The sequence below is a fragment of the Candidatus Blochmanniella vafra str. BVAF genome, from assembly GCF_000185985.2.
GTDB classification, from domain to species: domain Bacteria; phylum Pseudomonadota; class Gammaproteobacteria; order Enterobacterales; family Enterobacteriaceae; genus Blochmanniella; species Blochmanniella vafra.
On sequence record NC_014909.2, the window covers coordinates 1 to 115,343 of the forward strand.

A 115,343-nucleotide genomic window follows, 5' to 3' on the forward strand; every position below is an offset into this window, starting at 1 on the left:
ATGTCTTATTTAACTAATTTTGATGTTATTGTTGTAGGAGGTGGTCATGCTGGTACGGAAGCAGCATTAGCGGCATCTCAGTTAAAGTGTCATACTTTATTGATTACACATAATATTGATACTCTAGGACAGATGTCGTGTAATCCATCAATCGGTGGAATTGGTAAGGGTCATTTAGTAAAAGAAATAGATGCAATGGGTGGAATAATGGCTAATGCTATTGATCGATCTGGAATTCAATTTAGAATATTAAACAGTAGTAAAGGCGCTGCAGTTAAATCGACAAGAGCACAAGCAGATAAGATTTTATATAAACAAATTATACGGCAATCTTTAGAAGATCAAAGTTATTTATATATTTTACAGGCGTCTGTAGAGGATGTAATTATTAGACACAATAAAGTTATGGGGGTGATTATTCCAAATATAGAAATGAAGATTTTTGCAAGATCTGTGATCTTAACAACAGGTACTTTTCTTAATGGCAAAATTTATATTGGAATGAATAATTTTGAAGGAGGAAGAGCAGGGGATTTAGAATCATCATCGTTATTGTCACGAAGATTACAAGAATTATCTTTAAAAGTGAATAGACTGAAAACTGGAACTTCTCCTAGGATATATGCTAAGGGAGTTAATTTTGAGTGTATGGTCGAGCAGCATAGTGATTGTCCTATTCCTGTTTTTTCTTTTATAGGATCGTCAAAACAACATCCTAAACAAATTCCGTGTTATATTACACATACAAATAGTAAAACACATGATATAATTAGATCTAATTTACATCATAGTCCTGTGTATGCAGGATTGATAAATGGGATTCCACCTCGTTATTGTCCATCTATTGAAGATAAGGTAATACGTTTTCCAGATAAAGATACACATCAAATTTTTTTAGAACCTGAGGGGTTGACTACATCAGAAATATACTTAAATGGTGTTGCTACTAGTTTACCATTCAACGTTCAAATACAAATCATTCAATCTATTAAAGGGTTAGAAAATGCTCGTATATTAAGACCTGGATATGCGATTGAATATGATTTTTTTAATCCTATAGATTTAAAGTTAACATTAGAAAGTAAATTTATTTCAGGTTTATTTTTATCTGGTCAAATTAATGGCACTACTGGTTATGAAGAAGCAGCAGCACAAGGATTATTGTCTGGTATTAATGCGGCTAGGTATGCGCAAAATAAAACAGAATGGTATCCGAAACGAGATCAGTCGTATTTGGGAGTATTAGTAGATGATTTATGTACCCATGGTACTACAGAACCGTATCGTATGTTTACATCTAGAGCAGAATATCGTTTATCTTTAAGAGAAGATAATGCTGATTTAAGATTAACTGATATTGCCCGACAGCTTGGATTAATTACTGATAATAGATGGAGAATTTTTTGTGTGAAACAAGAAAATATTGAAAGGGAATTTCAAAGATTTCGCAATACTTATATTTTTCCAAATACTACAGATATTATTAAATTAAATAGCATTTTAAAGGTTCCTTTAATGAATAAGGTGAATGGAGAAGATTTATTAAAAAGACCGGAAATAAATTACGCTACTTTGTCCCAATTGAGTACTTTTAAACCAGTTATATCAGATAATCAAGTATATGAACAAATTGAGATTCAGATTAAGTATGCAGGCTATTTGAATCGTCAAAAAGAGGAAATTGATAGAAATTTGCGTAATGAAGATACTTTATTACCTTTTGATATCAATTATAATAATATTGTTGGATTATCTACAGAGGTGGTAGAGAAGCTAAATTATTGTAGACCTTACTCTGTAGGACAAGCTTCTAGAATTTCAGGAATTACCCCTGTGGCTATTTCTATTTTATTAGTGTGGTTAAAAAAGAAAGGTTTACTTAAAAAAAAGAATAATATTAATAGCGTATAATATATTATGTATGTGTTATTATATAATTTTATTTGAGCCTTTGTGTAGATAATGAAGAATGGTTTTTTTGGGTTTATATTGAAATAATTTATAATATCAGATATTTATTATTTTCTTAGTGTAGTAAGAGTTTTAATAATGTTTGAATTATATTGATTAAAATTATTATAAAATGAGGGTAGTATATTACTAACACAGTCCTATTTTATTATTTAATGTAATTTTTATTTTTAAACATCAGAATTATGTATTAATTGTTAAATAATTAGTTGATTTGTTAAATAAGATTTTCAAATTTAGGTAAGATTTGTATTGCTTTAAATATTTAAAGTAATGTAATGTTTTTATAAATTCAGAGAGAAAGATATATAAGTATTTTATATATCTATATATTTAAATATGAATGTGTTTGTAATAAAGATTATATAAAAGATAAATATATTAGTTTTTTAAATTATATTTAATGCAATTTAGTAGGAGTTTAGAGAATAGATTATGTTAGAAATTAAAAATTCTACACAACAATATATTACACATCATCTTCATCATTTACAATTTGATTTGAGATATTGGCATTGGGTAGGATCAGAAGTAAATGCATCATCGTTTTGGATATTAAATGTGGATTCTTTGTTTTTTTCAATATTATTATGTACATCATTTTTAATGATTTGCAGTTATATAGTGCAATTCGCTACTTATGGTACTCCAGGAAAAATGCAAACATTTATAGAATTAATAATCTTATTTATTGATCAGCATGTTAAAGATATGTTCCATGGTTCAAAAAACAAACTAATTTCTCCTTTATCGATGACAATTTTTATTTGGATTGTTTTAATGAATTCTATGGATTTAATTCCTATAGATTTTTTTCCATATATAGCTGATCGTGTTTTTGGATTTTCTTCATTGAGAATAGTGCCGTCCGCTGATATCAATATCACTTGTTCAATGGCTTTAAATATATTTGTTTTAATGTTATTTTATAATATCAAAACTAGTGGTATTACTGGGTTGTGCGCAGAACTAATGTATCATCCTTTCAATAGTGTTTTATGTATACCGATAAATTTTGTTCTGGAAGTCATTAGTTTATTATCTAAACCAATATCGTTAAGTTTGAGATTATTTGGAAATATGTATTCTGGTGAATTGATTTTTGTATTAATAACTGCTTTATTGCCTTGGTGGTGTCAATGGGTGTTAAGTGTTCCATGGGCTATTTTTCATATTTTAATTATTTTTTTGCAAGCTTTTATTTTTATGGTATTGACAATTATTTATTTGTCGATAACACAGATACATTTTAAATCGTAATTTTTTGAAAGTGTAGTTTTAAAATAAAAAAATAGTACAGACTTTATTGATAAAATATAAGATAATAAGAAGAGGTAATCATTATTGTATGGAAAATTTAAATTTTGATATGTTGTATATCGCTGCGGCGATAATGATGGGATTGGCGGCTATTGGAGCTGCTGTCGGAATTGGTATTTTAGGAAGTAAATTTTTAGAAGGGGCTGCTCGACAACCTGATTTAATTCCTATACTTCGTACTCAGTTTTTTATTGTGATGGGATTAGTTGATGCAATTCCTATGATTACTGTAGGACTGGGTTTATATGTTATGTTTGCAGTGGTTTGATTTTAATGTATTATATTTTATATTATTGTGTATATAATTTTTTATATATATAAGTTTTTGTTTTTTTATTTTAAATTAGGTTTGATGCTGTGAATTTGAACGCAACAATATTAGGTCAGTCAGTTTCGTTTATTTTTTTTGTATGGTTTTGTATGAGATATGTATGGTCTCCGTTAATGTTGATTATTGAAAAACGTCGGAGAAAAATTTCTGATAGTTTAGAAAACATTAAACAATCAGAAATAAAATGCAAGCTTATGCATAATGAGGCGGAGATTTGTTTAAGGAAAGCTCGAATAAAATCTGAAGAAATTATTAAACATGCATATAAATGTAAATCTCAAATATTACATGATGCTCAACAAGAAGCTCATCAAGAATTTAGTAAGATTGTATGTAAAGCAAAAGCTCAAATCGATCAAGAAAGAAAACGTGTTGCTGATGAATTAAGAAAAAAAATTGGGCAATTTATCATGGAAGGTGTAGAAAAGATTGTTGACAATAGATCAATTAGTAATATTATCTCTGATGATTATATTCATGCTGTAGTGCAAACGTTATTGAATGAGGATTGAATGTTTTTTGAAAAGACTATAGCGTATGTTTATGCTAAAGCTGTATTCAGTTTAGCTACAGAGCAAAATAATATAATTTATTGGAAAACATTGCTTGAATTGTTCTCAAAGGTTAGTCAAAATTTTGTCATTAAATCTTTATGTTATAGATTGTTGTCTTCTCAACAAATATTTGAAATTTTTATTAATATTTGTGAATGTTATGAAAAATTAGATTTTTTTAGTAAGAATTTTGTACGTATTGTTTCAGAAAATAATAGAGTATTATTGTTTCCAGTTATTCTTGAACAATTTAATAGTTTAAATGATATATATATGAATGTTATAGCAGTAAAAGTAATTTCAGCTACAAAATTACATATTGCTCAAATTCAAAAAATTTCTACATGCATGACAAATTATTTATCTAAAATGGTAAAAATAGAATGTTCTATATGCCCAAATATTATTGGGGGTATAATAATTCGTATAGAAGATGTTGTAATTGATGGGAGTGTGAAAGGCCGAATATTGCGTTTACGGGATGTATTGCAATTTTGATTATTTCATATTTTAATATATATTTTTTATGGTATAAAAATTTATGCAATTAAATTCGAATGAGATTAGTGAATTAATAAAACGTCGTATCAAACAATATAATATTGAAGTTGAGATACGAAATGAAGGTACTATTACTACTGTAAGGGATGGAGTCATTCATATATATGGATTGTCTAATGTGATGCAAGGTGAAATGATTGCTTTGCCAGAACATAAATTTGCTGTTGCATTAAATTTAGAACGAAATTCTGTAGGAGCTGTAGTATTGGGGTCTTATGAGAATATCTCTGAAGGAATGTTAACTAAATGTACGGGGGATATTTTAAAAGTTCCAGTAGGTAAGGAATTATTGGGAAGAGTAGTAAATGCCTTGGGTATTCCTATAGATAATAAGGGTGCAGTAAATTGTTCTTGTTATTATCCTATAGAATCTAAAGCGCCAGGAGTTATTGATAGGCAATCAATTAGTGAACCTATTCAAACTGGTTATAAAGCTATTGATTCTATGATACCTATAGGTAAGGGTCAGCGTGAATTGATTATAGGAGATAGACAAACAGGGAAATCTGCATTAGCGATAGATACTATTATTAATCAACGTTTTAGTGGAGTAAAATGTATTTATGTTGCTATTGGCCAAAAAGCAACAACTGTTGCTAATGTAGTAAAAAAATTGGAAGAACATAATGCATTAGGTAATACTATTGTGATTTTAGCTTCAGCATCTGAATCTGCTGTGTTGCAATATTTGGCTCCATATGCTGGATGCGCAATGGGTGAATATTTCAGAAATCACGGGGAGGATGCGTTGATTGTATATGATGATTTATCTAAGCAAGCTATAGCGTATCGTCAGATTTCTTTACTTTTAAAAAGACCACCAGGTAGAGAAGCGTATCCAGGAGATATATTTTATTTACATTCCCGTTTGTTAGAAAGATCAGCTAAAGTTAATGTGAATTATATTGAACATAATACTGAGGGCAGAGTTATGGGTAAAACAGGATCTTTAACTGCTTTGCCTATCATTGAGACTCAAGCTGGTGACGTATCTGCATTTATCCCAACTAATGTTATTTCTATAACTGATGGTCAAATCTTCTTAGAGTCTTATTTGTTTAATGCTGGTATTCGTCCTGCGGTTAATCCAGGAATTTCTGTATCAAGAGTTGGGGGTGCTGCTCAAACTAATATTATGAAAACTTTATCGGGAGGCATTAGAACTGCTTTAGCTCAATATAGAGAATTAGCTGCTTTTTCACAATTTTCTTCCGAATTAGATAGTTCAACTAGAAAACAATTACATCATGGACAAAAAGTAACTGAATTATTAAAACAAAAGCAATATCACCCTATATCTATCGCATGTCAATCTTTAGTTTTATTTGCAGTAATTTTTGGTTATTTAGATGATATTGAGTTATCTAAAATTGGTAGATTTGAATTTGAATTAGTATCGTACTTTATGCGAACTGAATCGGAATTAATTAAACATATTAATATAAATGGGTTATATGATAGTACTATTGAGAGTAATTTTAAAAGAATTTTACAAGATTTTAAATTAAATCAATTTAATTAATTACAATAAAATGTCTAGTCTTCAAGAAGTACGATTAAAAATAAAAAGTATTAGGAATATACAAAAACTTGCTAAAGCGATGGAAATGATTTCTGCATCAAAAATGTACAAAGCTCAAAAGCTTATATTGATTAGTCAGCCGTATTTAGAAAATATTCAAAGAGTAATTAATCATATTGTATTAGGAAAATTAGAATATAAACATATGTATTTGATAGAAAGAAAAATAAAGTCTGTTGGATATTGGGTTGTATCTAGTGATCGAGGATTAGCTGGTGGATTAAATATTAATTTGTTTAGAATGTTGTTAAATGATATAAAAAAATGGAATGAATTAAATATAACAATTAAGCTTGCTGTTATTGGAACAAAGGCTGCTTCTTTTTTCAATAGTATTAATTCTAATATGATAGTTAGTTATGTTTCTGGAATAGGAGACGTTCCTAAAATTTCTGATTTAATTGGATCAGTTAGAATAATGTTAAAATTATATTGTAATAATCAAATAGATTTGTTATATGTAATTTACAATAAGTTTGTTAATACGTTAACTTATACTCCTCAAATGTGTCAAATTTTACCGATTCTTCCTCTGCCTGATTCAAATAAAACTGAAGTAGTTAATCGATATTGGGATTATTTATACGAACCTGATCCAAAAACATTATTGGATATTTTATTAAATAGGTATATTGAATCAAAAATATATCAAGGGGTGGTTGAAAATTTAGCTAGTGAACAGTCTGCTCGTATGATGGCAATGAAAGTTGCTTCGGATAATGGAGAAACTCTTATTCAAGATTTAAAATTATTTTATAATAAGATTAGACAATCAAAAATTACTCAAGAACTTACTGAAATTATTTCAGGAGCTTCTGTAGTATAAACATAACATTATTAAGGTATAGCTGTATGAGTGTGAGTGTTGGGAAAATAATTCAAATTATTGGAGCAGTGGTTGATGTAGAGTTCAATCAAAATGAAGTTCCTAATTTGTATCATGCATTAGAAGTATGTGTTAATAATAATTTAAAAAATGAAAAAAAAATAATTTTAGAAGTAGAGCAGCAGTTAGGAGGAGGGGTGGTTCGTTGTATTGCTATGGGAAGTACAGATGGATTGTGTAGGGGTTTAATAGTAGGTAATTTAAAGCGTTGTATTGAAGTACCAGTAGGGAAAGAAACATTAGGAAGAATTATGAATGTGCTAGGGGAGCCGATAGATAAAAAAGGTTCTATCAAAACAATTGAAAGAAGATCTATTCATCAATTTTCTCCATTGTATCATGAATTATCAACAAACCAGGAATTGTTGGTTACTGGAATTAAGGTTATAGATTTAATGTGTCCTTTTATTAAAGGGGGCAAGATAGGATTGTTTGGTGGTGCAGGCGTTGGTAAAACTGTTAATATTATGGAATTAATTCGAAATATAGCTGTAGAGCATTCTGGTTATTCAGTATTTGTTGGGGTAGGAGAACGTACTCGTGAAGGTAATGATTTTTATCATGAAATGATACATTCTGATATTATTAATAAAGTTGCTTTAGTATATGGGCAAATGAATGAACCTCCTGGAAATAGGTTTCGTGTAGCTTTAACGGGTCTTACTATAGCTGAAAAGTTTAGAGATGATGGGTATAATGTATTGTTATTTATAGATAATATATATCGATATACTTTAGCAGGTACTGAAGTATCTGCTTTGTTGGGAAGAGTGCCATCTGCAGTAGGATATCAATCTACGTTATCTGAAGAGATGGGTATGCTGCAAGAGCGTATTGCTTCTACTAAATCTGGTGCTATTACTTCTGTTCAGGCGATATATGTGCCTGCAGATGATTTAACTGATCCATCTCCTACTACTACTTTTGCACATTTAGATGCTACTATAGTGCTTAGCCGTCAAATCGCTGCTCTTGGCATATATCCTGCAGTTGACCCCTTGGATTCTCATAGTCAACAATTAGATCCATTTATTGTAGGTCAAGAGCATTATGATGTTGCTAATGCTGTGAGATCTATTTTACAGCGTTATCAAGAGTTAAAGGATATTATTGCAATTTTAGGAATGGATGAATTATCTGAATCAGATAAATTAATAGTATTAAGATCTAGAAAAATTCAGAGATTTTTATCGCAGCCATTTTTTGTAGCTGAAGTGTTTACCGGATTTTCTGGATCTTATGTTTCTTTACAGGATACTATTTTAGGATTTAAAGGAATTATAGATGGGAAGTATGATGATTTGCCAGAACAGTCATTTTACATGGTTGGATCTATTAATGAAGCTATAGAAAAGAGTAAAAAACTTTAGTTTTAAATTTTTTATTTTTATAATATTATTTATCATGTATATGGTACCGTAGGTATTATAAGAAATGATTACTTATAATTTTCAATTACATGTTGTTTCTGTTGAAAAAAAATTGTTTGATGGAATCATTAATAAGATTCAAGTTATGGGGGTAGAAGGGGAAATGGGGATTTACCCTGGTCATTCTCCGTTTATTACTTTCATTAAACCTGGGATTTTAAAAATTTCTAAATTATGTAATTCCGAAGAGTATATGTATTTATCAGGAGGAATACTTGAAGTGCAACCTAATATAGTGATTATATTAGCAGATATGGCAATTAGAGCAGAAGATTTAGATGAAAAGAAAGCCCAGGAATCTAAGCGTTTAGCAGAAGAAAAAATTAAAAATATGACTAGTAGAGGCGTGGATTATATTAAAATTTCTACAGAAATATCTAAAGCTATTGCTCAACTGAGATTGATTGAGTTATTAAAAAAATAGTGTAATTATTTATATACAATATTGGTAATTAAAAAGTTAAAATTTGTAAAGTGTGTTTTTAGTTTTTTAGTATAAAGTGATTTATTTGTTTGTAATGCTACTGATCATAATGGTAGCAATGAATTATAATTTGGTTTTTAACTGTGTGTTATGTATATATATTATATATGAAATTATATTGTAAATTTAAGTATGTGTACTGTGTGGAATAAAAATTTTAATGTTATTATTCTTGCTGCTGGGTATGGAGAAAGAATGCTATCGGATATTCCAAAGGTTATGCATAAAATAGCCGGCAAATCTATGTTACAGCATTTAATTGATTCTGTGTGTGAATTGGATATCCAACTGTCTATATATGTAGTATATAGTTGTAAGAAAGATATGTTTGTTAATTCAATTTGTATAAATGATAAAAATATATCTATTTCTTGGGTATTTCAAGGCATTCCTAAAGGAACAGGACATGCAGTACAGAAAGTTCTTCCCATGTTGTATGAAGATTCTGAAATTTTAGTTTTATATGGTGACGTGCCTTTGATATCTAGTAGGACTTTAAAAAAATTATTGAGCGTTAAATTGGAAAGTGATATTGCGCTATTGACAGCTAATGTTAATGATCCCACAGGGTATGGAAGGATAATACGTAATGAATTTGGACAGGTAATTGATATTAAAGAAGATTCTGATATTGTTAATGATAATCATAGAAAAATTACAGAAATTAATTCTGGAATTTTTATTTCTGTTTCAAAATATATAAAAAATTGGGTGGGAATAGTACAAAATAATAATGTAAAAAATGAATTGTATTTGACTGATATTTTTAAGATTGCTTATCAAAATAAATATAGAATTAATACTATTAATCCAATTGATGAGTTTGAAATTATTGGAATAAATAGTAAACTGGATTTAATTAAGGTAGAACGAATATATCAGAAAAATCAGGCATATAATTTTGTAAAATCAGGAGTAGTTATATTAGATCCGTATAGATTTGATTTAAGAGGAACTTTAGTGTGTGGAAAGGATGTGTATATTGATGTTAATGTGATTATTGAAGGATGCGTGTCTTTAGGAAATCGAGTTAAAATTGGAGCAGGTTGTATATTAAAAAATGTAGAAATTGGAGATGATGTTATTATTTGTCCATTTTCTTTTATAGAGAATTCTAAAATAAGTTTTGCAAGTAAAATTGGTCCGTTTTCTCGATTAAGACCAAATACACAATTAGGAGAAAAAACATATATAGGAAATTTTGTTGAATTAAAAAATGTGCAATTAGGTAAAAAATCAAAAGTTGGCCATCTTAGTTATTTAGGTGATGCTCAAATAGGAAATCAAGTTAATATAGGAGCGGGAACTATTATTTGCAATTATGATGGTATAAAAAAACATCAAACTTATATTGAAGATGATGTTTTTATTGGATCTGATAGTCAGTTAATTGCTCCTATTAGAATTGGAAAGAGTGCGATTATTGGAGCTGGTACTACGGTAACTAAAAATGTAGAAGAAGGAAAGACAGTTATTAGCAGAATACAGCAATTTTCTATTTCAAATAAAAAATATACTGATAAAAAATAAAGTCATAATTAAATGATGTGCTATATACCATTGTGGTAAATGACGAATACAATTAATTTTATTTAAAAATTATTTTCCAATGCAAAATGAACTAAAAATTTTTTTTAATAAATTATCAGGAGTAGATTTTCCAAATATTTTATTCAGTTCATCGTGGGCGTATCTTAAATCTTCAGCAAAACGATCATTAATGATGGTTACTCCACAGTAGTAGTGGTTTAGTTGTTTTTGAGCAGATAATAGATATTGATAAGCGTTTTTAATTATGTTCAAATGTCTTTGTCGAGCAATAAAATTGTTTTGATTTTCTTCAATAGAATGGGGTAGTGTATAATGTTGTATTTTATGTTTGGTATTGTTATAAAGATATTTTTTTAGTAAGTCTATTCCAGAGTTTAATAATGCAGATAAAGTTATGCATGTATATCCATTTATTATATAGATCCCGTTTTTTTCTAAACTTAAATCAGATTTGTTTCGTATAATTGTAATAGTCGTTTTTTTATTTATATTTGGAAGAGTTTTTTGTAAAGGAAGTAACATATCATCATATTTATTGGAGCAAGAACTAGAATCTACAACCCATAAAATGTGATCAGCTAATTTTAATTCATTTTTTGCGCGTTTTATTCCAATAAGTTCAATTTCATTAGTACTATGTTCTTGTAATCCTGCAGTATCCGTAATATGAAATGTTATCCCGTTTAATTGAATAGTTTCATATAAAGTATCCCGTGTAGTTCCAGGTATTGAACTAATAATAGCACGGTCAAGGTTTATGAGTGCATTAAATAAACTAGATTTTCCAGCATTAGGTTTTCCTGCGATTATTATTTTTATTCCATCTCGTAATAAAGAGCCAGAATATGCTGATTTATATATTTTGTCTGTTTCTGTGATTATATTTTTCAGAATTTTTTTTATTTTGTTGTATGAGATAGTGTCAATGTCTTGATCTGAAAAATCAATAGTTGATTCAACATGCATACGACAATATATGATTTTATCTAAAATATTGTGAATTTGATTAGAGAAGAACCCTTGTAAAGAATTGTATGCTGCCTTAGCGGCTTGATAGGAAGTAGCGTCAATAATATCAGCTATTGATTCAGCTTGAATAAGATCTATTTTGTTATTTAAAAATGCTCTTTCGGTGAATTCTCCAGGATTAGCTAGTCGTATTTTAGAAGATATTTCTAAAATACGACTTAATAATATATTTAATATTATATATCCTCCGTGCCCGTGTATTTCTAATATATTTTCTCCTGTAAAGGAATGGGGTTTTGGGAAAAACAATGTAATTACTTTTTCTATTGTAGATCCTTGTTTATCTCGAAATGGTAAGTATTCTGCTGTTCTAGGTTTAGGTACTTTTCCTAATAATTCTAAAGCAATTTCCGGTATTAATTCGCCGGATATACGTATAATTCCAATACCACCTCTTCCTATTGGAGTAGAAATAGCAGCAATTGTATCAGAATAATATTTCATAATAATGTTTTATATATGGGTATAATAATTATGGTATAATCGATTATTTTTTAGTATTTAAAAGTTTAATATTTTGATTCAGTATACATATAATTATTATTACTTTATGATCTATGTATGTTCATATTATTTTTTTTTGATAATCCATGGTAAATAATGTGTTGTTGAATAATAGTAATAACGTTACTAATGATATAATATAACACCAATCCTGATGGAAACCATAGAAAAAATACAGTAAAAGCTGTTAACATAATTGTCATGATTTTTTTTTGTGTTGGGTCAGTGATAGTGGTTGGGGCTAATTTTTGTATTAAAAGCATAGTTATGCCCATAATAATTGGTAAAATATAATAAGGATCTTGTGTAGATAAATCGTTAATCCATAGCATAAATTTGGCGTGTCTTAATTCAACTGAATTTGATAGCATATAATATAACGCTAAAAAAATTGGCATTTGTATTAATAAAGGCAAACATCCTCCTAGTGGGTTAACTTTTTCTTTTTTGTATAGTTCTATAGTTTTTTGATGACATTGATATTTATTATGTTTATATTTTTCTTGTATTAAAACAAGTTTTGGTTGTAACATACGCATTTTTGCCATAGAGGTATATTGCGCTTTTGTGAGGGGATACATAATAATTCGGATTATTATTGTGATTAATATGATTGATACTCCCCAATTATTTATATAGTTGTGAATTAATTGTAATAATTTAAATAATGGTTGGGAAATAAACCAGAACCAGCCATAATCAATAACTAAATTTAAATTTGGAGCTATTGTTGATTTAATATGGTCTTGAATTTTAGGTCCAATCCATAAAATTGTTTGAAATTCCTTTTTTTGTCCAGGTGGAATCTGTATCAAATCAGATTGAAATCCTATAGACATATAATGATCATCAATGTAAGTAGTGTGAAAAACGTTATTAACGGGGGTGATAGGTAACCATGCTACTACGAAATATTTTTGTAATAATGCAACCCATCCTCCTATACTGTGAATATTTAAATTATTGTGCTTCATATCATTAAAGCTATATTTTTGATATTTTTCTTTATTGGTAGAGTATGCAGATCCTTCGTATTCGGAAGATAAGTATATTTTATTTTTATTATTTTTTAATGGAATCGGTAAGTAATATTGTGATTGTACTAAATTGCCAAGTATTCTAGTATATATGGAATGAATACTAGTATTATCTATAGTATGATTTATGGTGATAAAGTAATTGTTTCTATGAAATAGGTATTGTTTAGTGTAAATAATACCGTTGGGGTCGTAATGCATTAAAGTAAATTGGAGTGTATTTTTGTTATTTTTAAGAATATATTTGTTTTGATTATTTATATCAGTATATAAAAATTTTTTACATTGATTTTCTTCATTTGAAAGATTTGTGTTTGTTGTTAATTCGCTGTAAGTTTGGTATTGATATTTTTTTGATGAATTTAATAATCGCAATGGTTGTTGAGAATTTAAATTGTCTAAATATTTTAGAAGATAAGCGTCTTCAATATTTCCTCCATATTTATTGATTTTTAATAAAAAAACATCGGTTTGCACTGTGATTATATCTTTATTTTCTGAATGAACAATATTTTTTTGTATGTTGTTTGGTGGTGTAGAAGATGATATTTTAGAATTTAGGTATGAATTTGTATAGTTATCTTTTAAATTATTTAAATGAGTTTTTTGATAGTAATGCTCAATTTCCCATGTTTGCCATAATATAAATGAAATGATTAAAAAAATTCCAATAAAAAAATTGCGTTGTGAATCCATATTCACTATATCCTTAGTTTTTTCATGTTGAAAGGAGTGGTAATTTTTATTTTTTTTAAAATTTAAAGGGTGGCATTGTAAAATACGAATACATATTTTCCAAATACCTTTTAATATTCCAAATTGAAGTATGGAATTAATTCCGTATTGTGAACATGTTATGGAGAAACGGCAATGATGCCCTAATATAGGGCTAATTGTTATTTGGTATGCGCGTATTAACCATATTATTAATTTTGTTATTAGTATTCGTGTTGCTTCCATAGTTTTTTAAATTCTTCATTTAAATTGTTATGTTTTAAATAAAGAATTTTTTTTGAATAAATAGTTAATACAAAATCTAAATTTAATAAGTTATGTTGAAGTATTCGAAAGGTTTCTCGTGCGTGTCGTTTAATTGTATTTCGGTCATGCGCTCGGTTGATATATTTTTTTGAAATAGCTAATCCTATTCTAGGAAATCCTAATTGATTAGGTCGACTAAATAAAAGTATACCATTTGATTTAATAATTTTTTTTGCTTTAAAAACAGAGAAGAATTCTTTAGAATTTAATAATTTTGTTTGTTTTGATAAACGGATTCTATTCATTTTGAATTTTATTCATTTCTGATAGAAATATGTTTGAGATTCTTAAAATTTTTAAGAAGATGTCGATAATCTAATCCGACCCTTGGATCTTCGTCTTGATATTATATGTCTTCCATTTTTAGTAGACATTCTAATTCTAAATCCATGAGTTCGGTTTCGTTTTAATATAGAAGGTTGAAAGGTACGTTTCATACATGTCACTATATCTTTAGTTGATATATACCTATATTTTTTAACTAAAACTTAATTATATAAAATAAAATTAAGAAAGTCAATCATATTTCAATGAAAACCCTACTTCAAAAATAAATATTATTATATCATATTTATGATATGATAGTGTTTGTTATGTATGCGATCAAATAAATAACGGGCGTATATTAAGTTAAAAAACGATACTAATCAATCATAATTATGACTTTTTGTGTTGAAAGGCAATCTTTATATCCAATTTTGCAGAAAATTATTTCTGTTGTTAGTAATAGACCAAGATTACCTATTTTAAAACATATATTGTTAGAAATTAATAATAATTGTTTGATTTTAATTGTTACGAATTTAGAGGTAGAAATTATAGCTCATGTTTTTTTAGAGAAAAGATATGTTTTTAGGTCGGTTACTGTATCGGGTATTAAATTGTATGAGATTTTTCGTAATTTATCGGCATGTGCTAAAATTTTTATAAAATTAGAAAATAACAAACTGCTTGTAAATTCTGGGTGTAGTAGCTTTGTTTTATCTACTTTACCTGCTTCAGATTTTCCTAATGTAGAAACATTGAAAGTTGATTGTGAATTTAATGTAATTATATCACAATTGATGTTTAAAAAAATAATTGAATTAACTCAATTTGCTATGGGATATCGTGATGCTCGTCATTACTTAAATGGTATTTTTTTTGAAATTGAAGATAAGGTTGTTCGTGTTGTAGCAACTGACGGGCACCGGTTAGCAATGTGTGAAATAACTGCGGATACGTTATCATCATCGCATTCCATAATTATACCACGACAAGGAATAGTGGAAATTTTACGTTTGTTAAATTATACAAAGAATTTGGTTAAAATAAAAATTTATGATAATCGAATTTGTGTGAAAATTGATAATTATATTGTTCATTCTAAATTAATTGATTCTGTATTTCCAAATTATAAAAGAGTTTTGACGAATAATCTAAAATTATTTTTTGAGGTTGATCGTATTATATTAAAGCAGGCATTAAAACGAGTTTCTATTTTATCTAATGAAAAACTTAGAGTCGTTCATTTTAATTTAATGCATGACCAGTTGAAAATAACGGCAAATAATTTTAAACAAGAAACTTCAGAAGAGATTTTAGAGATATTGTACGATAATGAAAATATTGGGATATCTTTTAACGTAGATTATATATTAGATATAATTAATGTAATAGATTCTAAAACTTTAAAATTTTTTTTGACGGATCCAGTATCCAGTGTGAAAATTGAAGGAATTCCTAAATTTTATGAAGCAACTTATGTTGTAATGCCTGTTAGAGCATGAGATGTGTGTTAATACGTATCAGGGTATAGGGGTATATGATTAATTTATTTTTTGATATTTTTATTGTTGGATCTATGTATTATAGATATATATAGAAGGTATATATGCAAATTATTATTATATAATGTCAATATATTAATTATACTAATATTAGTAGAATATAGATGTCAATTGTGATGTATAAATTTGAGTATTTAAGCGTACGAATATAGAAATGTAATAATATTTATATAGATTGTATATTTTAATAAAAAGGACGGTGTTTTTGTATTTAGATATTATTATAAATAATAGTGCGTGTATATCAAATTATGATATCTGTTCATATAAGTTTTTATATGTTTATGAATAAAGTAACAAGGAAAAAATATGTTAAGTTCTTATGATTCTTCTAGTATTAAAATTTTAAAAGGTTTAGATGCAGTTAGAAAGCGACCTGGTATGTATATTGGAGATACTGATGATGGAACTGGGTTACATCATATGGTATTTGAAGTTGTGGATAATTCTATTGATGAAGCTATTGCAGGGTATTGTCAAAAAATAGTAGTAATTATTCATCAGGATAATTCAGTTTCTATTCAAGATGATGGTCGGGGGATTCCTACTGGCTTACATGAGGAAGAGGGCATATCTGCAGCAGAAGTTATTATGACCGTATTACATGCTGGAGGTAAATTTGATAATAATAGTTATAAAGTATCAGGAGGTTTGCATGGAGTAGGAGTTTCAGTGGTAAATGCATTATCTGAAAAATTAGAATTGATTATTGAAAGAGATTTGAAAATTTATAAACAGATTTATTTTTTTGGTAAGCCGAAGTCGCCTTTGTCTATAGTAGGAGATAGTAATAAAAGTGGCACCACTATACGTTTTTGGCCAAATTTTCAAATATTTACAAATAAGATTGAATTTCAGTATGCTGTTTTAGCTCGACGTTTTCAAGAATTATCATTTTTAAATGCTGGAGTATCAATTGTTTTATGTGACGAGCGTAATGGTAAAGAGGAAGTTTTTTGTTGTAATGGAGGAATTAAAGAATTTATAAAATATTTAAATATTAATAAATCACCAATTCATTCTAATATATTTTATTGTATGGGAAATAAAGGGGAAGTTAATGTGGAAGTTGCTTTACAATGGAATGATTCTTTTCAAGAAAGAATTTATTCTTTTACTAATAATATTCCACAAAGGGATGGTGGCACCCATTTATCAGGGTTAAAGTCTGCAATTACACGTACCATGCATTTTTATATAGATAAGGAAGGATATAATAATAAAAAAACTAAAATTATTACTCTTGGAGAGGATGCCAGAGAGGGGCTTGTTGCTGTTTTATCTGTTAAAATACAAAATCCTAAGTTTTCTTCTCAAACTAAAGAGAAGTTGGTTTCATCAGAGGTAAAGCCTGCTGTTGAATCCTTGATTTATGAAAAATTAATGGAATTTTTTCTTGAGAATCCAATTGATTCTAAAAATATTATAGGAAAGGTAATTAGTGCGGCCCGTGCTCGAGAATCGGCAAGAAAAGTTAGAGATTTGAGCAGAAGGAAAGGATTATCGGATTTTTCTATCTTACCTGGAAAATTATCTGATTGTCAAGAAAAGAACCCAAGGTATTCTGAATTGTATTTAGTAGAAGGAGATTCTGCTGGAGGATCAGCAAAACAAGGTAGAAATCGTAAAAATCAGGCAATATTGCCATTAAAAGGAAAAATATTAAATGTAGAAAAAGCTAGATTTGATAAAATGTTGTCTTCTCAAGAAGTAATGACTTTAATTACCGCATTGGGTTGTGGCATAGGTCAAAACGAGTATAATTTAAATAAATTGCGTTATCATAGTATTATTTTAATGACCGATGCAGATGTAGACGGAGCACATATCCGTACTTTATTATTAACTTTTTTTTATCGACATATGCCTGAAATTATTGAAAGAGGACATATATTTATAGCACAACCTCCTTTGTATAAAGTTCAAAAGGGTATTCAATCAAAATATTTAAAAGATGAAGAAGAAATGTATCAATATCAAATATCTATTGCCGCTCGTCATGCTCGGCTGTATTTAGATGTCAATGATACTTTTCCGTTATCTGAAAAAATGTTAAAAAAGTTAATTTTAGAGTATTTTGTCATACAAAAGATTATTGTAAGAATGGAACGTCAATTTCCAAAAGTTTTATTAAATAGATTAATTTATCATCCTGTTTTATCTACAGAACAATGTTTAGTTTATTCAGATGTAGAAATATGGATTCAATCGCTAGTTGAATCATTAAGCCGATTTCAAGAATATGGAGATGGTAATGATTATAGTTTTGTTATACAAAAAAATATTAAGGAGAAGTATTTTGTGCCTATTTTACGGATAAGGACTTATGGTGTAGATAGAGATTATTTGTTAGGGTTAGATTTAATTCAAAGTTATGAATATGGAAAGTTAGTATCTTTTGGAAAAAAGATGAATGAGTTGCTATTGTCTAATGGATATATTGAGTATGAAGATTGTCATAAAAATATAAATTCTTTTAATCAAGCAATTGAATGGCTTATGCAACAATCGAGAAAAGGGTTGATTATTCAGCGTTATAAAGGGTTAGGAGAAATGAATCCAGATCAATTGTGGGAGACTACTATGAATCCTCAAAATAGATGTATGTTGCGTGTGACGGTAAAGGATGCAATAGAAGCGGATAATTTATTTTCTACTTTGATGGGAGATTTAGTAGAGCCTAGACGTGCGTTTATAGAAGCTAATGCATTAAAGGCTACGAATGTAGATTATTAATACATTATTGAAAGAGAGTTTTTCTATATTAAAACAAAAATTCACCACAAAGTGTGAATGTTATCTTTGTATATTATGAGTCTTTATAATAGAGTACAGAGGAGGAATATCATAGTTACATAATAGTATAAATAAAAATTGTTAAACATATAGGTATATGTTAAAATGGGCTTTAGTAGTGTAAAGGTGGGGAGTGGTGTGTTTGATTTAAAATATATTTAGAAGAGAGGTTTTTATGCATAATTTTGATTTTTCACCATTATATGGATCTGTTATAGGATTTGATAGATTAGTAAATTTTTTAGAGGTAGGGCAAAGTAATGGTAATTATCCTGCTTATAATGTTGAATTAGTTAGTGAACATAAATATTGCATTTCTATTGTAGTGGCTGGATTTTCAAGTGATGAATTAGATATTACTACTCATGATAATATGTTAATTGTAAAAGGTATTCACACTAGAAATGATAGTAATTCTAATTCAGATTCTAAGAATTATTTATATCAAGGAATTACTGATCATGATTTTGAAAGAAAATTCCAATTAGCTGAACATATTCAAATTACTGGAGCTAAATTAGATCGAGGTATTTTGTATATACATTTAACTAGAGTATTACCAGATATTCTTAAACCAAAGCATATAGAAATTAAGTAAAAATATACTAATTTGCACTTTTTTAGCAGACTCAGCTATTGTATACTTCAGATTTTTCTGAAGTATACAATAGCTGAGTCTGCTAAAAAAGTGCAAATTAGTATATTTTTACTTAATTTGTAATGTTATAACTAACAAATTTAGAAATTAATTTTAAAATTTATAAGTAATCGTTAAATTAAGATGTTTATAGATGTAGAAAAGTATGTTAAAGTATTAAATTATATTTTTTAGTTGTAATTCTATTTTTAAATAAGCATAAAAAATGGGGGCCGCTATTAGTCCTTCTAGTCCAAAAATTGATTCTAAAAAAATCATAGCCAGAACTAATTCCCAGGTATGAGAATTTATTTTATTCCCAATGATTTCGGCATTTAAAAAGTATTCTAATTTATGAATTAAAATTAGATATATTAACATTGTTATTCCAATACTTAATGAAATGGATAAAGCTGAAATAGTTATCATAATATTAGAAATTAAATTTCCAACGATTGGTAATAATCCTAGAACAAAAGTAATAATAATTAAGGTTTTTCCTAATGGTAATGTTTCTCCAAATACTGGAATCAATATAAAAATCATGATAGATGTTAACAGGGTATTAATTGAAGATATTTTTAATTGAGCAAATACTATATTATGAAATGCGTGAGATAAATTATATATTCGTTCTAATAATTGATTAGTAAAATATGTATTGCTTTCTATATATTTTTTTTTATATTGAGGATAAGCAATCATTGCTCCAATTATTAATCCGATTAATAAAGTGATACATCCGTGTAAAATAACATGTCCCATATTTCGAATTAGGATGATGTTTAATTCAATCCACGAAAATATTCGTTCTTTTAGTTCTGATGTTGTATTTGGAAAAAATTTTGGTAAAAAATTAGGGAGTTTTTTTTTAAAGTCAGAAAAAATATGATTAATTTCATTCAACATATTAATTTTATTTGTATTTTCTGAAAAAAAATTAGTACAATTTGAGATACTTATTGCAATAGTAGAAATAAGAATAATAATTATTATTAAAATAGAAAGTTGACGTGCTCGATAGGTTCCTATAAATCGTTCAAAATATGTTGATAAAGATACGATAATTTCATAAGTTAAAAATCCTGAAAAAAAACAAGGAAATAACCCTAATGGAATAATCATAAGAATAGATGCAAACATTATTATATAAGAAATTGCTGTAATCCAAGTTTTTATAGAAAACATTATAATTTTCCTAATATATAAATTATTTGTAATAATAAAGTATTTTAAGATAATTTTTATTATTAGTATTTGGTATTTATAATTTATATAAATGTTTATATGGATAAAAAAGTATCTTTTTATATAAAAAAAAGAGTATAGTATATATTATACTAATAATTCAGTAGTAAATTATGTATAATATATACTATAAGATATATCAGTATTGTAGTATATGAAAATTTTACAATATAAACAATGTATTAATAGTAAGTGTTTTATTAATTTGATTTTTTAAAAATTTATCAAAATAATGAGTAAGAATTTTTATATGATAATAGGGGTATAACAATAGTTGGAATTAATATAAACAAAAAGTTTGTATTGAGATACATAATATCATTGTATTTCATAATTTTCAGCGTATGTTCAATATGTATAAATATATTAATACATTATTAGTGATTTGGTTAATATGCAACAACAGTATTATGATGTTAATGTCAAAACTATACAAGATTTAATAATGGATTTAGAAAAGTTTTGGATACATAATGGATGTATTATAGTGCCATCGCTAGATATGGAAATTGGTGCAGCAACGTCTCATCCTATTACTTTTTTTAAAGCTATTGGTCCAGAACCAGTAGCTGCGGCTTATGTACAAGCATCTCGTCGTCCTGCTGATAGCAGATATGCAAAAAATCCAAGTAGGTTACAGAAATATTATCAATTTCAAGTGATTATAAAACCATCTCCTGAAAATATGTCACAATTATATTTAAATTCTTTAAAAGCAATTGGAATAAGTGAATCAGAAAATGATATCAGATTTATTGAAGATAATTGGGAAAATCCTACGTTGGGAGCATATGGGTTAGGATGGGAAGTGTGGTTAAATGGAATGGAAATAACTCAACTTACTTATTTTCAAAGAATGGGGGGATTAGAATGTTTTCCGATTACTGGAGAAATAACTTATGGATTAGAAAGATTAGCGTTATTTCTTCAAGATATGGATAATATATACGATTTAATTTGGGGCAATACTATAACTGGTGATATTACGTATAAAGACTTATATTATCAAAATGAATTAGAACAATCTAGTTATAATTTTAAATATGTTAATGTTAGTTATTTATTTCAGAATTTTAATGAATATGAAAATGAGATAAACTATTTACTTTCTTTAGATGAACCGTTAATAGTTCCATCTTATGAGTTAATTTTAAAATTAATACATATTTTTAATTTATTAGATGCAAGAAAAGTTATTTCTGTTACAGAGCGTAAAAATTATATTTTACGCATTCAAAGGTTATCACATATGGTAGCAGAAATGTATTATTTTTTTCGTAAAAAAATAGGATTCCCTTTATGTGCGAACAAAACGAATAATATAATCGAATAATAATTATGAAACAATATACTTTGTTAGTAGAAATAGGTACTGATGAGTTACCTGCTAAGTTTTTAAAAAATATAGGAAAAGATTTTTATTCACATATTAAAAATGAATTTAAAAAAAATAATATTCTTTATAATGAAATTTATTGGTTTGCTTCTCCTAGGCATTTAGCAGTTAAATCTCGTATTTCAATCGGTAAAAATCAAAGTTTATTTAAGTCTGACGTATATAATCGTAGTGATATTGATAATTGTATTGTTGATAAAAATTTATTTTTAAAGAAAAAAAATAATAAATTTTCTCAAAATATTTCAAGTCATGTTAATATTTTAGAATTTAATAGATTTGAAACGGAAGGTATTCGTCAAGATAAGTTTATAAATGTTAGGCAATTTAAGCTTTTATTGGTTCAAATTATTAAAAATGCTTTAGGAAATTTGATTAATTATGAAACGATGCGATGGGGGGATGTACTAATCCCATTTATTCGACCTGTTAATACTGTTACAATTTTATTGGATACTAATATAGTTTCTGGTCGTATTTTTAATAAAAATATAAATAGAATTGTATATGGTAATAGGTATATAAAAAATAATAAAATTATTTTGAATAATGCAAATGATTATCCTAATGTGTTGTTTGAACAAGGTTATGTGATTGTAGATTATAATATACGTAAACAGAAGATACGTATGGATGTTGAGCATAAAGCTTTAAAACTTGGAGGCGTAGTTGATATAAAAAATGATGATTTTTTAGAAAAAATCACTTCTTCGATAGAATGGCCTATTATTTTATTTGGTAAATTTAATAAAAGATTTTTAAAATTACCAAAAGAATTAATAATTCATATCATGCAAGATAAACAACAATATTTTCCTGTATATGGGAAAAATCAGGATATACTTTTACCGTATTTTATTTTTGTGATTAATATAATTATTGATAATTATAACAAAATAATTAATGATCATGAAAATATTATTAATATGCGTTTTTTAGATGCAGAATTTTTTTTAAAAAATGATAATAAAAATCGTTTAGAGGATTATTTTCCTAAATTAAGTGAAATAGTATTTCATAGTCAACTTGGAAGTTTAAAAGATAAAGTGCATCGAATAACAGAATTATCTGGATGGATAGCTAATCAAGTTAATGAAAATGAATTTAAAGCTAGAAGAGCGGGATATTTATGTAAATGTGATTTAGTTACTGATGTGGTGTTAGAATTTCCTGAGGTTCAGGGTATTATGGGTATGTATTATGCTCAGAGAGATGGAGAAGAAAAAGAAGTAGCATTAGCTCAAAAAGAGCATTATCAACCTAGATATTATACAGATAAATTACCTACAGAACGAATTTCTTGTATTGTGTCTATTGCTGATAAGATGGATACAATATCTGGTATTTTTAGTGTTAAGGAATTTCCTACAGGAAGTAGAGATCCGTTTGGATTAAAAAGGGCAGCTAAAGGTATATTAAATATTGTTCTTGAAAAGAACATGCCTATAAATTTATTAGATTTGATAAGTAAGTCAATTATGTTATATAAATTGCAATTAGTTGACGATGATTTAATAAATATTAAAAATGATGTTTATACTTTTATGTGTCAACGTCTTTGTTTGTATTATCGAGCATTAGGTTATAAAGAAAATATAGTTCGATCTGTTTTAAATATTAGGTTTGGGAATATAATTAATTTAGGGAAACATATTGACTCGGTTCATAATTTCTATACCATTCAGAAAGAAAAAGGGGCTATGTTCAATTTAGTTTATAAACGTATATCAAATCTTATTAGAAATCAAAATGTCTTTTGTAATATAACAGAAGAAATTAATAAAACTTTACTTAAAAGTTTAGAAGAAATTAAATTATTTGAGCAGATAACTTATACTAAGATGAATTTAAATTCTGTATTGCAAGAGAGTCGTTATAGTGATGCATTAAACATTGTAGAAAATCTATTCCATAGAACTAATTTTTTCTTAGATAATGTTTTTATAATGAGCAAAAATCAAAATATAAAAGAAAACCGGCTATCTTTAATTAAGACGGTGAAAGATTTAGTTTCAAGAGTAATAGATATATCTGTTTTACTTAAATAAGTCATTTTAATGCTTAAAACTTAAGCAATGGGCAAATTATTTAAGAAACTTTTTTAATTCAAATAAAAAGATTCATCAAACCTTCTAGAAGCCTCATCCCAATTTATGATATTCCAAAAAGCTTTCACATAATCTAAACGTCTATTTTGGTATTTTAAATAATAAGAGTGTTCCCATAGATCCAGTCCAAATATTGGGAATCCGTATGTATGAGATAATTTGTTTTCCATAAGAGGATTATCTTGATTTGGGGTAGAAACGATTTTTAAATTATTATTGTGTATTATTAACCAAGTCCAACCTGATCCAAAACGACTCATAGAAACTTGTTCAAATTCTTTTTTGAAGTTATTATAATCTATAAAGGTGTTTTCTATTGCTTTTTTTAGTGATCCTTTTAATTCTGTACCTAGTTTAAGAGATTTCCAGAAAAGGCTATGATTAAAATGACCACCTCCATTATTACGTAATATATCTTTTTTTTCTTGGGGCAAGAAATCTAGTTGTTTAATTAGATTTTCTATTGTTAAATTTGAAAATTTGGGTAAATTTTTTAAAGCGGAATTGGCATTATTGATATACGCTTGATGATGTTTAGAATAATGAATTTCCATAGTTTTTGCATCGAAAAAAGGTTCCAAAGAGTCATATGAATATGATAAATCAGGTAGTTTAAAAACCATTTTAAAATCTCTCTTAATTGAATAATGCTAGTATCTAATGATTTAATTATATTGAATAATAATGAATAAGTAAAGCATAATTTAAAAATTAGAAGAAGGTAGTGGGAATATATAACTTGGGTAGTATTTTAATTGTTATATATTTTTAATTGTGTAAAAATATGTATTTTAAATATAAAATTCATATTTTTCAAGAAATTAAGATATAAATATAGGTGTCATGAGTGAATAAGAAATTTTGTAATTTTGATTTACCTTTGTTTTCTATGATAAAGTTAAATAGTATTAATGATCTGATAAAGAAGAGAATAGATAACTGTTATACTGAAGTAGATCGAATTGTATCATTAAATAAATCAATAACTTATTGGAAGGATGTATATGAACCATTAAGAATATCGGAAAATAAATTAAAAAAGGTTTGGTCTATAATAACTCATTTAAATTCAGTAAAACATGATTTAAAGTTACGTGTTATTTATCAAAACAATTTAATGTCTATTTTGGAATATAGAAACTGGGTAAATCATCACCTTGGTTTATATCGGTTATATAAATCTTTACAAAATAATAGTTCTTATCAATTATTAAGTACTATACAGCAAGTAGCATTAAGAAAAATTTTATCTCGTTATGAGATATCGGGAATTCATTTATGTGGTGATAAGAGAAAATGTTATTGTAGAATGATGTGTATGTTATCTCAACTTAATACAATTTTTGATAATAATGTTCTAGATTCTATACGAGGATGGAAAAAAATAATTACAGATCAAAGTTTATTATCAGGTATTCCAGATGATCAATTACATATAGCTCGTTTGGAGGCTCAACGTAATCAACGACTAGGATGGTTATTTACATTACAATATCCTGTATATTTATCAGTGTTATCTTATTGTGACAATGAAGATTTTAGAAAGGAATTATATTGGGCTTTTAATACTCGAGCATCTGATCAAGGTCCTAATGCTGGAAAATGGGATAATACTTTAGTTATAGATGAAATTTTATCTTTACGCTATGGAATAGCTAAAATTTTAGGATTTAATAGTTATTTCGAAAAATCTTTACAGACAAAAATGATTCAAAATCCTACAAGTATACTTAATTTTCTTAAGAATTTACTTAATCATGTTCATCCTAATGCAAAGAAAGATTTTTTAAAAATACAAAGTTTTGCTAAAAAATATTACTCTCATAAATGTGTAAATCCATGGGATGTAAAGTATTTTCAAGAAAAACAGAAATCGCATCTTTTTCAGATTTCAGAAAAAGAATTGCGCTTTTACTTTTCGGAAGAAAAAGTTTTATCTGAGATGTTTTCGATAGCTAATCGTATGTATGGTATTGTGATAAGAGAACGAAAGGATGTAGATGTATGGGATTCAAATGTACGATTTTTTGATATATTTAATCATAAAAATGAGTGGCAAGGAGGATTTTATTTGGATCTTTATATGCGAAGAAATAAATGTGAAGGAGCATGGATGGATATATATTCGGATACGAAGAATGAAGATGATATGGAATATCAAATGCCTATTGCATATCTTATTTGCAATTTTAATGCTTCTGAAGATTCAGGTAGACCATCTTTATTAACTCATGGGAATATAGTGACATTATTTCATGAGTTTGGTCATGTTTTGCATCATATTTTAACATCTATAAGTATTTCTGAAATATCTGGGGTTAATGGAGTGGAATTAGATGTTGCAGAAATTCCAAGTGTGTTTATGGAGAAATTTTGCTGGGATCCAACTGTATTGAAATCTATTTCTCAACATTATCAAACAAAAAATTCTTTATCAAATAACATGATTAATGATTTATTAAGATTAAAAACTGAACAAGCTACACATGATTTGTTAAAGCAAATTATGTGTAGCTTGTTTGATTTTAAGATTCATCATGAGTATAGCCCAAAAGAGAAAAACCCGGTATTAAACATTTTTAATGAAATCAAACAAAATACAATAGTGTATCCACCGTTTGGTGACGATAGGTTTCCTCATTCTTTTGCTCATATTTTTTCTGCTGATGATTATGCGGCAGGATATTATAGTTATTTATGGTCAGATATGTTAGCGTCAAGTATTTGGTTACATTGTAAAGATTTACGGTTAACCGATTCTCAAATGGGAAATTTGTTTCTTGATCATATGGTGTGTATGGGACAATCTATTGATTTCAAACAGTGTTTTACTTGTATTAAAAATAAGGTAGTTACAACTCAAGCTATTTTAAAATATTATAATATTCCTATACAAAATAATCTATTTTTTAAGTTATGTTAGTGTAAATATATTGATTTGTTAATAGCGGTATTATCATATTTTAATTCATAATATAATTTATATACATAGAGAATAAATAAAGATTAATAAGAGGAGAATATATATTTTTATATTGTGATTAGTATCATGATAATATGATACTATATTAATTGATGAGGTTTTATTTTGTTAATTTTAAAAAAATAATTCAAATAATGAATATATGTATTATATTTAAATGTTTTGGTAAAATAATTTAAAAATTAATAAATAGAACCCCCCACTTAATATAATAGATATAGGTATAGTTAAAGACCAAGTCATTAGGATATTTTTTATTATTTTCCATTGTACTCCTTCCCATCTATGGGTTAACATACTTCCAGTAATAGATGAGGATAATATATGCGTAGTAGAAACAGGCATACCAATATAACTGGCTGTACCTATAGATATAGCAGTAGTTAATTGAGCAGATAAACCTTGTGCGTAGGTCATTTTTTGTGTACCTATTTTTTCTCCTATAGTAATAGCAACGCGTTTCCATCCTATTGTTGTTCCCAAGGATAAAGATAAAGCTACTGCTACAATAATCCAGGTTGGAGCGTATTCAATGGTGTTTAGTAGGTTAATTTTTAAGTGTTTTAAGAATTTTTTGTTTTTGTTTGATATGTCTGGATGTTTGATGATTTGATCTAAGATATCGGTTATATACATTAGTAATTGTCTAATTTGTAAGCGTTGGTTCAAATTTAGTTGTTCATAATTTTCTAAGTTTTCAAGTAAGCATAAAGAATTTTGCATAATAGTTAAAGTTAATGAAAAATCGTAAAAGATTTTTTTTATTTGAGCTGTAGTCAGTACTGTGGATATTCGACAATTGCAATTAGATTGATGATTATGTTCATGTATTAAGTGTGTTGTAATTTTTTGAATGGATGGGTCAATAATTACCAATTGGTTTAAAGCGACAGATATAGGCATAGACATAATTTCTGAAGGAATAATATTTTTGAAGTGATCATGGTGTTGTATATAATATCGTTGAAAATTGTTTATTGCATTTCGAGTATTAGTAATATCATTATTATTAGCATGCATATTTAAAACAAAGCTAGCAGGAGCTACTCCTACTAAAAGCAACATAATAAATCCAATTCCTTTTTGTCCATCATTTGCACCGTGTGAAAAACTAACCCCAGCAGCAGATATAATGAGTATTATACGGATCCATAATGATGGGTGTTGTTTGCCATATAACTGTGCGTGTTTAGATGGAGTCATATGTATTTCTTGATATTTACCGAAATTACTCCGATAGCGTAATAATAAAGACATTATTATTTTAGATAAGATTAAACCTATAATTGGAGATATTATCAAAGATAAGAAAATATGAATTAATTGAGAAATATTTAATTCTTGATTTACTGAACAATGTGTAATAAATGCATTGGCAAATCCTATGCCAATTAATGCCCCAATTAAAGTATGAGAACTAGATGTAGGTAATCCAAAATACCATGTGCCAAGATTCCATAATATTGCTGCGAATAGCATAGAAAAAATCATGATAAAAATATGATTAGCGTTAGTATTCATAAAAAAATAAGTAGGAAGTAAATGCACAATCGTATATGAAACACTAACTCCTCCTAACATTACTCCCAGAAAATTAAATATTCCTGACATTATAACTGCGTTACTAGAACGTAAAGCACAAGTATAAATTACAGGAACTACAGAATTAGCAGTATCATGAAATCCATTAATAGCTTCGTAGACGAAAACGAAGCATAATGCAAGTATTAATAGAACCCTGATATGTATGTCTAAATCGTAAAATAGATATGACATAAGGAATATGCTGTATATAAAATAATCAATTTTAAAATATTAGTATAATTAACATAAAATAAATATTTTTTCTCTAATATATTCTAGGCATATATACACATATAGTATGATATACTAGTACGTTTTCTCGTGCATAAAAATATTATGTCTAAATTATGATTCTTTATAAAGAAATAATCTTGCATAGTAAATGCATATTTTTATGCATACATTTTTTCAAGTACAATTGTTGTAACGATAAAAATAAATGTTGTTATAATTAAATATAAATTAGTAGAAATAAAAAAAATTATATAACATCAATATAATTAGTTTTGATTAAATGTTTAATCTCTTTAATATATATAATAAAAATTATACTTTAGTTAAGTTGATGCGCATTAATCAACCTATCGGGTTTTTTTTGTTGATTTGGCCAACTTTATGGGGATTATGGATGTCAAATCGGGGTATACCTGATTTTTTTACTTTAATAATATTTATCATAGGGGCTATAATCATGCGGTCTGCTGGTTGTGTAATTAATGATTATATTGATTGTGATATTGATATATATGTGCAACGAACTAAACATCGCCCCCTTTCTAGTAGAATAATTACAAAAAAAAAAGCATTATTAACTTTTATATATTTAATTATTTTTGCAGCAGGATTAATTTGTGTATTTGATACTTCAACTATATTATTAGCATTGTTAGCTTTGGGATTATTAATAATATATCCTTTTTTAAAAAGATATGTATATTTGCCTCAATTAATATTAGGAATTTTATTTAGTTGGCCTATTTTAATGGCGTATACTGCTACTTGTCATGTGATTGATAGTACTGCTTGGTTATTATTTTTGGTTAATACTGTTTGGACTATAATATATGATACGGAGTATTCTATGGTAGATCGAGATGATGATAAAAAAATTGGGATAAAATCTTCTGCTCTTTTATTTGGAAATATGGATAAATTAATAATAGGCATATTGCAAATAATTACTATATTTATGTTTATCTTTATTGGCTATAAAGAAAAATTACCTATTGTGTTTTATTGTTTTTCTGTATGTGGGGGGGGGTTATTATTTGTATGGCAACAAATATTAATACATCATAGAATTAAAAAAAGATATTTTAAGGCTTTTTTGAATAATAATTATGTAGGTTTATTAGTTTTTATTGGAATAGCATTAAGTTTTATTTAAACATATATTAGATAATAAAATGCATTTTACATGAATTAAAAAATATTTTGTATTTTATTATAATTGTTAAAACAAATACGGTGAAAATTGTTTTTATTTACGTTGTGATAAAAAGGATGAGTTAGTAATAGAAACATGTGTTGAATTAGTACAATTGAAGCATAGTCCGTGCGATTCAATTATGTTGTTAGATATGACAAATCCTCTAAGTTTTGCTGTATGGTGTAATATTTCTTCAACACCCTTGATTGTTTGTTCTGTTACCTGTTTACAATGATTGCAAATAAAAAAAACAAAGTTATGAGATAATTCTAAAAAATATTTACATAACATAAATTTATTAGTAGATTCAATACGGTGAATAAATCTTTGTGCTAATAAGAAATGTAAAGCTCGATAAATAGTAGAAGGTTTTGCGTGAGGCAATGAAGATGTACGTAATAAATTTAACAAATCGTATGCGCTAATAGATTGATGATATTGTTGAGAAATTAATCGTAATACTTCTAATCGTTGTGCAGTGAGTTTTACATGTCTGTGTTCACATATTTTTTTTATTTGTATTAAAAGCGTTTGAATATTAATGTGCATACTATTATTCCTTATATGTTAATGGAAAGTACTAAATTTATTTAATAAAATTTTATTTATTATTATACCTAAAAAAATAAAAAATATAGATTTATATTAAATAAAGAGATTAAAGCTAGAATATTATTTTAGTATATATTGTATATAATTGATGTTTTACATTTAGTAATAAATTATTGATTATTTTGAAAAAATATTATTTGTAATATGAAAACATGATTTTTTATTAATAATTTTGATGTAATAGACTGAAGAAAAATATCGAAAAAGTTCGTGTGTCATCAATTTTATATATTGAACTTCAATTTATATTGAAATTAGGATATATTTAAGATATGTGTATGTCTAATCGAAATAAGCATGTTAGTGATGTTAAAATTTTGCCATATTCATTAGAAGCTGAGCAATCAGTTTTAGGTAGTTTGATGTTAGATAATGAACAATGGGAGTATATATCAACACAAATCACTTCTAATGATTTTTATAATCCAGCCCATCGAATAATTTTTTCTGAAATTCAACGTTTGTTAGAAATCAATAAACCTATTGATTTAATAACATTATCTGAATCTTTAGAAATACGAGGAAAATTAGAATTAGTAGGAGGATTTGGATATTTAGCTGAATTGTCGAAAAATGTACCTAGTGTATCTAATATACATGAGTATGCGCATATAATTAAAGAACGTTCAATAACTCGATCAGTTATCACTACTGCTCATAGAATAGCTGATGCTGGATATAATACTAAAGGTAGAAATAGTGACGAATTATTAGATTTTGTTGAGTCTCTTGTTTTTGAAATTGCACATCATAAACATCATGATAATAAACATTTGAAAAGTATAGATTATATTTTATCAGATGCTGTTTCTTATATTGAAAAATCATGTAGAAATGCTAGGTTTGGTATTACTGGTATTTCTAGTGGATATAGAGATTTAGATAAAAAAACTGATGGATTACATCAGTCTGATTTAATTGTTATTGCAGCTCGTCCTTCTATGGGAAAAACTGCGTTTGCTATGAATTTGTGTGAGCATGTAGCAATGAATGAGATAAAACCAGTGTTAATATTTAGTTTAGAAATGCCTGGAGATCAAATAGTAATGAGAATGTTATCTTCTTTATCTAGAGTAGATTATATGAATATAAGAACGGGGAAGTTAAATCATGAAGATCGGATAAGGATTGTTAGTACAATAGAATTATTATTAGAAAAACGCAATATATATATTGATGATTCTTCATATTTAACTCCTTCTGATGTGAGAAGTCGATCTCGAAGATTATTTAAAGAGCATGATGGGTTAAGTCTGATTATGATTGATTATTTACAATTAATGAGAGTGCCATCTTTATCTAATAATCGTACATTGGAGATTTCTGAGGTTTCTCGATCATTAAAATCTTTAGCTAAAGAATTAAAAGTACCGGTTATTGCTATTTCTCAATTAAATAGAAGTTTAGAACAGCGAGTAGATAAACATCCTATTAATTCGGATTTAAGAGAATCTGGAGCTATTGAGCAAGATGCAGATCTTATTTTATTTATTTATAGAGATGAATTGTATCATGAGAATAGTGACATGAAAGGTATTGCGGAGATTATTCTTGGTAAACAAAGAAATGGGCCGGTAGGTACAATAAGATTGATTTTTAATGGACAATGGGCTCGATTTGATAATTATATTGATAATAATCAGTATTGAGTATTATTATTTAAGGTATATTAGATTTAATGAGAATTAGATATTGTTTTTTTTTGAAAAAATAGTTAAATTATGATAAAATTTAGGTTTAATGTTGATTGAGGTTAATGAAGTAAATTTTTAAACAATATATAAGTAGTGGAATTTATTTAAGTTGTATTAAAAGATCTTAAGGGTTAGGTAAAATCATATGAGTGATATGATCTACAGGTGTAGAGAAAGTTTTAATAATAGTTGGTTTAGTTTATATAAATGAGATGTAATAGAGATAAAAATATAGTTATTAATTTGGATTATAAATCAACGAGTTTTAATATTTTATGTAAAGAAAATTAGATTTATTACAATAAGGAATAAGTGTGGTTGCTAGAGGAATTAATAAGGTTATTTTAATTGGATGTTTAGGGAAAGATCCAGAAATTCGATATATGGCTAATGGTACTGCAGTAGTGAATATATCTATGGCTACTACTGAATCGTGGAAGGATAAACAAACTAGTGAACTTAAGGAAAGAACAGAATGGCATCGTATAGTTTTATTTGGAAAATTAGCAGAAATTGCATCATCCTATTTGAATAAAGGATCTCAGGTATATATTGAAGGGGCTTTAAGAACTAGAAAGTGGCAAGGTCAGGATGGAAATGATAGATATACCACTGAAGTAGTTGTAGGTACTCGAGGAGTTATGCAAATGTTAAATAATCGTTATATAAAGGAGGATCATGTTTCTTCTGATAATGAAACTCAAAAATTAATAGACGATGATATCAACATAGATATGTCACATAATGAAAAATTAGCAGATGAATCAGCAGAAAATTTTAATGATGATGATATTCCGTTTTGATAATAAAATTTTGAACTTTTTATATGTTTATTATGGGTATTTCTTTCGTTATTATGCAGTATTTAAATACATTGTCTATTCTAGGAATAGTAGTAGATTATTTTTTTTGAAAGACAAAAATGGTATTTGTTATATTCAATGGAATAAAATTTGTTACAAATTTAAATTGAGTACCATATAATTTTTGGAATTACTTGTGTGTATTGTATTATACATGAATTAGGTAATATTTAGTTGTTATTCAAATTTAATGTAATAATAACAAAATTATGAAGTAAATTATCAAGCATTAAGCCACCTTATAGGTAAGGTTACTATATTATAAGGGCAAGGTGTTTTTATCTATATTAATTCATACTAATGAAAGATCCAACATAGGTATATATTATATACATAATATATATCGTGTTTTATGATGAGATTGCAATTATGGAGATTTTTTTTACAATTCTTATCCTTATTTTGGCTGTCTCTGTTTCAGGAATAATAAAACAAATTTTACCATTTCAAATTCCTTTACCTTTAATGCAAATTTTATTAGGAGCATCATTGGCTTGGCCAAAGTTTGGATTACATATCGATTTTAATCCTGAATTATTTTTATTGCTTTTTATTCCTCCATTGTTATTTTCAGATGGATGGAAAACTCCTATGCGTGAATTTTTACGTCATGGAGGAGAAATTATAATATTAGCATTAGTATTAGTTATTATTACTGTGGTAGGAATCGGTTATTTAATTTATTGGATGATACCTGAGATACCTTTAGTTGCATCATTAGCATTAGCGGCAGTTTTATCTCCAACTGATGCGGTAGCTCTTTCTGGGATTGTAGGTGAAGGTCGAATGCCAAAAAAAATTATGGATATTGTGCAAGGAGAAGCTTTAATGAATGATGCATCTGGATTGGTATCTTTAAAATTTGCTATTGCAGTAGCTATGGGTACAATGATATTTAGTATTAGTGGGGTATCGATAGAATTTATTAAAGTAGCTTTAGGAGGATTATTAGCAGGGATATCTGTTACTTGGAGTTATAGTAAATCATTAAGATTAATTAGTCGTTTGAGCGGAGAAGATCCGGCTACTCAAACAATGCTGTTGTTGTTATTACCTTTTGCTGTATATTTGATTGCTGAGCATATTGGAGTATCTGGAATTTTGTCAGCAGTTGCTTCAGGAATGACTATAGGTCAATCTGGCATTATTCGAAATGCTCCATTAACTATGCGTTTAAGAGGTAATAGTGTTTGGACGATGTTAGAGTTTATTTTTAATGGCATGGTTTTTATTATTCTTGGGTTACAATTGCCGGATATTTTATTAACTTCTATTTCTCAAGCAGAATTAGATCCAACTGTAAAAACGTGGATGTTATTTGTTTATGTAATCGTAATTTATATTGCGTTAATTACCTTAAGATTTGTGTGGTTATGGTTGATGAAATATATTAGTTTATATTATATGTGTAGTAGGCCTATGATATTTAGTGAATATAGTACACATGAAATTTTAATTGCTTCTTTTGCAGGAGTTCGGGGAGCGATTACATTAGCAGGTGTATTATCAATTCCACTTTTTTTAAAAGATGGAACAGTATTTCCGTGTCGTTATCAGCTTGTTTTTATTGCTACTGGTGTTATCCTTCTTTCTTTGCTTTGCAGTGTAGTTGTTTTACCTTGGTTATTGCAGGGAGTAAAGGTATCGGATAAATTATTACAACGCTCAGAAGAGCGTATGGCTCGTTCTATAGCGGCAGAAGTTGCTATAGATAGTTTGTATAAACTTGAAGAAAGATTAATACATAATCCAGAAGAAAATATCGATAGTCAATTAATTAATGAAGTAAGTGCTCGAATTATTGGTAATTTAAGAAAGAGAATTGATGAAAATAATGATTTACGTTCTATGTTAGTGGAAGATTTAGAAAGGCGTATGAGATTGAATGCGTTAAGGGCTGAACGAAGTGAATACTATCATTTACGTGCACAACAAAAAATTAGTAACGAGACATTAATGAAATTATTACGTGATTTAGATTTTTTAGAAGCTTTATTGATTGATCATGAATAATAGTATTGAGTGTTATTAATGTGAATAGTATTATGAGTAGTGTTAATATAGATATTATAAATTTGCAATGAGATATTGATATATCTACTCTGTTGACTATTTAAATTGATAATTTTATTATGCGAGTAGTGATGTTTAAATTATTTTTATGATTTTTACGTTAATGCATGTTGTCTAGAATAATAGAAAATTATGATAAAATAATATTGTATGTGTTTTTCATTATAAAATTGGAATTTTAAAATTGGTTGAAGGTTTTTAATCTCATAAAAAAGTAGATAGTTTTATTTCTAATTTATTTTGTGTAGGGATGGTATTTGAATTATATTACAAAAGTTAATATATGTTTTTATCATGATTGTTGAGTTACTTATAATGGAGAATGTATAGTTTTTTTTAAATGGATCGTATAAGTTAAGATATTAATTTTATTAAGGGGTAACTATGATGATTAAAAATTTTAAAATTACCCTTGCTTGGAAGATTTTTTTTGCTTTGAACTTGGGTATTATCGTGGGAATTTCATTACACGATCAAGCAGAATTGAAAGATTGGATTGTAAATACATTTCTTTTCCCGTTTGGTGAGATATTTATTCGTTTAATTAAAATGATTGTTGTGCCTATTGTTATGGCTACATTAGTTGTAGGAATTGCTGGAATAGGAGATGTAAGAAAGCTAGGAAGTATTGGATTAAAGACTATAATTTATTTTGAAATTATTACAACCCTTGCTATAGTATTTGGAGTAGCTCTTGCTAATGTATTTCATCCAGGATATGGAATTGATATGTCTATTTTATCTAAAACAGATATATCAATATATGAACAAACGACATCGGAAATTCAATCGAATTTAATCAATACTATGCTATCTTTGATTCCTTCGAATATTATATCTTCAATGGCTAAGGGAGATATGTTACCAATTATTTTTTTCTCAGTAATTTTTGGGCTTGGTTTAGCTGCATTACCAGAGAAAACTAAATTACCGTTATTGGGTGTATTTAATTCTATAGCGGATACTATGTTTGAAGTAACTAACATGGTAATGCGTTATGCTCCTATTGGTGTGTTTGCTTTAATTGCAGTAACAGTTGCAACTTTTGGATTTAGTTCTTTATTTCCTCTTACTAAACTTGTTGTATTGGTTTACGGAGCTATAGTTTTTTTTGCTTTAGTAGTATTAGGAATAGTTGCTCGAATATGTAATTTAAAAATTTGGAATTTAATTTGTATTTTAAAAGAAGAATTAATATTATCTTTTTCTACTGCAAGTTCGGAGACTGTTTTGCCTCGTATTATAAAAAAAATGGAAGCATATGGAGCTCCATCTACTATTACTGGGTTTGTAGTGCCAACGGGGTATTCTTTTAATTTAGATGGATCTACTTTGTATCAAAGTATTGCTGCTATTTTTATTGCGCAATTGTATAAAATTGAATTATCTTTAAGTCAAGAAATAATTTTGGTACTGACTTTAATGATTACTTCTAAAGGAATAGCTGGAGTTCCTGGAGTATCTTTTGTTGTATTATTAGCTACTTTAGGTAGTGTAGGAATTCCATTAGAAGGGTTAGCGTTTATTGCGGGAGTGGATCGAATATTAGATATGGCGCGTACTGCTTTAAATGTAGTAGGAAATGCATTAGCAGTATTAGTAATTTCTAAATGGGAAAATCAATTTGATACAAAGCGAGCTTTGGCATATGAATTAAAAATGCTTAACGGAGACAAATAAATTCATGAATTTATATTATTTGATTAACATCAAATACATTAATTTAAAATAGAAAGGTACTGGGTGGCATTGCAACTAAGTTGCAATGCCACACCTCTAAATATATTTCTTTATATAAAAAGAAAGTTAATAACTTCTGTATCTATAGAAGTTTTATATATTATATATCATAGAAATTATTGCATAGAGTAAATAGCAATTGCTTCTATTTCTATTTTTGCATTATTAGGTAATTTAGACACTTCTACACAAGATCGTGCTGGTAAATTTAAGTTAGGTTGATTTTGTGTAGTTTTTTTAAGAGAGTGTATATAAAAAAAGTTGTTATAACTTTTATTTATTTTTGGCAAATCTTGAATATTTGTGATAAAAACAGTAGTTTTAACAATATTGTGCATTGTTAGGTTTTTTGATTCTACAATGTATTGTATATTTTTTAATGTTTGGTATGTTTGCTCATAAACATCATCAGGTATTTTTTTTGTTTCTTGAGTAATAGGAAGTTGTCCGGATATATATATGATACTTCCAGTGTCTACAGCTTGAGAGTATGGACCAGAAGGTTTAGGGGCGTTGTTTGTGTAGATAGATTGAAATATATTTTTATATTTTGTCATGTTAAGTATCCAATGATATTACTTTTAAAATAGTTTGATTAAAAATTATTTTTTATAGTAACAAAAAAGTTTAATATAACTAATTCAATACGGAATATATGATTAATACGTGTTTGTAGAATAAAATAATAAGTTAAATACATAAATCAGAAAGCAATGTAACAAGCATTAAAGATTTGATTGTATGTAGTCTATTTTCAGCTTGTTCAAAAACAACACTATATTGTTTTGATTCAAATATTTCATTTGTTACCTCTAATCCATTAGGATAATTGTATCTTTGTGCAATTTTTTTGCTAATGACAGTATCAGTATCATGTAATGCTGGTAAGCAGTGCAAAAATTTTATATTTGGATTTTCAGTTTGAGAAATCATAGCTTGATTCACTTGGTACGGAGATAATAAAGAAATTCGATGAGCCCAGACTTTTTCATTTTCTCCCATGGACACCCATACATCAGTATATAGAAAGTCTACATTTTTTACTCCTTGGGCAATGTTTTCAGTAAGTAAGATGTTTTTATAGTTAAATTGCTGATCAGCTAATTTTTGGCATTCTAAGAGTAATTCTTTTTTTGGCCAGAATTCTTTAGGAGAGATTAATCGTAAATCAAAACCCATTATCGCGGCTGCTTCTAGCAAAGAATTTCCTATATTGTTTCTTGTGTCTCCAACATAAGCTAATTTCATTTGATGGAAAGGTTTATTTGGGATTTGTTCTTTCATAGTCATTAGATCAGCAAGTAATTGTGTTGGGTGAAACTGTTTGGTAAGTCCATTCCATACTGGAACATTAGAATATTGGGCAAATGTTTTGACAGTGTCTTGATGATATCCACGATATTGAATACCATGATACATTCGTCCTAAAATTTTCGCAGTATCTTTAATAGATTCTTTATGTCCTATTTGACTAATATTAGGAGTTAAGCAGGTTACTCGAGCGCCTTGATCGAATGCAGCGACTTCAAATGCACATCTTGTACGAGTTGAGTTGTTTTCAAAAATAAGCACAATATTTTTGCCAAATAATTGTTGAATTTCTTTTTTATTATATTTTTGGTATTTTAAAGTATTTGAGACGTGTAAAATATATTTAATTTCTTCTACACTGAAATCTATTAATCGTAAAAAAGATCGATTATATAATTTATTCATAGAATGCCCTGTACAAATAACATTAGTATTGAATATTATTTATAGTGTACTACATTGCTAGTATTGTAAAAGATAATTATTCTAAAATTTGTATTAAATTATAATTACTATGATAATTATTGTTATTTTAATGCTGTTGTATATTATAAATTAGTTTAAATGTGTATTGATTATTAAAGATAAAATATTGTTATATTTAATTAGAGAACAAATTGGTATATTTTTAAAGTTTGTACTTAGTGTGAAATATGATTTTTTTATAATGAAATTATGATAGAAAGGTGATTATGTAATTTATTTTTAGTTTTTGTATAAAAAATTAATTTTTCTTGTTCTTTAATGCAATTAACTTTTAAATATTCATTTTGATGATCTATTTTTTTTTGTATATAGTTAATTTTTTGAGTTATTAATTTTATTTCTTTATGAAGCTTATCAATTGCGATTTGTTTGTTAAAAACATCTGGAATAAAGACTATTAATTCTGATTCGTGTAGTGGAATATTAAAAGATTTTTGAGAAAAAGTGTCATTGTCTTTTAAAAAATCAATTTTTTTTAGTTGTGCTACTTGAAGAAGAGTACGATTATTTTCTAGTATATATTTTTTTATTCTACTAGAAATATGTTGCAATGCTATATGTAGGGGGGTTTTATATAAAATACCAGTTTGAGTACGGAATGTTCTTATTTCAGAAATAAGATCTTTTATCCATTCAAATTCAATAATAACGTTTAAATTAATATCAGAGATGTTATATTTAGGAAATGATTGTAACATAATAGTTTTTTCTTTAATTTTGATTATTAATTTAATTTTTTGCCAAATTTTTTCTGTAATAAAAGGAATAATAGGATGAGATAAACGTAATAAAGTCTCGAAAGATGTAATTAAAGTATAACGTGTTCCTATTAATTTTTGAGTATTTGTGCTACAATACAACGTAGGTTTTATAAATTCTATATACCAATCACAAAATTGATGCCAGATAAATTCATACAATAAATTTATAATTTTATCAAATCTATACTTGTGTAATTCTTGGTAGAAAATTTGAATAGTTTGGTGTAGTTTAGATGTAATCCAACGATCTGGTAGGGAAAATAGTAATTTGTCTTGTTGATAATTTATTCCGCAATCTTGATTAGTAGTATGTAGTAAAATAAATTTACTAACATTCCACAATTTATTGCAAAAATTATGATATCCTATTAATCTATTTATATCCCAATGTATATCGCGTCCATAGGACGAGAGTGCTGCTAAGGTCATTCTTAAAGAATCAGCGCCATATGTTATTATTTCATTTACACAATTTTTTTTTGGGGTGTTTTTGTTATAGGGGGGTTTTTTTATTGTTTGTGATGAATCATAATTGTTATTGATATGATTTTTTGATAGAGTATGAATAGAAATTCTATCTATGATATCAATAGGATTGATTACATTGTTTTTAGATTTGGACATTTTTTGCCCAAATTTATCTCGTACAAGTCCGGTGATATAAATTTTTTTAAAAGGAATTTGACAATTTTTTTTATCATCCTTAATAAAATACATAGTCATCATAATCATTCGAGAAATCCAAAAAAATATTATGTCAAATCCACTGACTATAATATCGGTAGGATGATAAAATTTCAATAAATTATTATTTTTAGGCCACCCTAAATTGGAAAATGTCCATAGACTTGAAGAAAACCATGTATCTAATACATCATGATCTTGTCGTAGTTTAGTATCATGATGTAATTTATAATTTTTTCTAATATCTTTTTCACAATGCCCTACATATATTTTGTTTGTATTATCATACCACGCAGGAATTTGATGTCCCCACCATATTTGCCTAGAGATACACCAATCTTGAATATTATCCATCCATTTAAAATATATATTTTTATATTGCTCAGGAATAAACTCTATTGATCCTTTTTCAACAATATTTTTTGCTTGTTTTGCTAAATATGTAGTTTTTAAGTACCATTGATTAGTTAGCATAGGTTCAACTATTGTTCCAGTTCGATTATTGTACGCAATCGTGACATCATAGTGTTGTATTTGTTCTATAAGATTGAGTTGATTACATGTTGAAGTGATCATCGTTCGCGCTTGATCACAATTTAGATTTCGAAATATTGTTGGAATATAGCAATTTTTTTTATCATAAAATTGGCTTTGACTACAAAAAATTTCAGGTTTTTCAAGAATTTTTCTGTAAGTTGAAAAAATGTTAATCATACATAATTTGTGTTTTTTCCCTATCATGTAATCATTAAAATCATGAGCAGGAGTAATTTTAACACAACCTGTTCCTTTATTAGGATTGATATGTTCATCAGAAATTATTGGAATTTTTCTATTTATTAAAGGTATAAGTACATATTTTCCAATTAATTTTTTATAACGAGAATCTTCTGGATTTACTGCAATGGCAACATCTCCAAACATAGTTTCTGGTTTTGTTGTAGCCACAGTTATATATATATTTTTATTAGTAGAAATAGTGTGGTTATTAGACTTACTATATTCTTCTAATTTATACCGTATGTACCACATTAAACCTTTTACTTGTTTATATGATACTTCTAAATCAGAAATAGCAGTTTGTATTTTATAATCCCAATTTACTAGTCTTTTCCCTTTGTAGATTAAATTATCTTGATATAAACGAATAAATGCTTCTTTAACTGCAAAAGACATTTGAGGATCCATAGTAAATCGAGTATTTGTCCAAGATACTGAATTCCCTAGTCGTTTTATTTGATAATTGATTAATTTTTCGGTTTGTTCTTTCCATGACCAAATTTCTTTCAATAAGGAGTTTTTTAAATCGTTGTTTTTAGGTGTTTTTGTTTGATTGAAAATTTTATTTTCTATTAGAATTTGGGCAGCAATTCCAGCATGATCTAATCCAATTCTCCATAATACGTTTTTTCCGTTCATTCGATTATAACGGGCCAAAATATCCATTATAGTTTGTTGGAATGCATGTCCTAAATGTAACGCTCCAGTAATATTAGGAGGAGGCATCATAATACAATATCTAGGTTTTTCAAAATCAGTTATATCAGGTTCAAAATAACCTGATTCTTCCCAAAATTTATAAATTGATTCTTCTATTTGTTTAGGGTTATATATTTTTTCTATCATTTATTAATATTATTTATTTTAAAATTAGATGTATTTGATACTTTTAAATCAAATCCAATGTTTTGTAATGTTTTATATCGTATTCTAGCAAGTTTCTTTAAAATATTTGTTGAAGGAACAAAATCAATAATTTCATTAAAATTGAAAAAAAAGTCTTTATTTATTTTCATAAGATTAATTAATGTATCTTTCAGTAGATTATTATGGTAACAGCACTGTTCCCAATATATAGTAATAGGGGTGTAATGCGTATTTTTTCTTAATAAATCATTAGGTAAAAAAGAATTGTTGTCAACATTCCATAAAGAATTATTTATTTTTAAAGCTTGGTTTTTATTTTCACAAGCTATTAAAATACTCTTTCCTGATCTCCACATGATTTTTGACAAATGACATGCAAAATTTTCTTTGAAACTTAATTCTGCGTTGGAGTTAATCGATGGTAGTATGTAAAAGATTCCTTTTTTTATATTTGACATTCTTATGAATTGTTTTTACCTTTTTCTTGGAATATTCAATCAAAGTATTTAATTTTGTTTTAAAAATGAAGACATAATTAGTTACATGTTAAATATATTAATTTATTTAGTCTTGTTTTATGCTATTAATTAAAAATTGAGTTAAGAGTTCTACAGGTCTTCCTGTAGAACTCTTAACTTTTTCGTTAGAAATCCAAGCAGTTCCTGCTATATCTAAATGAGCCCAATTATATTTTTGAGTAAATTTTTTAAGAAAACATGCTGCTGTAATAGCTCCTCCTCCAGATTTATCACCAATATTAGTCATATCTGCTATAGTAGATTGTAATTGTTTGTCAAATGATTCATGCAAAGGCAATCTCCAAATATAATCCCGAGTTTGTTCTGAAGCATATATTAAATCTTTAGCTAAATCGTGATTATCAGTCATTAGTCCGCTGAAGTGTTTCCCTAAAGCAACAACACATGCTCCTGTTAATGTTGCGATATCAATTACTATTGAGGGATGGTATCTTTCTGCGAAAGTTAAAACATCGCATAATACTAATCGACCTTCAGCATCAGTATTTAGTACTTCTATTGTTTTTCCAGATAAAGTAGAGATAACATCTCCGGGTTTTAAAGATTTATTGCTAATCATATTTTCAGAGATAGCAAGTATCCCGATAATATTTATCGGGAGTTTTAATTTAGATACTATACACATGATTGCGTATACTACAGCAGCTCCACACATATCATATTTCATTTCATCCATATTATTGGAAGGTTTTATGGATATACCCCCTGAATCAAAAGTTACCCCTTTCCCTATTAAAATTATAGGATCATGATTTATTATAGGATTATTTTTATATTTAATAATAGGCATGACAGAAGAATATTTAGATCCTTTCCCAACAGCTAGATAGGAATTCATTCCTATTTTTGTGAGGTGTGATTCGTCGAGTATATTAATGTTTAAATCGGTATAGTAATTAGGTAGTTCTAAAACTTTATGAGATAAATAATTTGGGGTGCAGTAATTTGGAGGCATATTACTTAAGTTTTTTGCGATGTTTATTCCATAGGCAATTGCAGACCCATCTTTTATAGCTTTTTTACAAATGTGTAATTCATTAGGATTGTTGATGTACAGAATTACTTCTAGTGATAAATCTTGTTTTGGTGAATGTTTATGGCTTTTAAATTTATTAAAAGTATAAAATATATCATTAATTATAGATATGCTATGTCTTATTTTCCAATAAGATTCATATCCAGAAATATTTAATTCACTTAGTAAGAGAAGAATTTTATTAAAGTGAGAACTTTTGCAAAATTTAATAGAATTACATAATATTTTTATGTAAGTATCAGAGTTAAATTTATGTGATTTTCCGCAACCAACTAATAAAATATGTCTATTTAAAAAATAAGGGATATCGTATAGTAATAGGTGTTGGTTTAAAGATCCATTAAATTTGCTACGTTGTAACAAAGAATAAATATATTCTTGACTGATATTATTTATATGCTCCGTGGCAGGAAATAAATTATATTCTTCAAATACACCGGTGAGAATACATGCATCCTCATCGGCTTTTAAATAATCATCAGTAATTTTAAAACTTACAGTGTTGTCTATAGTTAACATAATAATAATAAAAATTGATTTTTTTAAGATTTAATGAGTAATTTTTAAAATTTTGAAGAACTTCAAATTAAAATACATTTGTTTTAATCTTATTTGTTTATGAGTATATTATATACTAAAAATTATAGCAATAACATTATTTTTTATGTAAAAGGTTTTTAAGTAACGAATGATTTTAATTAGATATATTATTAAAGAAGTATTTAGAAATCAATTAATTATTTTAATATTATTATTTTTAGTATGTATATGTCAAAAATTAATTAAAATAGTAGGAGTAGATAATCCTATACCAGTGTATTTGATTTTTTTGCATCTTACTTTAAATATTCCAGAATTAGGTAAATTAGTTATACCATTTAGTTTGTTTCTTAGTGTATTTATTACTTGTTATCGATTTCATTTGCATAATGAAATTTTAGCAATGTATTCTTGTGCTATAAATAGGTTTTTTTTTGTGAAAAGTATATTTTTATATAGCATTATTGTTTTTATTATATCATTAATAAATGTGATGTGGTTGTCTCCATATTGTGAGCAATTACGATATGTGACGTTGTCTAGTATTAACAAGAATATTTATTCTATTAAATTAGTAGAAAAAAAGTTTTTGTTGATGTTGAGTAAACATACAGTTTTCTTTATTAAGAAGATTAAGAATAAAAATTTACAATACATCTTTATAGTAAAAAAAAATCATCATATTAATGGTAGTAATGTTTGTGTAATTATTACAGCGAATAACGGTGATGTATATAATTATTCTAATAATTTAAAAGCAATTACTTTAAAATCAGGGACGTATTATGAAATACATTATGATCAATTAATTTTTACAAATATATATATAAGTGATTTTTCTCGATATCATACATTGATTGATTATAATATGAAATCTCCTCAGAAAGGTTTTAAAATAGTTGAACATATGACTATTAGTCAACTTATATGTCATGATTCGTTACCTGAGAAATATATTGAATTAAATTGGCGTTTTACTTTATTAGTTTCTATTATTATTATGCCGATAATAGCTTTATTATTGGTAATAAATATTTCAAATGGTTATTTTCTGAATTTCGTGTTAGCAATATCATTATACATATTATTTTTTATGTTACATATTTTGTTACGTTTTTCTATTACTTTAGATTATAGAGATTCCATGTTATATATGGGGGGGGTTAATGTAATTTATTTTATTATAGCATTATTAATGAATCTAGGTAAATATCAGTATTTACGATGGTTTGAATTAGCTTGTGTTTATTTTGTGAAAAGATGATACGTATGCATAAGATATTAGATATGTATATAAAAAAATCTATATTATCAAGCATATCAATAGTATTTTTAATATTGATATCGTTGTCGAGTATTATTAGATTGATTGATGGATTACGTAATTTTGAAAAAAAAACCTATTCTATTATCGAAATTTTTTTTTGTACTTTTTTAAGTTTACCAAAAGATTTTGAATTATTTTTGCCAATATCTATTTTATTAGGCGGATTGTTAGGATTAGGCGTGCTTGAAATTCGTAATGAGTTGGTAATTATGAAGGTTTTTGGATTGAGTTATTTTCAAATTACTTTCTCCGTAGTTAAAGTTTCTGTTTTTATTTTAATATTACATATAATGCTGAATGAATGGTTGTTACCAGGTAGTCAATACATGTTATATATATATCAAGGTCATAAGGAATATAATTCTTATTTTTTTCCTGAAAAAAATAAGAATTTGTGGATAATAGATAATAATGGCTTTGTTTGTATTGAATATATGCCAACCACTAATAATGTATTTGGAGTCAATTTGTATTATTTGACTAAAGATAAAAAAATAGAAAAAATAATATATTTCAAAGATGCTACATATATTAATAAAAGTTGGTTTGTGTCTAGTGCTATTGAATTGAATTTCTCTGATAAGACACATATTGTGAATAGAACGGTTTTTCATTATAAATGGAATACAATATTAACTCCTGATTTATTATCAATAATTACTACTAATCCTCGAGTATTATCTGTTTCTAAATTGTTTTCGTGTATAAAGTATTTCAATGGAATCAATCAAAATTCCCAGTATTATGAGTTAATATTTTGGAATAAGATCTTATCTCCTTTAACAGGAATGATTATGCTAATAATATCTTTGTTATATAGTTTTGGGCCATTTTCTAAAAAAAAAATAGGTTTTAGATTGTTTTTTGGAAGTATAATTGGTTTTTTATTTTATGTTTTACATCAATTTTTTGATGTATTTTGTGTGATGCATAATATATATCCACTAGTGGGATCGATAATTCCAGTTTTATTATTTATAGTAATTAATATTGTGATTGTTTTTTATAAAATTTCTAATTTTAGATTTATTTAATGTAAAATTATATGTTCGTGTATGTATTTTAGTAACATATTTTTAGTACGATCTCTTAACCATTTATGTGCAGTAGATTGATTGTGTTTAGAATGCCATGCTTGTATAATATTTCGTTGTCCTAGATCAAAATCTACATCAAAAAATTTTACTGGTATATGTAATGCGTGTATTAGTATTAATATAAAATTTGGTATTATTGCTAATGCATTTGAATGTATTACAGAGTTTATAGTAGTAATATATTCGGGTGTAATGCCAAGGATATTGCGTTCTGTCCAAAAAAGTTTATTAGTTTCATCAGAGTTTGTTAAGTGTTCATGTTTAGTTTGAATAAACGAATATTTTAATAAATTATCTATGTTTTTGTTTTTAGGTAAGATAGGGTGATGGTTTCTACATATAATACAACATTTTGATATGTAAATAGTACGAATAGTAATTTCTGGATTAAGTGGACGCATTTCTCCTAAATATAAATCTATACTATTATTTCTTAAAAAATCATCTTCATAATCAGAATCATTTACTAAATTCATAAATACATTAGGAGCATTAGTATAAATGTCTTGAAATAAGAGAGTACTAAGGGCAAAAAAAATGGAACTATTTGATGCTATGGTAAATGATATATTAGTGATTTTAGGTTCAAATATGATGTGTGTATTAATTATTGTTTCAATTTGATCTACTAAAGTTTTTATGTTTTGTTTTAAAGCTATGGCTTTAGGAGTTGGAGTGAGTTTGGTGCCACTACGTACTAAAATTTGATCGTTAAATAGAATGCGTATTTTATTTAATGATTTGCTAATGGCTGGAGCAGTAACATTAAGTTTTTTTGAAGCTAAATTAACACTATTGTTTTCTAATAATGCATTTAGAACTATTAATAAATTAAAATCAAAGTTATTCATATAATAAAATTCATGTAGTATAGTATTTTACTAAGTATTATAATGTATAAATGTATAATAGTAAAATATATCTACATGGTATATATAATTTATTATATGATAGAGTATTTATATTGATATCGACTTTACATTAGATTATTTTTTGATTCTCTATGTAAAATGATAAATTTATAATTTTTTGGATTAAATAATATTATAGATATGTTTAATATTGGTATGAATTCATATAATATATAATACGTGAGTTTTTTGTTAAAAATTTAGAAATATATTATTATGTGTGACGAGTTTGTTACGATTTATTTATTTGTAGTATGTGTAGTTTATAGTTTTTTATTTGCCGAAGTGGCGAAATAGGTAGACGCAATTGACTCAAAATCAATCACTGTAATAGGTATGTCGGTTCGACTCCGACCTTCGGCAATTTTGATTATATTACATCATGATGATATATCGATAGATATATTTGAATCATATGATTATTTGTTTTTATGGGTTTTGTAATATAAAGTAACGTTGTGTATTAACGATTAATATTACGTGACGTAGAATGTGTATTTTTGTTTATTTTTTATGAATTGAGTGATTGTTGTGTACTTGAAAAGTACTAATATTTTTGGTTGCCATGTATGTTATGTTATAACATACGTACGATAGAACAACGTTGTTTAAATTATATGAAATGTAAAAAAAATTTATCAATTGAAATGAAAATATTAACAACCTCAGGGTTAATTCGAGTATTGGTAGTTTTAATGGTATTATCATGTTTATGGTTAGTGATTATTTGGACATCTATTTCGTGTATTGAATAAACATAGCAATTATGATGGTGATACATAATTTAATAGCAGGTTATTTTAATAGAAATGTTACTCCAATGATTAATGGATATATTAAGAGGGGTAGCATACTTACAGTTGTCGGATCTAATGGGGTAGGTAAATCCACATTTTTAAAGACATTAGCAGGATTATTACCTCCCAATTCGGGTAATTTAGAATTTTTGAAGGTAGAAAAACCTAGAATCATAGGGTATTTGCCTCAAAAAAAGAATATAGATTGTTATTTTCCAGTTACTGTATTTGATGTGGTAGCCATGGGTTGTTGGCCGAGAATAAATTTTTTAAAGAGAATTAATGACGAGCAGAAATATTTAATATGGAAAGCTTTAAAAAAGGTAAAGTTGTTAAATTTAATGCATCGATGTGTGCATAGTTTATCAGGTGGAGAATTTCAACGAATGCTTTTTGCAAGGATATTAGTGCAACAAGCCCAATTTATTTTATTAGATGAACCGTTACAAGGAATAGATCAGGAAACTTGTGAAATTTTTTTGAGTTCTATTAATCAAATGAGTCAATATGGATGTACTATAGTGATAGTATTACATGATAATCAGTTTGCATCTAAATATTTAGTGTACGATACTTTATTATTAACACAATCAAATAGTATTTGGATTAAATCTAAAACGAATAGATGTTAATTTTTATTTTTATATTATGAATGTATACAATAAAAGTATATATATTGTTGTATATTTTAAAAATTAAAACATCTTAATAATAAAAAAGTTGGTTGTATATATGATATTACATATATTATTTGATCCTTTTATTTATTTTGAATTTATGCGTAAAGGAATAGTGGCTTGTTGCGCTTTGTCTATTAGTATTACTCCAATAGGTAGTTTTTTATTATTAAAGAGAATGAGTTTAATAGGAGATGCATTATCTCATTCTATTTTACCTGGGGTTGCTATAGGGTATTTTTTTTCAGGTGTATCATTGGTTATGATGAATATAGGGGGTCTTATTTCAGGATTGATTGTTTCAATTTTATCGATTTGGGTTAGTGAAAAAACGACATTACAACAGGATGCAAGTTTTTCTGGTTTTTGTATCGGTTTTTTAGCTTTAGGTGTAGTTTTAGTATCATTACAGACATCGAATATGGATTTATTAAATTTATTAGTTGGATCCATTTTATCTGTAAGTATGTTGCATATAAAATGTATTGGCGTGGTTAGTACGATAACTTTAATTAGTCTAGCATTATTTTACAGAGCTTTGATTATGGAATCGTTTGATCCTGATTTTTTTAAAACTAATAATGTTGTTGTATTTAAAAGTATTCAAATATTTTTTTTATTTATTGTGATGTTAAATTTAATAGCAAGTTTTCAAATTACTGGAACTTTAATGTCTGTTGGATTAATGATACTACCTAATTTATCTGCACAATACTGGGTTCATAGTTTGATTCAGAGGTTATTATTATCTGTATGCATAGCGTTATTATGTTCTTGGATAGGATTATTAATTGCATTTTATATAGTTTTACCAGCAGGGCCTACTATTATATTGTGTATTAGTGTGTTTTTTTTATTTTCAGTTTTGTTTGGAAGAAATCATAGTGTTTTGTTTTCTATGTATTGGAAAGAAAAACAAGAGTAGTGATAGTAATAAGAGAATACAAATATAGAGACTTTTTTATATACTAGTAGACGTTTAGTACTAATAAGTATTAAATGTGTATAAAAAGGTTTGAGGTATGAAATTTTTCAGATAATATAAAGTAATCTGGGTATTAAGCTATTGTTGTTTTGTTTATGTATGTGTTTTATTATATATTATTTAAGTGTAGTCTAATTTATAGAGGTGTATGCTATAAATAAACTTTATTTGCTGATTATTTATATAAATATAAAAAAATATGTGTAAAATTTGTTAAATAATTTTATTGGTTTTTAGAGTAAAATTTGTAATAAAAAGTGTTGAATATATATATAAATGCTTTATGGGATGATTTATAGGTTTCAAGTTATATAAATTTTGATTTTATAGAGAGTTGTTATCTTGAAATTGATAATTTCAAACTTTGTTTTATGGTAGGTGATATTTTTGGGGATTAAAACTCAGATGAAAAAATTATTTTTTATTTTAAATGATTTTGTTTATAATTTATAGTGGGAATAAATTTCCTAGATATGTTTTTTGTACGTGTTTGTTATTTAAAATTTCTTGAGAAGTTCCATGTGCAATTAGTGTGCCTTGGTTCATAACATACGCCCGTTCACAAATACTTAATGTTGCCTGTACATTATGATCAGTAATTAATATTCCAAGTTTATAATGTTTTAGTTGTTTTATTATTTTTTGAATTTCTTTTATTGAAATTGGATCAACTCCAGCAAAGGGTTCATCAAGTAGTAAAAATTTCGGTTTAGCAACTAAAGCTCGTGCTATTTCTACGCGTTTTCGTTCTCCTCCAGATAAACTTTCTCCAATATTATTACTTAAATGTTGAATATTAAAATTTTTCATTAAGTTGATTATATGTTCGTAACGTGCGTTTTTGTTAGAATAAAAGTTCATTTGAGCAATGGCCATTAAATTGTCAAAAACAGTTAATTTTCTAAAGATTGAATTATCTTGAGGGAGAAAACCTATTCCTAATCGCGCTCTTGCATAAGTGGGTAGTTGACTAATATCTGTCTCGTTGAGAAAAATTTTTCCAGAATCATGTAATACGATACCTAATATCATTTGAAAAGTTGTAGTTTTACCAGATCCATTAGGACCTAATAGCCCTACGATTTCTCCAGAATGTAAATATAAATCAGTATTATTCACTATACGTTTTTGTTTATACATTTTAGAAAGCTTTTGTATAATTAAAAATTCCATTGATGTATTATAGGAAAAATTATGTATTTGCTCAATAAATAGTCAGTTATTTTCATATTTTTTTATTATTAATATTATGAAGGATGTATTACTAAAATTGCAGTAGTATTTCCATTTGTGTTAGAAGTAGCTTGAATTTTTTTTTCATTTATAGAATACACAATATTATCGCTATGTATAGAATTACCTAATTGCTTTATGTAAACATTTCCGTTGAAAATAATTGAATTATTCTCAATATCATAACATATAGTATTTGCCTGAGCGGATGTAATAATATCACTAGTTTTTTTTTGAGTATTCTGAAAAATAACTGGGTGCCCGTATGCCTTAATACATTTTATTAACTTATAATTATTTGTATTGTGATTAATGATGATTTTATCAGCACATAATCTAATATTTTTGTATTTCAGAACGACATGATCTTTGAATATAATTATATTTTCTGGTGTATTAATAAGTTGTGAAGTGGAGTGAATTTCTATTGATTGGTTGTTAGAATTAGCTATTTTTTCTAAAGTAGATAGTAGTATGTTTATTAATATAAATAGTATTATTTGATATGGTTTAAATTTATTTATATTCATATTGAGTATATGTACTGTCAAATAGTTTTATTTGTTTTGTGTTTAATTTAGCACTCATTTTAGTTCCAATAGAGTAAAAACAGCTTCCGTGCACAATAGTTTTATTATTTGAAAGCATATTTTGTTTTATTAAATTGATTGATATTTGGTTTGTGATGATAGATTGAGTATCACGTGTATTTTGCATTATTTTATTAATAGAAACGTATCCAGTTAGATTTAATATTTTTTTATAATTTAATTGGGCTTTATTACATTTTATAGTCCATATTATGATATTTTTTTTATTAAATATAGTAATATTAGGTTGAGTAAATTCAATTATTTGTGTATTTGGATAACATTGAATATAGGTTGCAGTTAACTTAAATTTAAGATTTCCAATAGCATTGTATGAGTAAAGAATTATTTCATTGCTATGATGAGCGTTAGTAGCATAATTTAATGAGGAGATATTTCTTTGTATTGTTGATTGACTTGTATTTAAGTAAAAGTAACATATACAGATTAATATTAATAAATTTTTTAAAAGAATGCATTTAAGATCATTTCCGAGGTTTTTTTTGTTTTTTACTTTAAAAAATACCATTTTTGTATTAAATTGAATGAAGGTAATAGTTTAATTTAAATATTTTTATTTTTGATATTTTATTGCTTGTGTATATTTATGCTATAATAATATAATATATGTTCATTGCATGATTATTATGAAAGCGTATAAATTCATTGATCGAATCATATAATATTCCTTGTATTATGTATTTCTTTTTAAAATTAAGTATGATAATTTAGTCTATTGTTTTGATATTTAATTGAATAAAATATTGTTATATAGTAATTTATTTTTTGATGAAATTTAGTTCATTTAATAAAAATACATTACGTAGAAATTAGAAATTTAGATTGTAAGATATTGTTATATATTCAAAATATTCAAATAAAATATTTATTAACATTTATTATGATATAATGTCAGGTTACATATATGATATTAGTAGTTTAATAAGGAATGAATGCGGATAAAATCAAAGAAATATTGTTAAGTTGCTTAAATTTAAGCGAGGTGTATGTTGCTTTCGATTATCATGGGCATTGTCAAATAATTGCCATAGGTTCTATGTTTATAGAGAAGAATAAATTAGAACGACATAAGATTGTATATGCTCCACTTAAGCAGTATATTACATATAATAAGATTCATTCTTTATCTATTTATGCTTTTAGTCTGAATGAATGGGATATAAATAAAAAATTTTATAATGTAAAATAGTGTTACGATATCTATCGTATAGTATAGGCGACATTATAAGGGTGATTGTTATTCAAATAAAATTACAATGTGAAAAATGGATAAGTTTTACATTCAAGGGCCTACTACGTTAAGTGGAGAAGTAGTTATATCAGGAGCTAAAAATTCTGCTCTTCCTATTTTATTTGCTACGCTTTTGACTGAAGAACCTGTAGAAATTTTTAATGTTCCTAGATTAAAAGATATCGATTCTGCTATTGAATTGTTAAATTATTTAGGAGCTCAAGTAGAACATCAAGATGTCATAGTATTTTCTGATACTAGTAAAGTACATACTTATTATTGTGCTCCATATGATTTAGTAAAGTCAATAAGAGCGTCTATTTGGATATTAGGACCATTAGTGGCTAGGTTTGGGCATGGTGAAATTTGGTTGCCAGGCGGATGTTCTATTGGTAAAAGATTAATAGATTTGCATATTGATGGATTAGAAAAATTAGGAGCCAAAATAATAATAGAAAAAGAATATGTTATAGCTTCTGTTAATGGCAGGTTACGTGGTGCTCATATTATTATGAATAAGATTAGTGTAGGAGCAACAGTGACTGTCATGAGTGCTGCTGCATTAGCTGAAGGGATTACAGTTATTGATAATGCTGCGCGTGAACCGGAAGTTGTTGATACCGCTAATTTTTTAATTATGTTAGGTACTAAAATTATAGGGGCAGGTAGTAGTAGAATTATTATTGAAGGAGTTCAAAAATTAAAAGGAGGTAAGTATCATATTATTCCTGATAGAATTGAGACTGGTACATTTTTAGTTGCAGCAGCTATTTCTCGTTCACATGTGATATGTTTAAAATCTAATCCAAATTTTTTAAAATTAGTTTTGCAAAAGCTTCGGGAGTCTGGAGCAGAGATTAATACTGGTAAGGATTGGATTAGCTTAAATATGCACGGTAGACGACCGAAAGCTATTGGGGTGTACACGAGCCCGTATCCTGGATTTCCTACTGATATGCAAGCACAATTTACTTTATTAAATATAGTTTCAAAGGGAATAGGTAAAATAACAGAAACTATTTTTGAAAATAGATTTATGCATGTTCCAGAATTGATTAGAATGGGGGCTAAAGTTCAAGTATTAAATAATACAATTATATGTTATGGAGTTGATTCATTAGTAGGTACTCAAGTAATATCGACAGACTTGAGGTCAGCGGCAAGTTTAATATTAGCTGGGTGTATCGCTCAAGGGGTAACTGTAATTGATTGTATTTCTCATGTTGATCGAGGATATGATCGAATTGAAAAAAAGTTAAAAAGCATGGGGGCTTGTATTCAACGTATTACTGATACATAAAATAGTATTATGTAAATAAACGAATACAATATGTTTATTAGAGTTTTATATTACTACGAAATCAAATAATTTTATAATATTGTTCTATACTATAATATTTTGTACAGAATTGATGATTTTAATTTTTGATTATCATTGGCTATCTCAATAATAAAAAAATACTGGTGTCTCTTCGAATAATATTAAGGGCCATTACTGTTGGTTTTTCTTTTAATAGTTTACGTAATTGAGATAAGTTATGTATTCTGGTTCTATTTAAGCCAATAATGATGTCTCCTTTTTGTAATCCTATTGAAGAAGCGGGAGAATCTTTCATTACATCTTCTACTTTTACTCCCTTCGTGCCATCTTTTAAATATCCATTACTTAAAGAAGCTCCTTGCAAAGCTGGAGTTAATATTTCTTCACTGGTGCTAACACAGGTGCTATCATCTAATAAAACAGAAACTATATGTGTTTTACCGTCTCTTAATAGTCCTATTTTAATAGTTTTACCTGGAGTGGTAGTTCCTACTTTTACTCTTAATTCTGCAAAATTTTTTATTGGTTTGCCTTCTATGGACACGATTATATCTCCTGCTTTAATACGAGCTTTAGCAGCTGCAGATCCTGGTAAAACTTCGCTAACAAACGCGCCTCTTTGTATATCAATATTAAATGCTTTAGCAATATCAGCTGTTAATTCTGTGCCTTTAATTCCTAATTGACCTCTTTTTACTTCTCCAAATTCAATTAATTGTTGGCTTAAAGTTTTAACTATGTTGCTAGGAATAGCAAATCCAATTCCAACATTTCCACCTCCGGGGGCTAGAATAGCAGTATTAATCCCAATTAATTCACCATTTAAGTTGACTAGTGCGCCTCCGGAATTTCCTCGATTTATGGAAGCATCAGTTTGGATAAAATTTTCTAGTCCTTCAAGATTTAAACCGCTTCTCCCTAATGCGGAAATAATACCTGAAGTTGCAGTTTGACCTAATCCAAAAGGATTGCCTATAGCAACAGCGACATCTCCAACTTTTAAGGTATCAGAATCTGCTATTTTTATTTCAGACAAATTTTTATTAAATTTTAATATTTGTAGTAATGCTAAGTCAGTTTGTTCATCATGACCTATTATTTTTGCTTTATATTCTTTTCCATCATTAAGTTGAATTGTAATTTTATCAGCTTCATTTACAACATGATTATTAGTAATAATGTAGCCTTTGTTAGCATTAATAATAACTCCTGATCCTAATCCTTCAAATGGTTTAGTTCCAAAATTTCCACCAGGAGGAAGGTCTGGTCCAAAGAAGTATCTAAATTCTTTAGGTAAAGTTAATCGTTTTACAGGTTGTGTACCTTCTACGTGTATGCTTACTACAGTCGGAAGCACTTTATCTAGCATTGGAGCTAAACTGGTAGGCATTGAAGAATGTGATGTGTCTGAAAATAATATATTATAATGATAAGTACAAGGTGTGAAATTTGTAATAATCTCCAATCCCAATATTATACCTAATGTAATTATTGAATTTTGTATTATTTTCATAAATAAATGATTCATTATTTGTATTTAGTTAGGTCAAGAATTATATTTAGATATTATTTTATCAAAATAAAATGTTAATTTATAATCAAAGTTATATATTTATTATATTTAAATTATCTATAACCTTTTTAAGATTGTACAAAGTTTATATAGTTTGATGAAAATAGTTTTGTAAGGGTTATTATGTATATTATTTCGATATTTATCGTAAAATTATATTTTTTCTTGTTCATTTTGTGCATTTACATCATCTGAATAATCTCGAGGAGCCTCGGTAGTTAAATGTTTTTTATGTTGTATGTTTATATTTTGCGCATGGTCAGAGTATACATTTTCTTGATTATATACATTAGGTAAAAAAAAATTGGCATTTTTTGTGATATTTTGGTATAAATTTTGGTAATTTTCTGAAATTTTATTTAGTAATTTTATGTTATATTCAAAATGTGTTTTGAGTTTGTTTTGATATGTATTTAATTTCATTTTATTATTTTGTAGTTCGTTGTATAAAGTTTTTTGATTATTTAATAAATTTCGATCTCTATAGTACATGAAAATAATTCCTGTGATATTTCCTATTAGAAAACTTAAAAGTATTACAATAATCCAAATCATAATTTTAATCTCCTTTTTTTACTTTAATTGTTATAATTTTGTTTGTAGTAATCATTATTTAATAAATTAGAGAACATATTATATATTATTTTTGTGTTAAGTTTTTTATTAATTATATCGATAATGTGTATATATTAAAATATTGATTCTTATTGATTTAAAATCTATCATAAAGCAGATAGAAAATATTGTGTATATAACGTGTTATATTGTATATATAATGATATGATGCTAAAATTAGAATAGTGTGTTTGTTGGTTTGTTAGGTTTTTGAAAAAATATTTTAGCCCATAAGAAAGATATTGAGTCTGTTTATTGTATGAAAAACGTGTATGTATTTCACAGATTTGTTATAGTGGATAAATACGTAGTTTTCATGAATTATGTTGTATAATATAATAAAGTTTAGTGTGGTGTAATTTATAATTTGCATTGAAATAGTAAAGTGATATTACATGGAGATAAAGGTTGGTATGAGACAATCAAAGATTATAAAAAGAGAGTGGTATGTTGTAGATGCTACTGATAAAGTACTTGGGAGATTGTCTAGTAAAGTAGCTATGTATTTGATTGGAAAACATAAAATTGAGTATGCTCCGTATTTTGATGTTGGAGATTATATTATTATTATTAATTCAAAAAAAATTTACGTGAGTGGACGTAAATATGAAAATAAAATTTATTATAGGCATACGGGTTATGTAGGTGGTATTAAAAGTTTAAAATTTAAAGAGCTTATTTCTATAAATTCTAATAAAGTAATTGAAAATTCAGTAAAGGGAATGTTACCTAAGAATAAATTGGGTCGTGTGATGTTTCGTAGATTAAAAGTTTATACAAGTACTGTTCATAATCATGAAGCACAATCTCCGAAATTTTTACAGATTAGTTAGTATATCATTGGGGATATTTAATTTTGAATATAATATGTAATCAGTTTTATGGGACTGGAAGAAGAAAAAGTGCTTCTGCTAGAGTATTTTTGAAATTGGGGGTTGGTAAAATAATCATAAATAATCGTTCGTTAGATAATTATTTTCCTAAAATCAGCGAACAGGTGATGATAAAAAAACCATTAGAAGTGACTAAATTATTAGATTCTTTAGATGTGTACATTACCGTAACAGGAGGAGGAGTTTCAGGCCAATCTGGAGCAATATGTCATGGGGTTACTCGGGCGTTATTAAAATATGATGAAAAATTGAAAGTTTTATTGCGTTCTTCAGGATTGTTAACTAGAGATTCTAGAATAGTAGAAAGAAAGAAAATTGGATTTCGTAAATCGAGAAGGAGACCTCAATTTTCTAAGCGTTAATATAGAGGGAGCCAATAAAAAGTATTTAATTATGATTATTTAATTTGATATTTATAAATAAATTAAATAGATTGAATAAAGGTTCAAAGTTTTGATGATGTATATAGAAATAAAAGTGGTTTGAATAGTTGTAAATAATGAGTATATAAAAAATTTATATGTAAGTAAAAGCGGAAAATACATTTTTTACTCCTTTGGTTTTTCTTGCTATTTTTTCAGCATATTGCCCTTCTTTACAGGTAACCATTCCTAAAAGGAATACTTCTCGGTTTTCAGTGACGACTTTAATTTTTGATATGTGCGTATTTTTTTTTGTAAACAAATGAAATCGTATTTGATTGCTAATGATTGAATCAAATAAAATATTTTGTAGAGATATTGGTGAATTTTTCCTAATGGCATTATAAATATTTTTTGTTCCATTAATATGCATGACAATATTTATCGCTTCTTTAGATAGTTCTGAAGAAGGAGATTGTCCTGTGAGCAAAACATTACCTTGATACACTGTATTGATTATCCTAGTAAATTTTTTAATTTGTGTATGTTTGTTAAGGGCGTGATAAATATTGATTTTAAGAATACTGTCGTCTATTTGAGATCCTATGGTACGGGAGTCATACCATGTGTTAGCCACTATCGTGGCAGTTCCTATAGTTAACATACTAGTGCATCCTATTAATAGTGTAGAATAAAACACAAGAGTTAATGTCAAAAATATTATATGATTTTTCATGTTTAGTAATGGTATTCAGTGTGTACATTATGTCTATTGGTATACTGCACACAATACTACTTTAATGTGGTAAATTAAATCAACAGAGTTTTAATATAAGCTTTTTATCAAAATATTGCTATTATACTGTCTATATAAATAAAGTAATTTAGCTTATTTAGGTAAGATATATGATGCATTAAAATACATATGGTTTCTAGTAATTAAGATATTAGTACAGCATATGAAATATATTATAGGATTGTGTAGTAATTAATTATTTAAAAATTTGTTTTAAATTAGTAAAAATAAAAGTAGAATCATCATATAATGCGTTATTTTATATGATTACTTTTTTAAAATGGACGGTGTTTTATTAAGGATATTGTACTGATATGTAGAGATATGTGTTTAATAGAGCAAAAACAATTGTGATACATGATAATATTTTTTGATATTTATTGTATTTTTAAAAAATGATTATTTTTAACACACAGTATAATAAGAATATATATGTTTCACAACAAGTGAATTCAAACAGGACATTATATATTGTGCCTACTCCTATTGGTAATTTGCATGATATTACATATAGGGCGTTATCTACATTACGTCAAGTAGATGGTATTATTGCAGAAAGTACTCGTCGAGTTCAAATTTTATTGAGTTTTTTTTCTATTAAGTTACCTGTATATATTATGAATAGATATAATGAAAACAGAAAAGTGCCTATATTACTCTCAAAATTACAAGACGGACGTAATATTGCTTTAATTTCTGATGCGGGAAGTCCATTAATTAGCGATCCAGGATATAGATTAGTACGCGCTTGTCATGAAAAAAAAATAAAAGTGATTTCATTGCCTGGTCCATGTGCTGCAATCGCAGCACTTTGTGGGTCTGGATTGCCTGTAAATCGGTTTTGTTTTGAAGGATTTCTGCCATCTAAACGAATTTTTCGTATAAGTCGTTTAAAAGAATTATTAGAAGAATCAAGAACTTTGATTTTTTATGACGTAAAATATAGAATTATAGATAGTTTAAAAGATATAGTATCTGTTTTTGGAGAAACACGTTACGTTGTATTAGTTAGAGAGCTAAGTAAAATTTGGGAATTTATTTATGGAGCTCCAGCAAGCAAATTATTATTTTGGGTACAACAAGATAAGACTCGTGTCAAAGGAGAAATAGTGTTGGTAGTATCAGGATATAATTTTAAGAATCGTGGTAATGATGAGATACCTCCAAAAGCATGGAGTATAATGAAATTGTTAGCATTAGAAGTTTCTGTAAAGAAGGCTGCATCTTTAGTAGGAAATATATATGGAATAAAAAAAAATGTTTTATATCACAAATATGTATTTGAAAAGTTAAATAGAAAGTAATGCTATTATAGATAATAGAGATAATTTTTTAGATAATTTATAGATGGTAAGTTGACTGAGTAATCGCTGCTTTTTTAGTAAAAAAAGGAGAGGAAAGTCCGGGCTCCGCAGGACAAGGCGCCAGGTAATACCTGGGAGATGTGAATCTACGACAAGTGCAACAGAAAAAAAACCGCCATTCTTAGTTGAATTGTATTTTATTTATTGCATAATTTTTTATAGTTTTGAGTAAAAATATTATATCAATAATAACGTTATAATATTAAAGAAAGAGTGGTAAGGGTGAAAAGGGGCGGTAAGAGCGCACCGTACAATTGGTAACAATTTGTAGCAATGTAAACTCCGCTTGGAGAAAGGCTAAATAAAAATTCTATAGCATGGTCCGTGCTGAATTTGGGTAAGCCGCTTTAATTTATATGTGAATATAAATATAGATGAATGATTGCTCTAGACAGAACCCGGCTTATAGGTCAACTTTTATATTATTGTATTGTTTTTTGGAATATATCAAATATTGATGGTAGTCTATAAATAGAATAGATTAAAGAAAATAAAAGATATATTGTTATTAATTTATTAGACCGTAGCCTATTTTTAAAATTTAAATGTATTAATATGTGAATTTTATACAATTGTTATTGTTAATTAATATCAAATTTTTGATTATTACTGAAAGTTTGTGTAATTTCTGAAATAAACTTAAATTGATCTAGATTTTACAGAATATACATTCTAAAATGATTGATATGTATCATAATAAATTATGTTAAACTTTAAAACTATCAGGCATTGTTATATGTGTTATTTATTTTAAGATAAACTAAATAAAAAAAATTATGAATATTTTAAAAGAATTGTTTAATTTAGTACCTCAAAATGGTGCGCTATTATCTTTTAATATAAAGATAAATTTAGTTTTTTATTTGACAATATTTATTATTGTATTTTTAGAAAATGCTATTATTCCAGCTTTTTTTTTACCTGGAGATAGTTTATTGATTGTTTTAGGGATATTAATTAAAAAAGGAATTTTAAATTTTTTTTTAACTTTAAGTATTTTAACTATTGCTGCTAGTTTGGGGAGTTGGGTAAGTTATTTGCAGGGGAAATTTTTATTAAAAAATAAAAAAACATTGAAGGGTTGGATGTCATATTTACCTAGCCGCTCATATCAAAGAGCAAGTAATATGTTTAATAAGCATGGATTGCTGGCTTTATTTATAAGTCGTTTTGTTGTATTTATGAGAACAGCGTTACCAGTAATAGCTGGAGTATCTGGATTAGATTCATTAAAATTCCAATTATTTAATTGGATTAGTTCTTTTATATGGGTATTAATTTTAATTATTTTAGGCGGATGTTTAGGGCATATAGAGTGTTTTTTCTAATTTTATATAAATTGTAATTTTATTTAATAAATTATAAAACTGTATATAGTGAAAGTATATAAAATTTGGCCCCTGCTGGATTTGAACCAGCGACCAAGCGATTATGAGTCGCCTGCTCTGACCATCTGAGCTAAGGGGCCTTACTTAAAAATTTAGTAATCTTGAAAATTTGATTTTTATAGCCATTATTATGTATAAATTTATTATGACATAATCTACCATACATATAGGTAAAAAAGTCAAAAAATAATATATATTTTTATTTTGAAAAATTTAAAATATTAAATGTGTATTAATGTTTTTAATTATAAAAAAGTTTATCATAATTGTATATTTATTATATATATCCTGCTTTAATCATCATCTAAAAAACTTCTTAGTATTTCAGATCGACTGGGATGTCTTAATTTTCTCAAAGCTTTTGCTTCGATTTGACGAATACGTTCTCGTGTTACATCGAATTGTCTACCTACTTCTTCTAAAGTGTGGTCGGTATTCATGTCGATTCCAAAACGCATGCGTAATACCTTAGCCTCTCTGGGAGTTAAACCTGAAAGTACATCGTTTGTGGCGGCTTTTAAATTGTCTGATGTTGCAGAATCTAAAGGTAAATCAAGATTAGTATCTTCAATAAAATCACCTAGATGTGAATCTTCATCATCACCTATTGGTGTTTCCATAGATACAGGTTCTTTAGCAATTTTCAGTACTTTTCTAATTTTATCTTCCGATATTAACATACGTTTTGAAAGTTCTTCTGGCGTAGGCTCACATCCTGTTTCTTGTAAAATTTGTCTTGAAATACGATTAAGTTTGTTAATAGTTTCAATCATATGTACTGGAATTCGAATAGTACGAGCTTGATCTGCTATAGATCGGGTGATGGCTTGACGGATCCACCAGGTTGCGTAGGTAGAAAATTTATAACCTCGACGATATTCAAATTTATCTACTGCTTTCATTAAGCCAATATTACCCTCTTGAATTAAATCTAAAAATTGTAATCCTCTATTTGTATATTTTTTAGCAATAGATATAACTAATCTTAAATTAGCTTCAACCATTTCTTTCTTAGCTCTGCGAGCCTTAGCTTCACCGATAGACATACGTCGGTTAATATTTTTTACTTGTTCTATTGTTAAACCTGTTTCTTTTTCTATTTGATATAATTGCCATATATTTTGTTGTACTTCTGCATTAACTGTATCTAATTTTTTAGCCCACCCTGCATTCATAGATAATGCTTGAATAAGCCAAGCTTTATTAGTTTCATTACCTGAAAATAAATCAATAAATTTTTTTTTAGGCATTTTACTAATATCTACGCATAATTTCATAATTAATCGTTCATGAAATCGAATTCGATCCATCATAGACCGCATATTATTCACTAAGTAATCAAATTGTTTTGGAACTAATCTGAATTGTTTAAATATTTCAGAGAGTTTTAAAATTTCAGATGATGATTTATCATGGTTGCGTCCGTTATATTTAATTGTTTGTCGGGTTGTTTCGTATTGTTTTCGTAAAGCTATAAATTTTTTTCGTGCTAATTCTGGGTCAATACTATTATCATCATCTTCATTTTCTGTGTTTTCTTCATCATCTGTTACTGTTAAAATATTAGATGAAAGATGGTGAATATTTTGTTGTGTAATGTTGGGTATTGTTTCAACGTTTTGGTTAAAATTATCTAGATCAACAAAACCAGTAATTAAATCTGATAATCGGGTTTCACCTGTTTCTACACGTTGATATTGTTCTAATAAATAAGTGATTGCTTCTGGATATTCTGCAACAGAACATTGTACTTGATTGATTCCATCTTCGATTCTTTTAGCAATATCTATTTCCCCTTCTCTAGTTAACAGTTCTACAGCCCCCATTTCTTTCATATACATTCGCACTGGATCGGTAGTTCTTCCTAAATCTGGATCTGTATTGGATAAAGCTTGTACAGCAGCTTCTGTTGCATCTTCTTCATCATTATTAACAACGGTATCGCAATTTTTTGTTAATAAAAATTCATCGGAATCAGGAGCTTCTTCCATAACTTGAATACCCATATCGTTCATCATTTGAATAATATTATGTAATTGATCAGAATCAATAATATCTTCTGATAAATGATCATTTACTTCAGAAAAGGTTAAGTAGCCTTGTTCTTTTCCACGTGTCACAAGTAACTTAAGTTGTGATTGTGGGTTATGTTCCATAAAACGACTCCCACTATTGTAAAAAATGATTTTTTAGGTTAAAGATGATTATCTTCATATGTAATTTTAATTAAAATTTTAATAAATAAAAAAGTTTTTGAGTATCTTATAACTAGATTATTGCTAGTTATATAGCATATATAGTTAGTGTGTTGTATCATAATTTATTTCAATATATGTATTGAAGATAATTTTTGGTTTAACATCCACAATTCTCGGCGTTCTTTGTTTGTTAATCCGAATAAACGTTCTCGTGTGATGAGCATATTTTGTTGTTGTTCAAGAATTAAGTTATATAATTTTGTTAAAGTATCAATAAAAGTAATAATAATCATATCGTCTTTAATTATGTGTTTCCAATACGCCAATTTTTTAAGTATTATAAAATAGTGACGATTTGTAGTTTTTTTATTATAAAAATATTCCAACAATTGTTCAGTGGTAAAATTTGGATAAAATTTACATAATTTCACCAAATTTATAAATATTTTTATATTATTATGTTTAAGTGTTTCTAATCCTTGTATGGTTGGAACTAATTTAGCAAGTTTTGGGTTTTGTATCAATAACCCTATTAAAATATGTTCTATGTTATATGTAATATTATGTTTATATTGTGTGAGGGGGATATTTTTTTTTGGTTTTTTGAGTAGTTGTTGTAATTTACTATCGTCTAAGATTCCTATTATTTTACTTAATTTTTGCTGTAAACATAATTGTAATATTTGTCCTGGAATTTGATTAATCATGGGTAATATTAAGCTGCTGAGCTTAACTCGCCCTTCTAGTGTGTGTAAATTTATTTTTTTAGATAAGGTTTCAAATAGAAAATTAGATAAGCTTTGAGCTTTCGATATTTGTTTTAAAAAACTGTCTTTTCCTATTTTACGTATTAATGTATCGGGATCTTCTTGATTTGGTAAGAACATAAAAGATATTTCTTTGTTGTCAGTAAGATATGGTAGTACAGTATTAAGTGTGCGCCAGGCAGCTTTTTTTCCAGCATTATCACCATCATAGCAACAAATAATTTGGTTAGTGACACTATATATTAATCGAATGTGGTAAACTGACATAGATGTTCCTAATGTCGAAACTACATAATTTATTCCAAATTGAGTTAAGATTATTACATCCATATATCCTTCTACTAATAGAATATATGGAATATTTTTATGTTTTTTACAAGTTTCGTAAAATCCATATAAATATTGGTTTTTTTTAAAGATAGTAGTATCTGGAGAATTTAAGTATTTAGGTTGTTTAGGATTGTGTTGAATGGTGCGTCCGCCGAATCCTATTATTTTTCCTTCTTGGTTTTTCATAGGAAAAATGATACGTTCTCGAAATCGATCATATTTATTTTTTTTTCCGTTTTCTACGTATATGCCTGATTGTGTTATTAATTTTGAATTGTATGTGTTAAGGTTTAAATTTTGAGCAATATTATTCCAGCCCATAGGAGCAAATCCAATATTAAAGTTTGCAATGGAATTTGTGGTTAGTCCTCTATTTTGTAAATATTTGTGAGCATAAGCATATTTTTTATTTATTAAATTGTTTTGATAATAATTAGAAACATCACTCATAAATTTATATAAATTGTTTTCATGGGAAATTTGGCTGGTAGTATTGTGATAAAAAAAATTTTTTATGCTAATACCATGGATAGTAGATAATTTTTTTATACATTCAATAAATGTATATTGATCATAATTCATTAAAAAATTTATGATGTTACCATGTGCTCCGCAACTAAAACAATAATAAAATTGTTTTTTAAAATTTACAGTAAAAGATGGGTATTTTTCTGAGTGAAATGGACAACAAGCAATAAAATTTGAGCCTTTTTTTTTAATGGGATTCGTTGATTGATTAAATCAACAATATTAGTACGAGATATTAATGTCTCTATTAATGTTTTTGGAATGCGAGCAATCATATTATCGTTATATTTACATCAGTTATTTTTATTCATATTGTGGATAAGAAATTAATTAAATCTCATATATTTGTAATACATTAAATGATAATAAAAAATTTAATCGTTTGAAATGAGGGTAGTAAATTCATAATATTAAAACGATTTAAATCGTTTAGAATTTTCTCTAGTTATTTTTTTTATGTGTCGTTTAATTGCGGATGCTTTGGCTCTTTTTCGTTCTGTAGTAGGTTTTTCATAAAATTCTCTACGACGTACTTCTGATAAAATCCCTGCTTTTTCACATGATCTTTTAAAACGACGTAATGCTACATCAAACGGTTCATTTTCTCGTATTTTAATTATTGGCATATATACTTCCTATTTTTTGTGATAATAAATATTTTTTAAATTTTTTGTTATTTATGGATATGATTAATGATATTTAATATTTGAAATTATAATGTAAACTTGGTTATTATAATAAAGAATATTAAATTTTCAAAATTTTTAGTAATTTTTTTATATAAAAAATTGTTAATCGTTCCATAATATATAATACAGCCATATAATACAATGCGTGTGTTGGGAATTGAAACTTCGTGTGATGAAACCGGAGTAGCAGTATATGATCAAAATGAAGGATTGTTGATAAATAAGATATACAGTCAAAGTTTGTTGCATTCGCATTATGGAGGTGTTGTACCTGAATTAGCAGCAAGAGATCATACATTAAGAATTATTCCTTTAATTGTATCTGCTTTAAGAGAAACCGGGTTAACTTCATCTGATATAAATGGAATTGCATATACAGCTGGACCAGGTTTAATAGGATCGTTGTTAGTAGGTTCTGCAGTTGCTTGTGCTTTAGCTTATGCATGGAACATACCTATAATTGACATTCATCATATGGAAGCACATTTATTGGCTCCTATGTTGAATCAAAAAAATATATCTTTTGATTCTGGTTTTTATAGTAATTGTACTGACGTTATTAAATTTCCTTTTATTGCCTTATTAGTTTCTGGAGGACACACTCAACTTGTAATGGTAAAAAAAATAGGAGAATATAAAATTTTAGGAGAATCAATAGATGATGCAGTTGGAGAGGTATTTGATAAAATTGCTGTATTATTAGGATTACAATATCCGGGGGGAGCTGCGTTATCAGTAATGGCACGAAATGGTATTAAGGGGCGTTATATTTTTCCGAAACCTATGATCCATAAACCAGGTTTGAATTTTAGTTTTTCTGGGTTAAAAACTGCTGTATCCAGGGTAATATTATCATTAAAAACTAATGATAATCAAGTTAAAGCTGATATTGCATGTGGATTTGAATGCGCCGCAATTGAAACTCTAACTATTAAGTGTTATCGTGCCTTAAAACAAACACAAATAAAAAATTTAGTGATTTCTGGAGGAGTAAGTGCTAATCTTGTTTTAAGATCGTATCTTTCGAATATGTTAGAGTCTATGCAAGGCACATTATTGTATCCTCCTAAATTGGAATTTTGTACAGATAATGGGGCTATGGTAGCTTGTGCTGGTTTGATTAGATTAAAATCAGGATTAGCTCATACTAATTTATCTATTTTAGTTAAACCTCGTTGGTCATTGGAATCTTTACCTAAGGTAGAAATTTAACTGCAAGTATGCGTGTTGATTGTGTGCATTATTTTTTAAATAAAGAAGTAGTGATAATTAAATAAATTTAAAGATGTTTTTACTGAGGATTCCACAGTTGTTTAATGTTATTAATATGTCGAATTAATATTAACAATGATAATATTATTATCAATAAAATATGTGAGTATTGGATATACCATGCATATGTAGGTACAATTAAGTTGGAAATTATTGATCCTAGCGCTGAATGTTTGAATATTAATACAATAATGATCCATGAGCTGATCATGACGAAAAACAAATGAATGTTTATCGCAGCAAGGCTTCCTAATTCGGTAGCTACTCCTTTTCCGCCCTTAAATTGAAAAAATATAGGATACATATGTCCTATACAGACTACGATAGTTATTATATGTAAATATAGTGGAGTGATTTCTAAATAAGATCCTATCCAGATTGGAACAGCACCTTTTAACATGTCAAATAATGTTACATAAATTGCTAGTTTATAGCCAAATATTCTAAATATGTTGGTAGCTCCAGGATTTTGAGATCCTTGATTTCTAGGATCTGTTAAGTTTAAAATTTTACATATTAAGATAGCTCCAGACATAGAGCCTAAAAAATAAGCAAAAAATATTGTTAATATGGTAGTAATAATCATAGTTGTTACGAAATAATGGTTAAATAATTATTATTGTATATTTTTGATTTGGTGTAAACTAAAATTAATTTTTGTTTATGTAGAATAATAAATATGAAATCAGGATTTATGAAATTTTTGTATATTGATCAATTAATAGTAATGGCTAGTATTGGAATTTATAATTGGGAAAGACAATGTTTGCAGAAATTAGTTTTTGATTTACGATTAGTTTATGATAGTGAGTTTTGTAAATTTATTAACGGTATGAATATGTATGTAGATTATGTGCAAATAAATCAAATCATATTAAATATGATAAACTCGAGGCATTTTGAGTTGATTGAAGATGTTGCTGAAATAACAGCAGAAGCTTTGATAAACAGGTTTCCTATTATTTCTTGGATTCAAGTCAAAGTTAATAAGCCAAATGTAATTCGTAATTTATGTAATGTTGGATTTTGTGTAGAGCGTAGAAAAAGCAAAGTACATGACTTTAAGAAAGTTAGATTATATACAGGTTGGAAATAAATGATTTTGATATATGAGTAGTGGTGATGATCATTTTGTTTAAATTTATGGTAAAGCCAAGAAATAGAGCATATGATAATGTGTATATGTATTTATTAATATAAAGTCATATATCTGATGTTAATATTTTTATGTATGTTCTTTATGTATATAAAAAAGTAATATATGTATTAAAAATAAAAAATGATTTTGAATATATTTAAATTAATTGTTTTTTAACTTTCATAATTGTAAAAAGATATAATTAAATTTCTTTTTATTTTCAATAGATTTTTTAATTGTAATAAATAAGAAATTGTTGCATTGTAAATAAAATAATTTTCGATATATACTATATATGTATATAATAACATAATTATGCCTATTTTTTATTTATTTTTAATAGTATTTGCATTAGCAAGAATTATATTGTATTTGTTATAAATGGGATTTTTAGTGTGCTTAATAAAAAAAATATGGCGATTTTTTTAAAAATATAATATATATTAATCGTGATTATCTTTAAAATAATTTTTTGGTTTTTTGTTCTAATGGGATTAGACGTTATTACGTGATTTATTTTTTATATGTGACTTGATAATAGAAGAATTTTATGTATTGAAGAATAATAATATTTGTTTTAATTATAGATTATTATTGTAATATTAATGTAATTATTAATCTGAATAATATATAAAACAATATAATCAGTGTTTTTTAGTAAGATAATTGTAGAGTAGTGTGTTTTTTGAGGGTTTTTTTAGGTTTAGAGCTTGATTATGAGGGGATAATATAATAATAGAATAGAGTAGGTTGAGATGAAAAATTAAAAAATTTTGCTTTAATTATTTGCATCATATTAAGATTAGTTGAATTTATCATATATATTATATAAAGTTGACAGTAGTACATTGTATATATGTTATCTTTGTTTAAGATTAGATTTTGTGATCGGGGTTTTTAAAATTAGATCAAGAGTAATTCAAAATATTTTTAAATTTTTCGTGAAATACGCAGGTTTATAATAGTCTTAGGAATAATGTATTTAGGATGAAATACATAACATTTTATTTGAGAAATAATGATATTTCGTTACGTCGGTTAATTCACAATATTTTTATATTTTTTGTAAGAATCATTAATGTGATTAGATTTAAAAAATAAAAGTATAAAATTAAAGGACAAGGGAGTTATTTATAATTTTTGTTCCATGCATTTAAAATATTTATTCTTCTGTTGTGTAGTTCTTTTCCTATATTTATATTTTGAAATCCAGAACTTATTACATCATGAGCTTTTATTTGTTTGGTGAGCTTAAACGCTGTTCGTAAAAAATTTTCTTGATAATATGAGAGTTGTGTATAGCATTGATGATCTAATAAATGAGATTTGTTGATATAAATTATCTGTTCAATATTTTTTGGGCAATGCCAACAATTGAACTTGTTAAATATTCTTATAATCATTTCTGAAGATAACGTTGTAACATCATATAAGTCATTGTAATAAATAGCAACGATTTTTGAAAGTTTAAGAATATTATTTGGAATTGTTAATCTTTTACATAAATTGTTTACAGAAGAGATTATTAATTGTTTTGATGAATTATGTTGTTCGCTTAAATTACAACATAATATTGAGAAACGTATAGCAAGATCTTTAGTTAAACGAGAAATATTGGATAGTTTAGTCATAGTATGGGAACCTAAGTTATTAAAATTTAGATGCCATTTTTTTGAACCAGATATTGTAAATAATGTATATATTTCAGGGAATAGTATGTTTAATGCACCACATTTTTTTAAAATTTGGAAATATACTTGAGGGTTATTTGTTATAAGTGCTTTTTTAGTTTCTGTCCATATGCGTTCTGATGATAGTAATTGTAACTCAGAAGAGGACATTTGGATCATGAGTTGTAATGTTTCTGAAGCAATGGAAAATCCCATGTGTTTAAATTTTGCAGCAAATCTAGCAACTCTTAATATTCTTAATGGATCTTCATAAAATGCATCAGAAACATGTCTTAAAAGTTTTAATTTAATATCTCTTTGTCCATTGTATGGGTCTAATAAATTTCCATGCATATCATATGCCATAGCATTAATGGTTAAGTCTCTACGATATAAATCTTCTTCGATAGTGACAGAAGGGTTAGTATAACAAATAAATCCTGTGTATCCTTTTCCGTTTTTACGTTCAGTACGAGCTAAGGCATATTCTTCATGACTTGTAGGGTGTAGAAATACTGGAAAATCCTTACCAACTTGTTCATAGCCTATTTTTAACATTTCTTGAGGGTTGGAGCCTGTTATAACCCAATCTTTCTCTATAATAGGTAGATTTAATAATGAGTCTCGTACAGCTCCTCCTACTAAATATTTTTTCATATTTTATTTAATTAAAATTAAATTATTTTATATAATTTATATTATAACTATTAATGTAGTATCTGTACTAAATTGGGGTATACGAGTAGTGATAATACTATAAATTTTTCTTGATTATATGTAGTATAAGAATACCACTTAATATTGTTATTATAAAAAGTGAATATAATTTTTTAATTGTATTTAGGTATACTAATGAAAGATGATAATTTTTGTTTTGTAAATTTTTTGAAATCTAATGTATTAATAGTAGGAGATGTTATTTTAGATCGATATTGGTGTGGATTTACTAATAAAATTTCTTTAGAATCATCTGGGCCAATAGTTAAAATTAATAAGATTGTTAATCGACCAGGTGGAGCTTCTAATGTAGCAATGAATATTGCCGCATTGGGTGGACAGGTTAGATTGATAGGATTGGTAGGTATTGATAAAGCTGCTCGTATATTAAAAAAACAGCTTTTGAAATTTAAGATAAAGTGGAATGTTGTTCCATTACATACTTATTCAACTATTCTTAAATTACGAGTTTTATCTAAAAAACAACAACTAATTCGATTAGATTTTGAAAAAAATGTTGAAAATATTGATACTAATCAATTGATTAATGAAGTGAAGTTACATTTAACAAAACATAAAATTTTAGTTTTATCTGATTATGCGAAAGGGGCTTTAAATAAGATAGAGGAAATAATAGAATTAGCACGTTTAGCTAATATTCCAGTAATAATAGATCCAAAAGGTATACAATTTTCTCGTTATAAAGGGGCAACTATATTAACTCCTAATATGTCAGAGTTTGAATCAGTTGCGGGTTTTTGTCGAAACGATAAAATTTTGATTAGTCGTGCTAAAGAAATTATATATGATTATAATTTGTCAGCACTATTAATTACGCGTGCTGAAAAGGGCATGGTGCTATTACGTAAAAAATTAATAGATCATCCGTTATATTTTAAAGCGCAATCAAAGGTAGTATATGATGTTACTGGAGCTGGAGATACAGTGGTTGGGGTATTATCTGCAGCTTTATCGTATGGAGAAAGTTTAGAAAAAGCATGTTTTTTGGCGAATTCAGCAGCAGGGTTAGTAATAGGTAAATTTGGTACTGCTACTGTTGATATGATTGAAATGAAAAATATTATACAAAAGTATGAATATGAAAACATGCCGTTTGGTATATTGGATGAAAATACTCTGAAAAGAATTGTATCTGTAGCACGTAATAGAGGAGAAAAAATAGTTATGACTAATGGTGTATTTGATATTTTACATTATGGGCATGTTAATTATTTGACTAATGCAAGAAAACTTGGAGATAGATTAATTGTAGCGGTGAATAGTGATGAATCTACTAAAAGATTGAAAGGAAAGGGACGGCCAATAAATACTTTAAAAAAACGTATGGTTGTGTTATCTGCTTTATCTATGGTAGATTGGGTAGTGCCTTTTTATGAAGATACTCCGATTAGATTGATATCAGAAATATCTCCGGATTTTTTAGTAAAAGGTGGTGATTATGATATTTTGGATATTGATGGAAATAAGGAAGTTGTTAGTAAAGGAGGAAAGGTATGTGTTTTGAAATTTCAATCTGGTTTTTCTAGTAGTAAAATAATTAATTTTATTCAAAATAATCGTGATAAATTAAATGTACGTTGAATTAGATTTATCGTAATTTTTGAAAATGTATTTTTTCGTTAAAAGTTTTGAATGAATTAAAGTAATTTTTTATTAATTTATGATATTAAATTTTGAAGTAATTAGATATCGAGGATAATTAATTTGCTTATATTTTATATATAATTATGTATTATTATTTGATTTATTTTTTTTAAGTTTATGTTGATAAATTGACTCTAAAATTTGTACTTTTTTTTCTAATTCATTTATTTTTTGTTGAATTTCAAGAAGAACTTGAGATTGTATATCGAATTCTTCTCTGTTAACAAAATCCATATAATCAAGTTGATTTTGTAATATTTGTTGTATTTTAGAATCTAAATCACATGTAAGACCAGAAATTATTTTATGAACGTATTCGTTGATATAACGTGTGAATTTTGCAATAGTTTTAAGGTCCAACATAAATAATAAGCTCAGGTTTTATTTATATATATTTTGTGTTACATAGATTTTAATGAATTTTTTTAAAGATAACTTAATAATATTACTGAATTAAATTATACAATTTTCGGATTATATTGTAAATTTATTTTGAATTGAATTTGAATTTTTATGAAAAATTATAGTAAATATAAGCTCGTTTATTTATTGTGTTAATTTATAAAATTGTAGTATGTATTGATTTAGGGAATTAATAATATTAATTTATATTATTGGTTTTGGTTGTGTATTACATTAAATTTGGTTGTGTTTAAATAAGTGGAGTTGTGATAATTTTATTAAACTTATAAAAATAATTATAATGTAATTTTCGATAGGAATTTAAGTTATTTTATTATTATGTATTGGCAAGAAGATATTTTATCTAAATTTGGAACTTCGATAGAACGTGTGCAAAATGCATTAAATGCATTACGTGGTGGGCGTGGAGTTTTAGTGATAGATGATGAAAATCGAGAAAATGAAGGAGATATGATATTTGCTGCAGAAAATATGACTGTTACACAAATGGCTTTAGCTATTCGGCATGGTAGTGGTATAGTGTGTTTATGTTTAACAGAAGATAGATGTAAACAGTTAAATTTACCTATGATGGTTGAAGAAAATAGTAATAATTATAAGACTGCCTTTACTGTAACTATAGAGGCTTCAAAAGGCGTGACTACTGGTGTTTCTGCAAAAGATCGTTTAACTACTATTCAAGCTTCAATAGCAGATTATGCAAAGCCTTCTGATTTGAATCGTCCTGGGCATGTTTTTCCTTTAAGGGCAAATAAAGGAGGTGTATTAACTCGATTAGGGCATACAGAAGCTGCTGTTGATTTAGTGACATTAGCTGGGTTAAAGCCATTTGGTGTGTTATGTGAGGTAACTAATAAAGATGGGAGTATGGCGCGTACTTTGGAAATAATTGAATTTTCAAAAAAGTATAATATGCCAGTTTTAACTATTTTAGATTTAATAATTTATATTAAAATTAGAACTAATTTTTAATATCTTTGTATATTATAGAATAATATTATTGTAGTCGATGATTTAGCTTATATTTAATTATGAGAGTTTATTTTGTTTAGTTTATTAAATACAAGTTCATTATATAATTATATAAGTTAAACTAATTTGTTGCTGGAAGAATTGATATGTGTTGTTTTAAAAATAAATCATATTTGTATGTGTATGGTATTTAATATGTATGCAGTGTTATATATGTATGTATAACAAAGTTGATTTTGGTATGTAAATTGAGTTATGTATAATGAGTACATTATGTATGTGAATCATGATAAATTTTGATAGGTGTGTATATTATTTTATATGATCGCTATAATACGTGTGGTTTTAATTTTAATTATATCAATTAATATTTGCGTATTTGGTATAATTTATTGTTTATTAGTTCCTAGGCAATTGCGTTATATTGATATTTTTAGTCATTTATTTGGATGTATGGCGCCTATTTTTGGAATTCAACTTGAAATACGAAAATCTTCAGATATCTTATTGCCTAAAAATTGCGTCTATATTTCTAATCATCAAAATAATTATGATATGGTGACTGTATCTAGTGCAGTGCAATCAAATACTGTAACAATAGGCAAAAAAAATTTATTATGGATTCCATTATTTGGTCAATTGTATTGGTTAAGTGGTAATATATTGATTGATCGAACATATAATAGTGTACAGAAAACTCGTAGTATTTTAACTAAAATCATTAAAACTATTAGAATAGATGGTATGTCAGTATGGATTTTTCCAGAAGGAACACGAAATCAAGGCAGAGGATTGTTGCCTTTTAAAATAGGAGCGTTTTATGCAGCAATTTTTTCTAAAGTGCCCATCGTTCCGATTTGTGTTTCAGATATTTCTAATAATAAAATTAGATTAAATCGTTGGTCAAATGGATTAGTAATAATTGAAATCATGCCTTCTCTGAAAACATGTCAATATAAACTTAATCAAGTTCGTATTATTGCTGCGCATTGTCATAAAATTATGAAATTGAAAATTGATAAGCTTAATGAGGAAGTAATGCTCCGAGAAAATTAGATTTTTTATACAAAACGGATTAGATCGAATTTAATTTTAAATGCGATCTAATCCGTTTTTTAAGTCTTGAATTAAATCTGTATAATGTTCTAATCCTACATGTATTCGTACTAATGTTCCTGTAAAATCTAATAGTCCGACTGGTCGAATAGAATTTAATTCTTCTATTTGATTTGTTATAATTAATGATTCAAATCCTCCCCATGAATACGCCATTTTAAAGTATTTAAAATTATTAAGAAAATTTGATAATTGGACGTTGGTGAGTCGTTGTTTTAAAATAAAGGAAAATAGTCCACTAGATCCACTAAAATCTCTTAAGAAATATTCATGTCCCCTACAAACAGGGAGAGCTGGGTGGTTTACTTTATAAACTTTAGGATGATCAGTTAACCAATGAGCTATATTTAATCCATTTTCTTCATGTTGTTTTAATCTAATGTACAGTGTTCGTAATCCTCGAATTGCCATGTATGCAGTATCAGCATCAACGGTTTGTCCCATTAAGCAAGCATGTTCTTTTAATTGTTTCCAACATCTTAAATTAGATACAGCGATCCCTAACATTCCATCAGAATGTCCCAAAATATATTTTGTGCCAGATTGAATAGAAATGTCTACTCCTATATTTATAGGTTTTAAAAAGATTCCTGCAGACCAGGTATTATCTAATAGTATAACGATATCTTTCTTTTTTGTTCGTGCTGATTTAATAATTTCAGGAATATTTTGTATTTCCATAGTAATAGAACTGGGAGATTCTAGAACGATTAATTTAGTGTTATCTTGAATGAGGTGAGCAATATTAACACCAATTAATGGATCAAACCAACTAATTTGAATGTTCATTTTTTTCGAGATAACTCGACAAAAATTTTGAGTAGGTTCATATGCTGATCCTGTAATTAAAATATGATCTCCTTCTGAAATAAAAGCAAGGATTGAATGAGTAATAGCAGCCGTGCCGCATGGATACAATACACACCCTGATCCATTTTCTAGTTCTATCATAGCTTCTTGTAAAGCAAAATGAGATAAAGTACCATATCTACCATAGAATAATTTTCCATTCATCCGATTTTTGAAGGCATATTTTTTTTGTTCAACGGAATTAAAAATTATTGAGGATGCTCTTTGAATAATAGGATTCACTGTTCCTTGTGTAAATTTTTTATTTCTTCCAGATGTAATTAGTTTGGTTTCATCTTTCATAATATTGATATATTTATTTTTTATATTAAATCTTACACAAGTTATCTGTAAGTATAAAACACTATGTTGATAGTATACAAGATATTTATGAGGTGTTGAGTTTTGTGAAATTAAAGGTATATATTATGTTTATATTGTACTTTGGTGATATTTCTTATGTTTATAGGACCATTAAAATAAAATTTTATATTTTTAAAGCAAAAAATTTAGTACTAAGACAGTATAATGTATTTAATTTTTTTATTTTTTATGTAAATTTTATATTTAAATATATGTAATATTATATTCATATGATTCGGGAAAATGGGTTGATTTGTTAGTTTAATTTAGTTTGATTTGTATATATATTTAAAATGTATTATGTAGTATTAATATAATCTAATTATAAAAAATGCCCGGACTTGGAATCGAACCAAGGACACGAGGATCTTCAGTCCTCTGCTCTACCAACTGAGCTATCCGGGCTCTTTTACAAATTAGTGACACCGTATTTGTGTTCTGTTTAGGTAATAGTTATATTATATTCCTTAGTGTTATGTACACAGTATATATAACAACTCAGTAAAGATTCTAAGTTAAGGTTAATTATACATAAATTATAGGGTAAATGTAATATTACCTAAAATAAATGTAATATAATTAAATTATAACATATTAGTATTGGGAAATTTTTTTGAGTTACATTGACGCGTATTTTTATCAAAGTTATTTTTAACTTAACACTTTGGTTATCCAATTTAAATATTGTATTTCTCCAAAAGTTATTGGTATTACTAATAATTCAGGTATAGTATAGGGATGTGTTTTTTTTATTGTATTAAATATTTTTTCTTGGAGGGAATCTTGTGTTTTAATTAAGAGTTGTAATTCATTAGAGGTTTGTAATTGATCATTCCAATAATAATACGAACGTATGTTGCTTATTAAATTTACACATGCTGCTAACTTTAAATTTAGTAAGGTATGTATTAATTTTAAAGCCAATTTTTCATTATTAGGTAAGGTACATAAAATAATTATCATTTTTTTATCTCAAGATTGAAAATCTAATTCTCTGATAAATTATAGGAATTTAATTTATTGAATACAAGTTAAAAAGTCATTGTAAATGTATATAACAATTATTTATTGTATTAGATTTTATTAAAAATAAAATTTTAATGCATGAGTTATTGCTATTTCTAAAAAAATTAGATAGATTATGTGTTTAATTTAGGCATTTAATATTAAATAGCAGGTTGGATCTAAATTTTAGATAAAAGTTTTTTATAACCCCTTGAAGGGATGGTGAATGCCCCCATTTTAAATATTGTCTTGAAGAGATAATATGTAAAAATTGTGTGTTGATTTGTGATTTCATGAGACACTGTAAGTAGAGTAATATAATATAATAATTAGGGAGCGTTAAATGAAAATTCGTCCATTGCATGATCGTGTAATTGTAAAACGTAAAGAAGTTGAATCAAAATCTGCTGGAGGTATTGTGTTGACTGGATCTGCAGCTGGGAAATCTACGCGAGGAGAAGTGTTGGCTGTTGGTCATGGTCGTGTTTTAGAAAACGGAGAAGTGAAAGCTTTAGATGTGCGCGTTGGTGATACAATTATTTTCAATGACGGGTATGGTGTAAAGGTAGAGAAAATTGATAATGAAGAGGTATTAATTATGTCAGAAAACGATATCCTTGCTATCGTTGAAAAATAATTAGTGACTAACTTATTAATTTAACTAAAATTTTTTAAGGGAAAATGAAATGGCAGCTAAAGATGTAAAATTTGGGAATGATGCTCGTGTTAAGATGCTCAGAGGAGTTAATGTTTTGGCCGATGCAGTGAAAGTCACTTTAGGACCTAAGGGTCGTAATGTAGTGTTAGATAAGTCTTTTGGAGCGCCGGTAATAACTAAAGATGGGGTGTCTGTAGCACGTGAAATAGAATTAGAAGATAAATTTGAAAATATGGGAGCGCAGATGGTAAAAGAAGTAGCATCTAAAGCAAATGATTCTGCTGGGGATGGTACTACTACTGCTACTGTATTGGCTCAATCAATAGTTAATGAAGGGCTAAAAGCTGTTGCTGCTGGAATGAATCCTATGGATTTAAAGCGTGGAATAGATAAAGCAGTAGTAGCAGCAGTGGAGGAATTAAAGAAATTATCTGTTCCATGTTCAGATCCTAAGGCTATTGCTCAAGTAGGAACTATTTCTGCTAATTCTGATGAAACCGTGGGTAAGCTTATAGCTCAAGCAATGGATAAAGTAGGTAAAGAGGGTGTGATTACTGTAGAGGAAGGATCTGGATTACAAGATGAATTGGATGTTGTTGAAGGTATGCAATTTGATAGAGGATATTTATCTCCTTATTTTGTTAATAAACCAGAAAGCGGAACTGTAGAATTGGAGCATCCTTTCATTTTATTAGCAGATAAGAAAATATCTAATATTAGGGAAATGTTACCCATGTTAGAGTCTGTGGCAAAGGCTGGGAAACCGTTATTAATTATAGCGGAAGATGTAGAAGGAGAAGCCTTAGCTACTTTAGTAGTTAATAATATGCGTGGGATAGTAAAAGTTACGGCAGTAAAAGCTCCTGGATTTGGAGATAGACGTAAAGCTATGTTACAAGATATTGCGATTTTGACTGCAGGGACCGTAATTTCTGAAGAGATTGGATTAGAATTAGAAAAGGCAACTTTAGGTGATATGGGACAAGCTAAACGTGTGGTTATAACAAAGGATGCAACTACTATTATTGATGGAATAGGAAATAAGTCGGCAATAGATAGTCGTGTAGCTCAAATTAATCAGCAACGTGATGAAGCTACTTCTGATTATGATCGAGAAAAATTGCAAGAACGTGTAGCTAAGTTGGCTGGAGGAGTTGCAGTAATTAAAGTAGGAGCTGCTACTGAAGTAGAAATGAAAGAGAAAAAAGCAAGAGTTGAAGATGCGTTGCATGCTACTAGGGCTGCTGTAGAAGAAGGTGTTGTTGCAGGGGGAGGTGTAGCGTTGATTAGAGTGGCAAATGCTATTAGAAATTTATGTGGAGATAATGAAGATCAGAATGTTGGTATCAAAGTAGCTCGTAGAGCGATGGAAGCTCCTTTACGTCAAATTATGGCTAATGCTGGGGAAGAACCTTCAGTAATAGCGAATAATGTAAGATCAGGAGAAGGAAACACAGGGTATAATGCTGCTACTGAGAAATATGGTAATATGATAGAGTTAGGAATTTTAGATCCTACTAAAGTTACTAGATCTGCATTACAGTACGCTGCTTCTATAGCTGGATTAATGATTACAACGGAATGTATGGTTACAGAATTACCTAAAGAGGATAAACCTGATTTAGGAGGAGGTAATCCTGGAGCTGGGGGCATGGGCGGCATGATGTAATTTTATAGCACTGGTTTATGTTAGATAAATCATGCATTGTGTGTATGATGTTTAGTAAAAAATGTAGATGTAATATACTTACTAAGTCGGACGCTGAGATATGAATTTAAAATATTTATTTGTCCACTGTCCGGCTTAGTAAGTTAAGGTTAAGATAAAAATAAATGTATGATACAATATGGGATTAATGAGTTGAGGGTTGGATTAAAAGTTATTCAAAACCAGGAACCATGTGTTATTATCTCGAATGAAGGGGTGAAACCTGGAAAGGGGTTATCGTTTAATAGAATACGTTTAAAAAATATAATATCTGGAAAAATTTTAGACCGAACATTAAAATCTGGTGATTTTTTAGAATTAGCTGATGTTGTAGAAACACAGTTAATCTATTTATACCGAGATTATAATCTGTGGTATTTTATGCATGATAAAAATTTTGACCAAGTTTCTATTCACAAGAATATAATAGGTAAATCTGATAAATGGATGAAAGAACAGTGGATTTATTTTGTTACTTTTTGGAATAGCATGCCAATTCTTGTTACTCCTCCAGAAATTATGCATTTTAAAGTTGTTAAAACTGATTTGTCTATAAAGAGTTCGTCATCTACCTCAACGTCTTCTGGCAATAAATTAGCTATCTTAAGTACTGGAGCTATTTTAAAAGTCCCTTTTTTTATTAAATCTGGGGAATTAATTAAAGTTAATACTAATACAGGTACTTATATTTCTAGAATGAAATAATTAATAATATTTATAAAAAATTTTTTAAAGATTTTAAAATTATTTATTATCGTATAAGTAATTAATGTATTAATATGTTGGTTTGATTTCGTTCAAGTGAGTATTTTGATTGTACGAAGGAAAATCAACAGTCGTCATATGTTCTTTGCATATATAAATGGGAAAACATGGTAGTTTTAATCCGTTGTTTTTATAATATTCTATAATACTTATATTTATTTGATGGCGTAATGGAACACGAGATTTTATATCTGAGGTATATATGCGAATTTCAAGGATAGGTAGTCCTTGTTGAAAATCTACTAAATATACTTCTGGAGGGGGAGTATCTAAAGATAAAGGAGAGCTCTTTATGATTTCCATAAGCACTTGAATCATTTTTTTTGTATCTATTTGAATGGGTGTAGGAATTCGTAAAATTACTCGCGTTGTTGTATCAGATAAAGACCAATTAATAAATTTTTTTGTAATAAATTCTTTATTAGGCACAATAATTTCTTTATGATCCCAATCAGTAAGTATTGTTGCACGGATGTTTATACGTGTAACGTTTCCAGTAAAATTACGCATAGTTATGGTATCTCCAATCCGGATTGGTTTTTCAAACAAAATCATTAACCCAGAAATAAAATTTGCAAAAATTTCTTGTAGTCCAAATCCTAATCCTACTCCTAAGGCTGCAATTAACCATTGAATTTTCACCCATTCTATTCCTATTAGAGAGCATCCTGTTAATCCACCTAATACCATTAAAATATATTTAGTTAACGTAATGATGGCATATTCTGTGCTAGGAGTAAAATTTAAGTATTGTAATAGTGTTAATTCTAAAAAAGCCGGTAATTTTCTCACTGTGATCGTGGTGATGATAATCACCACGATCACAGTGAGAAAATTATTTAATGTTATAGGTTGAATATTTTCAATACCTTTAATAGTGGATTTTACATCCCATAATGTAATATTTTCTAAAAAGGAAAATGCGAATCGTAGTTCAGACCACAATAAAGATATTAAAATGAGAGCTGTTAAAGTAACAATAGATTTTATTAATTGTAATGATTGAGCACTTATAGAATCAAGATCTAAAAATTTTTTATGATTATTAATAATAATTGGTCGTTCTTTTGTTATTAATTTGTGTTTTGAATGAGATTGTTTATAGTGTTTGGTTATAAATTGAATCCCTTGGTTTTCTTGAGATCTTTTAAATGCAATACGCCTACGTTGAATCAACATCCATCTTCGAATAATATAATATGTTATGAGTAATAGAACCCAAATAAATAATGATTTTTCTAATCGTATTAATATTTCTTGAGCGACAGATAAGTAACCAATTGCACAAGAGATAGCTGAAATAATTGGAGCAATTATCATAATATTCCATAAAGATTGATTAATTATATTATTAGAGGAATCATGTTTATTTAAGTACAAAGGTAATCCAGAACGTTTTAAGTTAATAGTAATATATGTTAAATACATACATAATATAAAAAAGCATAATCTCCCTAAAGTATTGGAAAATTCTCGATTATTATAATGATTAAATACAACACAAGATGTGATTAGAATTATAATGATAGTTGTTGACCAGAAATAATTTTTAGAAAAGACTTGCTGAATTCTTTTTTTAGACCATCCGAAATGAACAATAAATAATCCTTTAGGAGATGCAAAGTACCCACTGGTTATGAAAATCCATAACATAAAAGCTGTAGCATTCATTCCATTTCCGATAGAAACGATTATTGGATAGAGCCAACAAGTATGATTTAAATTATATCCTATACTGATCCATAGTATTGGTATGGGTAACGCTATAAATATAGTACTCCATATATTATAAAAAGTTATTAAAAAGTTATCTTGATTTACTTTGCCAACATAATTACTAGTTGTTTCTAAAAATTTATAATAATAATGACGTGCTCCAAAATGTAATCCTAGCGATATTATAAAACAAAATATCATTGGTATTAATGTTGATTGATTTGTAACAATCATATAAAATGCAGATTTTATTTGGTTATGAAAAGAATGGTTGGTTAAGAGTTTACATATGTCTTGATATACGTATCGCGGGTAAGATATAGTAATAGGACAAATATCAGCTGTCCAGAATAAATAACGATGAGTAGCTTGTTGTACCGCTTGTAGTGAGTCTTTGAGTTGATCATAAAGTAATTTTAATTTTGTTAACTCAAGGATTTGATTATCATAATTATTTAATAAAGATGTAATAAGTTCTCGTTGTGTATGTAATTGTTTTGTAAGAATACTTTTTTGTATAAATGTTAACTCTAATTCGTTGTCTTGTTTGCTATTTAATATGAGATCAGGAATTTTGTTTATATAATTTTCGTATTGTAATCTTTTTGCTTTTAATTGAGCCATATCATTATCTAATTGTTGAAATTTAGGTTTTTTTGGCAAATTAGTAACTTGAGAACGTAATGTTTCTCCAAGAATTGGAGATTTATTTATCCATTGTGATTGCTCAATTAGATTAGAAAAAACTTGATTTACTTGTGAAATATGAGTTTCAATTTCTCTTTGTCTTAAAATAATGTTATTCATGTCTTGAGTTTGCTGCGTAATTAACAATGAAAGATCATGATTCATATATAATTGGATTTTAATAGATTTTGGTAATGTATCATGTTGTTCTTTTAAAATTTTTTCAGTATAAGCTATTGTTTGATCGGCTTCTTTATGACGAAGATGAGTTAATTGATTTTTTAATATTTTTAGTAAATTATTTGTATAATTATATTTTTTTTTAATTAATGTTATTTTTAATTTAATTAGCTCTTTACGATTATTAGAGCTTAATTGAGCTAATTCTAATTCAACTAATTTTAATCGATTAGCAGAACGTTCCGCTTGAAATGAAATAAATTGAGCGTATTCTATATTAGAATTAGTAAATAAAATTTGTTGTTGCTCTAGGTTATGTAATATATGTTTGATAGTAACTTGTTGTTGAGGTAATAGTCTTAATGCTTCATAAATAGAATGCAATTGATCTTCTTCTTGAACAAGTTGTTCTGATAAATTTATTAATTGGTTATTAACCTGGAATATTTTTTGTTTTAGCTCTTGGATAGTTAAATTTTGATATATATTGGTTGGTTGTTCGTTTATGTTATTGTATTCTTTTTGTAATTTCAGAATAATATATGAAAAATTATTAATAATATGTTGGTATTCGTTAATTTTTTCATTAGATGTTTTTTTTTCAGCAATAAAATATAAGGCAGATTTCAAAAGATTTATAGTAGTTTTTTGATTATTATTAATATGATCTAATTTTTCTATTTGTTGTAAATCTTTTTTAATTTTTTCTTCGTTTAAAAAATTACAGGAAGATGCTTTTGTGATGAATGTACAACATGCGCAGATATTGATGTATATTATTGCAAGAATAAATTTCGATATATATTTGTGTAGACCCATTCTGGTTTGATAAATAGAATTTGTAATGGTATGTGTATGTTTTTAATATTTATAAAAATAAAAATACTGATAGGCAACAACCTTAATTTTAATAGAATTGATGTTGTTGCCTATCAGTATTTTTAGCATATTGTTTCGATTTTTGTGTATTTGTTTAGTTATTATTACGATTGTTTCCTTGAGCTAAAGACATTCCAATTCGAATAATATCATTGGGTTGTAATTGACTATTTAATAATACAGAATCATTATTAAACAAATTTATTACAGTAGAACCTAGTTTAAATGCCCCCATTTCCTCTCCTTTAGTTAAAACAACTACTTCATTGTTATCAGTTTCTGATGCACTGCCTAAAGGGGGATAATGCCAATGTTTAACTACCCCTGTTCTAGGAGGAGTGATAGTACCTCCCCAGGTAGTTTCTATACTACCAACTATAGCAGCTCCCACTAAAATTTGAGCCATGTAACCAAAATTTGTATCAAACAAGCAAATTATTTTTTCATTTCTGGATAATATATTGGGTATATTTCTAAAAATTTTTGGATGTACAGAAAACAATTCTCCTGGTATATATAATAACTCTCTTAGAGTGCCCGTGCAAGGCATATAAACTCGGTGACAGTTTTGTGGAGGTATGTAAATAATGCAAAAATTTCCATTTTTAAAATAGTTGATTATTGTGTCATGACCTGCAAGTAATTCGTCTAGATAGTATGAATGCCCTTTTATGTTAAATAAATGGGTATCATTAATTTTTCCTATTTGAGAGATTACTCCATCTGCAGGGACTATTAAGGTATTCTGGTCTCTATTAATAGGACGATCATGTATGTTAAATTCCCTAGAAAAAAAATCATTAAAAGTTTCGTAATCATCTATATTTGGGTTAGAACATTCTTTCAGATCTATATTATAGAATTTTATAAATAATTTGATGGCATACCGAGTTGCCCATCCTCCTTTCATAGAGGCAATTAGTCCTGCAAAGTAATTAACCCATCTTATGGGTAGTAAGTATTGTAGTATAACTTGTATTTTTTCTAACATGGTATCATACCTAATTAAGTATGAAATGAGTTAATATTAATTACATTAAATTATATTTTTATGATGTTATATATCGAAACTCTATTATAACACGTGTTTTATTATTGTTATAATAAAATTGTTTATATTTATTATTTTTTATAATTAGAGTTATTGGTTAGGTTTTAGCTAAATAATTTTATATTAACTAATTTTAGTATTATGTAACAAATGCAAAATATTACATATTATCTCATGAAATGAGATAAATTACTTATTTAAATTATTAAAATATTGAATTAAAATATACATAAATTATGTATTGACTCTAGTATTAGTAGTAAGCAAAAGATATGTTCATTGTTTTTTATATATAGAGATTTTTTGATTAGTCATGAATTATATTATTTACTTGAATTGAATATTATGTATTGAGCAATTTTGTAAATATTTTAATTATTGATAAGATGGCATAGGTGTTAAATTATATGTATAATATTTGAATAACATAAAGGGTAGTTTATGATTAGTGTACACAAGAAGTTAAACGTTTTTAATAAATGGTTGATTTTTATTTATGGCGGTGATTTATTTTGTATTAAATAAAAAATATAATAAATAACTTAACAAGCACTCATGAATTTAACTTAAATCAAGAGATAAAGTGGTGCATTTAAATGTGGGATTTTTATGGATAAAAATTTGATTTGGATAGATTTAGAAATGACTGGTTTAAATCCAGAAAAGGATCGTATTATTGAGATAGCTACATTAATTACAGATAGTGAATTAAATATTTTATCAACAGGGCCTAATTTAGCAATTAATCAAACTGAATTGAAATTATCAGAAATGGATTCTTGGAATGTACGTACCCATAGCGCTAATGGTTTATTAACACAAGTTCGGTCTAGTAAATTAAATGAATGTGATGCATCTAATTTAACTATAAAGTTTTTAAAAAATTGGATATCTTTTCAAAAATCTCCTATATGTGGAAGTAGTGTAGCTCAAGATCGCAGGTTTTTAATTAAGTATATGCCAAAATTAGAATCTTATTTTAATCATCGTTATTTGGATGTTAGCACAATTAAAGAATTAGTAATGAGATGGAGATCAGATTTAATAGTAGGATTAAAAGTGCATAAAAAAACTCATCGTGCTTTAGAGGATATCCATGAATCTATTTTAGAATTGGCGTATTATCGTCAGTATTTTATCAATTGTGGAAATAGGTAAGAGTTTTAAAAAACTTAATTTTGAATTTTTAGGAGCATGTAGCATGATTTGTAGTTAAAATTCTAATATTAATGTTATTGTTTTTGATAGTCTTGATATTATGTTGGTTTTTATTAAAAATTTTTATTAAGATTAATATAAGAGCGGGAATAGCTCAATAGGTAGAGCACAACCTTGCCAAGGTTGAGGTTGCGAGTTCAAATCTCGTTTTCCGCTTGTGTATTTTTGAGTTATAATTTTTTATATGTTTATAGTGCTATTTGCTAATTTAAATTAATTTTGTGTTGTATGTATTGTGAATGTAAGCAATATACATGCAAGCATGGTAATTAGTTTGACAATAGTATTTCATTGATAGGGGGTAGAGCGTTTAGTAATAAAATTAATGTGGGATTTTTATCAGTTATTTTATAATTATTCATATTAATTTTAAAGGATGGTTATTATATTCATATAAATAAGCTTACATTAGCTGTTTGTAGGCTTTCAAGTTTATACTGTCTGTATTAATCACTATTAGTGATTAGTAAAATATTGTAATAGTATGAAGTATTGTTATTTTTAAATATATGTATTTTATTCGTTCTTAGAACGAGTATATGTATTAAAATCATTAACGAATAAAATTAATTAAATTATGGTATTATGCATAAATACATTGTGAATAATGAGACAATACGTATTAATTTTATATAATGAATCTCAAACTTTATTATTAGGAGCTAATTTAGCGAAAGTCTGTGTGCTGGGTTGTATTTTTTATTTACATGGGAATATAGGATCTGGAAAAACAACATTATGTAGAGGTTTTTTAAAAGCTTTAGGTTATACAAAATATGTAAAAAGTCCAACGTATACCTTAGTAGAGTTTTATTCGTTATCTAATAAACATATTTATCATATTGATTTATATCGATTACATTCAAAAGATGAATTAATCAATATGGGTATTTATGATTGTTTTGATAATAAATCTATCTTATTAATAGAATGGCCAAAATTAGAAGTTGATTGTTTACCTAATCCAGATATTTCAATAAGTATTGATTATTATAAGCACGAAACGTATCGACAAGTAGTTATTGTTACTTGTAGTAATATTGGCCAAATAATAGTAAATACTGCATTACATGCTGGATATTTTGAGTATGAAGTTAAAAAATAAAATAATATTTTTCATATTAATATTATCAAAATGTTTATTTTTTAATATAATTTATGCTTCGACAGCATTGCATTCGATTTATATAAAAAATAATATACGTCAATCTACAGTGATTATATATTGCAATACTACTGTACCTGAATATACAGTTTTTTATCTACATCATCCAGAAAGAATAGTAATAGATTTATTAAATATTCCTAATGTACAAAAAAAAAATACATTTCCGATAGCTTGCAATAAAAATAATTTAATTAAGTGTGTTCGTTCAAATACTTCTGTAAATTGTAATGGAACACGTATAGTATGTGATTTAAATCATCCATCTTATATAAAAGTAGTAATTCAAAAAAAAATAAAAAAAAACTATCAAGTTATCTTAAAAATTGTAAGAAAAACATCAATTGCATCTCATTTAAATGTACGTAATTTGTATAATAATATTATTCAACGTCAAAAGTCATGCATTACTACTATTTATTCAAAATTAATGGTAAGTAATGGAGATACTGACTCAGTAAAAGGAATAAATAATAGAAATAGTATTAGCCTTAGTAGTTCTAAGCATTATTTTAATAATAATAGTGGTGTTTATCATAGTAAGAGTCAAAATCAATTCCCTATTATCGTGGCGATTGATGCGGGTCATGGGGGACAAGATCCGGGCGCAATAGGTTTTCATGGAACATATGAAAAAAATATTACTCTTAGTATTGCAAAAAAATTAAAGAAATTATTAGATACTGATTTAAGATTTAAAGCTGTTATGATTAGAAATGGAGATAATTTTGTATCAATTACAGATCGAGCAGATTTAGCTAGAAAAAAAAGAGCAAATATATTAATTTCGATTCATACAGATGCTTCCGTAAATTCTAAGGTTAAAGGAGCTTCAGTATGGGTTTTATCTAATCACAGAGCACATATAGAAACGATTCATTGGTTAAAGTGTAAAGAAAAATATGCAGAACTTTTAGGAGGATTGGGTCAAATATTAAATAATTATCGAAATGATCCATATTTTCAATATTTAATTTTAGATTTGCAGTTTGGGTATACTCAAAAGGCTGGGTATAATATTGCGATGCACATGTTACATCAATTGAAGAATGTTGGAATTTTGCATAAAGATATCCCTGAATATTCTAGTTTTGGTGTATTAAGATCTCCTGATATTCCATCTATTTTAGTAGAAACTGGATTTATTAGTAATTTTAAAGAAGAGAAGTTACTTATAACTGATACGTATCAGAGAAAAATAGCTCAAGCTTTATATATGGGATTACGTGCGCATTTTTTAGTATTATTGCATCAGCATCAGCAAAAAATAATGTCAAACCATATATAATAAATATTATAAGATATATATATAAATTTAGGATGAATTATTGTTGTATAATTTTTTAAAATAAGCGGTTTAAATTAATCATTTACAAATTTTGTTATATTTTAATAATACGGATAATGTTTTATGCATTAGGTAAGAATAAAGAAAAATATAATATAATATTTGATACACATTAATTGTGTAAAAAAATATACTTTGACTACAACATGCAACAAGATAAAAAAAATAATATTATTATAAAGCAGAATATTTCTTTCCCGTTAATTATTTTTATAATGGGTCCTACAGCTTCTGGTAAAACGAGTTTAGTTATTGCTTTAAAAAAACGAAAATTAAAAATTAAAATTATTAGTGTTGATTCAGCTTTGGTATATAAAGGTATGAATATTGGTACATCTAAACCTTCTGTGTCTGAATTAGAAATTGCTCCACACAAACTTATAGATATTCGCGATCCATCGGATTGTTACTCTGTATCGGATTTTTATTGTGATGTAATTGTAGAGATAAAAAAAATTATAAAATCTGGTTATGTTCCTGTATTAGTAGGAGGAAGTATGTTGTACTTTAAAGTATTGTTGCAAGGTTTGTTAATATTACCAAAATCTGATGAAGTCATTCGTAATAATTTAAAATGTATTGCTCAAAAAATAGGTTGGATGAATGTATACAGAAAGCTTCAATATATTGATCCTGACGTGTCTAGAGCTATTCATTATAATGATCATAAAAGAATAATTAGAGCATTGGAAATATTTTTAATTTCTGGTAAAACGTTAACAGAATTGAAATCTAAATATAGATCTGCTACTTGTTTTACATCACAAAATAGAATATTACAGTTTGCCATTATGCCGTCAAGTCGAGAAATTTTACATAATCGTATTGAAAGGCGTTTTTATAAAATGTTAGAAATAGGATTTGAAAATGAAGTAAGAGTATTGTTTTCTAGATCGGATTTACATAATGATAAATCAAAAGCAGCAATTTCTTGTGTAGGGTACCGTCAAATGTGGGAATATTTATTAGGTAAAATTGAATATAATGATATGATATACCAAAGTATTTCAGCAACTAAGAGAGTAGCGAAGCAGCAGCTTACGTGGCTTCGATCTTGGTCTGATTTATATTGGGTAAACAGTGATTGTATATCTTGCGCCGTTGATGAAGTGTTATTGATTTTATCTCAGCAAATATATTGATATCCAATAAAATTAGTTATACTTGTGAAGTTAATTGATATTCTTGTTTATTTTATTCGTAAATGTTTATTTTTTATATACAAGAGAAAGTAAAGATATATTTATATTATAGTATAAATAATTGATTTTAGTGTGTGATTAGAGCTAAAGAAAGCAATGTTACATTTATTGAGTGAGTTAAATAGTAAGATATTTGTAGCAATGAAATTGTTGATCTTTTTTTTATTTTTGATTACAATGCACAACTATAGTTAAAATAGTGGTAGTTTTGATTGTGATTTATTTCTATAATTGTTAAGTCAAGGTTGTTTTATTATTTATTTTGAAAATAAAGAGGAATTTGATTTTTTTCATGTAAAAACGGTTTATGTTAGAAGTGTGATTGAATGTATTATTAATATAATTACTTAAAAATAAATATTTTGATCGAATAAGTAAAATTAACTGATGTATAAGTGCAAATATTGTAAATAATAACTTTTGAAAATTGAATTAATAAAATAGTTGAGGTTTTTAGATAAAATTTGAATTTTTATTATTGATATAATGATGTGGATAGTGCTATTTGATAACAGTAAATAAAATAAACAAAAATGCTATATTAGTGTATGTAGTACTTTCTAAATCAGAAGATATACCTTGGAATATAAAAGAGTTATTAGATTTAGCATATTCTTCTGACATTCAAGTATTGGATACTTTACTTGTAAAAAATTTAAGAATAGTTAATTCTAAATATTTTATCAGCAAGGGAAAAATATTAGAGCTTGAATCGAAGATTAAAGAGAATTTAGCATCTGTTGTATTGTTTAGTTGTATTTTATCCCCCAATCAAGAACGTAACTTAGTTAAGTTATTCGGTTGTAAAGTGATAGACAGAAATCAGCTGATTCTTAATATTTTTGCTGATCGTGCTCGTACGTACGAAGGTAAATTACAAGTACAATTAGCACAGTTACGTTATTTAAATTCTCGTTTAACTCATGAGTGGAATCATTTAGAGCGTCAAAAAGGAGGAATTGGGGTAAGAGGTGGGCCAGGAGAAATGCAGTTAGAAAATGATCGTCGTTTATTGAGTAAACGTATATTTCGGGTTTTATCGGATTTAAAAAAAATAGAGAATCAAAGAAAACAAAATAGACGTCATAGAGTAAAGATTGGTATTCCTACTATTTCTTTAGTAGGTTATACTAATGTTGGAAAATCTACTTTATTTAATATTATGACATCTGCGCACGTTGATACAGCTAAAAAATTATTTGTTACTCTTGATCCGACATTTAGAAGGATTGGGAAAAGAAAGAAGTCAAGCGCTATACTAGTCGATACAGTAGGTTTTATTCAAAATTTACCGAAAGATTTAATAACTTCTTTTAAATCTACATTACAAGAAACGGTAGAATCAACTTTATTATTACATGTGGTAGATGTGTCTAGTAACAAAATTAATCAACATATCAAGACAGTGAATGATATTTTAAGAGAAATAAATATTAAAAATATCCCTGTTCTTTTAATTATGAATAAAATTGATTTGATAGATAAAATAGAACCTCATATTGATCGTAATTTTGATGGGAGACCGATTCGAGTGTGGTTATCTGCTCATAATAGAGTAGGTATAGATTTATTAAATAAAGCTATTGATGAGTTATTGCCTAATAATATGGTTTCTTATAAATTAATGGTACCAATAAATAGTAGTTTATATCAGAAATTATATAAATTACAAGCGGTCACTCGATTTTATCATGGTAATGAAAATATGGCGAAATTAAAAGTAGATTTATCTTTTGAGGATTGGAATTATTTAACAAAATGTCATGGTTCTTTACATGATTATATTGTGTGATCAGTTGTATCAAACAGTATAAATAGTTATTAAATTATTAGGGTGACAAATGATGTGTAATTATTTTTGTGATGGTTGTAAATGTATACGTAAATTTTGGTATAATTATATGCACAGTAATTTAATGATTAATTTTTTGATTAAAAATAAAAAAAGATTGAAATTTAATATTTTTGATATATTTAAGTATTTAAATAAAATGATTTACACTTCTAATGAGTTTACTACTTATAATAATGATGATAAAGAATTTCCTAAAAATATATCGCCTTTAGTGATTGTTAGTATTATTGTTATAGTTATTGTTTTATGGGCTATGAGTGGATTTTATACTATTAAAGAAGCAGAAAGGGGAGTAATTTTAAGGTTTGGAAAATATCATCATTTAGTACAGCCTGGGTTAAACTGGAGGCCTAGTTTAATAGATTATGTCATACCTGTCAATGTTGAATCAGTGCGTGAATTAGCGGCATCTGGCATGATGCTAACTTCTGATGAAAATGTAGTTAGAGTGGAGATGAATGTTCAATATAAAGTAACTGATCCTAAAAATTATTTATTTAGTGTAACTAATGCAGATGATAGTTTACGTCAAGCTACTGATAGTGCATTACGTGGAGTGATTGGTAAATATAACATGGATCGAATTTTGACAGAAGGGCGTACAGTAGTTCGAAGTGATACTAGAAGAATTTTAGAAAAAACAATACACCCATATAATATGGGGATTAGTTTATTAGATGTAAATTTTCAGACTGCTCGCCCTCCAGAAGAGGTAAAAGCTGCATTTGATGATGCTATTGCAGCTAGAGAAAATGAGCAACAGTATATTCGTGAGGCTGAAGCTTATGCTAATGAGATACAACCTAAAGCTAATGGTCAAGCTCAGCGTATTTTAGAAGAAGGTCGCGCATATAAGGCTAAAACAATTTTAGAAGCTCAAGGAGAAGTGCAAAGATTTTTAAAAATTTTACCGGAGTATAAAGCGGCTCCTGAAATTACTAGAGAGAGATTATATATAAATTCTATGGAGCGTATATTAAGCAATACTAGAAAGATTTTTATTGATACAAAGAATACTAGTAATGTATTATTGTTTACTTCTGATCAAATAAATTTAAATAATCATGGTAAGAAAGGTGGTAGTGATTTAGAAAAAAATTTTAATTCAATAAAACAATCTAGTAAAAACAGATCTAGTATTAATATGAAAAAAAATTGTTCAGAGTTTAATTCTGAACATAACTTACCTCTTTATTTTAATTATATTGACAATAATTTTGCTGAAAAACAACTATTGGGTAAACGTCAATTAAATGTAGCAGAATGTGTTAATGTTATTAGGCCAGGAGCACAAGGAGTGGAATTGTAAAATGATACGAAATTTATTGTTATGTATTGCAATATGTACCTCGATGATATTATGTTTTTCGTTATTTACTGTCCAAGAAGGACATCGAGGCATTATTTTGCGTTTTGGGAAGGTATTACGGGATGAACATAAAAATCCGTTGATTTATTATCCTGGTTTGCATATTAGAATTCCTGTAATAGAAGCAGTAAAAATTTTTGATTCTCGAATTCAAACTATGAATAATCAAGCCGATCGTTTTGTTACTATGGAAAAAAAGGATTTGATTATTGATTCATATATTAAATGGCGTATTAGTGATTTGGGTCGTTATTATTTAGCTACGGGAGGAGGAGATGTTGCTCAAGCTGAAGTTTTAATTAAACGAAAATTTTCAGATAGATTACGATCTGAGTTAGGTAAGTTAAAAGTACAGGGTATTGTGACTGATTCTCGTAATCGATTAATGACAGATGTACGTTTATCATTAAATTATGGAACTGATGGAGAAGAGATGAGTGAATCTTTGTCAAGTGATGAATTATATTCGGGTATGTATAATATGTCACAAATGAAATATCGGAATAATTCTGATGAATATATGAATATAAATAGTATGACTGCTTTGGGGATTGAGATAGTTGATGTTCGGATTAAACAAATTAATTTACCGACAGAGGTATCTGATGCTATTTATCAGCGTATGCGTGCAGAACGGGATGCGGTAGCTCGTCGGCATCGTTCACAGGGACGGGAGGAATCAGAAAAATTAAGGGCAACGGCAGATTATGAAGCGACTCGAACTTTAGCAGAAGCTAAGCGTCAAGCTCTTATTATTAGGGGGGAAGCTGATGCTGAAACTGCTAAATTATATGCTAGAACTTTTAACGAAGATCCAAATTTTTATTCGTTAGTACGTACTTTAAAGGCTTATGAAAATAGTTTTAAAAGAAATAACAACGATCTCATGATTTTAAGCTCTGATTCTGATTTTTTACGATTAATGAGATCATCAAAAAATATATCTATACGATAATAGATTTATTATTCTATTCTTGTAGAATAAAAGAATAAATAGCACAAAGTAGAGAGAAATCAATCTAAATAAGATTATGTAATAAGTTATTATAGCGGAATTTTATTTTGTTTTGTAAATCACAATTATTATTAATAATGGCATATAAGAAGATATAGAATGGCACAAAATATTGTTGTATTAGGTACGCAGTGGGGAGATGAGGGTAAAGGGAAAATAGTAGATTTGTTAACTCCAGAAGCGCGATATGTGGTACGTTATCAAGGTGGGCATAATGCTGGACATACCATTATGATAAATCAAAAAACAATAACTTTGCATATTATTCCTTCTGGGATATTACATGAGGATGTGATTAATGTTATTGCTGGAGGTGTAGTATTGTCGCCTATTTCTTTTATAAAAGAAATAGAAAAATTAAAAGAATTAAATGTGTATGTAAATGAGCGTATATTTATTTCAGAGTCTTGCGCATTAGTGTTGCCTTATCATGTAGCAATGGATTTGTTAAGAGAAAAAAAAATATCCAGTCATATTACTACAATGCATACGTCGACTATTGAAAATTTAATAATTGGAACTACTGGATGCGGCATTGGTCCTGCTTATGAAGATAAAGCAGCGCGTAGGTCATTACGTGTAAGCGATTTATATAATAGTGTAAGTTTTGAAAATAAATTAAAACATGTTGCAGATTATTATAACTTCCAGTTAGAGAAATATTATCAGGTAGAACCTATTGATTATAAAGTTGTTTTAGATGAAATTATGTCAGTGTCTGATTCTTTAATTAATATGATTACGGATGTGCCAGAATTATTAGTAAATGCACGCAAAGAAGGGGAAAATGTTATTTTTGAAGGAGCTCAAGGGAGTTTATTAGATTTAAATTATGGAACTTATCCATATGTAACTTCTACTAATACTATCGCGGGAAGTGTAACGGTGGGAGTAGGAGTGGGTCCAAATTATATCGATAATGTTATAGGGGTTATAAAGTCTTATTCTACTAGAGTGGGATATGGGCCATTTCCTACTGAATTAGTAGATAATATAGGAGAGAGGTTGTGTGTGAATGGTAAGGAATTTGGCTCTACTACTGGAAGGCGTCGTCGTACTGGGTGGTTCGATGCGGTATTAGTTCGGTATGCTATTAAGATTAGCTCTATCACGTTTGGTTGTTTGACTAAAATAGACGTATTAGACGGGTTAGAAAAAATTAAAATTTGTGTTGCGTATCAATATCCTGATGGAGAGCTAACATATAATTTTCCATCTACTTTAGAAAAAATTGAAAATGTAACTCCAGTGTACGAAAGTTTATCTGGGTGGGCTAATGGGGCTGTATCTGGTATTAAACAATTTGATCAACTTCCAATAGAAGCTAAAAATTATGTTAAACGTATTGAAGAAATAATAGGAATATCAATCAATATTATTTCAACTGGATCAGATAGATCCATGAATATAATTTTAAAAAATCCATGGGATTAAAATATGTGGTCATGAATACATCTATTTAATCGGATGTATTCACGATATTTAAGTATGCAAGTAAAAGTATAAAGAAAAGTGACAGCACATATTATTGTAGTTATTGGTTTGTAGTTTTAATATGATGAAGTAAAGGTTATATCGATTATATGTATTACATATTTCATTAAAAAGATGAAGATACTAATATTTTTAGTGTGATTTTTTTAAAATTAATTTTTGTTTAATGATGATAGTGAAAATGAGTGAATTAGTATATGGAATACATGCGGTTCAATCAATTTTAGATAAAAATCCGTCTAATATACTTAGAATATATATTCTTGATAAATCAAGAAATTCTAAATTGGAGTTTTTGTTTAATCAAGGTGTTATCTTAAAAATTAAGATACAGGAGAAGACTCGTCGATGGTTGAATATTAAATCATCAGGGTCGTTGCATCAAGGCATTATAGCTGAAGTTAATAAAGTAATGTGTTTAAAAGAAAGTGATTTGTTACAGTTAATACAATGTTATAATAAGGTTCCTTTTTTATTAATATTAGATGGGATAACTGATCCTCATAATTTAGGAGCCTGTTTAAGATCTGCAGATGCAGCTGGGGTGCATATGGTAATAGCTCCACGTAATCGTTCGGCTTCTATTAATAGTACTGTAAGAAAAGTGTCTAGTGGTTCTGCAGATCATGTTGCTTTTTTAAGGGTAACAAATTTATTGAGAATTTTAAAATTACTTCAAAAATATGATATTTGGATTGTAGGAACAGTAGAAAAATCTGATAGAGAAATTTTTGATGCTAAATTAGTTGGCCCCTTGGCTTTAGTTATGGGGTCTGAAGGTTATGGAATGCGTCGCGTAACCAAGGAAAATTGCAATGAAATTATTAGTATTCCTATGTGTGGATTTACGTCATCTTTAAATGTATCTGTAGCTACAGGAATATGTTTATTTGAAGCGTTAAGACAACGTCGTAACTATTGTAGATAATTCATTTTATCTCTTTTGATTTTTGAGGTAATTATAGTGTGTAAAAGTAAAGTATATTGGGTATTGTCGAGAAATATTATATATAATGAATAAGTTATTTGTATTTGTTGTATAGAGATGTTGTTTGTTTGTGCACTCTGTAGCTCATCACAATGAGAGTGTATATGATGAAAAAAATATACAAGGATGTTTTAAAAGATAAAATAGAAATAAATTTGTTTAATAAAGGAAAATATTCATGCGTCATTATGAAATAGTTTTGATAATACATCCCAATTTTGGTGGTAAGATTGTTAATATAATTAATAATTATACTGAGATTATTATCAGTTCCGGAGGAAAGGTGCATCGAGTAGAAAATTGGGGGGACCGGCAATTAGCGTATTCAATAAAAAAATTAAGTAAAGCTTACTATGTTTTAATGAACATAGAAGTTTCTTTGAATGTTATTAATGAATTAAGTAATGATTTTCGATTTAATGAAGTTATTTTAAGGAATATAATAATGAAAACTAAAGATGCGAAAATTGATCCGTCTCCTATGATGAATAAAAAAGAAGATAGTAATAAGAATTGCAATGTTGATGAAATATATAAAACAAATTGAGTTTAGTTTTTTGTAGTAAATAAGTTTGATATGAATTACATACAATATGTTAATACATGGAGTGAATATGATTCTTCGTTATATACGTCATCGGAAGTTTTGTCGGTTTACGGCAGAAAAATGTACTGAAGTTGATTATAAGGATTTAGTTAAAATACAAAGTTCTATAATAGAAAATGGTAAGATAATTCCTAGTAGGATTACTGGAACACGATCTAAATATCAACGACAACTAGCTCGAGCTATTAAAATAGCTCGTTATTTGTCTTTGTTACCATATACTGACAAACATCAATAATTATTACATAGAGTAATTAAAATTTAAAATAGTCTGTGTGTGAAGGATTGAGGAATATATAATGAAGGTTATTTTATTAAATAGTATAAAAAAATTAGGTTTAGCTGGAGATGAAGTAGTTGTAAGATCGGGATATGCCAGAAATTTTTTGATTCCACAATCTAAAGCGATTTTATCTACTAAGGAAAACATCGAGTGTTTTAAGAAAAAGAAGTTAATGTTTGAAAATCAATTTCTTAAAAAAAAATTAGAAGCTGAATCTTGTGCAGAAATGATAAGTAAATTAGGTAGTATCACGATTACAGCTAAATCCAGTATTCAAGGAAAACTTTTTGGTTCAATAGGTCCAAAGGATATTGCTAAAGTGATTTCAGAATTAGTGGGGGTTAAAATTTATAAATCTCAAATTCGATTACCTGATCGTAATCCATTAAAATTTATAGGTAATTATAATATTAATATTCATATATATAATAAGATAAGTGTTACTTTGGAAGTGAAAATAATTAATTTACCATTATGTAAAAAAGATAATAATGAGTATGATGATAAAAAATAATAACAGCATGATTGATCAAATCAGTTATATTGCTCGTATAGCTGGATCAGAAATAATGAAAGTTTATTCTATAACTGATCGCATGAAGATAAATGTAAGAAAAAAAATAGATCAATCTTTTGTGACTAATGCCGATTTGTTTTCGAATCAAATAATTGTATCTTTTTTACAAAAATTAACTCCTAACATACCTATTATATCAGAAGAAAATCTGCCTGAATGGGAAGAGTGTAAAAAATGGAATTGTTTTTGGTTAGTTGATCCGTTAGATGGAACTAAAGAGTTTTTATCTCGAAATGGAGAGTTTACTGTAAATATTGCGTTTGTAGAATATGGAGAACCTGTGATGGGAGTGGTGTATGTACCAGTATATAACATATTGTATGCAGCAAGTAATAATAGAGCTTGGAAAGTCAATTCCATAGGACAACTAAAGTTATTGAATGTTATTTCAAATAAATTAAAAATTTATAAGAATCCTATTATAGTTATGAGTAGGAGCAAAATTACTGATTATCAACAAAAACTTTTAGACAATTATGTGATAAATATAAATAACTATAAGATTATTAATATTGGTTCATCTTTTAAATTTTGTTTAATTGCTGAAGGAATTGCTCAGTTTTATCCCAGATTTTCTTATACTAAAATTTGGGATACCGCTGCAGGGCATGCTGTGGCTAAATCCGCAGGAGCTTTTATTAATGACTGGAATGGCTATCCTTTAAATTATAAATATATTAACGAATATTTTTTAAATCCTGGATTTCAAGTATCATTATATTTATAGTAATTATATTGAAAGCTTGTCAAGACTATTTTTATATTTATGAATGTATACAAAAGTGAAAGTTATTTTATAGAAATATTCCTGAATCGATTTGAATAACTATTTTTACATATAAGATGTAAATATACAAATATCAGACTGGATGTCTTAAATAATATGGCCCATATATGATATGGGTAAATTTTTTTAGCTGTTATATACAATAGGATATAACATATTTATGGTATATTTTTTATAGTGTATCCTTATGTACGAATGATGAATATTGATTTGAATAATAATTATTAACACTAAAAGTAAAATTTTAGTATTGTGATGTCCATCATATACAATGGAAAGAATTATTGTAATAAAGTTATTATGTATTATGTTGTTGGTTTTGACTCCAATTTTTAGTAAATGTGAAATTCAAATAGAATTAGAGGGGTTAGATAGCAAATTAGAACTAGAATATAATATACGAAAAAAAATTGATCATTATATAGCACGTGACCTAGATTATTTAGGTGTGAATTTAAAAAATGAAATACATGATATAATTAAACTTAGTTTGAGATCTGCAGGTTATTATAATCCTAAAATTAGTATTGTTTTACTTCCTAAAAATATAGAAAATAATAAAAAATTAAATACTTTAATTATAAAGATATCTCTTGGAATGCCTATAAAGGTTATTCAGGTCAATATTAGTATATACGGAGATGGTAAAAATGATTTTGATTATCAAAATATAATAAAAGATAGTAAGTTATTTATTGGAAAACAGTTAAATCATCATGATTATGAACAACTTAAAAATAGATTGTATAATTTAGCTGTATCTAAAGGATATTTAGACGCTAAATTTCAGAAAAGTCAGTTAATTGTTATTCCTAAGTTGAATCAAAGTATTTGGAACATTAATTTTTTTAGTGGATGTCGATATATAATAGAAGAATTAAAATTTCAAGGAAGTCAAATTCAAGAGACTTATTTGAAAAATATATCTAATATAAGTATAGGAGAATATTATGATACTAAATCTATTATGGAGTTAACTCGACGTTTATCTTCTACCAATTGGTTTTGTTCCATTTGTACTTCTTCAAATTTAAATTCATGTGCGAAAAAAAAAAATTACTATTAAATGTGCTACTTACTCCAAATATTAAAAATAGTTTTGAAATTGGATCTGGATATTCGAATAATACAGGTCTTCGAGTTAAAATTATTTGGAAAAAACCATGGATAAATTCATACGGGCATAGTTTAGAAAATAGTTTTAGTATCTCAGCAACAGAGCAATTTGTTGATATAAATTATAAAATCCCGCTGTTTAATAATCCTTTAGAAGAATATTATTTATGCCAAGGAGGATGGGTTTATGAAAATAATATATATAACTTACAATCTCAGGTTGTTATGCTAAATATAGCACGATATTGGAAATGTATAGATGATGATTGGCAAAGAGTAATTAATTTATATTGGTATATTAATCATTGTTTTTGTAAAAATAATTTCATTAAAGACATAATGATAATTTGTCCTGGAATTAACATAAATCGAGTAAAAAAACGAGGAGATATGATCCCATATTGGGGAAATAGTCAACGTTATTCAGTAAATATATCAGCAAATTATTGGAAATCAGACATTGATTTTATTATTTTTAAAGCCCAAAATATTTGGATTCGCAACTTTTTTTCGAAAAATAGAATTATAATTAAAAGTGATTTAAATTGGGTGGAAGTGAATAATTTATCATATATTATTCCAGTATTTCGGTTTTTTTTTGATAAGAGTTTTGGTATTCGAGGCTATGAATATAAATTTGTATCGTCTTTTTATAATAGTTTTCAATATACAAAATCAATAATAAGTACTTTTGAATATCAATATAATATATGTAGTAAATTGTGGAGTGCTATTTTTATAGATTTTGGGGGACTTGGAAATAATATTAATTGGAAAAAAGATTTTAAGGCTGGGTTTGGAATGGGAGTACGTTGGCAATTACCAATAGGTCCTGTAAGACTAGATATAGCGATTCCATTAATAGGATTAGTTAGAATAAATCATAACTTATTACATTTTTATGTAAATTTAGGGCCTGAGTTGTAATTTTTATGCGAAGAATGTTTTTAATTTTATTATTCGGAATTGTTGTCTTATGTGGAGTTTTTGTATTTTTATTTGGGACAACTATAGGAACTAATTTAATATTTACAAGTATTACAAATCGAATTTCTGGATTAACTTTTGATTCTGTTTCAGGATTTTGGGGTAATTTTAATATTATGCGTATGGTGTATCATACGCCTGAACTAGGTGTAATAAAAGTTGATAAATGTAATATATCGGTAAATTTTAAGTATTTTTTAGTAAAAAAAATATATATAAATAATTTGTTGTTAACAGATGTTTATATAGATGGAAGAGAAAGTAACTTAGAACATGTTAGTGCAGAAAATATTGCAACAAATAAAATTTTTAGAAAAATTTTAAAGAATTATTCGATTATTTTAAAGAACATAGTATGCAATAATATTTGTATAATGTTAGATGAGATGGAATTTAAATTTCAAAACATTAATACTGGTTGTATTTTAAAAAATAATTTATTGCGAGTGTTGCCTTCTTATATCTCAGAGGGATTTGTTTTGTATAATTTTTTTTTAGATGATTCTTCAAATAAACAAACTAATATAACTTTGTATTCAGCACATTGGATAAAAGATTTATTTTGTATTAAAGATGTATTACGTAATTTAATTGATGATGTATTGATAGTGATTCGTAAAAAATATAAATTTTCTATAAATTTTGTGTTCACGGATATTCAAGGAAAAGATTTTAATTTTTTTTATAATTGTAAAAATAGATATGTAATCAATCGTTTTCAAATACAATTTTCTTGCATTAAGGAAGTAATAAATTCAAAATTTCATATTAATTCATCTTTGGGATATTGTAATGGTGTAGCTAATATTGTGTTAGGAAATCGATATCCAGTATATATAGTAGTTGATTATTATCATTATGCTTATCTTAAAAATTTGAATGATGATCAATTAGAACAAAAGGATCTAGGAAAAATTAAATTAATGATAACAGGATCATTAATTGATGAATTATGTGTAGATTGCGATATCTTAAATATTATTTCTTCTACAGTACATATATTAATGAAAATTAAGCTGAAGAATCCTACTACACCAATTAGATTATTGGTGATTGGAAGAAAAATTCCAATGTTTTCATTAGGAAGTAATAAATTGATTTTTGAAAATTTTAATTTTTTTTTAATAGGAAATACACGTAATTATTCTATTCAAATGCATTCTAATCTAGTTTGTTCAAAGATTGCAGTAAGGTACGTATCTATGCGTGCCCAAGGAAATTCTAATAGTTGTACTATTTCTGAATTAAAAATAAAGATGTTAAATGGATATTGTAAAATGATAGGAACAATTAAATGGGGAGGAGATAGGATTAGTTGGAACAATATATATTCATTTAATGACGTTAATGTGAATCAATATTTAAAATATTCAACAAAAGAATTGTCCAAAAAAATTATTACTCAAGACTTTGTTAATTTTAATGTTCAAAGATTAGCAGTATTATCGTATCCTTATCTTCAGGTATGTAGGGATGGAAGCATTAGCAATGATAATATTATCATACATAATAAATCGGTATTGACGGAAAGAATAAATAATCGGTGTAATATTTCTACATTTATATTAGAATCCCCCCTTGGTTCAGATAAAAAGGGAGGTGATAATATTTTAGATTTACAAGTAAGAGGAACGCATCAGAGTCGTATTTTTGGTGTTGCTCTAGAGGTTGATATGATAAATTGTTCTATTTTTTCTTCTGGGTTAAGTGGAAATTTAAGTATATATTTTGGGCTTCATGGAACAATTAATTCCCCTTTTATTTTATTACATATTCATGCTCAATCTTTAAATTGGAGAAGTAAGAATATTAGTATTGAAAAAATTCAAATTAATAGCAATATTAATTACGATGCATTAATGCAAAGTAATTTTTTTATAAAGTTAGATAAAGTGCAATGTAGAAAGTTTGCATTAAATGAATTACTTGTTCAAGGGATGGGTGATATTGTTAGACATTCTTTACGTATTATATTATATGATAAAGAATTGGTTGGGATAGTAAATTTAAATGGAGAATTTGATTTAGTTAATCCAAGTTGGAATGGCAGGCTTATTAATACTATTTTTTTCACTCCTATAGGGACGTGGAAATTGATAAACGATATGATTTTTAGTTATCAATACACATCCCATAAATTTGTTTTTAAAGCTCATTGTTGGGAAAGTAATTTTTGTCAGGTTTCCATTACTGATAGACTTCAAAGAAGTTTTTTAAAAAAAATATCTGTAATAATTAATAATTTTAATTTTATATTTTTAGATTTAAAATTAATAAAAAATGTAAATATATATAATATGCGTTTATATTTCAAGGATGTATATTGGAATTTTGGTGAAGTTTTACCTCAAGGTTCTATAGTTTATTCTATAACTCGGTTAGATATGTTATTTTGTGATAAGGAAAATATTGATTTTTATCATATTAAGGTTAATGATTTAATTTGTCATACGACATTTACTGCAACTAGTTTTTCTTGTGTTAGTTCAGCAGAAATAGAAAATGATAAGAGTTATTTAAAATTTTCAATTACTGATTTATATAATACTCCTAAAATTTCAGGAAATATAAGACTTGATGATATGAAAGTCGGCTCTTTTTTTTACTTGTTATTTCAATCAAAGGAATATATAAATGGATTGATTAATATGAATTTAAATTTTAAAGGATATTTAAATTCTCCTAAATTTTATGGGATGATTCAATTTAAAAATTGTGATTTTAATCAATCTAATTTCCCTTTTGTTGTGCAAGATGTTTTTTTACAAATTAATTTTTTTGGAAATTATGCGATATTGAATGGAGTAATACAGACAGAACATGGAGGACAATTATATTTAGATGGAAAATTAAATAGTTTGAATTCTTTTAAAAATATTCATTTAGTGTTAAATATAAAAGGAGAGCAAATTAATGTGCGCATTTCTTCTCCATCATTGTATGCCAAAATTTCTACTAATTTGATTTGTAAAATAACTACAAAGGGTATTGATTTAACAGGTCGTATAGATGTACCTTGGGCTAAAATTGAATTTCAAGAATTTTCAAGGAATGCAATAGAAATTTCTTCAGAAGAAATTTTATTAGATAGTAGTTGTTTACGTCCTACTTTAGTGAATAAGTCTAAAAATTTCGGCATATTTACTATTTCTAGTATTTTTATACATTTAGGTCATGATGTACATTTTAATGGTTTAGGTTTATATACTAAGTTGCAAGGTGATTTGGAAATTTCTTATACTAATAATAGTAATGATTTGTTGGTATTAGGTCATGTTAAAATGTTATCTGGTTATTTTAAAGCATATGGTATAAATTTGATAATAAAACAAGGACAAGTGTTATTTTCTGGAGCAGTTAATCAAGCATATCTTGATATTGAAGCTGTTAAAAGTGCTTCTTTTATATTAAATTCAAAAGATCCTGTTACTGTGGGTATTCATATTACTGGTGTTGTGGATCAGTTAAAATTAGAATTTTTATCTAACTCAGTATTATTATCTCAGCAAGAAATAGCGTCTTATTTGCTGGGAGAATATAATACAACTTTATCTAAATTGAATACTATTGGTAATAATACCATAACATCATTGTTAATAGGAATGGGTATAGAACGGTATGAAAAATTTATAGGGAAAATTGGTAGAGTTTTAGGAGTTCAAGATTTAACAATAAATACGCAAGATTTTATTGGTGGTGGATATACCAAATCATCTGTGGTAGCTTTAAGCGGGTATATAGCTCCTGGATTACAAATTAAATATGGGATTAGTATTGTTGATTTACTTACAACAGTAACAGTAAGGTATTGTATAAATCATCAGTTATATTTGGAAGCTACGTCTAGAGGACATGATCAAGCGTTAGATTTATTATATAAATTTAATTTTGGTTAAATACAATTTTAATAGTTAAAAATTATATCTAGAATTGCTTTAATACAAACAGGAGGGATTTTTTATTTTAGTTGATGTCTTTTATTTTTTATTATAGAGCGTTGATAGGCATTAAGAATTTCTGTTTTGGCTGAATCAGCATTTTTCCATTCTCTTATTGTCACCCATTTATTGGCAGTTAAATCTTTATAATGTTGAAAAAAATAACAAATTTGTTCACGCAAAAACGTTGGGCATTGATCTATATCTTGAATTAAATGATATTGATTTGATATTTTATTGTTAGGTACTGCTATGATTTTATAATCTTCTCCTTCTTCATCAATCATATCAAGCATTCCGATAGGTTTACAATTAATTACAGATCCTATAAGTAAGGGATAGGGAGTGGGCACTAATACATCAATAGCATCTCCGTCTAGAGATAGTGTATTATTGATATATCCGTAGTTACAAGGATAAAACATAGGGGTTGAGATAAATCTATCCACAAAAACAACTCCAGTTTCTTTGTCTATTTCGTATTTTATAGGACTTGAATGTGCTGGAATCTCAATTATGACATATATATCTTCTGGAATGTTATTTCCAGCCAAAACCTGTTGTAGTGTCATGTCATCTTGCCTTTATATATTCTGATAGTAACATATAGCACTTAAGTAGTATGCGCATATATTAATAAAGCTGCATCTATAACAATTAAAAATATAAATAATAATTTGTATATTTAACAGATAAATATTTTTTATAAAAATTTATTTATATGTTACAAAATTTTTTATATATTAGTCAAGTATAAGGTATGTTATGTTAATGTTTATTAATGATATCTGTGTATTATAAAATAAGCCAAGTTTTTTAAAGCTTTTTTGTACGGTGATGCAGGTAAAATACTTAAACAAGAAATAGCTTGATTAATTTTAGTTTCTGCGCATTTTCGAGTGTATTCTAATGACCCATATTGTTGCATTGTATTTAAAATAATATTTAATAAATGTCGGTTATTGCCATTTTTAATCGCTTGGCGTATAATTGAAGCTTCTTTAGGTGTGCTATGATGAATAGCATGCAGTAAAGGAAGAGTAGGTTTTCCTTCGTTTAAATCATTGCCTGTGTGTTTTCCAAACAAGATAGTATTTGATGTATCATAATCTAGTACATCATCGATTAATTGAAATGCTATTCCTATATATTTTCCATAATTACCTAGGGCTTGTTCTTGTTTAATATCTGCGTTAGCCAAAATTGCTGATGTTTGAGAAGCCACTTCAAATAAACGAGCTGTTTTATTATAAATAATCTTCATGTAATGGTTAATAGTAATAGTGGGATCATGGCAATGTATTAATTGCATGATTTCTCCTTCTGCAATAATATTCACTGCATTAGCCATTAAAGAAAGTATACGTAAGGATTGTAACTCTGTCATCATTTGAAAAGCACGGGTATAGATAAAATCGCCTACTAATACACTAGCAGCATTTCCAAACATTATATTAGCAGTTATTTTGCCTCGTCTCATTTCTGATGTATCTACAACATCATCATGTAATAAGGTAGCTGCATGAATAAATTCTATTAAAGTGGCTATAATAACGTGCTGGTTTTTTTTATAAGTTAATGATTTTGCTATTAATAAAACCATGCTTGATCGAATTTTCTTACCTCCACTATTAATGATATATTGAATCAATTTATTAATTAAAGTTATTTTTGATTTTAGTCGTTTATGAATTTCAAAATTAACGTTAATTATATCTTGTTGAATGAGTTTATTTATTTGGTTGATATTCATGTTATCATAGATAATTGTAGTTAATTTTTAATATAGTAGTGTGTTTTAATTTTATTAATTATGTTGAGAAACATGATTTTTTAATGTATAAATATCTGATTTAAGTAAGGTATGATAATATCAGATTATAACGAGAGATGGATTATTATTTATGTATGCAGTTTTTCAAATTGGAAGTAAGCAGTATTATGTTTGTGCGGGGGAAATTATTTATATTGATCGAATGATTGCTAATATCGGGAGTCGTATTGAATTTAATCAAGTTCTTTTTATTAAAGATAATGATTGTATTCAGATTGGTAATCCGTTTATTAATTCTGGTAAGGTTGTAGCGCAAATCATTTGTCATGATCGGTGTAAAAAGATAAAAATTATTAAATTTCGTCGTCGAAAGCATTTTCGAAAATCTCAAGGCCATCGACAACATATTACAAAAATAAAAATTTTAAATATACAAAGTAGTTAATTTTTTCTTATAAGCATAGTAACATTATTTTATATTGTGCAGAATGGGTTAAATATATGGCGCATAAAAAAGCTGGTGGATCTACGCGTAATGGTCGAGATTCAAAAGGAAAACGATTAGGGATTAAACATTTTTCGGGAGAATTTGTTTCTTCAGGTAGTATTATTGTTCGACAACGTGGAAGTAAATTTCATCCGGGCCAATATGTAGGTTGTGGAAGAGATTATACTCTGTTCGCTTTAAAGAGTGGAAAAGTTTTGTTTGAGAAAAAGAAGAAATTAAATCGGAGATTAGTTAGTATTATATACTTATCATAAATATACTGAAAAGTAAATTGATTGGGGATTATTTTCATTGTTTGTCGCAATAATAAATAATATGTGAAATAGATAATTGTAAGAGTGTTGTAATGATGAAATTGTGCTGTTCTTTTTACATAAATTTGTTGTGAGTTGAATGCTTGGTATAGATATAAAAAAATTTAGGTGTAAAATTAGTAATATGATTATTAGTTAAGTAGTGAGGAATATAAATGATATAATTCAGAAGAAGATTAAAGTATTGTATCATGCCATTAAGGTTAGGAATAATTAAAAGTGAAATTTGTTGATGTGGTTAATATTACTGTAATAGCAGGCACAGGGGGGAATGGATGCATTAGTTTTATTAAAATAGGGAGAAATAAATTTTTTAGAAAACCAAACGGGAGTAATGGAGGAGATGGAGGGAATGTTTGGTTATTATCTGACTCTAATATTAAAACTTTAAGTTATTTTAGTAGCCACCGTATATTTAAAGCTGGTAATGGAGTATCAGGTCGTAGTCGAGGTCGTTCAGGAAAACGCGGAAAAGATATGATTATACATGTCCCAGTAGGTACTCGTGTTAGTTGTTTAAAAACAAATGCATTGTTAGGAGATATGATAAATCAAAAAAATGGAACTTTGTTGTTAGTGGCTAGAGGAGGGCGGCACGGTGTAGGTAATAATGGAGTTAAGTTTTTAAGAAATAAGCATTATAAAAATAATAGCAATATTTTATGTTGGGATCGAGTTCAAGGAAGATCGGGAGAAATTCAACATTTATTGTTAGATTTATTTTTAGTAGCAGATGTGGGGGTTTTTGGTTTACCGAATTCTGGAAAATCTAGTTTTGTTAGTATGGTGTCTCAGGCCAAATCAAAAGTGGCAGATTATCCGTTTACTACCCTTACTCCTAAATTAGGTGTAGTGCAAGTAGAAGATAAAAGTGTTGTAAATAATAGTAGCTTTGTGATAGAGGATGTTCCAGGTATAATTAAAGGGGCATCTACAGGGTCGGGTTTGGGATTACGATTTTTAAAACATTTACAACGTTGCCAAATGTTGTTGCATTTTGTTGATATAAATCCCGCAGATAAATCTGATCCAGTAAAAAATATTATTGATATTGAACAAGAATTGAAAGCTTATGATAGAAGATTGATTGATAAAACTAGATGGTTAGTTTTTAATAAAATAGATTTATTAGATGAATTTAAACTAGAAGATAGAATAAATTCTATAATTAGATCTGTGCAATGGAACAGTCGTTATTATGCAATTTCTGTAACACATAAGATAAATATATCCTTATTGTGTTGGGATATTGTTCAGTTTATAAATAAAGATGGTTTTATTGAATCGGCAAACAGCAAGGTTTGATACGTTATCAAAACAGTATGGTGTGTTATTAGATTTAGGATATAACAATAGGGGTACATGATCAATTTTTTCAGTAGTGTTTTTTTAGAGGGAGGGTTCTGAGCAATGGATGTGATTTTAGATTTATTACGGGTTATTTATAAAAATAAATATATATGAATTCAGTGTTTATATTAGTGTAAGATAACGATATTGTGATTATGAAAATGAAGAAATTCCCTATGACTTTACGTGGAGTGGAACAATTAAGAGAAAAATTAGATTATTTAAAAAACGTGTTGCGTCCGATAATTACAAAGAGTATTTCTGAAGCTCGAAGGCATGGAGATTTAAAAGAAAACGCTGAATATCACGCTGCTCGAGAACAACAAGGTTTTTGTGAAGGACGTATTCGGGAAATAGAATATAAGTTATCAAATGTGTATATCGTTGATGTCACTAAAGTAATTTCTGATAAGAAGGTTGTGTTTGGCGTGACGGTTTGTATTGAAAATGTGATAACTCAATGTAAAAAAATATATCGTATTGTTGGTGATGATGAATCTAATTTAAAAAAGAATATGATTTCTATTAGTTCTCCTATAGCTCAAGGTTTAATTGGACATAAAGAGGGAGATATTGTGCTCATTAGTACTCCGAATGGGAAAATAGAATATAGAATTGTTAAAATTGAGTATTTAGAAGAATAATAGGGGTATTTATATGAGCATAAGTACAGATAGTGTAATTATGATAAAACGCAAATATATGATGCATATATAATATATATTATTATAGGAATATAGTTATGATGTAGTGATATTTAGAAGATAGTATAGAAGATTCTATACATATAGGGTCATTTTATATATCTAAAATATAGAAAAAGGTTTATATTAATGGCTAATATTTGTTTTATGGTGTTTTTAGTAATTATAATTTAATCAGTTGAAGTTATAAAATTTATTCTCGGTAGATTTAGATTATTCTATAAAGTGAATAACAGATAATTTTGATATATAACAATTACATGTTAAATAAAAAATGTTTTACACGTACGTTTAAATGGTCTAAAAAGTATTATATAGATAAATACTCAAATGAAGCGAAAGTTCGAAAATTGAGGTCGCGCTCTTGGTTTAAATTACAATTTATTGATCAGATTGATGTATTATTTAAAAAAGGCACAACAGTGATAGATTTAGGATCAGCTCCTGGAGGTTGGTCTATTTATGCTGCAAATAAAATAAATAATACAGGGTATATTATGGCATGTGATATATTGCCTATGAAGACTATTTATGGGGTTGATTTTGTTCAAGGTAATTGCGCAGATCTTAAAGTTATTAATAAAATATGTTGTTGGGCAAAAGATAAAAAAGTGCAAGTTATTTTATCGGATATGTCTCCTAAAACAACAGGAATATCGGTAATTGACGTCTATAATTCTATACATCTTGGAAATATAGCATTAAATATATGCAAGTATGTTTTAGTGTTTGAGGGATCATTTGTAGTAAAAATTTTTCAAGGAAAAGGTTTTGAACAATATTTACATAATGTAAAATCTTTATTTTTTGATGTAAAGATTCGTAAACCGAGTTCTTCGAGATGTAATTCTCGTGAAGTTTATATCGTAGCAAAAAAGTTTAAATATAAATATGACATGATTAATATATTATGATTTTATTTTATATTGGTAGGATTTACTAAAATTGGTTAAAACGAGAGAGAGGTTATTCTGTTGAGTGATATGGTAAAAAACCTAATTCTTTGGTTAGCTATTGCGGTAGTGTTGATTTCTTTATTTCAAAATTTTGGGGATAATAACTCAAGTAATCGTAAGGTGGATTATTCTACTTTTATGTATGAGTTAAATCAAGATCAAATTAAAGAAACACGTATTAATGGTAGAGAGATTATTGTTATAAAAAAAGATAGTAGTCGTTATATTACTTATATTCCAGTAAATGATCCAAAATTACTTGATTTTCTTTTAGAAAAAAAAGTGAAAGTAGTGGGAGAGCCACCAGAAGAACCGAGTTTGATTGCATCTATATTAATTTCTTGGTTTCCTATGTTGTTGTTAATAGGAGTTTGGATTTTTTTTATGCGTCAAATGCAAGGAGGTGGTAAAGGAGCAATGTCTTTTGGAAAAAGTAAAGCGAGGATGCTGAATGAAAACCAGATTAAAACGACTTTTGCGGACGTTGCAGGATGCGATGAAGCAAAGGAAGAAGTAAAAGAGTTAGTAGATTATTTGCGTGAACCAAATAAGTTTAAGAAATTGGGTGGAAAGATACCTAAAGGTATTTTGATGGTGGGCCCTCCAGGAACTGGTAAAACTTTATTAGCTAAAGCGATAGCTGGAGAATCTAAAGTTCCTTTTTTTACTATTTCAGGGTCTGATTTTGTAGAGATGTTTGTAGGAGTAGGTGCCTCTAGAGTACGAGATATGTTTGAACAAGCAAAAAAATCAGCTCCTTGTATTATTTTCATTGATGAGATCGATGCAGTTGGAAGACAAAGAGGAGCAGGATTAGGAGGAGGTCATGATGAGCGAGAACAAACTTTAAATCAAATGTTGGTAGAAATGGATGGATTTGAGGGAAATGAAGGAATTATTGTAATAGCTGCTACTAATAGACCAGATGTATTAGATCCAGCCTTATTAAGGCCTGGAAGATTTGATCGTCAAGTTATAGTAGGATTACCAGATATTAGAGGTCGAGAACAGATATTAAAAGTACACATAAAAGTAGTACCATTATCTCCAGATGTTAATATATCAGTTATAGCGAGAGGTACTCCTGGATTTTCAGGAGCAGATTTAGCTAATCTTGTAAATGAAGCTGCTTTATTTGCCGCTAGGGAGACGAAAAATTCAGTATCTATGGCGGAATTTGAAAAAGCTAAAGATAAAATCATGATGGGAGCAGAACGACGTTCTATGGTTATGACAGAAATTCAAAAAGAATCTACAGCATATCATGAAGCTGGTCATGCTATTATTGGTAGATTAGTTCCGGAACATGATCCTGTTCATAAAGTCACTATTATTCCTCGTGGCCGAGCTTTAGGAGTAACATTTTTTTTGCCAGAAGTGGACGCTCTGAGCATGAGTAAGCAAAAACTAGAAAGTCAGATTTCTACGTTGTATGGAGGAAGATTAGCTGAAGAGATAATTTATGGTGTAAATAGAGTATCTACTGGATCTTCTAATGATATTAAAGTCGCTACATCTATTGCTCGAAATATGGTAACTCAGTGGGGATTTTCAGAAAAATTAGGTCCATTATTATATGCAGAAGAAGAAGAAGAAATATTTCTTGGTAGATCAGTAGCTAAGGCAAAAAATGTGTCTGATGAAACTGCTCGTATTATTGATCAAGAAATAAAATTGTTAATTGAAAAAAATTATTTAAGAGCTCGAACATTGTTAATAGAAAATATCGATATTCTTCATGCGATGAAAGATGCATTAATTAAATATGAGACCATTAATGCTTCTCAAATAGATGATTTAATGGGTCGTAAAATAACACAAGATCTGTTACATGATGCTGACAATATAAAAAAAATAAAAAATGATAAGGTAGATAATATATATCCTGATACTCCAGAAGAATCAAAATCTATAAGTAAAAAATCTTATAATAATAATCCAAATGTAGTATCGTAATAGTAGAATAGGGCGTATTTATAGTAAATAAATATTTTTTGTTATTTATTTATCTATATTTAAAATTGTTATATATACATATTATGTTATTGAGTATATTATTAACAATAATTTTTTTAAAATATTTTATGAAATTAGTTGCAAATGAGCGAGTATTAGATCTTTCGTATACTCAAATTATGGGTATTCTAAATGTTACTCCTGATTCTTTTTTTGACGGAGGATTGTATAATACTGTGCCCAAATCAATTGATCATGTAGATAAAATGATTTCTAATGGAGCTACTTTAATTGATATTGGAGGAGAGTCTACTAGACCAGGATCTAAGAGAATTAGTGATGAAGAAGAATTGGAACGTGTATTACCGGTGATACAAGCTATTGTAAATCGTTTTGATATTTTTATTTCGGTGAACACTTCATCTGCATTAGTAATTAAAGAAAGCGCTCAATTGGGAGTACATTTAATTAATGATGTTCGATCTTTAGCCGATGTTGAAGCAATGAAAGCTGCAAAGTATTCTAATCTTCCAATATGTTTAATGCATATGCAAGGTAGTCCAGATACTATGCAAAAACTTCCTAGTTATCATAATGTTGTTCATGAGGTATTCGATTATTTTAAGGATCAAATTACACGGTGTCAATTAGCGGGTATCAATAAAACTCGTTTATTACTTGATCCTGGTTTTGGGTTTGGAAAGAGTTTTCAACATAATTATCAATTATTATCTAATTTGAAATATTTTCATCATTTTAATTTACCTTTATTGATAGGGATATCTAGAAAATCTATGTTACATTGTAATAATAATACTTATTGCGTAAAAAACAGATTGGCAGGGAGTATAGCGTGTGCTGTAATTGCATCAATTCAGAAAGTTCAAATTATTCGGGTTCATGATGTTAAAGAGACAATGGAAGCATTACGGATAGTTAAAATTGTGCAAGAAGAAAGATTGTAGTAGAAATAGGAGTTTATATATGAATCAACTGAAGTATTTTGGAACTGATGGAATTAGAGGAAGAGTTGGGTTTTCTCCAATTACTCCAGATTTTATGCTTAAATTAGGATGGGCAGTTGGAAAAGTTTTAGGTTATCGTAGTACAAAGCGATCTAAACAAGTGATTATAGGAAAAGATACTCGTATCTCTGGATATATGTTGGAATCAGCGTTAGAATCAGGATTAGCAGCAGCTGGTTTATCTGCTTCATTAACTGGGCCGATGCCTACTCCAGCTATCGCATATTTAACTCGAACTTTTAGAGCTGAGGTTGGTATTGTGATTTCTGCCTCGCATAATCCATTTTATGATAATGGGATTAAATTTTTTTCTATAAAAGGTACGAAATTAGACGATTATGTAGAGCGTTCTATTGAAATAGAATTAAAAAAATGTTTAACGTGTGCTGAACCTCAATTATTAGGAAAAGCGAGCCGTATTGCAGATGCTGTAGGACGTTATATTGAATTTTGTAAAAGTACATTTCCTACTTTTTTGAGTTTGAAAAAATTGAAGATTGTTGTAGATTGTGCTAATGGAGCTACTTATCACATTGCTCCGAATGTGTTTAGAGAATTAGGAGCAGATGTGATACCTATTTTTTGTCAGCCTAATGGAATAAATATTAATAAAAAATGTGGAACTATGGATATCAGTCAGTTAAAAACTAAAGTTTTATCAAAAAAAGCAGATTTAGGGATTGCTTATGATGGAGATGGAGATAGAGTAATAATGGTAGATCATATTGGAAATACAGTTAATGGAGATCAAATGTTATATATATTAGCTAGGGAATATTTATATAGCAAAAAATTGGATGGAGGGATAGTAGGCACTCTTATGAGTAATATGGGATTGGTGATAGCATTAAAACAATTAAATATTCCTTTTGTGCGTGCCAATATTGGGGATCGTAGTGTATTATCTATGTTAAAAAAAAAAGGATGGTATATTGGTGGAGAGAATTCAGGACATATTATTTTATTAAATAAAACTACTACTGGGGATGGAATTATTGTTGCGTTACAAATATTATCTACGATGATAATGAATCGTGTTAGTTTATATGAGTTATGCCGTAATATACATTTGTTACCTCAGATTTTAATTAACGTATATTGTTTTGGTCTATCTAATCTCTTAAAATCTCATTTAGTTAAAAAGGAAGTTCAGGTAGTAAAGAAGGAATTATTAGATCAAGGTAGGATATTATTACGTCAATCTGGAACTGAGCCATATATTAGAATTATGGTGGAAGGCAATCGGTATAGTAAAATTTTGTGTTTAGCTAAAAGAATTGCTTCGGTTATTAAAGAAGAAATAAATAAAGTAAAAAATTAATGGTATAAAATTCATTTTTGTTTAAATATAATAAAATTTTGTTCAGTATGTATAGGAATGGTACAAATTATGTATCAGTTTTTTTTAGTTACATTTGTTATAATAGCTATAATTTTGATTATTTTAATTATGTTGCAACAAAATAATGGCAATAGTATGGGAGGAGGATTTGATTATCGTTCTTTGGGGGATATGTTAAATTCTGGATCTTTTAATGATAATATAACTCGTGTGATTGTTATTTTAGCCATATTATTTTTTGTTTTTAGTTTAGTGTTAGGTAATATGAATAGTAAATGTAATGATCATGTGTATTTTCAGAATGATAGCAACAAACATAAAGATGAAAATGATATACATAAATAAATATATATAGATTATCAAGAAGAAATGATAGTGCAATAGTTGTTTTCTAATTGGGCAGGACTATGAGCTGTGTTTATTATGGAAAAAATTATAGTGTACGTATCAGATTCAATATACAAAATAGTATATTGTGTATTAAGTATATTACATTATTTTTATTTGAACGCCGAGGTGGTGAAATATAGGTATACACGCTATCTTGAGGAGGTAGTTTCTTATATTAAGAATTGCGGGTTCGAGTCCCGTCCTTGGCATTCAAATAAAAATATAAATTAGTAGTTGATTTTTTTTGATTTTTAAAATACAATGAGAACGT

Annotated in this window: 98 protein-coding genes, 5 tRNA genes and 1 other RNA gene; 69 read left to right on the forward strand and 35 right to left on the reverse strand. The window is 27.3% G+C overall.

All coding sequences use genetic code 11. From position 1 onward, the window contains the following. The 10 genes from mnmG to glmU all read left to right on the forward strand — a co-directional run bounded on the left by mnmG (window position 1) and on the right by glmU (window position 10,649). Complete coding sequence (gene mnmG, locus BVAF_RS00005; protein ID WP_013516340.1) at window positions 1-1,911, forward strand: tRNA uridine-5-carboxymethylaminomethyl(34) synthesis enzyme MnmG; 1,911 nt, start codon at window positions 1-3, stop codon at window positions 1,909-1,911. 495 nt (window positions 1,912-2,406) lie between these two features. Then, complete coding sequence (gene atpB, locus BVAF_RS00010) at window positions 2,407-3,231, forward strand: F0F1 ATP synthase subunit A (RefSeq protein WP_013516341.1); 825 nt, start codon at window positions 2,407-2,409, stop codon at window positions 3,229-3,231. A gap of 88 nt (window positions 3,232-3,319) precedes the next feature. After that, window positions 3,320-3,559, forward strand: a complete 240-nt coding sequence (atpE, locus tag BVAF_RS00015; RefSeq protein ID WP_013516342.1) for a F0F1 ATP synthase subunit C — start codon at window positions 3,320-3,322, stop codon at window positions 3,557-3,559. Window positions 3,560-3,648: 89 nt separating this feature from the next. Continuing rightward, window positions 3,649-4,134, forward strand: a complete 486-nt coding sequence (locus tag BVAF_RS00020; RefSeq protein ID WP_013516343.1) for a F0F1 ATP synthase subunit B — start codon at window positions 3,649-3,651, stop codon at window positions 4,132-4,134. Then, a complete protein-coding gene (locus tag BVAF_RS00025; RefSeq protein ID WP_013516344.1) occupies window positions 4,135-4,674 on the forward strand; it encodes a F0F1 ATP synthase subunit delta in 540 nt (179 codons plus the stop codon). It begins immediately after the preceding gene. 43 nt (window positions 4,675-4,717) lie between these two features. Further along, on the forward strand, window positions 4,718-6,259 hold the full coding sequence (atpA, locus tag BVAF_RS00030; protein ID WP_013516345.1) for a F0F1 ATP synthase subunit alpha: 1,542 nt from the start codon (window positions 4,718-4,720) through the stop codon (window positions 6,257-6,259). Window positions 6,260-6,269: 10 nt separating this feature from the next. Beyond that, complete coding sequence (gene atpG, locus BVAF_RS00035; RefSeq protein WP_013516346.1) at window positions 6,270-7,145, forward strand: F0F1 ATP synthase subunit gamma; 876 nt, start codon at window positions 6,270-6,272, stop codon at window positions 7,143-7,145. 32 nt (window positions 7,146-7,177) lie between these two features. After that, the gene (gene atpD, locus BVAF_RS00040) at window positions 7,178-8,575 is read left to right on the forward strand and encodes a F0F1 ATP synthase subunit beta (protein WP_044026141.1); all 1,398 of its coding nucleotides are present in this window, start codon (window positions 7,178-7,180) and stop codon (window positions 8,573-8,575) included. Window positions 8,576-8,639: 64 nt separating this feature from the next. Continuing rightward, window positions 8,640-9,059, forward strand: coding sequence for a F0F1 ATP synthase subunit epsilon (locus BVAF_RS00045; protein ID WP_013516348.1), 420 nt, complete (start codon window positions 8,640-8,642; stop codon window positions 9,057-9,059). A gap of 201 nt (window positions 9,060-9,260) precedes the next feature. After that, entirely contained in the window at window positions 9,261-10,649 is a 1,389-nt protein-coding gene (gene glmU, locus BVAF_RS00050; RefSeq protein ID WP_420021775.1) for a bifunctional UDP-N-acetylglucosamine diphosphorylase/glucosamine-1-phosphate N-acetyltransferase GlmU, read from the forward strand. Between the two features lie 69 nt (window positions 10,650-10,718). On the opposite strand, the gene mnmE is transcribed toward glmU, so the two are convergent. The 4 genes from mnmE to rpmH form a co-directional block, all read right to left on the reverse strand. After that, window positions 10,719-12,143, reverse strand: a complete 1,425-nt coding sequence (gene mnmE, locus BVAF_RS00055) for a tRNA uridine-5-carboxymethylaminomethyl(34) synthesis GTPase MnmE (protein WP_013516350.1) — start codon at window positions 12,141-12,143, stop codon at window positions 10,719-10,721. Window positions 12,144-12,247: 104 nt separating this feature from the next. Then, window positions 12,248-14,200, reverse strand: a complete 1,953-nt coding sequence (gene yidC / locus BVAF_RS00060; protein ID WP_013516351.1) for a membrane protein insertase YidC — start codon at window positions 14,198-14,200, stop codon at window positions 12,248-12,250. Further along, window positions 14,179-14,526 (reverse strand): ribonuclease P protein component, encoded by a 348-nt coding sequence (gene rnpA, locus BVAF_RS00065; RefSeq protein WP_013516352.1) that lies wholly within the window; start codon window positions 14,524-14,526, stop codon window positions 14,179-14,181. The genes yidC and rnpA overlap by 22 nt, the downstream gene beginning before the upstream one ends. Before the next feature lie 51 nt (window positions 14,527-14,577). Continuing rightward, window positions 14,578-14,718: a 50S ribosomal protein L34 gene (gene rpmH, locus BVAF_RS03175; RefSeq protein ID WP_013516353.1), complete on the reverse strand. Its 141-nt coding sequence runs from the start codon at window positions 14,716-14,718 to the stop codon at window positions 14,578-14,580. Between the two features lie 222 nt (window positions 14,719-14,940). On the opposite strand from rpmH, the gene dnaN reads away from it, so the two are divergent. The 3 genes from dnaN to BVAF_RS00080 all read left to right on the forward strand — a co-directional run bounded on the left by dnaN (window position 14,941) and on the right by BVAF_RS00080 (window position 19,504). After that, a complete protein-coding gene (gene dnaN / locus BVAF_RS00070; protein ID WP_013516354.1) occupies window positions 14,941-16,050 on the forward strand; it encodes a DNA polymerase III subunit beta in 1,110 nt (369 codons plus the stop codon). 369 nt (window positions 16,051-16,419) lie between these two features. Continuing rightward, window positions 16,420-18,846: a DNA topoisomerase (ATP-hydrolyzing) subunit B gene (gene gyrB / locus BVAF_RS00075; protein WP_013516355.1), complete on the forward strand. Its 2,427-nt coding sequence runs from the start codon at window positions 16,420-16,422 to the stop codon at window positions 18,844-18,846. A gap of 235 nt (window positions 18,847-19,081) precedes the next feature. Beyond that, a complete protein-coding gene (locus tag BVAF_RS00080; protein WP_013516356.1) occupies window positions 19,082-19,504 on the forward strand; it encodes an Hsp20 family protein in 423 nt (140 codons plus the stop codon). 216 nt (window positions 19,505-19,720) lie between these two features. On the opposite strand, the gene BVAF_RS00085 is transcribed toward BVAF_RS00080, so the two are convergent. Beyond that, window positions 19,721-20,731, reverse strand: coding sequence for an AI-2E family transporter (locus tag BVAF_RS00085; protein ID WP_013516357.1), 1,011 nt, complete (start codon window positions 20,729-20,731; stop codon window positions 19,721-19,723). A gap of 454 nt (window positions 20,732-21,185) precedes the next feature. Here BVAF_RS00085 and glyQ point away from each other — a divergent pair, with 454 nt between their 5' ends. Both glyQ and glyS read left to right on the forward strand, forming a co-directional pair. Further along, on the forward strand, window positions 21,186-22,124 hold the full coding sequence (glyQ, locus tag BVAF_RS00090) for a glycine--tRNA ligase subunit alpha (protein ID WP_013516358.1): 939 nt from the start codon (window positions 21,186-21,188) through the stop codon (window positions 22,122-22,124). A gap of 5 nt (window positions 22,125-22,129) precedes the next feature. Beyond that, window positions 22,130-24,235 carry a glycine--tRNA ligase subunit beta gene (gene glyS / locus BVAF_RS00095; protein ID WP_013516359.1) on the forward strand — a complete coding sequence of 702 codons (2,106 nt, stop codon included), beginning with the start codon at window positions 22,130-22,132 and terminating at the stop codon, window positions 24,233-24,235. A gap of 53 nt (window positions 24,236-24,288) precedes the next feature. Here glyS and BVAF_RS00100 read toward each other — a convergent pair whose 3' ends face one another. Further along, the gene (locus tag BVAF_RS00100) at window positions 24,289-24,918 is read right to left on the reverse strand and encodes a Fe-Mn family superoxide dismutase (RefSeq protein WP_013516360.1); all 630 of its coding nucleotides are present in this window, start codon (window positions 24,916-24,918) and stop codon (window positions 24,289-24,291) included. 224 nt (window positions 24,919-25,142) lie between these two features. On the opposite strand from BVAF_RS00100, the gene BVAF_RS00105 reads away from it, so the two are divergent. After that, complete coding sequence (locus BVAF_RS00105; protein ID WP_013516361.1) at window positions 25,143-27,218, forward strand: M3 family metallopeptidase; 2,076 nt, start codon at window positions 25,143-25,145, stop codon at window positions 27,216-27,218. 213 nt (window positions 27,219-27,431) lie between these two features. On the opposite strand, the gene BVAF_RS00110 is transcribed toward BVAF_RS00105, so the two are convergent. Continuing rightward, window positions 27,432-29,054 carry an inorganic phosphate transporter gene (locus BVAF_RS00110; RefSeq protein ID WP_013516362.1) on the reverse strand — a complete coding sequence of 541 codons (1,623 nt, stop codon included), beginning with the start codon at window positions 29,052-29,054 and terminating at the stop codon, window positions 27,432-27,434. A 322-nt stretch (window positions 29,055-29,376) separates the two neighbouring features. Here BVAF_RS00110 and ubiA point away from each other — a divergent pair, with 322 nt between their 5' ends. Beyond that, window positions 29,377-30,249, forward strand: coding sequence for a 4-hydroxybenzoate octaprenyltransferase (gene ubiA, locus BVAF_RS00115; RefSeq protein ID WP_013516363.1), 873 nt, complete (start codon window positions 29,377-29,379; stop codon window positions 30,247-30,249). A gap of 93 nt (window positions 30,250-30,342) precedes the next feature. On the opposite strand, the gene zur is transcribed toward ubiA, so the two are convergent. Then, entirely contained in the window at window positions 30,343-30,840 is a 498-nt protein-coding gene (zur, locus tag BVAF_RS00120; protein WP_013516364.1) for a zinc uptake transcriptional repressor Zur, read from the reverse strand. Between the two features lie 335 nt (window positions 30,841-31,175). Between zur and dnaB the strand changes: the two genes are divergently transcribed. The 4 genes from dnaB (at window position 31,176) to gltP (ending at window position 37,213) form a co-directional block, all read left to right on the forward strand. Further along, complete coding sequence (gene dnaB, locus BVAF_RS00125; protein ID WP_013516365.1) at window positions 31,176-32,552, forward strand: replicative DNA helicase; 1,377 nt, start codon at window positions 31,176-31,178, stop codon at window positions 32,550-32,552. A gap of 359 nt (window positions 32,553-32,911) precedes the next feature. After that, complete coding sequence (ssb, locus tag BVAF_RS00130; protein WP_013516366.1) at window positions 32,912-33,400, forward strand: single-stranded DNA-binding protein; 489 nt, start codon at window positions 32,912-32,914, stop codon at window positions 33,398-33,400. A gap of 429 nt (window positions 33,401-33,829) precedes the next feature. Further along, window positions 33,830-35,473 carry a Na+/H+ antiporter gene (locus BVAF_RS00135; RefSeq protein ID WP_013516367.1) on the forward strand — a complete coding sequence of 548 codons (1,644 nt, stop codon included), beginning with the start codon at window positions 33,830-33,832 and terminating at the stop codon, window positions 35,471-35,473. A gap of 450 nt (window positions 35,474-35,923) precedes the next feature. Next, window positions 35,924-37,213, forward strand: a complete 1,290-nt coding sequence (gene gltP / locus BVAF_RS00140) for a glutamate/aspartate:proton symporter GltP (protein ID WP_044026144.1) — start codon at window positions 35,924-35,926, stop codon at window positions 37,211-37,213. 176 nt (window positions 37,214-37,389) lie between these two features. On the opposite strand, the gene BVAF_RS00145 is transcribed toward gltP, so the two are convergent. The 5 genes from BVAF_RS00145 to BVAF_RS00165 all read right to left on the reverse strand — a co-directional run bounded on the left by BVAF_RS00145 (window position 37,390) and on the right by BVAF_RS00165 (window position 44,256). Further along, on the reverse strand, window positions 37,390-37,830 hold the full coding sequence (locus BVAF_RS00145) for a RidA family protein (RefSeq protein WP_013516369.1): 441 nt from the start codon (window positions 37,828-37,830) through the stop codon (window positions 37,390-37,392). Window positions 37,831-37,963: 133 nt separating this feature from the next. After that, a complete protein-coding gene (gene argF / locus BVAF_RS00150; RefSeq protein WP_013516370.1) occupies window positions 37,964-38,989 on the reverse strand; it encodes an ornithine carbamoyltransferase in 1,026 nt (341 codons plus the stop codon). A 257-nt stretch (window positions 38,990-39,246) separates the two neighbouring features. Beyond that, on the reverse strand, window positions 39,247-42,141 hold the full coding sequence (locus BVAF_RS00155) for a valine--tRNA ligase (RefSeq protein WP_013516371.1): 2,895 nt from the start codon (window positions 42,139-42,141) through the stop codon (window positions 39,247-39,249). After that, on the reverse strand, window positions 42,138-42,620 hold the full coding sequence (locus BVAF_RS00160; protein ID WP_013516372.1) for a DNA polymerase III subunit chi: 483 nt from the start codon (window positions 42,618-42,620) through the stop codon (window positions 42,138-42,140). The genes BVAF_RS00155 and BVAF_RS00160 overlap by 4 nt, the downstream gene beginning before the upstream one ends. Before the next feature lie 106 nt (window positions 42,621-42,726). After that, window positions 42,727-44,256 carry a leucyl aminopeptidase gene (locus BVAF_RS00165; protein WP_013516373.1) on the reverse strand — a complete coding sequence of 510 codons (1,530 nt, stop codon included), beginning with the start codon at window positions 44,254-44,256 and terminating at the stop codon, window positions 42,727-42,729. Between the two features lie 169 nt (window positions 44,257-44,425). Between BVAF_RS00165 and BVAF_RS00170 the strand changes: the two genes are divergently transcribed. Next, the gene (locus BVAF_RS00170; protein ID WP_013516374.1) at window positions 44,426-45,541 is read left to right on the forward strand and encodes an LptF/LptG family permease; all 1,116 of its coding nucleotides are present in this window, start codon (window positions 44,426-44,428) and stop codon (window positions 45,539-45,541) included. Beyond that, window positions 45,538-46,638 (forward strand): LPS export ABC transporter permease LptG, encoded by a 1,101-nt coding sequence (lptG, locus tag BVAF_RS00175; protein WP_236608346.1) that lies wholly within the window; start codon window positions 45,538-45,540, stop codon window positions 46,636-46,638. Before BVAF_RS00170 ends, lptG begins: the two co-directional genes overlap by 4 nt. On the opposite strand, the gene BVAF_RS00180 is transcribed toward lptG, so the two are convergent. Then, the gene (locus tag BVAF_RS00180; protein ID WP_013516376.1) at window positions 46,635-47,552 is read right to left on the reverse strand and encodes a LysR family transcriptional regulator; all 918 of its coding nucleotides are present in this window, start codon (window positions 47,550-47,552) and stop codon (window positions 46,635-46,637) included. The two genes, lptG and BVAF_RS00180, sit on opposite strands and share 4 nt — an antisense overlap. A gap of 339 nt (window positions 47,553-47,891) precedes the next feature. On the opposite strand from BVAF_RS00180, the gene BVAF_RS00185 reads away from it, so the two are divergent. From BVAF_RS00185 to BVAF_RS00200, 4 genes are all read left to right on the forward strand, one after another. Further along, window positions 47,892-47,975 (forward strand) — tRNA-Leu (locus BVAF_RS00185). Between the two features lie 206 nt (window positions 47,976-48,181). Further along, window positions 48,182-48,367 carry a hypothetical protein gene (locus BVAF_RS03225; protein ID WP_044026113.1) on the forward strand — a complete coding sequence of 62 codons (186 nt, stop codon included), beginning with the start codon at window positions 48,182-48,184 and terminating at the stop codon, window positions 48,365-48,367. An 11-nt stretch (window positions 48,368-48,378) separates the two neighbouring features. Then, window positions 48,379-49,041, forward strand: a complete 663-nt coding sequence (locus BVAF_RS00195) for a metal ABC transporter ATP-binding protein (protein WP_013516378.1) — start codon at window positions 48,379-48,381, stop codon at window positions 49,039-49,041. A 100-nt stretch (window positions 49,042-49,141) separates the two neighbouring features. Beyond that, window positions 49,142-50,011 carry a metal ABC transporter permease gene (locus tag BVAF_RS00200; RefSeq protein WP_013516379.1) on the forward strand — a complete coding sequence of 290 codons (870 nt, stop codon included), beginning with the start codon at window positions 49,142-49,144 and terminating at the stop codon, window positions 50,009-50,011. Window positions 50,012-50,518: 507 nt separating this feature from the next. On the opposite strand, the gene lptB is transcribed toward BVAF_RS00200, so the two are convergent. The 3 genes from lptB to lptC form a co-directional block, all read right to left on the reverse strand. After that, window positions 50,519-51,244, reverse strand: a complete 726-nt coding sequence (gene lptB, locus BVAF_RS00205; protein ID WP_013516380.1) for an LPS export ABC transporter ATP-binding protein — start codon at window positions 51,242-51,244, stop codon at window positions 50,519-50,521. A 74-nt stretch (window positions 51,245-51,318) separates the two neighbouring features. Then, window positions 51,319-51,834, reverse strand: coding sequence for a lipopolysaccharide transport periplasmic protein LptA (gene lptA, locus BVAF_RS00210; RefSeq protein WP_013516381.1), 516 nt, complete (start codon window positions 51,832-51,834; stop codon window positions 51,319-51,321). Further along, the gene (gene lptC / locus BVAF_RS00215) at window positions 51,821-52,423 is read right to left on the reverse strand and encodes an LPS export ABC transporter periplasmic protein LptC (protein ID WP_013516382.1); all 603 of its coding nucleotides are present in this window, start codon (window positions 52,421-52,423) and stop codon (window positions 51,821-51,823) included. The genes lptA and lptC overlap by 14 nt, the downstream gene beginning before the upstream one ends. A 420-nt stretch (window positions 52,424-52,843) precedes the next feature. Between lptC and BVAF_RS00220 the strand changes: the two genes are divergently transcribed. After that, window positions 52,844-53,104: a BolA family protein gene (locus BVAF_RS00220; RefSeq protein WP_013516383.1), complete on the forward strand. Its 261-nt coding sequence runs from the start codon at window positions 52,844-52,846 to the stop codon at window positions 53,102-53,104. A gap of 76 nt (window positions 53,105-53,180) precedes the next feature. After that, on the forward strand, window positions 53,181-54,446 hold the full coding sequence (murA, locus tag BVAF_RS00225; protein ID WP_013516384.1) for a UDP-N-acetylglucosamine 1-carboxyvinyltransferase: 1,266 nt from the start codon (window positions 53,181-53,183) through the stop codon (window positions 54,444-54,446). Between the two features lie 139 nt (window positions 54,447-54,585). Here the strand turns inward: murA and BVAF_RS00230 are convergent, their stop codons facing one another. Then, window positions 54,586-55,980 carry a Do family serine endopeptidase gene (locus BVAF_RS00230; RefSeq protein ID WP_013516385.1) on the reverse strand — a complete coding sequence of 465 codons (1,395 nt, stop codon included), beginning with the start codon at window positions 55,978-55,980 and terminating at the stop codon, window positions 54,586-54,588. Between the two features lie 213 nt (window positions 55,981-56,193). Continuing rightward, on the reverse strand, window positions 56,194-56,595 hold the full coding sequence (locus BVAF_RS00235) for a Z-ring associated ZapG family protein (protein WP_013516386.1): 402 nt from the start codon (window positions 56,593-56,595) through the stop codon (window positions 56,194-56,196). Between the two features lie 461 nt (window positions 56,596-57,056). Between BVAF_RS00235 and rplM the strand changes: the two genes are divergently transcribed. Beyond that, the gene (gene rplM / locus BVAF_RS00240) at window positions 57,057-57,488 is read left to right on the forward strand and encodes a 50S ribosomal protein L13 (RefSeq protein WP_044026150.1); all 432 of its coding nucleotides are present in this window, start codon (window positions 57,057-57,059) and stop codon (window positions 57,486-57,488) included. Window positions 57,489-57,517: 29 nt separating this feature from the next. Continuing rightward, window positions 57,518-57,910 (forward strand): 30S ribosomal protein S9, encoded by a 393-nt coding sequence (rpsI, locus tag BVAF_RS00245; RefSeq protein WP_044026151.1) that lies wholly within the window; start codon window positions 57,518-57,520, stop codon window positions 57,908-57,910. Between the two features lie 154 nt (window positions 57,911-58,064). Here rpsI and dolP read toward each other — a convergent pair whose 3' ends face one another. Then, entirely contained in the window at window positions 58,065-58,646 is a 582-nt protein-coding gene (dolP, locus tag BVAF_RS00250) for a division/outer membrane stress-associated lipid-binding lipoprotein (RefSeq protein WP_013516389.1), read from the reverse strand. Between the two features lie 455 nt (window positions 58,647-59,101). Between dolP and rsmI the strand changes: the two genes are divergently transcribed. The 3 genes from rsmI to BVAF_RS00260 all read left to right on the forward strand — a co-directional run bounded on the left by rsmI (window position 59,102) and on the right by BVAF_RS00260 (window position 61,398). Next, entirely contained in the window at window positions 59,102-60,010 is a 909-nt protein-coding gene (gene rsmI / locus BVAF_RS00255) for a 16S rRNA (cytidine(1402)-2'-O)-methyltransferase (protein ID WP_050805252.1), read from the forward strand. A 47-nt stretch (window positions 60,011-60,057) separates the two neighbouring features. Further along, window positions 60,058-60,492, forward strand: an RNA gene (gene rnpB, locus BVAF_RS03170) — RNase P RNA component class A. 354 nt (window positions 60,493-60,846) lie between these two features. Then, window positions 60,847-61,398, forward strand: a complete 552-nt coding sequence (locus tag BVAF_RS00260) for a DedA family protein (protein WP_013516391.1) — start codon at window positions 60,847-60,849, stop codon at window positions 61,396-61,398. Window positions 61,399-61,464: 66 nt separating this feature from the next. On the opposite strand, the gene BVAF_RS00265 is transcribed toward BVAF_RS00260, so the two are convergent. From BVAF_RS00265 to rpsU, 5 genes are all read right to left on the reverse strand, one after another. Next, a tRNA-Ile gene (locus BVAF_RS00265) sits at window positions 61,465-61,538 on the reverse strand. Between the two features lie 213 nt (window positions 61,539-61,751). Beyond that, a complete protein-coding gene (rpoD, locus tag BVAF_RS00270) occupies window positions 61,752-63,614 on the reverse strand; it encodes an RNA polymerase sigma factor RpoD (protein ID WP_013516392.1) in 1,863 nt (620 codons plus the stop codon). A gap of 164 nt (window positions 63,615-63,778) precedes the next feature. Next, a complete protein-coding gene (dnaG, locus tag BVAF_RS00275; protein ID WP_320408529.1) occupies window positions 63,779-65,473 on the reverse strand; it encodes a DNA primase in 1,695 nt (564 codons plus the stop codon). Beyond that, window positions 65,401-65,556: a hypothetical protein gene (locus BVAF_RS03230; RefSeq protein WP_236608348.1), complete on the reverse strand. Its 156-nt coding sequence runs from the start codon at window positions 65,554-65,556 to the stop codon at window positions 65,401-65,403. Before BVAF_RS03230 ends, dnaG begins: the two co-directional genes overlap by 73 nt. 135 nt (window positions 65,557-65,691) lie before the next feature. Continuing rightward, window positions 65,692-65,907 (reverse strand): 30S ribosomal protein S21, encoded by a 216-nt coding sequence (gene rpsU, locus BVAF_RS00280; protein WP_013516394.1) that lies wholly within the window; start codon window positions 65,905-65,907, stop codon window positions 65,692-65,694. A 204-nt stretch (window positions 65,908-66,111) separates the two neighbouring features. Between rpsU and tsaD the strand changes: the two genes are divergently transcribed. After that, entirely contained in the window at window positions 66,112-67,182 is a 1,071-nt protein-coding gene (gene tsaD, locus BVAF_RS00285; RefSeq protein ID WP_013516395.1) for a tRNA (adenosine(37)-N6)-threonylcarbamoyltransferase complex transferase subunit TsaD, read from the forward strand. Window positions 67,183-67,261: 79 nt separating this feature from the next. Here the strand turns inward: tsaD and plsY are convergent, their stop codons facing one another. Then, the gene (gene plsY / locus BVAF_RS00290; protein WP_013516396.1) at window positions 67,262-67,828 is read right to left on the reverse strand and encodes a glycerol-3-phosphate 1-O-acyltransferase PlsY; all 567 of its coding nucleotides are present in this window, start codon (window positions 67,826-67,828) and stop codon (window positions 67,262-67,264) included. Window positions 67,829-67,921: 93 nt separating this feature from the next. Here plsY and BVAF_RS00295 point away from each other — a divergent pair, with 93 nt between their 5' ends. Further along, window positions 67,922-68,338 (forward strand): dihydroneopterin aldolase, encoded by a 417-nt coding sequence (locus BVAF_RS00295; protein WP_236608349.1) that lies wholly within the window; start codon window positions 67,922-67,924, stop codon window positions 68,336-68,338. 1,169 nt (window positions 68,339-69,507) lie between these two features. On the opposite strand, the gene BVAF_RS00300 is transcribed toward BVAF_RS00295, so the two are convergent. After that, window positions 69,508-70,707 (reverse strand): multifunctional CCA addition/repair protein, encoded by a 1,200-nt coding sequence (locus BVAF_RS00300; RefSeq protein WP_013516398.1) that lies wholly within the window; start codon window positions 70,705-70,707, stop codon window positions 69,508-69,510. Window positions 70,708-70,902: 195 nt separating this feature from the next. Between BVAF_RS00300 and hldE the strand changes: the two genes are divergently transcribed. Further along, window positions 70,903-72,369, forward strand: coding sequence for a bifunctional D-glycero-beta-D-manno-heptose-7-phosphate kinase/D-glycero-beta-D-manno-heptose 1-phosphate adenylyltransferase HldE (hldE, locus tag BVAF_RS00305; RefSeq protein WP_013516399.1), 1,467 nt, complete (start codon window positions 70,903-70,905; stop codon window positions 72,367-72,369). Window positions 72,370-72,513: 144 nt separating this feature from the next. Here hldE and BVAF_RS00310 read toward each other — a convergent pair whose 3' ends face one another. Continuing rightward, window positions 72,514-72,795, reverse strand: coding sequence for an accessory factor UbiK family protein (locus tag BVAF_RS00310; protein WP_013516400.1), 282 nt, complete (start codon window positions 72,793-72,795; stop codon window positions 72,514-72,516). Between the two features lie 378 nt (window positions 72,796-73,173). On the opposite strand from BVAF_RS00310, the gene ribB reads away from it, so the two are divergent. Further along, window positions 73,174-73,827, forward strand: a complete 654-nt coding sequence (gene ribB / locus BVAF_RS00315; protein ID WP_013516401.1) for a 3,4-dihydroxy-2-butanone-4-phosphate synthase — start codon at window positions 73,174-73,176, stop codon at window positions 73,825-73,827. A 321-nt stretch (window positions 73,828-74,148) separates the two neighbouring features. After that, the gene (locus BVAF_RS00320; RefSeq protein WP_013516402.1) at window positions 74,149-74,883 is read left to right on the forward strand and encodes a 1-acylglycerol-3-phosphate O-acyltransferase; all 735 of its coding nucleotides are present in this window, start codon (window positions 74,149-74,151) and stop codon (window positions 74,881-74,883) included. A gap of 36 nt (window positions 74,884-74,919) precedes the next feature. Here BVAF_RS00320 and metC read toward each other — a convergent pair whose 3' ends face one another. From metC to cutA, 3 genes are all read right to left on the reverse strand, one after another. After that, the gene (metC, locus tag BVAF_RS00325) at window positions 74,920-76,095 is read right to left on the reverse strand and encodes a cystathionine beta-lyase (RefSeq protein ID WP_013516403.1); all 1,176 of its coding nucleotides are present in this window, start codon (window positions 76,093-76,095) and stop codon (window positions 74,920-74,922) included. Window positions 76,096-76,487: 392 nt separating this feature from the next. Further along, window positions 76,488-76,560, reverse strand: a tRNA-Phe gene (locus BVAF_RS00330). A gap of 246 nt (window positions 76,561-76,806) precedes the next feature. After that, window positions 76,807-77,118, reverse strand: coding sequence for a divalent-cation tolerance protein CutA (cutA, locus tag BVAF_RS00335; RefSeq protein ID WP_013516404.1), 312 nt, complete (start codon window positions 77,116-77,118; stop codon window positions 76,807-76,809). A 385-nt stretch (window positions 77,119-77,503) separates the two neighbouring features. On the opposite strand from cutA, the gene BVAF_RS00340 reads away from it, so the two are divergent. From BVAF_RS00340 to efp, 3 genes are all read left to right on the forward strand, one after another. Next, window positions 77,504-77,797, forward strand: coding sequence for a co-chaperone GroES (locus BVAF_RS00340; protein ID WP_013516405.1), 294 nt, complete (start codon window positions 77,504-77,506; stop codon window positions 77,795-77,797). A 49-nt stretch (window positions 77,798-77,846) separates the two neighbouring features. Next, window positions 77,847-79,487, forward strand: coding sequence for a chaperonin GroEL (gene groL / locus BVAF_RS00345; protein ID WP_013516406.1), 1,641 nt, complete (start codon window positions 77,847-77,849; stop codon window positions 79,485-79,487). A 168-nt stretch (window positions 79,488-79,655) separates the two neighbouring features. After that, on the forward strand, window positions 79,656-80,231 hold the full coding sequence (gene efp / locus BVAF_RS00350; RefSeq protein ID WP_013516407.1) for an elongation factor P: 576 nt from the start codon (window positions 79,656-79,658) through the stop codon (window positions 80,229-80,231). A gap of 69 nt (window positions 80,232-80,300) precedes the next feature. On the opposite strand, the gene mscM is transcribed toward efp, so the two are convergent. Both mscM and asd read right to left on the reverse strand, forming a co-directional pair. Next, entirely contained in the window at window positions 80,301-83,693 is a 3,393-nt protein-coding gene (mscM, locus tag BVAF_RS00355) for a miniconductance mechanosensitive channel MscM (RefSeq protein WP_013516408.1), read from the reverse strand. Between the two features lie 154 nt (window positions 83,694-83,847). Further along, window positions 83,848-84,744, reverse strand: a complete 897-nt coding sequence (asd, locus tag BVAF_RS00360; protein ID WP_013516409.1) for an archaetidylserine decarboxylase — start codon at window positions 84,742-84,744, stop codon at window positions 83,848-83,850. Window positions 84,745-85,413: 669 nt separating this feature from the next. Here asd and orn point away from each other — a divergent pair. The 17 genes from orn (at window position 85,414) to BVAF_RS00440 (ending at window position 104,711) form a co-directional block, all read left to right on the forward strand. Further along, the gene (orn, locus tag BVAF_RS00365) at window positions 85,414-85,962 is read left to right on the forward strand and encodes an oligoribonuclease (RefSeq protein ID WP_013516410.1); all 549 of its coding nucleotides are present in this window, start codon (window positions 85,414-85,416) and stop codon (window positions 85,960-85,962) included. Window positions 85,963-86,105: 143 nt separating this feature from the next. Then, window positions 86,106-86,178 (forward strand) — tRNA-Gly (locus BVAF_RS00370). Between the two features lie 451 nt (window positions 86,179-86,629). Continuing rightward, window positions 86,630-87,127 (forward strand): tRNA (adenosine(37)-N6)-threonylcarbamoyltransferase complex ATPase subunit type 1 TsaE, encoded by a 498-nt coding sequence (gene tsaE, locus BVAF_RS00375; protein WP_013516411.1) that lies wholly within the window; start codon window positions 86,630-86,632, stop codon window positions 87,125-87,127. After that, on the forward strand, window positions 87,093-88,475 hold the full coding sequence (locus BVAF_RS00380; protein ID WP_236608350.1) for an N-acetylmuramoyl-L-alanine amidase: 1,383 nt from the start codon (window positions 87,093-87,095) through the stop codon (window positions 88,473-88,475). The genes tsaE and BVAF_RS00380 overlap by 35 nt, the downstream gene beginning before the upstream one ends. Before the next feature lie 206 nt (window positions 88,476-88,681). Further along, entirely contained in the window at window positions 88,682-89,677 is a 996-nt protein-coding gene (gene miaA, locus BVAF_RS00385) for a tRNA (adenosine(37)-N6)-dimethylallyltransferase MiaA (RefSeq protein WP_013516413.1), read from the forward strand. A 565-nt stretch (window positions 89,678-90,242) separates the two neighbouring features. Continuing rightward, a complete protein-coding gene (gene hflX / locus BVAF_RS00390; protein WP_013516414.1) occupies window positions 90,243-91,529 on the forward strand; it encodes a ribosome rescue GTPase HflX in 1,287 nt (428 codons plus the stop codon). Window positions 91,530-91,578: 49 nt separating this feature from the next. Next, window positions 91,579-92,901 carry an FtsH protease activity modulator HflK gene (hflK, locus tag BVAF_RS00395; RefSeq protein WP_013516415.1) on the forward strand — a complete coding sequence of 441 codons (1,323 nt, stop codon included), beginning with the start codon at window positions 91,579-91,581 and terminating at the stop codon, window positions 92,899-92,901. Window positions 92,902-92,944: 43 nt separating this feature from the next. Next, window positions 92,945-93,916 carry a protease modulator HflC gene (gene hflC, locus BVAF_RS00400; protein ID WP_236608351.1) on the forward strand — a complete coding sequence of 324 codons (972 nt, stop codon included), beginning with the start codon at window positions 92,945-92,947 and terminating at the stop codon, window positions 93,914-93,916. Between the two features lie 159 nt (window positions 93,917-94,075). Continuing rightward, the gene (locus BVAF_RS00405) at window positions 94,076-95,410 is read left to right on the forward strand and encodes an adenylosuccinate synthase (RefSeq protein ID WP_013516417.1); all 1,335 of its coding nucleotides are present in this window, start codon (window positions 94,076-94,078) and stop codon (window positions 95,408-95,410) included. Window positions 95,411-95,651: 241 nt separating this feature from the next. Further along, window positions 95,652-96,398 (forward strand): 23S rRNA (guanosine(2251)-2'-O)-methyltransferase RlmB, encoded by a 747-nt coding sequence (gene rlmB / locus BVAF_RS00410; RefSeq protein ID WP_013516418.1) that lies wholly within the window; start codon window positions 95,652-95,654, stop codon window positions 96,396-96,398. A 238-nt stretch (window positions 96,399-96,636) separates the two neighbouring features. Continuing rightward, window positions 96,637-97,005, forward strand: a complete 369-nt coding sequence (gene rpsF, locus BVAF_RS00415; protein ID WP_013516419.1) for a 30S ribosomal protein S6 — start codon at window positions 96,637-96,639, stop codon at window positions 97,003-97,005. Window positions 97,006-97,075: 70 nt separating this feature from the next. Further along, on the forward strand, window positions 97,076-97,303 hold the full coding sequence (gene rpsR, locus BVAF_RS00420; protein WP_044026155.1) for a 30S ribosomal protein S18: 228 nt from the start codon (window positions 97,076-97,078) through the stop codon (window positions 97,301-97,303). Window positions 97,304-97,364: 61 nt separating this feature from the next. Beyond that, window positions 97,365-97,862: a 50S ribosomal protein L9 gene (gene rplI, locus BVAF_RS00425; protein WP_013516421.1), complete on the forward strand. Its 498-nt coding sequence runs from the start codon at window positions 97,365-97,367 to the stop codon at window positions 97,860-97,862. Window positions 97,863-97,869: 7 nt separating this feature from the next. Next, entirely contained in the window at window positions 97,870-98,652 is a 783-nt protein-coding gene (gene cysQ, locus BVAF_RS00430; protein ID WP_013516422.1) for a 3'(2'),5'-bisphosphate nucleotidase CysQ, read from the forward strand. Between the two features lie 331 nt (window positions 98,653-98,983). Continuing rightward, window positions 98,984-99,778, forward strand: coding sequence for a BamA/TamA family outer membrane protein (locus tag BVAF_RS03235; RefSeq protein WP_236608352.1), 795 nt, complete (start codon window positions 98,984-98,986; stop codon window positions 99,776-99,778). After that, window positions 99,751-100,755: an autotransporter assembly complex protein TamA gene (locus BVAF_RS03240; protein WP_236608353.1), complete on the forward strand. Its 1,005-nt coding sequence runs from the start codon at window positions 99,751-99,753 to the stop codon at window positions 100,753-100,755. The genes BVAF_RS03235 and BVAF_RS03240 overlap by 28 nt, the downstream gene beginning before the upstream one ends. A gap of 5 nt (window positions 100,756-100,760) precedes the next feature. Further along, on the forward strand, window positions 100,761-104,711 hold the full coding sequence (locus BVAF_RS00440; RefSeq protein ID WP_013516424.1) for a translocation/assembly module TamB domain-containing protein: 3,951 nt from the start codon (window positions 100,761-100,763) through the stop codon (window positions 104,709-104,711). 62 nt (window positions 104,712-104,773) lie between these two features. Here BVAF_RS00440 and ppa read toward each other — a convergent pair whose 3' ends face one another. Together ppa and ispB are read right to left on the reverse strand one after the other, a co-directional pair. Continuing rightward, entirely contained in the window at window positions 104,774-105,325 is a 552-nt protein-coding gene (gene ppa / locus BVAF_RS00445; RefSeq protein WP_013516425.1) for an inorganic diphosphatase, read from the reverse strand. A gap of 206 nt (window positions 105,326-105,531) precedes the next feature. Next, window positions 105,532-106,506 carry an octaprenyl diphosphate synthase gene (gene ispB, locus BVAF_RS00450; RefSeq protein WP_013516426.1) on the reverse strand — a complete coding sequence of 325 codons (975 nt, stop codon included), beginning with the start codon at window positions 106,504-106,506 and terminating at the stop codon, window positions 105,532-105,534. Between the two features lie 151 nt (window positions 106,507-106,657). Between ispB and rplU the strand changes: the two genes are divergently transcribed. The 10 genes from rplU to BVAF_RS03210 all read left to right on the forward strand — a co-directional run bounded on the left by rplU (window position 106,658) and on the right by BVAF_RS03210 (window position 115,281). Continuing rightward, window positions 106,658-106,972, forward strand: coding sequence for a 50S ribosomal protein L21 (rplU, locus tag BVAF_RS00455; RefSeq protein ID WP_013516427.1), 315 nt, complete (start codon window positions 106,658-106,660; stop codon window positions 106,970-106,972). Between the two features lie 56 nt (window positions 106,973-107,028). Next, window positions 107,029-107,289, forward strand: a complete 261-nt coding sequence (rpmA, locus tag BVAF_RS00460) for a 50S ribosomal protein L27 (protein ID WP_013516428.1) — start codon at window positions 107,029-107,031, stop codon at window positions 107,287-107,289. Between the two features lie 279 nt (window positions 107,290-107,568). Then, a complete protein-coding gene (cgtA, locus tag BVAF_RS00465) occupies window positions 107,569-108,654 on the forward strand; it encodes an Obg family GTPase CgtA (protein WP_013516429.1) in 1,086 nt (361 codons plus the stop codon). A 206-nt stretch (window positions 108,655-108,860) separates the two neighbouring features. Continuing rightward, a complete protein-coding gene (gene greA, locus BVAF_RS00470) occupies window positions 108,861-109,343 on the forward strand; it encodes a transcription elongation factor GreA (RefSeq protein WP_013516430.1) in 483 nt (160 codons plus the stop codon). 320 nt (window positions 109,344-109,663) lie between these two features. Beyond that, complete coding sequence (locus BVAF_RS00475; RefSeq protein ID WP_013516431.1) at window positions 109,664-110,317, forward strand: SAM-dependent methyltransferase; 654 nt, start codon at window positions 109,664-109,666, stop codon at window positions 110,315-110,317. A gap of 69 nt (window positions 110,318-110,386) precedes the next feature. Then, window positions 110,387-112,315 (forward strand): ATP-dependent zinc metalloprotease FtsH, encoded by a 1,929-nt coding sequence (gene ftsH / locus BVAF_RS00480; RefSeq protein WP_044026117.1) that lies wholly within the window; start codon window positions 110,387-110,389, stop codon window positions 112,313-112,315. A gap of 128 nt (window positions 112,316-112,443) precedes the next feature. After that, window positions 112,444-113,280: a dihydropteroate synthase gene (gene folP, locus BVAF_RS00485; RefSeq protein WP_013516433.1), complete on the forward strand. Its 837-nt coding sequence runs from the start codon at window positions 112,444-112,446 to the stop codon at window positions 113,278-113,280. 19 nt (window positions 113,281-113,299) lie between these two features. After that, window positions 113,300-114,661 carry a phosphoglucosamine mutase gene (gene glmM, locus BVAF_RS00490; protein ID WP_013516434.1) on the forward strand — a complete coding sequence of 454 codons (1,362 nt, stop codon included), beginning with the start codon at window positions 113,300-113,302 and terminating at the stop codon, window positions 114,659-114,661. A gap of 69 nt (window positions 114,662-114,730) precedes the next feature. After that, on the forward strand, window positions 114,731-115,027 hold the full coding sequence (secG, locus tag BVAF_RS00495) for a preprotein translocase subunit SecG (RefSeq protein ID WP_013516435.1): 297 nt from the start codon (window positions 114,731-114,733) through the stop codon (window positions 115,025-115,027). A 165-nt stretch (window positions 115,028-115,192) separates the two neighbouring features. After that, a tRNA-Leu gene (locus BVAF_RS03210) sits at window positions 115,193-115,281 on the forward strand. The last annotated feature ends 62 nt before the right edge of the window (window positions 115,282-115,343 follow it).

Excerpts from the sequence above, each read along its gene's own strand:
- mnmG (WP_013516340.1), top strand. The coding sequence starts at position 1 with ATGTCTTATTTAACTAATTTTGATGTTATTGTTGTAGGAGGTGGTCAT.
- atpB (WP_013516341.1), top strand. The coding sequence starts at position 2,407 with ATGTTAGAAATTAAAAATTCTACACAACAATATATTACACATCATCTT.
- atpE (WP_013516342.1), top strand. The coding sequence starts at position 3,320 with ATGGAAAATTTAAATTTTGATATGTTGTATATCGCTGCGGCGATAATG.
- BVAF_RS00025 (WP_013516344.1), top strand. The coding sequence starts at position 4,135 with ATGTTTTTTGAAAAGACTATAGCGTATGTTTATGCTAAAGCTGTATTC.
- atpA (WP_013516345.1), top strand. The coding sequence starts at position 4,718 with ATGCAATTAAATTCGAATGAGATTAGTGAATTAATAAAACGTCGTATC.
- atpG (WP_013516346.1), top strand. The coding sequence starts at position 6,270 with ATGTCTAGTCTTCAAGAAGTACGATTAAAAATAAAAAGTATTAGGAAT.
- BVAF_RS00045 (WP_013516348.1), top strand. The coding sequence starts at position 8,640 with ATGATTACTTATAATTTTCAATTACATGTTGTTTCTGTTGAAAAAAAA.
- mnmE (WP_013516350.1), bottom strand. The coding sequence starts at position 12,143 with ATGAAATATTATTCTGATACAATTGCTGCTATTTCTACTCCAATAGGA.
- yidC (WP_013516351.1), bottom strand. The coding sequence starts at position 14,200 with ATGGAAGCAACACGAATACTAATAACAAAATTAATAATATGGTTAATA.
- rnpA (WP_013516352.1), bottom strand. The coding sequence starts at position 14,526 with ATGAATAGAATCCGTTTATCAAAACAAACAAAATTATTAAATTCTAAA.
- rpmH (WP_013516353.1), bottom strand. The coding sequence starts at position 14,718 with ATGAAACGTACCTTTCAACCTTCTATATTAAAACGAAACCGAACTCAT.
- dnaN (WP_013516354.1), top strand. The coding sequence starts at position 14,941 with ATGACTTTTTGTGTTGAAAGGCAATCTTTATATCCAATTTTGCAGAAA.
- gyrB (WP_013516355.1), top strand. The coding sequence starts at position 16,420 with ATGTTAAGTTCTTATGATTCTTCTAGTATTAAAATTTTAAAAGGTTTA.
- BVAF_RS00080 (WP_013516356.1), top strand. The coding sequence starts at position 19,082 with ATGCATAATTTTGATTTTTCACCATTATATGGATCTGTTATAGGATTT.
- BVAF_RS00085 (WP_013516357.1), bottom strand. The coding sequence starts at position 20,731 with ATGTTTTCTATAAAAACTTGGATTACAGCAATTTCTTATATAATAATG.
- glyQ (WP_013516358.1), top strand. The coding sequence starts at position 21,186 with ATGCAACAACAGTATTATGATGTTAATGTCAAAACTATACAAGATTTA.
- glyS (WP_013516359.1), top strand. The coding sequence starts at position 22,130 with ATGAAACAATATACTTTGTTAGTAGAAATAGGTACTGATGAGTTACCT.
- BVAF_RS00100 (WP_013516360.1), bottom strand. The coding sequence starts at position 24,918 with ATGGTTTTTAAACTACCTGATTTATCATATTCATATGACTCTTTGGAA.
- BVAF_RS00110 (WP_013516362.1), bottom strand. The coding sequence starts at position 29,054 with ATGTCATATCTATTTTACGATTTAGACATACATATCAGGGTTCTATTA.
- ubiA (WP_013516363.1), top strand. The coding sequence starts at position 29,377 with ATGTTTAATCTCTTTAATATATATAATAAAAATTATACTTTAGTTAAG.
- zur (WP_013516364.1), bottom strand. The coding sequence starts at position 30,840 with ATGCACATTAATATTCAAACGCTTTTAATACAAATAAAAAAAATATGT.
- dnaB (WP_013516365.1), top strand. The coding sequence starts at position 31,176 with ATGTGTATGTCTAATCGAAATAAGCATGTTAGTGATGTTAAAATTTTG.
- BVAF_RS00135 (WP_013516367.1), top strand. The coding sequence starts at position 33,830 with ATGGAGATTTTTTTTACAATTCTTATCCTTATTTTGGCTGTCTCTGTT.
- BVAF_RS00145 (WP_013516369.1), bottom strand. The coding sequence starts at position 37,830 with ATGACAAAATATAAAAATATATTTCAATCTATCTACACAAACAACGCC.
- argF (WP_013516370.1), bottom strand. The coding sequence starts at position 38,989 with ATGAATAAATTATATAATCGATCTTTTTTACGATTAATAGATTTCAGT.
- BVAF_RS00155 (WP_013516371.1), bottom strand. The coding sequence starts at position 42,141 with ATGATAGAAAAAATATATAACCCTAAACAAATAGAAGAATCAATTTAT.
- BVAF_RS00160 (WP_013516372.1), bottom strand. The coding sequence starts at position 42,620 with ATGTCAAATATAAAAAAAGGAATCTTTTACATACTACCATCGATTAAC.
- BVAF_RS00165 (WP_013516373.1), bottom strand. The coding sequence starts at position 44,256 with ATGTTAACTATAGACAACACTGTAAGTTTTAAAATTACTGATGATTAT.
- BVAF_RS00170 (WP_013516374.1), top strand. The coding sequence starts at position 44,426 with ATGATTTTAATTAGATATATTATTAAAGAAGTATTTAGAAATCAATTA.
- lptG (WP_236608346.1), top strand. The coding sequence starts at position 45,538 with ATGATACGTATGCATAAGATATTAGATATGTATATAAAAAAATCTATA.
- BVAF_RS00180 (WP_013516376.1), bottom strand. The coding sequence starts at position 47,552 with ATGAATAACTTTGATTTTAATTTATTAATAGTTCTAAATGCATTATTA.
- BVAF_RS03225 (WP_044026113.1), top strand. The coding sequence starts at position 48,182 with ATGTTATGTTATAACATACGTACGATAGAACAACGTTGTTTAAATTAT.
- BVAF_RS00195 (WP_013516378.1), top strand. The coding sequence starts at position 48,379 with ATGATGGTGATACATAATTTAATAGCAGGTTATTTTAATAGAAATGTT.
- BVAF_RS00200 (WP_013516379.1), top strand. The coding sequence starts at position 49,142 with ATGATATTACATATATTATTTGATCCTTTTATTTATTTTGAATTTATG.
- lptB (WP_013516380.1), bottom strand. The coding sequence starts at position 51,244 with ATGGAATTTTTAATTATACAAAAGCTTTCTAAAATGTATAAACAAAAA.
- lptA (WP_013516381.1), bottom strand. The coding sequence starts at position 51,834 with ATGAATATAAATAAATTTAAACCATATCAAATAATACTATTTATATTA.
- lptC (WP_013516382.1), bottom strand. The coding sequence starts at position 52,423 with ATGGTATTTTTTAAAGTAAAAAACAAAAAAAACCTCGGAAATGATCTT.
- BVAF_RS00220 (WP_013516383.1), top strand. The coding sequence starts at position 52,844 with ATGAATGCGGATAAAATCAAAGAAATATTGTTAAGTTGCTTAAATTTA.
- murA (WP_013516384.1), top strand. The coding sequence starts at position 53,181 with ATGGATAAGTTTTACATTCAAGGGCCTACTACGTTAAGTGGAGAAGTA.
- BVAF_RS00230 (WP_013516385.1), bottom strand. The coding sequence starts at position 55,980 with ATGAAAATAATACAAAATTCAATAATTACATTAGGTATAATATTGGGA.
- BVAF_RS00235 (WP_013516386.1), bottom strand. The coding sequence starts at position 56,595 with ATGATTTGGATTATTGTAATACTTTTAAGTTTTCTAATAGGAAATATC.
- dolP (WP_013516389.1), bottom strand. The coding sequence starts at position 58,646 with ATGAAAAATCATATAATATTTTTGACATTAACTCTTGTGTTTTATTCT.
- rsmI (WP_050805252.1), top strand. The coding sequence starts at position 59,102 with ATGATTATTTTTAACACACAGTATAATAAGAATATATATGTTTCACAA.
- BVAF_RS00260 (WP_013516391.1), top strand. The coding sequence starts at position 60,847 with ATGAATATTTTAAAAGAATTGTTTAATTTAGTACCTCAAAATGGTGCG.
- rpoD (WP_013516392.1), bottom strand. The coding sequence starts at position 63,614 with ATGGAACATAACCCACAATCACAACTTAAGTTACTTGTGACACGTGGA.
- BVAF_RS03230 (WP_236608348.1), bottom strand. The coding sequence starts at position 65,556 with ATGATTGCTCGCATTCCAAAAACATTAATAGAGACATTAATATCTCGT.
- rpsU (WP_013516394.1), bottom strand. The coding sequence starts at position 65,907 with ATGCCAATAATTAAAATACGAGAAAATGAACCGTTTGATGTAGCATTA.
- tsaD (WP_013516395.1), top strand. The coding sequence starts at position 66,112 with ATGCGTGTGTTGGGAATTGAAACTTCGTGTGATGAAACCGGAGTAGCA.
- plsY (WP_013516396.1), bottom strand. The coding sequence starts at position 67,828 with ATGATTATTACTACCATATTAACAATATTTTTTGCTTATTTTTTAGGC.
- BVAF_RS00295 (WP_236608349.1), top strand. The coding sequence starts at position 67,922 with ATGAAATCAGGATTTATGAAATTTTTGTATATTGATCAATTAATAGTA.
- BVAF_RS00300 (WP_013516398.1), bottom strand. The coding sequence starts at position 70,707 with ATGAAAAAATATTTAGTAGGAGGAGCTGTACGAGACTCATTATTAAAT.
- hldE (WP_013516399.1), top strand. The coding sequence starts at position 70,903 with ATGAAAGATGATAATTTTTGTTTTGTAAATTTTTTGAAATCTAATGTA.
- BVAF_RS00310 (WP_013516400.1), bottom strand. The coding sequence starts at position 72,795 with ATGTTGGACCTTAAAACTATTGCAAAATTCACACGTTATATCAACGAA.
- ribB (WP_013516401.1), top strand. The coding sequence starts at position 73,174 with ATGTATTGGCAAGAAGATATTTTATCTAAATTTGGAACTTCGATAGAA.
- BVAF_RS00320 (WP_013516402.1), top strand. The coding sequence starts at position 74,149 with ATGATCGCTATAATACGTGTGGTTTTAATTTTAATTATATCAATTAAT.
- metC (WP_013516403.1), bottom strand. The coding sequence starts at position 76,095 with ATGAAAGATGAAACCAAACTAATTACATCTGGAAGAAATAAAAAATTT.
- cutA (WP_013516404.1), bottom strand. The coding sequence starts at position 77,118 with ATGATAATTATTTTATGTACCTTACCTAATAATGAAAAATTGGCTTTA.
- BVAF_RS00340 (WP_013516405.1), top strand. The coding sequence starts at position 77,504 with ATGAAAATTCGTCCATTGCATGATCGTGTAATTGTAAAACGTAAAGAA.
- groL (WP_013516406.1), top strand. The coding sequence starts at position 77,847 with ATGGCAGCTAAAGATGTAAAATTTGGGAATGATGCTCGTGTTAAGATG.
- efp (WP_013516407.1), top strand. The coding sequence starts at position 79,656 with ATGATACAATATGGGATTAATGAGTTGAGGGTTGGATTAAAAGTTATT.
- mscM (WP_013516408.1), bottom strand. The coding sequence starts at position 83,693 with ATGGGTCTACACAAATATATATCGAAATTTATTCTTGCAATAATATAC.
- asd (WP_013516409.1), bottom strand. The coding sequence starts at position 84,744 with ATGTTAGAAAAAATACAAGTTATACTACAATACTTACTACCCATAAGA.
- orn (WP_013516410.1), top strand. The coding sequence starts at position 85,414 with ATGGATAAAAATTTGATTTGGATAGATTTAGAAATGACTGGTTTAAAT.
- tsaE (WP_013516411.1), top strand. The coding sequence starts at position 86,630 with ATGAGACAATACGTATTAATTTTATATAATGAATCTCAAACTTTATTA.
- BVAF_RS00380 (WP_236608350.1), top strand. The coding sequence starts at position 87,093 with ATGCTGGATATTTTGAGTATGAAGTTAAAAAATAAAATAATATTTTTC.
- miaA (WP_013516413.1), top strand. The coding sequence starts at position 88,682 with ATGCAACAAGATAAAAAAAATAATATTATTATAAAGCAGAATATTTCT.
- hflK (WP_013516415.1), top strand. The coding sequence starts at position 91,579 with ATGATGTGTAATTATTTTTGTGATGGTTGTAAATGTATACGTAAATTT.
- hflC (WP_236608351.1), top strand. The coding sequence starts at position 92,945 with ATGATATTATGTTTTTCGTTATTTACTGTCCAAGAAGGACATCGAGGC.
- BVAF_RS00405 (WP_013516417.1), top strand. The coding sequence starts at position 94,076 with ATGGCACAAAATATTGTTGTATTAGGTACGCAGTGGGGAGATGAGGGT.
- rlmB (WP_013516418.1), top strand. The coding sequence starts at position 95,652 with ATGAGTGAATTAGTATATGGAATACATGCGGTTCAATCAATTTTAGAT.
- rpsF (WP_013516419.1), top strand. The coding sequence starts at position 96,637 with ATGCGTCATTATGAAATAGTTTTGATAATACATCCCAATTTTGGTGGT.
- rplI (WP_013516421.1), top strand. The coding sequence starts at position 97,365 with ATGAAGGTTATTTTATTAAATAGTATAAAAAAATTAGGTTTAGCTGGA.
- cysQ (WP_013516422.1), top strand. The coding sequence starts at position 97,870 with ATGATTGATCAAATCAGTTATATTGCTCGTATAGCTGGATCAGAAATA.
- BVAF_RS03235 (WP_236608352.1), top strand. The coding sequence starts at position 98,984 with ATGGAAAGAATTATTGTAATAAAGTTATTATGTATTATGTTGTTGGTT.
- BVAF_RS03240 (WP_236608353.1), top strand. The coding sequence starts at position 99,751 with ATGTGCGAAAAAAAAAAATTACTATTAAATGTGCTACTTACTCCAAAT.
- BVAF_RS00440 (WP_013516424.1), top strand. The coding sequence starts at position 100,761 with ATGCGAAGAATGTTTTTAATTTTATTATTCGGAATTGTTGTCTTATGT.
- ppa (WP_013516425.1), bottom strand. The coding sequence starts at position 105,325 with ATGACACTACAACAGGTTTTGGCTGGAAATAACATTCCAGAAGATATA.
- ispB (WP_013516426.1), bottom strand. The coding sequence starts at position 106,506 with ATGAATATCAACCAAATAAATAAACTCATTCAACAAGATATAATTAAC.
- rplU (WP_013516427.1), top strand. The coding sequence starts at position 106,658 with ATGTATGCAGTTTTTCAAATTGGAAGTAAGCAGTATTATGTTTGTGCG.
- rpmA (WP_013516428.1), top strand. The coding sequence starts at position 107,029 with ATGGCGCATAAAAAAGCTGGTGGATCTACGCGTAATGGTCGAGATTCA.
- greA (WP_013516430.1), top strand. The coding sequence starts at position 108,861 with ATGAAGAAATTCCCTATGACTTTACGTGGAGTGGAACAATTAAGAGAA.
- BVAF_RS00475 (WP_013516431.1), top strand. The coding sequence starts at position 109,664 with ATGTTAAATAAAAAATGTTTTACACGTACGTTTAAATGGTCTAAAAAG.
- ftsH (WP_044026117.1), top strand. The coding sequence starts at position 110,387 with ATGGTAAAAAACCTAATTCTTTGGTTAGCTATTGCGGTAGTGTTGATT.
- folP (WP_013516433.1), top strand. The coding sequence starts at position 112,444 with ATGAAATTAGTTGCAAATGAGCGAGTATTAGATCTTTCGTATACTCAA.
- glmM (WP_013516434.1), top strand. The coding sequence starts at position 113,300 with ATGAATCAACTGAAGTATTTTGGAACTGATGGAATTAGAGGAAGAGTT.
- secG (WP_013516435.1), top strand. The coding sequence starts at position 114,731 with ATGTATCAGTTTTTTTTAGTTACATTTGTTATAATAGCTATAATTTTG.